Below are 113411 nucleotides of genomic sequence, written 5' to 3'. Positions count from 1 at the left end.
TGATGTTTGACCAAGCAGCGACTCAAGCCCAACTTGGGCAAGGCACTTTTGTACCGCCAACCCTGATTGAGTTACCAAACCTGAATGACTTGGAGCGCGAGGTGTTTGGTCCAGTATTACACGTCGTGACCTATAAATACGGTGAGCTGGATGCCCTCATGCAGCAGATCAACGCTAAAGGGTATGGTTTAACGATGGGCTTACATACCCGTATTGATGAGACCATTCAGAAAGTGGTTGATTCTGCGCATGTCGGTAACCTGTACATTAACCGGAATATTGTCGGTGCAGTGGTTGGTGTGCAACCGTTTGGTGGCGAAGGCTTATCAGGTACAGGGCCAAAAGCAGGCGGCCCATTGTATTTGTATCGCCTCATGCAAAACCATGCGTCAGCAGGCTTAACCACACCATTTGCAGTGAAAACCACATTGGTTGATCAGAATGCAACGGCAACACAAAACTATCAGGCATTTAAAGCATGGGCTACAAAAAACATCAGTGGGATCAACAGCAATGCTGTTCCAAACTTCATGGTCGATAAAATCTATGAATTGCAAGGCCCAACAGGTGAAAGTAACCAGTATGTGATTTTGCCGCGTGAACGTGTGCTGTCTCTTGCAACGACTGAACAAGAACAGGTTTATCAACTGCTTGCCATTTTCGCAGTGAACTCAAAAGCACTGCTAAAACGTGACAATGCTTTCTTTACCAAATATGCACAGTCATTACCAAAATCCATTTTGGATGCCATCAAACTCACTGATGACATTGCCAAAGCTGATTATGATGCTGTGCTGCATCACGGTTCAAAACCAGACTTGGAAGCATTGCAAAAAATCATGGCGAGTCGCACAGGGGCAATTGTCGGCATTACTCACATGGCGAGCAACAGCGCTGACATTCCACTCGAACGTCTGGTGATTGAACGTGCGATTAGCATTAACACCGCAGCCGCAGGCGGTAACGCTAGCCTGATGACCATGGCTGACTAAACTTTTCCTTCCTTATTTTCTGGCTCTCCCTTAGCACCTCTGTAACTGCTTCAATCGTTACAGAGGTTTTTTTCTTTTCATACAATTGCAGCGCAAAACTAGGCTAAAGCAGCCGAGTTTGTTAAGATTGCCGTTTTCGTTTAACGTGTATTTTTTTGTTCATGACCTCTGCATATCAACAACAACTGCAAGACAAAGTCGAGCGTATCCGCACCCAGTTTGCCGAATTCCAAACGCCAAATCTTGAAGTGTTCGATTCTCCCGAACAGCATTTTCGTATGCGTGCAGAATTTCGCATCTGGCATACCGACACGGATTTGTTTTATGCCATGTTTGAACGCAACACCGACAATAAAGAAAAACAAGTAGTACGTGTTGATAACTTCCCAATCGCGGCACAAAGCATTAATGATTTAATGCCTGTATTGCTAGATGCACTCAAAGCACAACCTGAACTGCATCGCCGTTTATTTGAAGTCGACTTTCTGGCAACACTGAGCGGTGAAATGCTAGTGACACTGATCTATCACCGCAAACTCGATGAACAGTGGATTGCTGCAGCAAAAGCGCTGGAGCAACAACTCAATATTAAAATCATTGGTCGTAGCCGTGGGCAAAAACTGGTGCTGACCGATGACTTTGTGGTGGAACAACTAGAAATTGACGGTCGCAACTACTTTTATAAGCAAATTGAAGGTGGTTTTACCCAGCCAAATGCCAAAGTCTGCGAAAAAATGTTGCACTGGGCTTGTGATGTAGCAAATGATGCATCAGGACATTTGCTTGAGTTGTACTGTGGTAACGGTAACTTTACCCTACCGCTTTCACAAAAATTTGAGCGTGTACTGGCAACCGAACTGGCAAAATCTTCGGTCTATGCTGCCGAATGGAATATTGAAAAAAACCAGATTGAAAATATTCAAATTGCCCGCCTAGCTGCTGAAGAATTTACCCAAGCCTTTCATGGTGAACGTGAATTCCGTCGTTTACAAGAAGCGCAAATCAACCTAGGCGAATATCAGTTCGATACCGTGTTTGTCGATCCACCACGTGCAGGAATTGACGATGCGACTTTACAGCTTTTACAGCAGTTTAAACGCATCATTTATATTTCATGTAACCCAGACACTTTACATGACAACCTAAAAACCTTGAGCCAGACCCACCGTATTCAGCGTTTTGCCCTGTTTGACCAATTCCCATATACCCACCATGTTGAAAGTGGTGTATTGCTGGAAAAGATTTAAAATTTTCAGTATCAAATCCAATAAAAATTAAAGCCGATCAATGATCGGCTTTTTTAACACAACATAATGAAAGAAGCCTTTTAAACTGATCTCACTGAAAATTTTTATTAAGGCTATTGAAAATCAATTAGGCACGAGGACGGAGTCTTACAGTTTTCAGCATATCTTAGGACCAACCTTCGGTTCGACCTGAGAAGCGCTGCTTCGCAAGGCTTTCGGGATGAGTGGACCGCCACGCAAGGGCAACCAACTTGCGCAGCTCTGCTGCTCATTGCAAACTCGGTCAAATACCATCAATTCAATTAAACCATTGGAAAACAGCATCTTGTAAATTCAACCCTGACCTCAAACATGCAACTGACACTTTCGCGTATCCTATTTCTCTAGAGATTTTATATCTGACTCTTGTTATTTAGATGCCACATGCGACCCTTTCAGCACAGTTTCTTTACTACCTAGACTAGGCTGTGTAGAACGGCGATTGAGCACAAGATTCAATAAAATTGCAGCAAAGGTTGCTGTCCCGATCCCACCCAGATCAAACTGCCCGATATGCAATGAATAGTTGCCTGTCCCCATAATGATGGTAATTGCAGCCACTAACATATTGCCATTTTGAGTAAGATCGACCTGATTGCTCATCCAAATCCGAGCACCCGCAATAGTAATCAGACCAAAAACTACAATTGATGCCCCACCCAAAATCGCGACGGGAATAGTACTGACTAATGCGCCAAATTTTGGTGACAAGCCCAGTAACATTGCAAACACACCTGCAATCACAAACACCAAGGTAGAATAAATGCGCGTCGCAGCCATCACCCCGATATTTTCTGCATAGGTGGTCATGCCTGTACCACCAATCGATGCAGACAACGTGGTACACAAACCATCGGCAAAAAAGGCACGTCCCATATACGGCGAGATATTTTGCCCTGTCATGGCACTTACGGCTTTAAAATGCCCCAAGTTTTCAGCAATCAGAATAATCGCCACAGGGACAATCAACAGCATGGCATTTAAGCTAAATTCAGGATGATGAAAGGTTGGCAGACCAAACCATGCAGCATTGACAATCGGAGCAAAATCAATCGGTTTACCCAAACCCAGAACATTCGCCAAGACAAAATACAGCGCATACGACAACAACAGACCAACCAGTAACAGTAAGCGGCGCAACATCCCCTTGGTAAAAACCGCAATTCCCCCGATACACAGTACAGTGACTAGCGCCATCCATGTATCGAAGCTGTTGCCCGATACACCTTTAATGGTCACAGGTGCGAGGTTTAGACCAATAATCATCACGATTGAACCCGTCACCACAGGCGGTAGCAAATTTTCAATCCATGCGGTGCCAATTTTCATCACCAGTAAACCAACCAGCATATAGACAATGCCGCAGGCAATAATTCCACCGAGTGCCAGTGCAATGTGTGGATTCGCACCGACTCCGTTATAACCTGTCACCGCAGCCACTGCACCAATAAATGCAAAACTTGAACCCAAATAACTTGGGACGCGCCCACCTGTGATCAGGAAGAAAATAATGGTGCCAATACCTGTAATCAGCATGGTCAGGCTTGGATCAAAACCCATCAACAACGGTGCAAGTACCGTCGCACCAAACATAGCGAAAGCATGCTGAATACCCAGCACAAGGGTTTGCCCTGCAGGTAGGTATTCATTGGTTGCAACAGGGGTTTGCTCTAGATTACCTTGATAAGGTCGCCATTGATTAAACCAACTTTCTTTCATAGTAATACTCCCTTGTGTATCAAGGTGTTGTCATGATTGATGACGTGTCAAATGATGATAGGCGCGATCAAAATAGATCAGCCCCTGCGCACCTGTATGATTGAGTTGTAAATCTTGTACTTCACAAAACAAAATGTCATGTGTGCCCATTGCCACGACTTGGCTAATTTTACAGTCAAACGCCACCACTGCATCAGTTAAAACAGGTGAACCTGTACTCAAAGAAGTCCATACCCCTTGAGCAAAGCGCTCTGGCATTGACGTTTTGCCACCAAACACATTCGACAGTTGCGTATGTTGCTGTGCCAATGTATTCACACATAGCACTTGGTTTGACTGAAATACAGGATACACCGATGCATTGCGGTTTAGGCACACCAATAGCGTCGGTGGGCTATCAGTTACACTACACACAGCTGAAGCGGTAAAACCTGCCCGACCAGCTTCACCATCGGTGGTGACAATATTTACGGCTGCCGCCAGATTACTCATGGCATTACGAAACTGTTGCTGGGTTGCATTTAACGCTGTAGCTGTTTTAAGAACATTATTTTCTGCTGCTGTTTGTGCCATCATTTTATTCAATGCAGCGGCCGTTTGTGAACTCGGTTGTAAAATACTCATGGTTTGCTCCTTGCATACATCGCTGCCTTACCCCCTCAAATCAGAGGCAAATCACTGCCTGAAAAATTGATTAAAGATGCGCGACTGAAGCAATTTCAACCAAGGCTTCAGCTTTGACCAAACCACATTGAATACAATAACGTGCGGGCTTATCATTTGGGAAAAATTCAGCATAAACCTGATTGATTGCTGCATAATCCGCCCAATCCTGAATAAAAATTGAGTTAAACGTCACATCGTCCATACTGCCACCTGCGGTGGTGATCACCTTTTGAATAGTTTCAAGTACATAGCGGGTTTGCCCTGCGGCATCACCCACACAGACCACATCGTTATTGGCATCGAGTGCTAATGTGCCCGACACATAGACAATATTATCGGCTTTGGTTGCAGGGACATACGGCGCAAGCGGTTTACTGGTTCCTTCAGGAATAATGACATTCTTTGGCATGGCTGAATCTCCTTAAACTGCTTCAACTATTGGCTGAGTTACTGGAGCAAAACTTTCGGCAAAACTCTGGGTATCGGACACCCAGCCAAAGAAAGTTTTGACATTGAATAAAGTCGCTTCATGTGCTTCGACTGGCCCTGCCTGATAGCAGGCATCATCAAGCAACACCCCGAAATATTCTAAAAAGAAGCCATCACGTAAGGTTGACTCCACACAAACGTTGGTGGCAATCCCTGTAAACACCAGATTGCGAATACCTTTAGCACGTAAAATACTGTCCAGTTGGGTATGAAAGAAACCGCTATAGCGTGGCTTTTCAATCACAATATCCTGTGGTGCAGGTTGCAACTCATCAATCAGCTCATAGTCCCACCCGCCTTTTGACAACAGTTTTCCTTGTAGCTCAGGCTTTTTGTTCATGGTTTTAATGGCATTGGATTTATGAAAATTTGGTGAACCTTCGCCACCGGCTTCGACATAGTCGGCATCCCAGCCATTTTTAAAGAAAATCACCTGAATGCCTGCGGCATGTGCCACATCAATCGCCTGCTGAATCTGTTTTACGACAGGCTGAGTTTTCGACACATCAAACCCTGCCAGATCCAGATATCCACCTAAACTGGTATAAGCATTTTGCATATCCACCACGATGAGCGCAGTTTGTTTAGCATCAAGCTGAATCGACTCAGGTTCCGCTTTTAAAATTGGTGCAGTGGCTTGGGTAAAACTGGCACGGATCGTTGAATGGTTCATGCGCTTTTCTCCATAGCAAGATCAGTCACTTGGCTTGGGACAATGCTGTCTGCCAAAGTACGGCTTTTCATTAACGGTTGAATTTTTTCCCCAAAATCTTTAACCCCTTGCACAAAATCATCGAAGGTCAGCAAAATGCCCTCTGTACCCTTCACTTCGGCAATTTCATCCAGCATGGCAGCGACTTTGGCATACGAACCCACTAGCGTTCCCATATTGATATTCACAGGTGAAACACTGGATGCCATGTGACGAATGTTGGTGTCACTACCTGAAACTTTGTCTTTGCCGCCCTGATCTTGCAGCCAAGCAATCGCTTGCATATCAGCACCGTCATTATAGCTTTGCCATTTTGCCAAAGCCTGTTCATCGGTTTCATCGGCAATTAGCATAAACAGCACAAAGGTACTCACATCACGCCCTGTTTTATCAGTTTGTGCTTTCAAGCGGTCATTGATTGAGGCATAAGCAGTTGGCGTATTGACCCCTTTACCAAAGACAAAGTTATAGTCAGCGTATTGTGCGGAGAATGCCAAACCTTCATCGGACTGCCCTGCACAGATCATTTTTAAGTCTTTCGATGGTTGTGGCTTGACTTGACAATCATCCATCTGGAAAAAGTCGCCTTTAAAGTCTGATTTTCCCGTTGCCCAGAGCTGTTTTAAAATTTGGACGTATTCCGACAAATACTGATAACGCTTGCCAAAATACTCATCGCCTGGCCACATGCCCATTTGACTGTATTCGGGGCGTTGCCAACCTGTCACAACATTTAAACCAAAGCGCCCATTGGAAATCGAATCTAGTGTTGCTGCCATACGCGCCACAATCGCAGGTGGCATGACCAGTGTGGCTGCGGTTGCATAGATCTTGATTTTAGAAGTCACGGCAGCCAAACCCGACATTAATGTGAAACTTTCCAGGTTATAGTCCCAAAACTCGGTTTCCCCGCCAAAACCACGCAACTTGATCATCGATAAGGCAAAATCAAAACCATACTGCTCTGCACTTTGTACAATTTCTTTGTTCAGCTCAAAAGTTGGCTTGTACTGCAGTGCATTTTTAGAAATGAGCCAGCCATTATTACCAATTGGACAGAAAACACCTACTTGCATACTGACACCTCGTTTATTCATAAAGTGTGAAAATAAAGACTGTGGTGTACTCACAGTATTTGTATAATCAATTAAGCAATTTAGATGCCAATATTTTTTATTATTAAATTTCAATATATTGAGTTTATCTTATAGTTTTATTATTTAGACCATTTAGTCCAACCATAGTCTAATTTGAAACACACACGCACAAGCTTCGTGCATTTTTCGCGCACTAATCTTTCAGTGATACCTATTTCAGCACAAGGATTTGCTACAATTGGCTGAAAATAGAATCAGGTTAGACCCGATGCACAATGAACCACTTATTTCTGTAAAAAAAAGTAGAAATGCACAACAAAAACAACAACTGATTTTGCAGGCAGCGTTGGATGTTTTCTCGACTTATGGTCTACAAGGTGCAAGCATGGAACAGATTGCCGATGTGGCAGGCATTTCCAAATCAAATCTGTTTTATTATTTTGCAGGGAAAGATGATTTATATGTCGCGGTACTGTCACAAGTACTGACCGCATGGTTAATGCCGCTGAATCAACTGGAAAAACAGCAAGACCCTGCGCAGGCACTGGGCAGTTATATTGAAGCCAAATTTCAGCTTGCGAAAGATTCTCCACAAGCTTCACGTTTATATGCGCTGGAAATGATGCAAGGTGCGCCACATATCAGCACTATTTTAAAAAATTCACTGAAAAAACTGGTACAGCAAAAAACTGCGGTAATTAATGACTGGATTGAACAAGGTCGTTTAAAGCCTGTATCAGCACTGCACTTAATTATTCATATTTGGGCAGTGACACAGCACTATTCGGATTTTGCAGTACAAACTCAAGCCATTTCAGGCAAAAGCCTTAAAAATAAAAACTTCTATCAGGAAGCGTTGGTAACTTCGAAGCAACTCTTAATCGAGAGTCTGATTCCTGCGGTTGCTGAAAGTTAAGATGACAGGCATCACCTGCCATCTTAGGGAAACTTAAACGATCTGGCAGGCATCTTCAAAACTTAAACGTGGCAAACGCCCATAAAGCTTCTCAGGATTGCCATAACCAATATTGATCAGTAGATTGCTTTTCCATGTAGTGCCTGACAAAAAGCTTTCATCCACTAAAGTTGGGTTAAAACCCGACATTGGGCCTGTATCCAAACCCAAACTACGACATGCCAAAATCAGATAGGCTGCCTGCATGGAGCTGTTACGAAATGCAGTTTCATGTGCCAGTTCGGGGCTAGAGGTAAACCATGATTTGGCATTGCCATGTGGAAATAGCTCAGGTAATTTTTCATAAAACTCGCTGTCATACGCCACCAAAACTGTCACAGGTGCAGTCATGGTTTTTTCTACATTGCCTGAAGATAACGCAGGTTTAAGTTTGGCTTTGGCTTCTGCACTTTGAATAAACACAAACCGCGCAGGTGAACAGTTGGCTGACGTTGGCGCCATTTTCAACAAATCATAAAGCTCCTGTAGCAGCTCAGGTGCAATGGTTTTGTCTTGCCATGCATTATGCGTCCGCGCTTCACTAAACAATTTTTCTAAAGCATCATGTTCTAGTTTCAAATTGAGGTTATTCATACAGGTTTTCCTTATTCAGAACATAAATATTGCAATACACACGAATTAAACCAATCTGGTTGGGTCACACTACTGGCATGCCCGCCTGTTGGGTACAACTCAAAATCAGCATGCGGAATTAAACGGGAAAGTGCCAAACCACGTTGCCAAGGCACCAAAAAATCATCCTGATTGGCAATGACCAAAACAGGATGAGATAGCTCACGTGCAGTCTGTTCGGGCTGATATTGACGTAATGCCGCTAACCGCTTTTCTACATTTTCTAAAGGTGCAAAATGGGCAATCGCCTGTTGCTCTTGCCGAGCAAGTTGCTGGTCGTGTTTTGAAATCCATGCAGGTGGATATAAAAATAACGCTTGCGCCTGTACATAGACAGCTATGCCTGCTTGCCGTAACAAGGTCAAACGTGTAGCAAAACAACGGTTGGTATGAGCATTGAGTCGATCCCATGCATTGACCAACACCAGTTTTTCTACAAGTTGTGGTGCCTGACGTGCTAGCTCCAAACCAATAAAACCACCCAAAGCATGCCCAACAAAATGACACTGGGCGATTTGCTGCTCTTCTAAAATCTGCCGCAACTCATCTGCCATCATGGGTAAGTTATACCCGTCTGGTAAGATTTCACTCTCAGGTAGAACCCCAGCCTGATCATACGTCAGCACATGGAACTGTTGCTGCAAATGCGTAATTTGTGCTTGCCAGTACTGTGCATGCCCACCCAAACCCGAACTCAAAACCACCGTTTTGGCTTGAGAGCGTACTGACCGATAAAAAGAAACTGCCATTTTTAAACCAAATAGTCCAAATTTATTTTTTTATTAGCAATAAAAATGCCAGTTTTAGAATGGTGAATTATTGTATTGCCTTATAAATCTTTTATTTATATTAAAAAATACCATGCTTAGCAGAAAATTTTAAATCCAATCAAGACAGTTTTTTTAAATTTTATACCAAAAAATAAAATTTATAACTTATTCAACCTCAAGCATAATTTCAATTTTAAAGTATAAATAGCTCACTTTAGTGTTTGATTGATCAAATCATGCCATACAGACCATACGCATGAATTTGTAAATAAATATGACAATCATCATAAATTTATTTACTTGTTTTTGATTACAATTTCATGAAAACCACTGTTGCTCAACACAATCTCCATTTTCCACATAACTTTCACCAACTTGTTTTTTTATTTTTTTAAATTATATTTCGAACTATCTTAGGTTGCGTTACGAAGGCTTTATGAGTTTTTTGCAGAAATTTTTTGGTGCACAAGACAGCACAAATGACCGCAAAAATCATGCGGCATGGGTTGAAAATGATTGTGCTTGTAAATCCAATGAACAGCTCCTTCAAACTTTAGCTTTAACTCAGGATGAGGATGTAATAACAGGAATCAAGCGCATACTACTCTCACGTGGTTTTAGCCGCAAAGAATTAAATCAGCTGACTTGTCCAATTCAATAGTCCTGACTTGTAAAATAACCACCTTAAACGCGGTGGTTATTTTATTTTGAGACATATAAGTGTACAAACTCCCCAAGCGCAGCCGATTTCGTTACAATACCGCTTTGTTCTAAACATTTAGGTTATTTGCGTGAAGTGGTTACAAATACATATTACTGTTGATCAAGCACAAGTTGATTTTACTGAAACATTGTTACTTTCTTTGGGCGCAGTCAGTGTCACTCTAGATGATGCTGAAGATCAGGCATTGCTTGAGCCACTTCCAGGCGAAACTCCACTTTGGAACAAAGTAATTGTAACAGGCATCTACCAACAAGATGACAACGAACAAATCGATGTTGATAGCCTGATCAAATTTGTTCAGGAACAACTTCCTGAAGCGCCTGTACGTTTTGACGAACTTGAAGATCAAGCATGGGAACGTGCATGGATGGACTATTATGAGCCAATCCAGATCGCTGAAAAATTCTGGATTGTTCCTGAATGGTTAGAAGCACCCGATGCCGATGCAACCAACATTAAACTTGATCCAGGTCTAGCATTTGGTACAGGTAATCACGCAAGTACTTTCTTATGTTTACAATGGCTCGGTAGCATCGATCTCAAAGACAAAATTGTGGTTGATTATGGCTGTGGTTCTGGCATTTTAGGTGTTGCAGCACTTCTATTGGGTGCGAAAAAAGTTTATGCAACGGATATTGATCCGCAAGCTGTACTTGCAACCAAACAAAATGCTGAACTCAATGGTGTACTTGACCATTTGTTTGTTGGTTTACCAGAAGAATTTAACGCTGAGTTCAAGAGCCAGCAGACAGATGTTTTGGTCGCCAATATTTTAGCTGCCCCTCTTATGGCACTTGCACCAGAATTTGCTAAATTACTTAAAGCTGATGGTGAATTTGCTCTAGCAGGCGTCATTGAAGAGCAAGTCGAAGATGTTTCTGGAGTTTATCAAGAATTCTTTGATATTTTGAACATCGAAAAACGCGAAGAAAACTGGTGCCGTATTTCAGGTAAACGCCAAAGCTAATCCGTTTTAGGCAATCACTATGTGTGACATACAAACCCAATGCCCAAACTGCAAGACACAATATCTGATTTCCCCAACTCAGCTGTCGATTGCACAGGGCATGGTTTGTTGTGCCAAATGTGACCACAATTTTAACGCGTATGAATTACTAAGCCATTCGCCTCATGTTATACAGTTAGACAGCCAATTTCAGAATATTACGTTACTCACCCATCATCAAATTCATGAGCGTGGTGGTGCAGAGACAGTTTTGGCTATTTTTGACCGTAAACTTGATTCATCAAATAACGATTTGCTCAATTACCTAAATAGTCACCAGTTTAGTGAAGAGCATCAGTTTGATTTTAAAAAGCCTGATTCTTTTTTTAATTTTTCAAAAAACACCTCAACTCGATTTTTTAACTTAAGTATTCACGTATTTTTATTTGTTCTGAATATTATCGTGTTTGGGTTTGTCGTGAGTCAGATTACTAATAACAATAACGACCTGAAACAGCAGTTCCCTTTACTGGCGATTTTTTCAACTCACACATGCAGCATGGTCAAATGCAGCACTAAAACCGTCAATGCGTTACAAGTTGAAACAACCCATATTGACGAAGACTACCCGGGATTAACCACGATTACGGGAAAACTGGTGAATAATAGTGATCACCCACAAAGTTTACCGAGCATACAAATCGTTACCGCGAAAAAAGTCTTCAGCTTTATGCCTACGCATTACCTACCACTTCAGCAACAACATAAACAACACGTAGAGGCAAAACAAACTCAATATTTTCGTATCGATATTCCGTCACACGACGCTCATCAGCCATTTAAGTTACAACTCAAAACATCTTCAGACTAGATCACACAAAAAAAATACCCAAACACCAACCATCAATTAAATCTATAGCTTTGTACAAGTTTTCACTGTTTCTGATATTTTTTATTCAGTGAAGGAATTTGTGTTTTCCAGTAATCTATAAAAGCAATTTTATAAATATTTTCAATTAAAAAAAACGATAAAAAATAGCAATTTTTTGCATTAATTTTACTCACTTTTTACATGACAGTGGTATGATACGCGCCACGAAAGCTTGACCACACAAACATCTCGTAGAAACTCCCATAATGAAATAAATTGCCAGATGTGCATTATCCCCATATTGCGCATGTAGCAGTTTTTTTATTTTAAAATTTGGGCTGTAACATTTCTTTAACAAAAGTTACGCTTATTTTTTAACCGATACAGACAATGTATGGCAAGCTAGTTACTTATTTTTAATATTCTCTTCACAAGCTGAATTGGGTATTTTTTAACCTTTTATAAACTCAACCACTTTTACCCTAGTGGTTATAGATTATTCGGATTAAAACGCATGAATAGCAAATCTCCTATTTTTACTGCACAATCTGATGTAGCGCTTCGCATCCATGTGGATCGCGCAGTTCGTCATTATTTTGCACAATTGCAAGGTGAGCAGCCTGCTCAGGTATATGACATGGTGCTAGCAGAAATGGAGAAACCTCTTTTATCTGTGGTTCTAGAATACACTCGTGGCAACCAGACTCGTGCCGCTGAGATTCTAGGACTTAACCGTGGCACTTTACGTAAAAAGTTAAAAGCTCACGGTTTAATGAGTGAATAAATGATAAAATGCTCACGTCGTCGTGGGCATTTTTTTTGCCTAAATGTTTAATCTGAAGACTTGAAAATCATGACTATTAAGCGCGCTTTAATCTCAGTTTCTGATAAGACTGGTATTGTTGAATTTGCTCAAGAACTTGCAAATTTGGGTATTGAACTTCTTTCTACTGGCGGTACATATAAGTTGCTTAAAGACAACAATATTGCTGTCGTTGAAGTATCTGAACATACTGGCTTCCCTGAAATGATGGATGGTCGTGTCAAAACCCTACATCCAAAAATTCATGGTGGTATCCTTGCTCGCCGCGGCTTAGACGAAGCGGTTATGCAAGAACACAACATCGACCCGATTGATCTTGTGATTGTGAACCTTTATCCATTTGCAGCAACTGTTGCAAAACCAAACTGTTCACTTGCAGATGCGATTGAAAACATAGACATCGGTGGCCCTACCATGGTTCGTGCTGCGGCAAAAAACCATGCTTCTGTCGGCATCATCGTGAATGCTTCTGACTATGCAACTGTTGTAGCTGAAATCAAGGCCAATGGTGCATTGTCTTACGAAACTCGTTTCGACTTGGCTGTTAAAGCATTTGAACATACTGCTCAATATGATGGTATGATCGCATCTTACCTTGGCGCTCGCGTAGGTAAAGAAGAAGGTCAAGCAGACAAATTTGCGCGTACATTCAACACGCAACTGGTGAAAGCACAAGACCTTCGTTACGGTGAAAACCCGCATCAGTCAGCTGCATTCTATGTTGACCCTGCTGCAAAAGAAGCATCAGTTTCTACATCTAAGCAGTTACAAGGTAAAGAATTATCTTATAACAACATTGCAGATACCGATGCCGCACTTGAATGTGTGAAATCTTTTGCTAAACCTGCATGTGTAATTGTAAAACATGCCAACCCTTGTGGCGTTGCGGTATCTTTAGACGGTATCAAAGTAGCTTATGACTTGGCGTATGCAACTGACCCTGAATCTGCATTTGGTGGCATTATCGCATTTAACCGCGAGTTAGATGTTGAAACAGCTAAAGCAATTGTTGAACGTCAGTTCGTTGAGGTGATCATCGCACCAAGTATTGCTGAAGGCGTACTTGAAGTGACTGGCGCGAAGAAAAATGTTCGCGTATTGGTTTGTGGTGAACTTCCTGCAATCGATGCACGCACTCCTCAACTTGACTACAAACGCGTCAATGGCGGCTTGCTAGTTCAAGACCAAGACTTAGGCATGATCAAAGCTTCTGACTTGAAAGTTGTGACTAAAGTTGCTCCAACTGAACAAGAAATTGATGACTTGATTTTTGCTTGGAAAGTTGCGAAATATGTGAAGTCAAACGCGATTGTTTATGCAAAAGGTCGTCAAACTATCGGTGTTGGCGCTGGTCAAATGAGCCGTGTAAACTCAGCTCGTATTGCTGCAATTAAAGCAGAACATGCGGGTCTAGTAGTTGAAGGTGCAGTTATGGCATCTGACGCATTCTTCCCGTTCCGTGACGGTATCGATAATGCTGCAAAAGCTGGCATTAAATGTATCATCCAACCGGGTGGTTCTATGCGCGATGAAGAAGTGATTGCAGCAGCAGATGAACACGGCATTGCGATGGTGTTCACAGGTATGCGTCATTTCCGTCACTAATTGAACAACAATTAAGACATTATAGATCATTGCACAAAGTCCTCTCTATTTGATAGCTGAGGGCTTTGTGCCATTTCGATTCATGGAGTATGAACCGATGAATATTCTCGTTTTGGGTAGCGGTGGTCGTGAACATGCCTTGGCATGGAAAATCGCGCAAGATGCAAAAGTCAGCAAAGTCTTTGTAGCACCAGGTAACGCAGGTACTGCAACGGAAGAAAAATGTGAAAATGTACAACTGGATATTCTCGACAATCCAGCGATCATTGAATTCGCAAAAAATAATGATGTCGCTCTAGTTGTTGTCGGTCCAGAAGCACCACTTGTGAATGGTGTGGTAGACGCTGGTCGTGCTGTAGGTCTTAAAATTTGGGGTCCAACTCAATACGCTGCGCAACTTGAAGGCTCAAAAGCTTTTGCCAAGCATTTCTTGAAACGCCATAACATTCCAACTGCTTTTTATGATGTATTCACAGAAGTGGATGCAGCGAAAGCCTTTGTTGAACAGCATGGCGCACCAATTGTCATTAAAGCTGATGGTCTTGCTGCGGGTAAAGGCGTGATCGTTGCCATGAGCAAAGACGAAGCGTTTGCTGCAATTGATGACATGTTGGCAGGCAACAAGTTCGGTGATGCTGGCTCACGCGTGGTGATTGAACAGTTCCTTGCAGGCGAAGAAGCATCATTCATCTGTATGATCGATGGTCAAAACATTTTGCCAATGGCAACTTCACAAGATCACAAACGTATCTTTGAAGGCGATCGAGGTCCAAACACAGGCGGTATGGGTGCGTATTCTCCTGCTCCTGTCGTAACTGCTGACGTATTTGAACGTGTTATGACTGAAATCATGCGTCCAACTGTTGACGGTATGGCAGCAGATGGTCATGTCTATACAGGTTTCTTGTATGCAGGTTTAATGATTGACGAACAAGGCCAACCACGTGTGATCGAGTTCAACTGCCGTTTCGGTGATCCAGAAACTCAACCGATCATGATGCGTTTACAGTCATCATTGGTTGACTTGGTTGAAGCAGGCCTTGAAGGCAACTTACCTGCAGAAGCACAGTGGGACGAGCGTAAATCGATTGGTATCGTACTTGCAGCAGAAGGTTATCCTGAAAGCGTGCGCAAAGGCGATGTGATTTCTGGTCTAGGTCAATCTCCTGAAGGCACAAAAGTCTTTCATGCAGGCACAGCAACCAATGCCAAAGGTCAAGTCATCACTTCAGGTGGTCGCGTACTCTGCGTGACAGCATTGGGTGACAGCGTTCTTGAAGCACAAGTCAACGCATTGGAAGTCTGTGGTCAGATTACCTTTGATGGCATGCAATACCGCAGTGACATCGGTTACCGTGCGATTGCCCGCGAACAAGCGTAAACTCCGATTTTTAAAATAAAAACGCTCTTTCGAGGGCGTTTTTATTTTGCAGTCTTAACCACAAATTTTCATATGATTTGTGTTTTTTATTGTTTTGACTTCAAAAGACAAAACTTTATACTGCCAGCCTTCTGGCTCAGATATACTTTTGTGAAAATATTTCGATGAAAATCAATCGTGCAGCATACAGATTCTATATGCTCCCCTATTGTGCATTTTATTTTCTTGGTATCATGAGCACAATTCTCACACTGATGTAACTGATCTATGACTTGTCTGTCTGCTACACATCAGCCTTGACAAGCATCAACATCATTTTCAACACACTCATCGATAATCGATTTCAGCATATTTGCTGCTATATAGTAGTGCGTAGAAATTATGATCGGTCAGTGAATGTATTTGTCATGTTCTGAAGTTTCATCCAAACACTGAACATTATTGACTTAGGGACACACACCTCATGAAAAAATTATTGAGCGTTGTTTTAGGTACAAGCGTACTCCTTGCTACTGGTTGCAGTAAAAATGCACCTGAACAAAGCAACAACACTAAAGCTGCCGATGCAGGTCAACCGCAAAAAATCGTATTGGCATCGACAGGTTCAGATGCTGATATCTGGCGCTATATTGCAACATTGCCTGAAACCAAAAAAGCGGGGATTGACCTCAAAGTCCAAAACTTCACTGACTATGTCGCCATGAACACTGCGATTGCCAACAAAGAAGTCGATGCCAACGCATTCCAATCGTATGCTTACCTAGTCGCTTACAATGCAAGCAATGACAAGAAAATTGCGCCTGTTTCGACAACTTACCTTGAGCCAATGGGAATCTACTCGACCAAGTACAAAAAAGTTGATCAGTTCCCGCAAGGTGCAAGCATTGCTATTCCTAACGATGCAGCCAATGAAGCACGTGCATTATTGTTGTTACAAAGCGCAGGCTTAATCAAACTAAAAACTACTTTTGATCCAGCCAAAGGCACGCCAAACGACATTACTGACAATGCCAAGAAAATTGACATTAAACCAATTCAAATGGCAACTGCAGTACGTGCGAAAAATGACGTTGATGCCATTGTTCTAGGAAACACGTTGGCAATGGAAGGCGGTTTGAATGTATTGAAAGATTCAATTTATTATGAGCCAGTCGACCAATCAACCAAGCTCAATGTCAACATTGTTGCAACTGCTGACTCACGTAAAAATGACCCTGCACTGAAAAAACTTGGCGAGCTTTACCACACTGAAGCCGTGAAGAAATATGTTCAAGAACATTTTGCTGGCACAAAAGTAGATGTAAATAAACCAATCAGCTACCTGACTGAAAGCAAATAGTCATATAATGTTGTCAACGAACAGGCAAAGCTTCTTTGCCTGTTTTTTCTTTTTCGCATAGTTTTTGACCACATGATTCAATTTAAAAACATTTCAAAACACTATCAGCTCAAAGGGCAAACACTGCGCGCGCTCGATCAGATCAATCTCGAGATTCCCGAAGGCAGTATCTTTGGCATTATTGGCTATAGTGGCGCAGGTAAAAGTACGTTAATTCGTTTGATCAACTTGTTGGAACGCCCAACTGAAGGTCAGGTTATTATTCATGACAAAGATTTTACTGCTTTAGATGCGCGTGCATTACGTCAGGAACGTGCCAATATTGGCATGATTTTCCAGCACTTCAATTTGCTTGAAACCAAGACGGTAGCAGAAAATATTGAAATGCCAATGAAATTACTCGGCATCAGTAAAGAAAAACGTCAGGCTCGTTTAGATGAACTGCTGTCCTTTATTGATCTGGGTCATAAAAAAAATGCCTACCCTGACGAACTGTCTGGTGGTCAAAAACAGCGTGTCGGGATTGCACGTGCGCTTGCAAATCATCCTAAAATTTTGCTGTGCGATGAAGCAACCTCTGCACTTGACCCACAGACGACGCAATCTGTTTTGGCTTTATTGAAAAAAATCAATAAAGAACAAAATATTACGATTGTCATGGTCACCCACGAAATGGATGTGATCGAAAGTGTCTGTGATTATGTTGCAGTCATGGAGTCAGGGAAAGTTATCGAAACAGGCAGAACGGTTGATATTTTCAGTAAGCCACAGCAACCGACCACCAAAAACTTTATTCAGACTGTGCTACAGCAACAATTGCCACGCAATATTCTCAAGCAGCTTGAGCATCAGCATGAACATAGCATTTATTGCTTGCAGTTTTTAGGTCAGTCGGCACAGCAACCTGTGATTCAGGCCATGATCAAACAGTTTGATATTAGCCTGAATATTTTATTTGCTAACATGACTGAAATTGACGGTACCGTGATTGGTCAGATGTTTGTACAGATTTTGGGGGACGCCGCTATTGTTGCTCAAGCAACAGACTACCTCAAACAACAAGGGGTTGAAGTTCGTCAGCAAGGAGAACAATCATGAGAGACTGGATTGTACAATGGTTGACTGAAGTCACTCAGCCATTCTGGCACAGTTCTTTAAGCATTGATCAGTTTGTCACTGCCTTGCAAGAAACCTTTCAAATGGTGTTCTTCTCCCTGATTTTTGGTGGAATCTGGGGGCTGATTCAGGCGATTGTGCTATTGGTTACGCGCCCAGCAGGCATTTTACCAAACCCTGTGATTTATCATGTACTCAACCCGATTGTGAATGCCTTGCGTTCACTGCCATTTATTATTTTACTCATTGCGGTGATTCCATTTACCCAGTGGCTAGTGGGAACATCAATTGGCACATGGGCAGCGATTGTGCCGCTGACCATCTATGTGGGCCCCTACATGGGACGCCTGATCGAAACTTCATTACTTGAAGTCAATGAAGGGATTATCGAATCGGCACAATCAATGGGTGCAACACCTTGGCAAATCATTTTCAAGTTTATTTTGCCTGAAGCGCGTAGCTCCCTGATTTTAAACATGACCACTGCCACCATTAGCCTGATCGGTGCAACTGCGATGGCAGGTGCTGTCGGCGCAGGTGGGATTGGTGATTTGGCAATTTCTTATGGTTATCAGCGCTTTGACAGTAGCGTGGTAATTTTAACCGTGATTGTGCTATTGATTTTGGTTCAGATTGTGCAAACACTCGGTACTTGGCTTGCCAAATTACGTTAAATCAATGCTATAAATAAAAAATGCCATCTAATGATGGCATTTTTTATGCGTTACGATTAGAAGCGGTAAATCACGCCGACTTTGGCGGAAGGCAACCATTTGTATTTATCTTGATTGGCGATTTGATTTTCTTGTGCTTTCAAATCACTCTGGAACTGTGCGTTGGTTCCTCCTGAGTTAACCGTTGCATTCGAGGTCAACGTCACCGCTGGATTATCGGTATAATATGCCCCTACTTCACCAAAGACACCCCAGTGCTCGCTCAGCATTGGACGCGCACCAATTCCGACATATGGGGCAATCTCGTTTTTGTATTTCATCTGACCTGTAATATTGCCTGTAATGTTATATTTGTTGTCATTAACGATGACATTGCCATTGTTGGACTTTGAGGTCAGCTTATAATCATTGTCCAGATATGCTGCCCCTGCTGCAACATATACCGATTTGGCAAAGTGATTACTGCTTGCCCCCCAAGGATGCATTTCTGCATTTAAGTAGACGTTATTGTTGTTGTCCTGATTCAGGTCATATTTAGTTCCATGACTCTTAATGTTATTACGCCAGTTAATATCACCACCGTTATAGCCTAAACTTACACCTACATAGGGATTGACATCCCATGTAAATGCCCCGCCATAACCAGTTGTCCCTGCTTCAGCACGAAATGAACTTGGCAAATAAGTTTTATAGGTATTGCCTGGTTCAGTAATGACTGGTTCATCTGCCATGACTACACCTGTAATTGAAACCAGTGCCGAGGCAACCAGAATTTTCTGAATGTTCTTCATGATGCTTCTCCTGACCAATCGTGAATTTCCACGGGTTGTGTTGCTATTATGGCTGGACATATTAAGTTGAAAATGGGTGATTTTTATGCAAAATTTGCTGAGTTTATGTTATTTTTTAATACGTTTTTTCAAATTATCCGAATAAAACATTTAAAAAAACCATTTTAAATCAAAATAATGAAATCTTATTGATATACATAAAATAACCAAATCACACATATCAGATTTTCTTAAGCTAAACCATCATGTCGCTTTTTCTGAAATCTTGAGCGTTTTGCTATTTTTTCAATCGCATGCGCCCGTTTTTAGTGTAAAATCGTTGTAATTTTTTGAGCATAATTTTGGGATAAGCATATGTCTGAGCTTGCTACGATTATTGAACAAGCCTTTGAAAACCGTGCTAACTTTACTGCAGCAGACTGTCCTGCTGAAGTTCGCGCTGCTGTTGAGCAAGCGATTCAAGGTTTAGACAACGGTAGCCTTCGTGTTGCAGAAAAAATTGAAGGTGAGTGGGTTGTTCACCAATGGTTGAAAAAAGCGGTGCTTTTATCATTCAAATTGAATGACAACAAACCAATAGAATCTTGCGACCTTCGTTTTTACGACAAAGTTGACACTAAATTCAAAGGTTGGACTGAAGAACAATTTAAACAAGCTGGCGTACGTGTAGTACCACCAGCAGTTGCACGTCGTGGTAGCTTCCAGGCGAAAAATGTCGTGCTTATGCCTTCTTATGTAAACATCGGTGCATACGTTGACGAAGGTACAATGGTTGATACATGGGCGACTGTAGGTTCATGTGCACAAATTGGTAAAAACGTACACTTGTCTGGCGGCGTAGGGATTGGTGGTGTTCTTGAGCCACTTCAAGCAAACCCAACCATCATTGAAGACAACTGTTTCATCGGTGCACGTTCTGAAATCGTTGAAGGCGTGATCGTTGAAGAAGGTTCTGTGATTTCTATGGGCGTGTTTATTGGTCAATCAACCAAGATTTATGACCGCGCAACTGGCGAAATCCACTACGGCCGTGTACCAGCAGGTTCTGTTGTTGTTGCAGGTAGCCTTCCGTCTAAATGCGGTACTTACAGCCTGTATGCTGCAATTATCGTGAAAAAAGTTGATGCGCAAACACGTGCAAAAACTAGCTTGAACGATTTGCTTCGCGACGAGTAATCTCTAAACTGTTGCGGAACTTAAACTGTTCCACGGAGCTTTAGTCGCTCCTCGTCTCTACGGTTGTAAAATCGTAGAGATTTTTGTTTTTTTAAATACTGTGGTTATTTTGCTATGAATCCGCTTCGCTCCTCTCAGATTCCTGTTACAGATCCTGCTGCAGGCTTACGTATTACCGAGATTTTCTATTCACTGCAAGGTGAAGCGAATACCGCAGGATTGCCCACGGTTTTTATCCGTTTGACAGGCTGTCCACTGCGTTGTACTTATTGTGATACGACCTATTCATTTGAAGGTGGCGAACGTTGGTCGCTGGACAAAATTATTGAAACAGCCCAAGCCTATCAAACTCCATACATCTGTGTGACTGGTGGTGAACCACTGGCACAGCCCAACTGTATCGCCTTACTGGATCGCTTGTGCGAACTCGGTTTTGAAGTATCTTTAGAAACCAGTGGTGCATTAGATGTCAGTAAAGTCGATCCACGCGTATCCAAAGTCCTTGATTTAAAAACCCCAACTTCGGGTGAGGCACACCGCAATTTGCTCAGCAACCTAGACCTGCTCACTGCCAAAGATCAAATCAAGTTTGTCATTTGTAACCGTGAAGATTATGAATGGTCAAAGCAACAGGTTGCAGAGTATCAACTCCAGCAAAAAGTCAGTACCGTTTGGTTCTCCCCTGCTTTTGCTGTCGAAAAAGGCAATGCCAAATTGCCACGCTTTGCCCGTGATCTGGCACAGTGGATTTTAGATGATCATTTACCTGTACGTTTTCAGTTACAACTGCATAAACTGTTGTGGCAAGATGAAACAGGTCGTTAATTAAATTTTTTGGAGAATGAATATGCGCCCTCGCGCCATAGTTTTATTATCTGGTGGTTTAGACTCAACTACTTGTTTAGCTTGGGCGCAAGCACGATATGAATGTATTGCCCTGAGCTTTCAGTATGGCCAACGCTCAAGCACTGAACTTGATGCAGCCAAAGCACTGGCACAGCGTTCAGGTGTAGAACATCGAGTTATCAACATTGACTTGGGTAATCTCGGTGGTTCGGCACTCACTGACCATAGCATTGCTGTTCCAGAACAGGCTCAGGAAGGTATTCCTGTCACTTATGTTCCAGCACGTAACACGATTTTCCTGTCTTATGCTCTGGCTGCTGCTGAAGTTTTTGGCGCTGAAGCCATTGTGATTGGGGTAAATGCTGTAGATTACTCAGGTTATCCTGACTGCCGCCCTGAATTTATTGAAGCGTTTGCACAACTTGCAAGCCTCGCGACCAAAGCGGGAGTTGAAGGAAAACCACTTAAAATTGAAACACCTCTGTTACATTTATCTAAAGGGAATATAATACGTTTAGGTCTTGAACATGGTGTAGACTACAGTCAAACAGTGTCTTGCTATCAAGCTGACGACCAGGGGCGTGCTTGTGGTAAATGCGATAGCTGCCGCTTACGTAAAGAAGGTTTTGCTCAGGCAGGCGTTGAAGACCCAACACGTTACGTACCTCAATAAAAGGCAGGTTATATGAAATTCTTAAATTCAAAACTGATTGTTTCTACTCTTTTTTCTGCATTGGCATTTACAGCAACAATGTCTCATGCAGCACAAGATCCGTCAAAAAGCACCAATGTTCGTGCAACGCTAATTAGCAACTGTAAAGAAAGTGCAGGTAAAGGCGGCAAACTGACTGCAGCGGAAACCAATAAGTTTTGTACATGTCAAGTCGATGCTGAAGGTCGCTTGACCAAAGCTCAAGAATGGCAAATTATTAGCACAGTCAACCAGAAGAAAAGCCCAAGCTCACTTCCTTTTATTCAACAACAAAACAAAGCTGTTCAGTCTTGTTTTGGCCCACAGTTGACTACAAAGTTAAAATCTTTGTCTGAAGAAGCCATGAAAAATGCGCAACAAGCAGAACAAAAGAAATAAGACATCACAGTTAAGTGATTCAATTAACTAGCCACATGATGTGGCTAGTTTTTTTATGGGTCACCTATTTTCAACGAAGATAGAACATAAATCATGCAAATGCTATGGAATGCCAACGCCCAGAACAAAAAATTTGTCGCTTCTTATAGTGGAGGTAAAGACAGCAGCCTTGCTCTCTTTAAAGCCACGCAAATGGGTGAAGCGATAGGTTTAATTGTGATGCTAGAAGAGCAAGGGCTCAAGTCACGTTCACATGGTATGTCACTCGAGATTATCCATGCGCAAGCCGATGCTATTGGGTTGCCTATTTTTACTGCTTCTGCAACATGGCAAAGTTATGAAGCGCAGTTTATTGAACTACTCACCCAGCAAAAAAAATTGGGGGCAGAAGTTTTGGTCACTGGGGATATCGATTTACTCGGTCATGCAGAATGGAACCAATCTGTCTGTGATAAAAGTCAGTTTAAATTGTGCATGCCTCTATGGCAAAAAAACCGCCTTGAAATTATCCATGAATTTATAGACTTAGGTTTTCAAAGCATTATTGTGACAGTAAACCTAGATTTAGGCATGAAAGTTGAAGATCTTGGGCGGGTTTTGACTACCCAGTATGTAGAAGAACTTTGTGCGCGTGGCATTGATCCCTGCGGTGAAGCGGGTGAATTTCATACCACGGTGATTGATGGCCCAATCTTTAAAAAAACACTTTCAATTCGCAAAGGTGATATTCTGTATCACAACAATTATGCGTTTTTGCCCCTTACATTAGAACATCATGAAATTTAAGGACAGATGATGACAGACAGCATTCAACTTCCAAATCAAGCCTTTCCTGCCACAACAGGTGAAATCAACTTAGCTGAAGTTGCATCAGAATGGCTCATTGTTTATTTTTATCCGAAGGATTCAACTCCAGGCTGCACCACTCAAGCCGTTGGTTTTTCTTGTCTTCAAGACCAGTTTACTGAACAAGGTGCAACGATTTTTGGGGTTTCACGTGATTCGGTAAAATCTCACCAGAACTTCACCGAAAAGCAGGCTCTCAAAATCAATCTGATTAGCGATAAAGAAGAAGTTTTATGCCAACACTTCGATGTCATTAAAGAAAAAAATATGTATGGCAAAAAGGTCATGGGCATTGAACGCTCAACCTTTATTTTCCATAACGGCAAACTGGTCAAAGAGTACCGTAAGGTGAAAGCTGCGGGTCATGCCGAGCAAGTACTTGCCGATCTTAAAGCACTCAAAGCGGCCTAAAAAAATAGCTAGCAGTAATGCTAGCTATTTTCTAAAAACTACTACTGTCCTGTAGTTCGAAACGCTGTTTTAGTTCACTATAAACAGAGGTGTTTTGAAATTGCTGTAAAAAATCAATCGTACCTTGCGGAAAATACTGAGTTTGAATTTCACCACGATAATAAGCTTCACGCATTGGTGTTGCCGAAATCGAGTTTTTTAGACTTTCAAGCTCAACCAGAGTCCAGTCTGGAAACAGTTGCAAATAGTACGATGAGTCATCTTTAAAATGACCAATCAGTCCAATTTTAGCCTGATCAGGTGTATTGGCTGCCACCAGATCTTTAACCAATTTCACCCATTTCTGATCATCATAGACATCAACAACATGAACAAAAACAATACGCTGTTGATCTTCCTGAGAAAAATTCGACAAGATCATCTGTTCACGTTCTTGAGCAAGAAACGGGTTTTTGATACTACGCTCGGCCTGAGCCGAACCTAAAGCAATAATCACCTTCTGACTTTGTTGCAGTGCAATCTGAATAGTCTGCATATGCGCCAGATGAAATGGTTGAAAACGCCCAATGAAAACAAGATAATCAAAACGATACATCATAGGATATCAATAATTAAACCAAAGGATGGTGAGGTGCAATGATAAAGAATCAGCGGAAGCATAACAATTTACCTTGTAAAAATCACCAAATACTCTAAATAAAGGATATGAATAATGACACTCACTTGTTTAACACAGCCCCATCAGCATTTACAGGCAAGCCTTGAACATGGCGTACTTACTCTCGCCATTGACCGTGCGATTGCAAAAAATGCGATTTATAGTGGGTTGTACTTATGGATTGCCCAGGCTTTAGACCAAGCCAATGTCAGTGATGAAGTCCGTGTGGTTGTATTACGCGGTGCAGGCGATGACTTTACCGCAGGCAATGACATGCAGGATTTTTTAGATTCCCTACAAAACCCGACCAACACCAGTGCAGCAGAACAACCACCTTTTATCTTGCTCAAATCTGCAGCCAAACTCTCTAAACCACTGATTGTTGCAGTCAAAGGTGTGGCGATTGGCATTGGTGTCACACTCCTGTTACATGCAGATTTGGTCTATGCCGATGAATCTGCTGTGTTTCAGCTACCATTTGTCAGTCTTGGATTATCACCAGAAGGTGGTGCAAGCAAACTTCTGCAACAACAAATTGGCTATCATCATGCCGCAGAACTATTGCTGACCGCACAAAAATTCAATGCGCATACTGCTGAAAAATTTGGCTTAATCAATCAGGTCTTTTCCAATGAACATCTGCGTGCACCATTTCATTTAATGGCCTTGATGGAACATCATGATGTTTATGATTTTGCTAGTGAAACAGCGAAAAATATGGCAAAACTTCCAATTGCATCACTTAAGCAAACCAAAGCTCTCATGAAACAGAACCTGCCTGAAATTTTGGAATGGATTGATGAAGAAGCTGAAATTTTTATGCAACGGGTCAAATCACCTGAACTGCATGAAGCGGTCAATGCTTTCTTGGACAAGCGCGAAGCTGATTTCTCAAAATTCAACTAAATAGCCTCTTTAGGCGGCTCTTTTCTGAGCTGCCTATTTACGAAATACACAATCCCACATGCAACTGCGCTTAGAATGGCAGATAATATTTTCCTGATTTTTTGTTGTGATATTTAAAATATGGACACTACGAAAACCACAGCCAAAGTTCGTTACCATGAGGCTGTCCCTGATGATATTGATGTCAATCAGTTTAAAAAAGTCATCGAAAGCCGCCGTTCAGTGCGAAAATTTACCGATACGCCGATTCCTGCTGAAATTTTAGATGAATGTTTAGACCTTGCATTACTTGCACCAAATTCCTCAAATTTACAGCCGTGGATGTTTTATGTGGTGCAATCGGCTGAGAAAAAAACGCAACTGGTGAAAGCATGTATGGGGCAACTGGCTGCTCGAACTGCGGCTGAACTGATTGTATGTGTGGCACGTACAGATCGTATTGATGAAATGGCGAAGAAAAATCTGAGTCAGTTTCCAATGCCTAAAGCACCAAAAGCAGTGCAGCAATATTATCGCTTTATTGCTTACAATTACAAAACAGGGCTATTCAACAGTATTGGCAATGCCAAAAAACTGGCTTTTAGCGTTGTTCGGCAATTTACCCCACTGCCTGTCACTGCATTTAGTCCCGCAGACCGTAAACTTTGGGCTGTTAAAAGCACTGCCCTTGCTTGTGAAAATTTAGTTTTAGCACTACGCGCTTATGGTTTTGACAGTTGTATGATGGAAGGTTTCGATGAACCTCGCGTGCGTAAAATTTTACAGCTTGGTGATGAAGAATATCCTGTGATGGTCATCGGCGCTGGGCAACGTGCCGAAGATGGTGTGTTCTTTCCACAATACCGTTTTGAGCGCGAGTTATTTGTTCAGAAGGTTTAAAGATTATTCTAAAGAGAATCTTTTCAACATGATTTTAACTTTAGAATTAACCTTCGGTTCGACCTACTTTTCTTTCGGGAAAAGTAGGCAAAACCATTGTCATCTGCAAAACTCAACAAAAATCATCTGGATACCTATAGATCGCAGAAACATTTTTTTCATAAGTCATCCAACCTCGAACAGTTGCAGATGACGTTTCCGCGTATCCAGCATTAGTTTTTCAAATTCATTAGAATTCAATATCCACCATTTGAATAAACTCAAAAGCAGGTTCTTCATAAGGATGGCTGGCTTGTAGAGCTTGGGCAACCTGCTTGGCCTGTGCTTCAGGAACAATGGTTTCTACACGCCACTCTTCAAGTTGTTCGAGCTGATCAAGCTGCCCTAAAAATGGGTCTGCGCCTTTTACAGGTTTAAACTGCCCGATACCTTTAACCTGCCATGCACACTGTTCATAATTGCCGATGCCACCTGCACCCACAGCAAAAATGGCTTGTTTGGTCGATTCAAGATGGCTTTCGGGAACGTAATAGATGAGTTTGAGCATAGGGCTAACCTTTAGGTTTGCTATGAATTTGGTAATGACATAATTTTTTTATAGATCACATAAAGTTTTTTATAAACATCAACTGCATTATAAATATCTTCTTTGACTTTAATAAATTCATCCTCATGTTTTCTTTGTGCTTCAACCATAGCATCTGTTAAATGTAATGATAAAGCCTGAGGTGTCCAAAAGCTTCCTAAATTAATCTCAGCAAGATTAAATGGAACTGCAACAGGAGTTTCATGAATAATGCTTAATTCATTATATTGCCTAGCCATTACTTTTTTTAAAGTAATATCAATATCATCTTTCAATACAACTACCGAATCAAATTTTTCTATTTGATTAAATAAGATTATAAACTTCTCTGCATGAACATCCACCAACGAATTTGTCCCGAAAGTACCTGTAGAGCTAAATATTTGTGGCAACATTAGTCTAAAAATTTCTGTACGTGCTTGTTTTAAACTTTCAATGGTTTGATGTGCTTCATCTTTTAATTCTCTAAGTTTGACTACATTCCCTGCAATCGAAAACTCTTGAATTTCCGAAGAAAAATAAATAATTAAACTTAATACTATGCCACCCAAAACTAAAGCAACAAACTCAGCTCCTGCAAGCTTTCCAATAAACAGTAACCATACTGCCCCACCTATACAAAATAAACTCAGAGAAATACCGAGAAAAATTGAAAAACCTGATTTCCTTGAAGACATGTTTTTATTTTCCAATTTACGCATTTAGTTAATTAACAGTCTCAGCATAAACTAATTTACAAACAAATAAAAAGCCACCTTACGGTGGCTTCTTCAACTTGATTAAATCAACAATTAACCAATAAATTTACGAGCATTACGGAACATACGTAACCATGCACCATCTTCAGTCCAGCCTTCTGGCGCCCAAGAATGTTGAATCGCACGGAAGTTACGTTCAGGGTGAGGCATCATAATCGTTGCACGACCATCTTTAGACGTTACACCTGTAATCGCATCTGGCGAACCGTTCGGGTTCAATGGATAGTGTTGAGTTGGCTGACCAAGGCTATCCACATAACGCAAAGTTACTTGATGCCCTGCTTGTAAGCTTGCCAAGTTTTCAGCACTTGCCACAACACGACCTTCACCGTGCGCAACCGCGATTGGTAAAATCGAACCTTCCATACCTTGCAACAATACAGAAGCTGATTTTTCTACACGGACATTCACTGCACGCGCTTCGAACACTTCAGAAGTGTTACGGTGGAAACGAGGCCAAGCATCCGCACCAGGAATTAATGGTGCAAGTTGTGAAATCATCTGACAGCCGTTACACACACCCAAAGTGAAGGTATCGTCACGGTGGAAGAATTTTTCGAACTGATCACGCAATTTTGCATTGAACAAGACTGATTTTGCCCAGCCACCACCAGCACCCAGTACGTCACCGTAAGAGAAGCCACCACAAGCCACTAAGCCTTCGAAGTCATTTAAGTCAACTCGACCTGCAAGCAAATCACTCATGTGAACATCGACTGTGTTAAAGCCAACTTTATCAAATGCAGCCGCCATTTCAGTTTGACCATTGACGCCTTGTTCACGCAAAATCACCATGCTTGGGCGGCGCATGTTCAGGAACGGCGCTTCTACAGGTTCATTCAAGTCATATGTTGGCTGTGCAATCAAACCTTTATGGTTTTTATCTGCAATCAACGCAAACTCTTGATCAGCAGTTTCAAAGTTGTCACGTAAACGCTGGATTTGATGTGAAACTTCTGCCCATGCCTGTTGTAACTCTGCACGGTCTAAAGTTAAGCCATTGATGCTTAACTGGTCGCTGTTATTCACTTGACCAACAACAGTAATTGCATCTTTCAGGCTTGATGCTGCAACCTCAGCTTCAAGTGCTGCCCAGTCTGCTGCTTTGATTTGTACAACTGCACCAATTTCTTCAGCAAACAGGCTTTCAGTGCTTTGGTTTTCCAAAGCCACACCCAAGCGTGAAGCAAACATCATTTCAGCTACAGTTGCCAACAAACCACCATCACCGATGTCATGGTAAGCTTGGATCAGACCACGATTGTTCCAGTCTTGAACTAATGCAAAGAATGCTTTGAAGTCATCAAAACTGTCTACGTCAGGTGTCACTGAACCGATTGCTTTATAAACTTGAGCAAGGATCGAACCGCCTAAACGGAACTGACCTTTTGACAAATCAATACGTACAAGCACTGAATCATCAAGCTGTTTTAGCTCAGGTGTTAATGTTTTACGAACATCCAAGACTGGCGCAAATGCGGTAATGACACCTGTCATAGGTGAAGTCACGGCTTTATCGACGCCTTCATCTGTCCAAGTGGTACGCATTGAAAGTGAGTCTTTACCCACTGGAATCGCAATACCCAACGCAGGGCACATTTCCATACCAATCGCTTTCACACCTTCAAACAAGGCTTGATCTTCGCCTTTTTGACCTGCTGCTGCCATCCAGTTCGCAGACAACTTAATGTCGCTGATCTGTTCAATATTGGCACACATGATGTTTGAGATTGCTTCAGCCACTGCCAAACGTGCAGATGCTGCTGGGTTAAGCAATGCAACTGGTGGACGTTCGCCCATCGCCATTGCTTCCCCTGTATAACCTTCAAGGCTTGTGGTAGTCACTGCTGCATCAGCAACAGGAACCTGCCAGTGACCAACCATCTGGTCACGTGCAACCATACCTGTAATTGAGCGGTCACCAATGGTAATCAAGAATGATTTAGATGCAACAGTCGGGTTTTTCAAGACACGGAAAATTGCGTCTTTCAAATCAACTTTCGATGCATCAAAATCGTTACCTTGACGTTCAATCGTTTCGTAAGAACGTTGCATACGTGGCGTGCCACCCAACATCACTTGCATTGGGATGTCGACTGCTTTGTTCTCAAATAATGGATCTTCAACAGTAAGATGACGTGCTTCAGTCGCTTCACCCAGTACAGCAAACGGGCAGCGTTCACGAGCACAAATCGATTCAAATTGTGCCAAAGATTCTGGACGAATCGCCAAGACATAACGTTCTTGTGCTTCGTTTGACCAGATTTCCATTGGGCTCATGCCAGGCTCAAGCGATGGAATCTTACGAAGGTTAAGAATTGCACCTAACTCATGATCATTCACCAGTTCAGGCATAGCATTGGATAAACCACCAGCACCGACGTCATGAACAGAAACGATTGGGTTGAAGTCTTCCAAGCGCCAGCAAGTATCGATGACTTCTTGACAACGGCGTTCCATTTCTGGGTTTTCACGTTGTACAGAAGCAAAGTCAAGGCTTTCACCCATCGTACCGCTATCAACAGAAGACGCAGCACCACCGCCAAGACCGATCAACATGGCAGGACCACCAAGTACAATCAGTAAGTCACCTGGTTGAATCGCATCTTTCTCGACATGGTCAGGACGAATGTTACCGTAACCACCTGCGATCATGATTGGCTTATGGAAACCTTTCACTTCACCATTAACATTTTGTTCAAAGGTACGGAAGTAACCGTTCAGGTTTGGACGACCAAATTCGTTGTTAAACGCTGCACCACCCAAAGGACCTTCGATCATGATTTGTAATGGCGATGCCATACGTGAAGGTTTACCGTAGTTGTCTTCCCAAGGTTGTTCAAAACCAGGAATGTTTAGGTTAGATACCGTAAAGCCTGTTAAACCTGCTTTTGGCTTACCACCACGACCTGTCGCGCCTTCATCACGGATTTCACCACCCGAACCTGTTGCCGCACCAGCAAATGGAGAAATTGCTGTCGGATGGTTGTGGGTTTCCACTTTCATGAGGATGTGAGCGGCTTGGCTCTTGTATTTATAAATGTAATGACCTGTTGCTGCGTCTTGTTTTGGATAAAAACGCATAGTGTCATAACCGACAATCACCGAAGCATTGTCTTTATATGCTGACAACACATCATTTGGTGATTCTTTATAAGTATTTTTAATCATCTGGAACAAAGACAATGGTTGTTTTTCACCATCGATTGTCCATTCAGAACCAAAGATTTTATGACGGCAGTGCTCAGAGTTGGCTTGAGCAAACATCATCAATTCGATGTCGTTCGGGTTACGACCCAATTTGGTGAAAGCCGCAGTCAGGTAATCAATTTCTTGCTCTGACAATGCAAAACCAAACTCTTGGTTAGCTTTGACCAATGCATCTTTACCTTCACCCAAAATATCAATTGCATTGAGTGGCTTTGGTGCAGTCTCTGAAAATAATGCTTGAGCATCTTCAATCTGATCAAACACAGTCTCTGTCATGCGGTCATGCAACACCAGCCTTACAGCTTTTGAAACATCGCTTACGCCTTTTAGAGTAAATAAAAGACCACGTTCTAAGCGGTGTACAGGTGTATTACAGTTTTTGAAAATATCGGTGGCTTTAGATGACCACGGCGAAATTGTCCCGACACGTGGAGTCACTAAAATTTGAATTTCGTCGGCAGCAGCCTGACGCAACTCAAAAGACTGACCATCATTTAAAAGTTGTAAAGCTGACTGATATTGCTGCTCGTTGAGCGCTTGATCAAACAGATAAACCCATTGGCTATCAAAAGACTGAACAGAACTAATTGACGTCAAACGTGATAATAGTTGAGTTTTCTTAAAAGAGGAATGCGCTGAGGCACCGGCCACGATAAACATGTTGATTTTGGCTCCACGGGCTTGTCATTAATGACGTTACCGCAATGTGACTTAGAGAGAGCGCATATTCTACTGTGAAAAGCCCAAATCAGCTAGATCAAGAAATAAGATTCTGTAAACGATTTTTAAAGAAGTCTTTATTTTTACAAAATATTTTTTTTAGATTGCTTATTTTAAATGCAATTTTTTTTTCAAATCGAACCAACTGTATAACAAATAGACAACATAAAGGACTTTTTCTGCGGTCTCTGTTCAAATTCAAATAGAAAATAGTCCTCTTTCTATGATTTATACTCTCTTTGTATTTCCCTCATAACTGGAGCACAAAGGAAAATTAAAATCTCAATTATCAATCGCAAGTTTATAAATACACATTCAAAGTACGATCTCCACGCTTATATTAATGCACCTCAACATCAAATAACGAACCAACCCAGAAACTAAACAGCATCGCCAAAATCCCCCAAACCACAACCCGTAACGCACCTTTCCAAACGCTATTGCCTCCGACATAACTAGCGAGTGCACCTAAAATTCCCAAAGAAATAATCCCCACACTGCCCACACCAATTTGAATCCAGTGCGCAGGAAAAATCAGGATTGCCAACAGTGGACACACTGCACCTACAGAAAATGAAAAAGCTGAAGAAAAGGCAGCTTGCAAAGGTTGCGCGAGTGTTTGTTCAAAAATCCCGATTTCATCACGGGCATGGGCTTGTAAAGCGTCATGTGCGGTCAGTTGTTTAGCCACTTCAACAGCCAAACTCGCCTCCAAACCACGCTGTACATAAATTCTGGTGAGTTCTTTAAGTTCTTGATCTGGGTTGTGATGCAATTCATGTGCTTCCATTTTCAGGTCAGCTTGCTCAATGTCTTGTTGTGACTTGACTGAAATGTATTCACCTGCCGCCATGGATACAGCACCCGAAATCAAACCTGCAATACAGCTCACCAGTAATGTTTGTGCAGATGCGCCACTTGCTGCAATTCCGATCACCAAACTGGTCACAGAAATAATGCCATCATTTGCACCGAGTACCGCAGCACGTAACCAACCTGAGCGTTCGGTATAATGTTTTTCGGTATGAGAAGAATGTCGTGTCATTATTGTCGGCTCTAAATTTTATGTTTGTACTTAGCTTTTATATAGCAGAAATTAGTCATTGCTTCGACATTTATACGAGATAAACTGCGCAACATCTGCAATTACGACAAGTCATGACGTTATGCTCTAGAGTCTATAGCGCTTTTTTGGCATGATGTCTTTTTACAAGGAATAAAAACTGAATTCATGAGACAAATGCGTTGGTTAGAATTGCTATCAGCAATCCGTTTAGGTACAAAAAAAAGTCGCAACGAATTAGGACGCAGCCCATTTCATAAAGATTATGATCGCATTATTTTTTCACAAAGTTTTCGTCAATTAAATAGAAAAACCCAAGTACATCCCCTTACCCAACACGATGGCGTTCACACCCGTCTCACCCATTCACTCGAAGTTTCCTGTATCGGACGTTCACTCGGCATGATGGCAGCCGAAAAAATCAAAGATGATTTACCCATGTGGATTACCCCTGCCGATGTCGGAGCCATCATTCAGGCAGCCTGTTTAGCACATGACATTGGCAATCCACCATTTGGACATGCAGGTGAATACGCGATTCGCGAATGGTTTGACGATGCTTCTCACACTGATTTTCTCACCGAATTAAGCCCAGAAGAACAAGCCGATGTACGTCAGTTTGAAGGCAATGCACAAGGTTTACGCTTACTAACCCGCGTTGACTACCATCCTGACAACGGTGGCATGCGTTTAACCTGTGCCACCATTGGCGCATATTTAAAGTATCCATGGTTGTCTAAAACCATTGAATCTCAGGGTGACCAGCCTTCTCACCACCGAGCAAAATTTGGCTGCTACCAGACCGAAAAAGAAATTTTAAAAGAAATTGCCGAACAGCTTGGGCTGATTCAACTGGGTGAATATCATTATTGCCGCCATCCACTCACCTACTTGCTCGAAGCTGCCGATGACATTTGTTATGCCCTGATTGACTTAGAAGATGGTATTAGCCTGAACATTCTCAGTTACCAAGAAGTTGAACCGATCTTTTTAAACTTAATTGCCGACTATGGTGTACCTAGCGAACTCTCTGTGCCGTGGAGTACATGGCAACAAAAAATTGCAGCTTTACGCGGACGCGTCATGAAACGCCTTGTCGATGAGGTCACGACAGCTTTTGCCAAGCATCAATACCAGATTTTAACAGGTCAACTCGAAGGAACACTGCTGCAATACTGTTCTGCCGATATTTCAGAGGGTATTGAGCAAGCAAAAAATCTGGCACGTGAAAAAATCTTTAAGCACAGACAAAAACTAGATTTAGAAATTGTTGCACACATGAGTTTACAATCTATTCTCGATGCCTTTATTCCACTGACTGTTCCAAACAAGCAACTGAGCTTTAAAGATCAGCGTATGATGTCAATTTTGCAGCAATCTGGCGCAAATTTTGGGGTAAATCACTACCAAAACATCATGCAGGTGCTCGATATTATCAGTAAGTTTTCAGACCATGAAGCATATGACCTCGCGCAAGTTTTGCAAGGTCGACCAACCTCTTTTATATAATTTCAGGAAATATTGACATGATTGGCTGCTTAATTGGCGAAATTATCTCCATCGAAACTGCACCAAGCGTTTTATTAAATGTGAATGGCGTCGGTTATGAAATTGATACGCCACTTTCAACTTTTTGCCAATTACAAAAGGGGCAAAAAGTGACACTATGGACACACCTCGTTGTGCGTGAAGATGCGCAGCAATTGTATGGTTTTTTAGATACTCAAGAAAAAAGTATTTTTAAAACTTTACTCAAGGTTAATGGTGTAGGTCCAAAAATGGCACTCGGGATTTTATCCACATTAAGTGTCGAACTACTCATTCAAACGATTGAACATGATGACGTAAACACTTTGGTCAAAGTACCTGGAGTGGGCAAGAAAACTGCTGAACGTTTATTAATTGAATTAAGAGATCGCGTTAAAGGGCTATCTGGTCATCAAACACAGAATCATCCAAATAGCACTTTACAACTTTCTGGCAATTCTGCAGTTGCAGAAGCCGAAGCAGCATTACAGTCTTTGGGCTATAGACCTGCCGAAGCGCAAAAAGCAATTGCTTTAGTCAAAGATCAATATACCGATGTCGCAGACCTGATTCGTGCAGCACTTAAATCCATGATGAAATGATAAGCACCATGCAAGATCGATTAATTAGTAGTGTAGAAAAAACAGAAGATCATATGGATCGGGCCATTCGACCAGCAACACTTGCCGATTATGTCGGGCAGCCTGTTGTCTGCGAGCAAATGGAAATTTTCATTGGTGCAGCCCGTGGTCGCGGCGAAGCACTGGATCACACCTTAATTTTTGGCCCTCCAGGTCTGGGAAAAACCACACTTGCCAATATTATTGCCCGTGAAATGGGTGGCAATCTCAAATCCACCTCTGGTCCAGTCCTTGAACGTGCAGGTGATTTGGCAGCACTGTTAACCAACCTCGAAGAAGGTGATGTGCTGTTTATTGATGAAATTCATCGTCTTTCTCCAGTGATTGAAGAAATTCTCTATCCTGCCATGGAAGATTATCAGCTCGACATCATGATTGGTGAAGGTCCTGCTGCGCGTTCGATTAAACTCGATTTACCGCCGTTTACTTTAGTGGCTGCAACGACACGCGCGGGCTTACTCACTTCACCATTACGCGACCGTTTTGGCATTGTACAGCGCCTTGAATTTTACTCTGTAGAAGATCTCACCTCAATTGTCAGCCGTTCAGCCATGCTGATGGATGTGCCAATGACGCCCGAAGGTTCAGCAGAAATCGCTCGCCGCGCTCGCGGTACACCGCGTATTGCCAACCGTTTGTTACGTCGTGTGCGAGATTATGCACAGGTCAAAGGCACTGGTGAAGTCACTCAAGACATGGCGCAGCGTGCCCTTAATATGCTCAATGTCGACAAAGCAGGCTTAGACACCCTTGATCGCCGCTATTTGAGTATGTTGCTGGAGCGCTTCGATGGTGGGCCAGCAGGAATTGAAGCACTAGCTGCAGCTATGGCTGAAGACAGTGGCACGCTTGAAGATGTAATTGAACCCTATTTGATTCAACAAGGTTTTGTCATGCGTACCGCGCGTGGCCGAATTGCGACCAATCAATCTTATTTACAATTTGGATTGACTCCACCTGAAACGTAATTATGGAAAACATTTATGACTAATCGTTTTGAGTTCAAAATACGTGTTTACATTGAAGATACCGATGCAGGAGGCATTGTTTATCATGCCAACCATATTCGTTATATGGAGCGTACTCGTACCGAATGGTTACGTGCTTCAGGCATTGATCATTACTGGCATCAAACCGATTACAACTTTGTTGTCCATAAAATTGAGATCAAATATCACCGTCCTATTCTGATGGATAACCTGATCACTGTAACTGCGCGTGTAATTTCTTGTAAAACTGCGTCATTTGTATTGCAACAAGAAATTTATCGTGATGAAATCTTGCTGGCTTCTGGTGAAGTTGAACTCGCGTGCCTAAGCAAAGAGATGCGTCCACGTCGACTTCCCGATTATCTCCGTCAGTTGATTCAAGAACAATTGGATCAAGAAAAAGCATAAGTGACCTGTTGTACTATGGCAAATCAAGTAACTGCTACCCTGCATATTTCCGATTTAGTTTTGCAAGCAAGCCCCGTCGTTCAAGCTGTTATGCTGCTACTGTTTTTGGCTTCGCTATATAGCTGGTACTTGATTGCCAGATTATATTTAGGCTTTAGAAAAGCCCAGCAACAAGATGAACATTTTCAGAAAATTTTCTGGTCGGGCGCTGAACTCAGTACCCTGTACAATAATGCACAGCTCAACTCAAAACGCCATGGTTTAGAAGATATTTTCTACCAAGGTTTTGGAGAGTTTTTAAAACTTAAGAAACGCCATGCACCTTTGGTACAAACTATCGAAGGCACAGAACGCATTTTACGTGTGGGCTTAAGCCGCGATCAAAGCTATATGGAATCTGGACTCAGTGCTTTAGCGAGTATTGGTTCGGTTGCACCCTATATTGGTTTATTTGGCACAGTCTGGGGCATTATGAATGCCTTTATTGGCTTGGCTGCTGTCGAGCAAGTCACTTTGGCAACCGTTGCTCCTGGTATTGCAGAAGCCTTGGTTGCGACCGCAATTGGCTTATTTGCTGCGATTCCTGCTGTGTTGTCATTTAACCATTTCACTGCAAAAAGTGAAGCAGTGTACTCAGACCGAGCATTATTTTCAGAAGAAATGATTGCTTTATTGCAACGTCAATCTTTCAGTACCACACAGGATGCTGAATAATGGCAATCCAACGTTCTGGACGCTTCGAGCGTATTAAAAAACCTCTAAAAAGTGACATGAATGTTGTACCTTACATTGATGTCATGCTGGTTTTGCTGGTGATTTTTATGGTGACTGCGCCAATGATTACTAGCAGTATAAAGGTAGATTTACCTCAAGCCAGCAGCACCCCGTTTGAATCTAAAGACACCCCTGCTATTGTCAGTTTAAATAAAGATGGAAATTACTATTTAAACTATCAGGATAATCATAATGATCAGCCACTTTCGCTTGATCAACTCAAAGATATTCTGAGCAAGGCCCAACAGCAAGCCAGCCAAAATCATACTCAACTTAATGTATTGGTTAATGGTGACAAATCACGCCCATATGGTGATGTGGTCACACTCATGGCAAACTTGCAACAAGCAGGATTGGAACAAGTTGGCTTACTCACTGAGCCAGTGAAGTAACTTATGAAACAGATTCAAAAACCACCTTTTCAGCAAAAAGCGATCGCCATCGGATTTACCCTTGGCGTACACGTGATTGCTGTTGTGGGATTATTGTATTTAGGCTTAAGCAAACCACCTGAACCACCAAAAAAATTAAAAACTTATTTGGTTGATCCAAGTACTTTGCCACAAAAAGAAAATACTGAAACAGCCACAGCACCTGAACAAGATTCAACTCAAGCTGCGGCCAAGGCTGTAGAAAAACCAGAGCCAACTCCTGAGCCACAAGCCAAATCAAGCTCTGCTGATACTAAACAGCTTGCCGCACTTGCTGCAACAGTGGCGGCGGCCGAAGCCGCCAAGCATCAGGCAGCATTAAATGCTCAGAAACAAGCAGATGCAAAAGCCGCTGTAGAAGCAAAACATCAAGCTGCACTTGAAGCTAAAAAACAGGCTGATGCTGACGCAAAACATCAGGCTGCCGAGGCACAAAAACAAGCAGCAGCCGAAGCAAAACACCAAGCTGCACTTGAAGCCAAAAAACAGGCGGCAGCGGATGCTAAACGCCAAGCCACTCTTGAAGCACAAAAACAAGCCGTTGCTGATGCACGACTTAAAGCGGCTGCAGAGGCAAAACGCCAATCAGCATTACAGGCTAAAAAACAGGCTGATGCTGACGCAAAAGCCAAGGCTGCTGATGAAAAACGCAAAGCCGATGCAGACGCAAAGCATCAAGCTGCTTTAGAAGCTAAAAAACAGGCGGCGGCTGATGCGAAAGCCAAGGCTGCTGATGAAAAACGCAAAGCAGATGCAGATGCAAAACATCAAGCTGCATTAGAAGCTAAAAAACAGGCGGCGGCTGATGCGAAAGCCAAGGCTGCTGATGCAAAACGTAAAGCCGACGCAGACGCTAAACATCAAGCGGCATTAGAAGCCAAAAAACAGGCGGCGGCTGATGCGAAAGCCAAGGCTGCTGATGCAAAACGTAAAGCCGATGCAGACGCTAAACATCAAGCTGCATTAGAAGCCAAAAAACAGGCGGCGGCTGATGCAAAAGCCAAAGCAGATGCAGATGCGAAAGCTCAAGCCACTAAAGATGCTGCCAATAAAAAGGCAGAAGCCAAACGAATTGCTTCAACAGCAAAACGAGAATTTACCAATAAAATTAAGAGTGTATGGGAGGTTCCTCTAGGAAAAACAGGAACAAAAGCTACGGCAATTGTAACTTTAAGTCCTACAGGTCAAGTAACGAATGTGCTTGTTAATTCAAGTGACCCTGATGTAAAAGCCAGTGTAAAAGCTGCTGTGCTCAGTGCTGCACCTTACCCGATGCCAAGTGATCCTGCTGCGCGTCTTGAAGCTCAAAGCTTTACTTCAACTTTTACTGCTACTGCTACTGCAAAATAAGCTTTAAATAGGTATGATTTTCACAAGAAGGTCATACCAAAACTTAAAATCATGTCTAATTTAAAATCAACTTTCCAATATCTTTCAACCCATTTAATTACACTTATCATTTTAAGTTCAAGTCATTCCGTATTTGCGAAACAAACCACTTCTATACTAGAAGCTTCCGAACAACCCCAAGCAAATACTCCACAACAAACTGCACGAGAAGCAATAAAACAAACTGATACTAATATTAAACATCCAGAGGGATTCAACACTAAACTGACAGCAGCTGAAATTGAAGCTATTCAGGCATGGAAGAATTTATATAGACGTAAAATTATAAATGCTTGGAATGTTCCTCCGCATAGTTCAGAACAAACCGCAAAAGTAAAAATTCAACTAGATTCAGACGGCAATGTGTTAAGTACAGAAATTCAAAGCAACTCAAAAGAAATGCAAGGCAGTATTCGCCAAGCGATTTTACAATCAGCCCCTTATCCACTCCCAGATGCCATTCAATATCGACAATTTTTTTATATAACTTTTACAGCAAAGTAATAGTTTATTTAACCCGCATGGTTTAGATTGTGTAAAACCTTTTCACCCTAAGATCTGCATAACAATGATGGAAATGAAACGTCAGCATCTTCTTGCCTTAGCTTTTGTTGCAGGATTGGGCTCTACCCTATCCACAACGACCTCAGCTCAACTGCACCTTGAAATTGCCAAAGCACCTGAACAAGCACCTAAAATTGCGATTGTGCCATTTAGCAATGATCAAAGCATTTACCCAATCGTAGAGACTGATCTGAATCGTTCGGGACGCTTTAGCAGTGCATCACAAAACTTACCAACCAGTGGCAGTATTGACAATATCAATGCTGCCAGCTGGAAAACTACAGGTATTCCTTATGTAGTCGTAGGTAAAATTACCACAATCGATGCCAATACCAATCAAGTTCATTATCAGCTCTACGATGTAGATAAACAAAAATACTTACTCAATGAAGTTTTAACCGTACCGACTTCTCGCATACGTCAAGCCGCCCATATGATGAGTGATGCCATTTATCAGGCACTCACAGGCATTCAAGGGGATTTCAGTGGACGTATTGCCTATGTCTTACGAGATCCAAGTAATTCGGACAAACGCTACACTTTGCAAATTGCAGATACAGATGGTGAGCGACCATTTACAGTTTTGTCTTCACATTATCCAATTCTGTCGCCTGCTTGGACACCAGATGGTAAACAAATTGCGTATGTCTCGTTTGAAACCAAACGCCCTGCAATTTATTTACAGGATTTATCGACAGGACAACGTCAGGTACTCACTAACTTCAAAGGTTTAAACGGCGCACCAAGCTTCTCGCCAGATGGTAAATCAATGTTGTTTACATCATCTATGGATGGGAATCCTGATATCTACCGTATGGATCTCGCGACTCACCAATATCAACGCATTACCAATGATTCAGCAATTGATACCGAAGCGCGTTATGCACCAGATGGTAAGTCTTTTATTTTCACCTCTGACCGAGGTGGCTCACCACAGATCTATCGCTATACATTTGCCGATGGTTCAAGTAAACGCATCTCCTTCCGAGGGACGTTTAATGCACGCGGTACGCTCAGTGCTGACGGTCAAAAACTGGCGATGGTACATCGACCTTCAGGCAGTAATTTTAAGGTTGCAATTCAGGATCTAAATTCTGGCGTGCTCAATGTACTCACCCCAACTGACCTAGATGAATCACCAAGTTTCTCACCAAATGGGCAAATGGTAGTGTACGCCACTCATGAAGGCAATCGCGGTTTGTTGTCGATTATTTCGACCAATAGTCAATTCCGTATGAACCTTCCAAGTGAGCAAGGCGAAGTCCGTGAACCTGCATGGGCACCTAAATAATTTCAGTTTTTATTACATATCGTGATTGTGGAGTATCCATCATGAAAACTTTAAAACTTCTTATCCTTCCAGTGTTGGCATCTACTGTAATTTTTACAGGATGTGCGAGCCGCAAGCCAACAACTCAAGTTAATCCTACAACCAACCCATCAGGTACAACAACAGTCAATACTGCAGGTTTAAGCGACGACGCAGCACTTGATGCAAAGAACTTAAAAGGTGCTTCAGCCAAAGGCGTTACAGATGCTAACCGAGCATTTCTTGCTCAACGTGTTGTACATTTTGGTTATGACAGCAGTGACTTGTCACCTACTGACTATCAAACACTTCAAGCTCATGCTGACTTTTTAAAAGCAAACTCTGGTTCTAAGATTGCACTAACAGGTCATACCGATGAACGTGGTACACGTGAATACAATATGGCACTCGGCGAACGCCGTGCAAAATCGGTATTTAACTATCTTGTTTCTTACGGTGTTAATCCAACCCAACTAGATACCGTAAGCTATGGTAAAGAAATGCCAATTAACCCAGGGCATGACGAAAACGCATGGAAAGAAAACCGCCGCGTAGAATTAAACTATGAAGCAGTGCCTCCACTTCTAAAATAAGTAATCCTTGTATTAAAAAAGCGCTCAAAATGGAGCGCTTTTTTAATGGTCGAGTATTTTTTTCGTATTTTCATCAATTTTGCATGATTGCATCGATTCAATCAGATCATGCTTGTTAAATTCTTTGTATTCAGGTTTGGTCTCATAATTCGCCCAAGCTGATTTGACATTTTCATCAGTAATATCATTAAAATCAATCGCTTCACTTGGCGTCGGCATGGCATCAAAAGTCTTTGTTGTCATAACGATATCCTCTTTCCTCTTGTTATAATTTTAAAATAGCATGTTCTACAAGACTTGCAAGCTGAAAAATAATGTCAATTGTGTCTATAAAATTTTTATTTTTTGCGGTTCTCATCTAAAATATGCCCCAGCCGTTCTAGCCAAGAACATATTGCACAAAGTTTGGAGCAACCTCATTATGTCAACTGCCACATTATCCCACTATCTAAAACAACAACAGGGAAATCTTACACCAGAACTAGCCAGTGTCATTGAAACGATTATTGAGAGCTGCAAAACGATTGATCAGGCATTACAAAAAGGTGCCCTTGCAGGGATTTTGGGTAGTGCAGAACATGAGAATGTTCAGGGCGAAACGCAAAAGAAACTTGATGTGATTTCTAACCAAATCTTAATTGATGCTCTACAAGTTCATCCACACGTGGGTGGTTTAGCATCTGAAGAACTGGATACTTTTACTTCAGCACAGGAAAATGGTCAATATCTCGTTTTGTTTGACCCTCTTGATGGCTCAAGCAATATTGACATTAATATGTGTGTTGGCACAATTTTCTCAATTCTTCCTGCAAAAAATGCCGTGACCCAAGCGGAAGATTTTATGCAAGCAGGTGTTGACCAGGTTGCAGCAGGCTATGTCATGTACGGTCCATCGACCATGTTGGCACTGTCTGTAGGTGTAGGTACTGTTTTCTTTACCTATGATGTTGATAGTCAAGAGTTTGTATTAACAAAACAAGATATTAGCATTAGCCCTACAACTCAGGAATTTGCAATTAATGCATCTAACCAGCGCCACTGGGAACAACCTGTAAAACGTTATATTAATGAATTACTTGAAGGAAAAACAGGCGTTCGCGGTAAAGACTTTAACATGCGTTGGGTCGCTTGTATGGTAGGTGATGTTCATCGTATTTTATGCCGTAGCGGTATTTTCATGTATCCGTATGACTTGAAAGACCCGAAAAAAGCAGGTCGTTTACGTTTAATGTATGAAGCAAACCCGATGAGCATGCTCGTTGAACAAGCTGGTGGTGTAGCAACGACTGGTCGTGTTCGTATTCTAGACATTCAGCCAACTGAATTACACCAACGTGTACCTGTGATTTTGGGTAGTAAAGATGAAGTTGAACTTGTTACTAGCTACCATTAATTGATTTATCTTTTCTTGTTTTAGACTTAGATGTAAGCTAAGCCTTACATCTAAGCGGTTATTACTATGTCCATGACTTTTCTTGCTTCAAAAGACAACGCAAAAATTAAACATCTGCGTTCACTGATTGAGCAAAACCAATATCGTAAAAAACATCAGCAAACCGTTCTTGAAGGCACACATTTGTGTCTAGCATGGTTGCAAACACATAAAAATCTTGTTTCACTTTTTACCACCGAAGCAGCTCTAGAACACCCTGATCTGGAAAAAATCCAAGAGCAGTATCAAGGGCAAATTTTTATTATTAGTGAAAGTTTATATAAAGATCTCAGCACACTAGGCACTTCTCTAGCATGCCTTGCGATTATTGATATTCCAAAACATGCCCAAACTGTTGATTTAAAAGCAGATACCCTTATTCTTGATGATGTTCAGGATCCTGGAAATGTCGGTACTTTACTGCGCTCGGCGGCAGCGGCAAATGTCAAACAGATCATCTGTACCAAAGGCGTTGCTGCACTTTGGTCTCCTCGTGTTTTACGTGCAGGTATGGGTGCTCAATTCTCGCTATTATGCTTTGAAAATGCCGATCTCAGCTTATTATTACCTGATTTCAAAATTCCAGTTTATGTCACCAGTTCACATCGTTCTGAAAGTTTATATGCTCAAAACCTCAGCACACCTTGTGTATGGATTCTAGGCAATGAAGGACAAGGTGCTTCTGAATATGCTTTAGCTCATGCCAAAGCAGTTGCTATTCCACAACCAGGTGGACAAGAGTCTTTAAATGTTGCAATCGCAGGTTCGATCTGCTTATTTGAGATGGTGCGCCAACGCCAATAAATCGTTTCATTTATTTTACTTTAAGCCCTTTTTTACTCAAATTACTTTAAACTGAAAAAATTTAGTAGAATTGTCAACCTTCCATGTTGTTTGAACGTTATTAGAAATACATTGTTGAAACAATATGGTGGGTATCCCATGACAGGATTTTCCATCTCTATGGATCTAACACCAAAAGAGACCAAGTCTGAACTTAGTCAGTCAAAAACGACTGAACAACGTCTTAAGTTTTTTATGCAAGACGTGACTGGTCGTGCCTTGGTTATGATGGAAAATGCAACACAGGGACAACAAGGTATCGCAATGGATCTGGTACAGGAAGCATTTATCTCCTTGCACAAATCTTATGCTGATAAAGAAATTAATGAATGGTACCCGTTGTTCTACACTATTTTAAACAATAAATTACAAGATTGGCGGCGCAAAGAAGCACGAAGATCACAACCTTTTTCACTTTTCAAGAAAATCAGTCTTGATGATGACAGTGAAGAAATACTTGAAATTGAGGATCAACAACAGCTCAATCCTTTTGATACACTAGATCAGGCAGTGACGATTGAAGAAATTCAACAGGCAATTCGTCAACTCCCTGTACGTCAACAGCAAGCCTTCATGCTGCGCGCTTGGGAAGGCTTTGATACCCAAACCACTGCTCAAATTATGAATTGTAGCGAAGGTAGTGTAAAAACCCACTATCACCGCGCTATACAAGGTTTAAGAACAGCATTAGCACACCTTAATCCACATATTGGAGGATCATCACATGAAGAATGATGATTTTGCAAAAAAAATTACGCAACGTCTTGACCACCTCGCAGAAACACATAAAGATAAAAATGTGTTGATGTATCAGGTCATTGAAAAAGTGCATGTAGAGAAAGCTCATCGCCACTCGATGTGGAAAATGACAAGCTTTGCACTTGCAGCGACCTTAACAGGGTTCTTGGTATTACCCACTGCGTTCAATTTCTCTGAGAAAACCCATCCTCAGCAGGCAATTGTCAATAACAATACCAATAAGCTTTCACCACAAATGGTCGAAGATTTGGAAATGGTTATGGTATTTGGAGAGGATCATAATTCTCATGGCAGTTAAGAAAGTGACCTTAGCTTTTTGTGCACTTGCCTTCTTGCAAACCAGTTTTGCGGGATTTGAACGCTTTTGGCCATTTCACACAAAAAGTACCACAACTGCTCAAGTCGATGACAACTGGGATGAGTTGACAGTGGAGCAGCAAAAACAACTGATTCAGCGTTATCAAAATCTCAAAGAGATGCCTACTCAGCAGAGTAACAGCATTCAGCAACGAATGGATTGGTTTACGCAACTACCAGAACAAGAACAACAACGTATGCGCGATGTATGGCAACAAATGAGCATACAGCAACGTCAAACCATGCGACTACGCATGCAAAAAGCCAAAACACTACAAGAGCGTAATTTGATCCGTCAGGAATATATGCAAAAATTCCAGCAGATCAATCACCCAGCGCCAACGCCCTCAAGTTAATGAGAGAATGATGTTTGCTGATATTCATCAATCAGCGCATAAATTTGACGTAATGTTGCATTTGACAACTTGGTTTTTTCACCTTTGAGTAGTTTTTCTAAACGCTCAACGGCCTGTAATAACAAAGATGCCTGATGTGGACCATTCAACAATAAATAATCAATGATTTGCTGATCGAGATGGACACCCCGACGTCCCAATACCGAAAGCACCAAAGCCTGTCGGTCAGCATATAAACTCCCATTGGGCAACTTCACACTCACTGCCTGTGTTAAGCGTGACTGTAGATCAGGTAACTCAAGTTTGAGTTCAATAGGAGCATAACGTGATGAAAATACCAACTGCCGACCTTCCTGATCACTATTATTAATCAGGTGGAATACGGCTTTCTGCCAGTGTTTTACACCACTAATTGCCTCGATATCATCTAAGGCAACCAAATCATATTGTTCTAATGAAGTAATTGCTTCAATTGGCGCATCCAGCAATTGCAATAATGAAACTTGAATGGCTGTTTTACCAATTTCACAATAAGAATCACAAATTGCCGATAGAAGATGGCTTTTCCCTGTCCCTGCGCCGCCATAAACATAAAAACGGTTGACTAACCCTGCATGTAGCTGGCGAATTGCATCAATGACATGCCCCCAACTTGGCCCTGAAAAATCACTAATTCGGGCATCAAGTTGAGGTTCTATGTCGAGTTGTAATTGACGCATAAATGCACATGTACCTAGAATTTATCTGAATCAATCTTACTTGATTTTTGGCTATCTTGCTGATTTTTTATTGTTATATCAACATTAATATTTTCAGCATCGACATGGACACTCTTACCGTTTTCTCCGTCAAGTATGACCTGCGCTGATTTCCCATACCACATACTACTTTCATAAAACTCACGCGCATGTTTTAAGAGTACCACAATGATTGCTGCTACAGGCAATGCAATCAACATCCCGAGAATACCACCTAAATGAGCCCCAGCCAAAACCGCAAAAACCACTGCAACTGGAGACAAACCGATTTTATCACCCAACAAAAATGGCTGTAGAATATATCCTTCTATCGCCTGCCCGATCATAAAAACAATACCCACAAGAACCAACTGCATCCAGTCAATCCCAAACTGGAATAAAGTTGCGATCACAGCTGAAATAATCCCGACTGCAAAGCCCAAGTAAGGAATAATACTCGCTAGACCCGCCACCATGCCAATGATTAAGCCTACCTCCAGACCAATGAGCTGTAAGCCAACTGCATAAACCACGCCTAACAAGAACATGACCAAAATTTGCCCTTTGACAAATGCCCCCAATACCATATGACAGTCACGTACAATCCGCATGGTATTTTTTTCGTACGGGCGTGGAATCAAGCGATGCATTTGCTTGAGCATGCGCTCCCAATCTAGCAAAAAGTAGAAAGTAATAATGGGTACCAATACGACCGTACCGCCGATCTGAATAAAATTTAATCCCGATTGAGCAAGGCGAAGTACCAAAGTCTGAATATTATCAATACTATAATTGGTCTTGATATACTGCATAATCGCATTTGACATCTGATCTGTGTCTATACGCATAGGCTGAAGATTAAAAGTGCGCTCTGCCCATGGCAAGAAATGATGATTGACCCAATGCACGCCCGCTGGAATGCTATCACGAGCATAAATCACCTGTTTCCAGACCAAAGGTACGACATACCAAAGCGCAAAGGTTAAGCCAACACTAATACCTAGAAATACCACACAGGTTGATAGCCAGCGAGGTAGCCCCAACTTTGATAAACGCGCGACCAGTGGGCTGAACAGATAAGCAATGAAAAATGCCCCGACAAATGGAATGACAACAGGTTTAAGTAAATAAATCAGCCACAGTAATAGCGCAATAATTACCAAAATAAAGATACGACGTAATGGACGATCGATCATGTATTTGCCTACTTCAATTTATAAGATTATTTATTAAGGATAATTTAATAAGCAAAGATAACATTTTCATGCATAAATAACGTAAGAATTTCGTATATTAGGTTATAATCTGCGGCCAAAGCGGAGACTTCTTCATATGAGCAACTCGACTTCCAATTCAAATACTGGCTTAAGCTACAAAGATGCAGGCGTAGACATCGAAGCAGGTGATGCACTTGTCGATCGCATCAAATCTGTCGCAAAACGCACAACTCGTCCAGAAGTAATGGGCGGACTAGGCGGCTTTGGTGCATTATGTAAAATTCCAAAGGGCTATGAAGAGCCTGTTTTAGTTTCAGGCACCGATGGCGTAGGCACAAAATTACGCCTTGCCCTTAACTTAAATCGTCATGACACTATTGGTCAAGACCTTGTTGCCATGTGCGTTAACGATCTTTTGGTTTGTGGCGCAGAACCCCTTTTCTTCCTTGACTATTATGCAACTGGGCACTTGAATGTTGATGTTGCTGCAAATGTCGTTACTGGTATTGGTAAGGGCTGTGAGCTTGCAGGCTGTGCATTGGTAGGTGGTGAGACTGCTGAAATGCCTGGCATGTATGAAGGTGAAGATTACGATCTAGCAGGTTTTGCTGTTGGCGTGGTTGAACAAAGCAAAATCATTGATGGTTCAAAAGTCAAAGCTGGTGATATCTTAATCGGTGTTGCATCTTCTGGTGCACATTCAAACGGTTATTCATTACTCCGTAAAATTTTAGACGTTAAAAATGTTGATTTAACGCAAATCGTTGATGGTCGTCCACTTGCAGATGCTGCAATGGAACCAACACGTATTTATGTAAAACCAGTGCTTGAACTCTGCAAACAAGTTGATGTTCATGCTATGGCGCACATCACAGGTGGCGGCTTACCAGGTAACTTGCCACGCGTATTGCCAAATGGCGCTCAAGCAGTGATTAACGAAAGCTCTTGGGAATGGTCAGAGTTGTTCCAGTTACTACAACGCGAAGGTAATGTTGAACGCTTTGAAATGTACCGCACATTTAACTGTGGCGTTGGTATGGTCATCGCTGTAGATGCAAGTGAAGCAGATAAAGCCATCGACATTTTAAATGCTCAAGGCGAGAAAGCATGGAAAATTGGTCATATCCAAGAAAATGCTGAATCTGTTGAAGGTGCAGACGAAAAAGTTCGTGTGTTATTTGCATAAAGAAAATCGCATGATCAAAATTGCAGTACTGGTTTCAGGCAACGGAAGTAACTTACAAGCACTGATTGATGCAAATTTATCAGGCAAGATTGTAGGTGTCTTGTCAAATCGACCAGATGCCTACGCTTTGCAGCGTGCCCAGCAAGCAAATATTGCCACACATGTGATCGAACATAAAAAATTCCCTACCCGTGAAGCTTTTGATACTGCGATGCAGCAACAGCTTCAGGCTTGGGATGTGGATTTGGTCATTCTTGCTGGCTTTATGCGCATTTTAACACCTAAATTTGTACAGGCTTGGGAAGGAAAGATGTTAAACATTCATCCTTCATTACTACCAGCCTACAAAGGTATGCACACCCATCAGCGTGTACTCAATACTGGTGATCGCTGGCATGGTTGTACCGTGCACTTTGTCACGGATGAGCTGGATGCAGGTCAAGCTCTCGCACAAGGTGTGATTGCTGTTGCTCAGCATGATAATGCAGAACATTTAGCTGAGCGTGTTCATGTTTTAGAACATGTGATTTACCCACAAGTGGTTGAATGGATCTGTTCTGGGCAACTTCAATATGTATCAGCTCAACAAGTTGACTACCAAGGTAAGCCACTATCAGGCCCGATACAATTTTGTAAGTTCTAAAAAAAAGCGCATCTTCATGATGCGCTTTTTTTTATCACCTGCTGAACTAAATGCGTGGTTTCTACTGGATGTTCTAATGGGAACATATGCCCACCCGCCATGACTGAAAAAGGAATCCCCAGGCGTTTTTGTGCCATTTCAGTAAACTTACGCTCATAAAACGGACTCTTCTCTCCGACAATCATACGTGTTATGACAGGTGGCTTTTCAGGCCAAACTCGCCACCAATTTGAAGGGTTTGTGCGAAAAATTGCCAGTTCATCAACTTTAGGAATCGTGAGAGTAAAACCACCCGTAATGCTATCTTCAGTGAGAGCATAACGAAGATAATCAGAAAAACAGTCAGAATCAAAATTACGATAAAAGGGTTTTGGACGAAACAATTGTGCCGCCTGCTCACGAGAATCCCACTGATCACGACGACGTTTTGACAGTCCCGCAGGGCTAAGCTGATCAACCATTTTTGGGTAAAATAACTTTGCCATATCAAAAGCAAAAGAAGCAGCTCCCATAATCAAAGGTGGATCAAGCATCACCACTTGCTGAAAAAGCTCAGGACGTTTACGACTTGCCATATAGGTGAGTAAAGCACCTAAAGAATGCCCCAAACCGATGACTGCCTGCCCTTTTGCCTGCTGTACAATGCTGTCAATCACCTGATTCACTAAACTTTCCCAATTATTATCAATAGGGTAACGTTTATCTGGCCCAAGTAGCGGTACAAAAATAATCTGATAATTTTCAGACAACAAGTCAAAAAGTTTTCGATAAACTAATGATGGAACACCATTGGCATGTGCAAAATGAATAATCGGTTTGGTTGTCATAATATCCTGTCTATTTTTTCACATTTATTGCAAACTCACTTGTTTTTGACTTTGCAATTGTTGCGTTACAGTTTCGCTAAAACCTTGTCCAAATTCTGCCCCCATTTTGCCCAATACAGACTCTAGCGGGTTGCGTTGAACAGTATAATTTACAGTTTTATCAAGTTTTAACTCTCTTTTTAAGCTTTCAATGCCACCTGTACGGTCAGCAATACCTATTTTCACAGCTTGTGCACCGCTCCAGAACAATCCAGAGAAGATGGCAGGATCATTACTTTTTAGACGAGCACCACGACCTTCTTTCACAGCATTAATAAAATGCTCATGCACATCATCAAGTACTGCTTGCACATGTGTACGCTGCGCTGGGTTAATCGGCTTGGTCATACTTAGAATGTCCTTGTTCTCACCAGAGGTCATGGTACGATCTTCTACACCCAATTTTTGTGCCAACCCTGCTACACCATAATTCGGCATAATTACTCCAATAGAGCCCACTAAGCTCGATGGATTGACCCAAATTTCGTTGGCCGCTGACGCGATATAATATGCACCCGATGCCCCCATATCACCAATGACAGCGTAAACTTTTTTGTCTGGATGCTGTTTTTCCTGATAACGGATTTCTTGCCAGATCTCATCAGATTGAACAGGTGATCCGCCTGGCGAATTGATATTTAAAGCAATCGCCTTACTACCACTTGCAGCAAATGCTTGACGCAATGCTTTAATCGTATCTGCACTATCAACTGATTTCGAACCACCAGACTGGATGGTTCCGACAATATCAACGACAGCTAGATGACTGCTACTTGAAGATGTACTTACACCATCACTACCTGCATTATTACAGCTACGCAAAATACCAACGATCACAATAAATAAATATAAGAAGGTTAATGCCTTAAAAAAAATGCCCCAACGGCGTGCACGACGCTGCTCTGTGACAGAAGCCATCACCACTTTTTCAAGCAGTTGCCACTCTTGTCCAGAAGTAGCTTGAGGCTCATTATGTGGATTTGTATTTTGATTGAATGGTTTTGGTGGCCAATCGGACATAAATCACATCCTAGCGATAAAAAATTGTCCCATTATATACACTGAAAGCCTAGTCGCTGTCTAAAAGAAAAGTTTTCACTTATAATATTTCACTGTATGGCGATAAATTGTGTACGAATCTTTTCTAATGCTGAATTCAAGTTCAAATTCTTTTACCTATCGTGTTTTAAAGTTTGTAAGTAAACAGCCTTTACATTTTGCACGTGCTTTTGCACGCGTATTAGCATCTATTGCCAATACCGTTAAAATTGCAAAAACAGCTCAAGTAGCCGACTTAAATATTCGGATTGCGTTACCTGAGCTGAATGAGGACACACGCCAGTATATCGCCAAAGAAGCGATTAAAAATGAAATGACCTCTTACTTTGAGTTCTTCAATGTTTGGGGAGCAAGTAATGCTAAAAATATTGCCCGTATTCATCACATTCAGGGTGAAGAGCACTTTTATAACGCATTAGAGCAGAAGAAAGGTATCGTTCTGATTGTTCCTCATTTTGGCACATGGGAAGTGATGAATGCTTGGTTTGCACAGCATACCGCCATGACCATTATGTACAAACCCATTAAAAATGAAGTTGCCGATCAGTTTGTGCGTGAAGCTCGTAGCCGAGAAAATGCCCATCTTGTACCCACCGATGAGTCGGGCGTTCGGCAAATTTTTAAAGATCTGAAACGTGGCGGTACAACCGTCATTTTGCCAGATCATACCCCTAACATCGGTGGAACAATGGTGGACTACTTTGGTATTCCACTCGCGTCGAGCAATTTATCCGCAAAATTGATTCAAAAAACCAAAGCACGTGCCTTATTTTTGTATGCCATTCGTAATGACAATGCAGGGTATGATATGTTCATCGAACCTGTTGCTGAGCAAATTTACGCTGGATCAGATGAAGAAGGTACGCATATCATTCATGAAATGATTGAAAATCTGATTCGCAAATATCCACAGCATTACCATTGGAGCTATAAACGCTTTAAAGCTAATCCTGAACTCAATAACATTTATAATTTACCTAAAGATGAAGCACTGGCTAAGGTTAATCAGGTGCGTACAGAACGACAATATGTTAAGGATGCAACCACAAACGAGCATTGCGAGCTACTACATAGTTTAGAGACCCCTCATCCGTTACCGTAAAATACAATGAGCCCTGTTCTGCTGTATTGAGCAATGGAATTTGTGCTTGTTGTAAACGTTGTTTCACTTCCCGACTTGGGTGTCCGTAACGGTTGTGCAACCCTGCCGAAGCAATCGCAATTTTAGGTTTTAGCCGTTGTAAAAACTCAGGCGATGAACTAAAGCGACTACCATGATGCCCAAGCACTAAAACATCAACAGCCAAATTTGGGTATTGCTGCAACAAAAACTGTTCTGTTTGTATGCCAGCATCCCCCATAATCAAAAAGTGGGTCTTGGCTTGCTGATGCCGATAGCTAAGATAAATCACACAAGACAATTCATTTGGTTGATATTCAGCATTCACCAAGTCATCTTCTTGGGGCGATAATACTTGCATTTCTATATTTTTACTGACCCAACGCTGTCCTGCATGACAATAGTCAAAACTCGGTAAATTACCCTGCGGGCGCTGACTACTTAACAGTTGCTTGACTGGCATTTTTTCATTTATACGAGGAAATGCACCGCTATGATCCTGATCGAGATGACTCAAAATCACTTGATCTAAACTTGAAATTCCACGACTCGAGAAATAAGGCAATAGCACCCGATCTGCCAGACTAAACTTTTGCTCATCACGCGTTCCACCTGTATCAATCAGAATCTGCTTGTTTTGATCACGAATATGGATTGCCTGCCCTTGTCCAACATCAAGTACATTAAATTCAAATGGCTGTGTTTCATGAACAGGAAGCGCTACAGGCAAACACCCCAAAACCAGCCATGCTTTAGGCACAGTACCTTTCGGCAAGAACATCATCACAATTGCCAGTGTAAGTGCCGCAATTTGTAAAGGCGTAAAATGCAGTTGCTGCACTTCAACAGGAATTGCACTTTGTAAAGTTCCCAAACTGACAAGCAAGATTGAAATCGCTGCATCAGCGACATGATAGAGTGGCAATGCAAGACTTGGGGAAAGTAACCAAACGCAGGTCGCCAAGATATTTAAGGGCACAATCACAACACCAATCAGAGGAATGGCAATGATATTTGCCAGTGGTGCAAGCCAAGAAAGCTGCTGAAAAAACAACATCACTAAGGGCAACAGTGCAATAAAAATTTTACCCTGAGATTCAAACAGTAACCGCAGATAGTAACGACATTGCTGGAAATGACCAAGCAGCACTTGTTGCGGCTGCTGCTGTACGGTCTGATAAACTCGCAGCAAAATAAAACAGGCACCATACGATAGCCAAAACCCTACCGATAACATGCTAAATGGATCAAACAGTAGCATTAGTGCTGCACTTGCTAATAAAGTCGTGAAAACAGAAAGTCTTCGCTGACACCACATGGTAAGTACAATCAGACTGCTCATGAGTAAAGTTCGTAATGCAGGAATCTCAAAACCAACAAACCCACAATACACCCAAATGCCAATTAAAAAAGGCAGACTCAACAGCAACTGTTTAGGTATACGTAAATATAATTCGGGGCAAAATCTTGCGATTAAATGATGTAGCACGAAGCAAAGTAGCATCGCAAAAACCAAGACATGTGGTCCCGAAATTGCCAATAAATGCTGGATTCCCAAGTTCTGAAATTGTTGCTGCGTTATGTCATCGAGTAGACTTTCATCCCCTGTCAACAATGCCAGCAATAGACCACGATGCCGTAATGGCGATTGCATCAACCAGTTCCGACAGTTCAGGCGCTTTTGCTCAATCCATAATCGTGATGCCTGCAAAAATCCCCGATGTAGCTGAATAAATGAAGTTGAACTTGCTGTCAGGGCTTGCGGCTTGTTCAATAATTCAAACTGCTTGACCTGAAAGCTTGCCATCAGATTTTGCTGAAGAAACCATTTTTCCTGATCAAATCCACCTTTAATTGCATAACCGTGTGCAGGTCGTACCTGTCCAGTCAAGCGATAATACTGTCCCAGTTGCAATTCAGGTTGTTTTGCCGGAATTCGAGCAAGCCAATGCACCATCTGCTGATGTGAGGTATCCCAGACCTGAAGTATTTGCTGCTTATTATCTTTGTTTAATACACTCATCCGATCAACATAAACCACCACCTCAGCCTGATGTACCTGTGTTTGTCTTAGGCTTAGGCGCTGCTGAAGTTGATGATCTGCAAATGATACTGCTGCGAAAAAGACAGCCAGAGCGATCAATAGGTGAATCAGAATTTGACTGTTTTTAAGTTGTAAAAAATACTGTTTTGCATAGCCAATCAGCAAAGCTATTCCGAGTAGAATGCAACTACACAATACTGACCAACGACTTAAATAATGAGCTTGAGGCAAACCTAAAGTACAGATTCCAATTACCCATGCCAAAAAAATTAAGTTCCATTTCATTGTTTCTAATAAACTGTTTTTGTTATCTATAAAATGCATTAAAGCCCACATTGTGAGCTTTAACAAGAAATTTCAGGCAATACAATCCGATAAATTTATGGGTTTTTCCACAAACCATCCTGCATATGCATAATCTTGTCTGCGGTCTGTGCTAACTGTTCATCATGTGTCACAATCAGCATGGCCATATTGAATTCCTTTTTCAAATCATTCAGCAATTCAAAAATAGTCATTGCAGTTTGTCGATCCAGATTTCCTGTTGGCTCATCGGCTAGCATGACTTTAGGATTGGTCACCAAAGCACGTGCCAATGCAACACGCTGACGCTCACCGCCAGAGAGTTCACCAGGTTTATGAGTCAGGCGATGTGATAATCCAACCCGTTCCAGTAAATACTCCGCTTTTTTCTTGACCTCACTAAATTGACTGCCTTTACGTAGCATTAAAGGCATAGCCACGTTTTCAAGCGCGCTAAATTCAGGAAGCAGATGATGAAATTGATAAACAAAACCCAAATGTAAGTTACGTAACTCACCACGAGTGGTTTCACTCAATGTATCAAAACGCTGTCCATTTAAAAATACTTCACCGCTAGATGGTCGGTCTAGACCACCCAAAACATGCAACAAGGTACTTTTACCTGAACCACTCGCCCCGACAATCGAAATACACTGTCCTGCTTCAACTTGTAGCGATAAACCTTTAAGCACATCAACATCGGTCTTGCCATCAGTAAAGGTTTTTCTGATTTGCTTAGCTTCCAAAACCACATTACTCATAACGCAATGCCTCCGCAGGCTGGATTTTCGCAGCACGTAGCGCTGGATAAATGGTTGCCAAGAAACTTAAAACTAAGGACACCACCACGATGACAGCAACATCTTGCCATCTTAAATAAGAAGGTAAATAGTTAATAAAGTAAGCATCAAACAAATGCCAACCTAAACGGGTATTGAGCCAGTCAATCACGGTACTAATACTCGATGCCAGAATAACCCCCAACACCGCACCTGAGAATGTGCCAATGACACCAATAATCGTGCCCTGTACCATAAAAATACGGGTAATCGTGGCAGGTGAAGCACCCAGTGTACGTAAAATGGCAATATCAGATTTTTTGTCGGTCACGACCATAACCAGAGAAGAGACGATATTGAACGCAGCAACCAAAACGATGAGGAACAGCAGCAAACTCACCATGGATTTTTCCATCTGAATCGCGCTAAACAGATTGCCATGTGTATATGTCCAGTCAGAGCTATAAAAGCCATTTGGCAACTGCTTCACAATATCATGAGCAACTTGGGGCGCAAGGAAAATATTGTCTAGCTTTATCCGAATCCCCTGAGCACCATCAGGTAAACGGAGCAAGGTAGCGGCATCGTTCAGGGCGATATAACCCATCATTGAGTCAACTTCAGCACCAATACTAAAAATTCCGACAATTTTAAAGCGCTTGAAACGCGGAACTACACCTGCAGGTGACGGTGTCGCTTCAGGCAAAACTAGAGTCACACTGTCATTTAGTCCTAAACCCAGAGCATCGGTCATCTGTTTACCAAGAACAATCCCGAAACTACCTTTTTTCAGGTTATCAATGCTTCCAGCAACCATATGGTCTTGAATAATGGAAACATTCTTTTCATACTGTGGTTCAATACCATTGACCATCAGGCCTGACACCTGACCTTGTGCAGTCAACATCCCTTGTAACTGAGTAAAAGGAGCTACGCCTTTAACATGCTCATGTTGAGCAATTTTTTTAGCTAAATCTGGCCAATCTGTAATGATTTCCGTTGAAGATACACTGGCTTGAGGTATCATACCTAAAACACGATTTTTTAATTCACGGTCAAAACCATTCATCACTGACAATACGGTAATCAGTACAGCGACTCCAAGCGTCAGACCGATCATGGAAACCAGTGCAATAAAAGAAATAAAATGATTACTGCGACGTGCGCGAGTATATCTCAGACCAATGTACAGCGAGATTGGTTTAAACATACGACCTAAATCCGAGGTATTTTATGGGAAAATTACAGCATCAATACGAACAAATTGAAAGGCGGGTCATGTCTCGTATGGATGCTGCCTTAAGATTCAACTATCAAGTCATTTCAGAAGAAATGGCTCTAAAAGACCCCTATGACCCTCACTTTGTTTTGCCACGCTATTTTCTACTACTTACTGAACTAGATCAATTTGATCAGGTTCTTCACAACGAATTAAAACAATTAAATGAAAAAGATCAACAAATTGCCAAAATCTTATCCTTATTCAACCAAAAATTAAACCTTATAACAGGCACAATGTATGATTCTATTGTACAAAGCATGTTACCAACCCCTGAACAAATTAACTTATCTGAAGCTGGTTTAAGCTTTTTTACTGAATATGCCATTACTAAAGATAGCTACATCCACGTCACCTTGAGCCATCCCGATAACTTTTTTCATATTGCTGCCATCGCACAGGTGGTCTACGAAAACTATGATGAAAAAAATAGTTTCCGTATTGGCTGTCACTTTATTTCTTTGCACCCACATGACCGTGAAAAAATTGCAGAATGTCTTGAAAATCAGGCTATAAACACACTATAAGCTTACATTTTTCGAAAACGTTTTTGCCATTTCTGCTGAAGTTGTAAATCTCGAAAAAAATAGATCAACAATCCTATAACCAGCACACAAGCCCCCAAAATCACTTGTGTTCCCAAAGCTTCATGATTAAATACTGCACCGATCAGTAATGCTAATAACGGCGTCATGACATTGGTTAAAGACAATGTTGTGGGCTGAATACTCTGCACCAGTTTAAAATAACAAAACATCGCCAGTAACGATGCCACCACCACTGTATAAGCAAGCGCTAGCAACGATTTGAGATTTGGCATATGTGCTGGAAAATGTGACCAAATAAAAGGCAACATCAGCACAGCTACAAAAGTAGAGATCAAAATTGAGCCCGTTGCCTGTGCCATCGGGTGAAGTGGTGCTCGAATTTTCTTCACCCAGAAAATTGACAATGCATAGTTAAAAACACTGATGAGCATCAGGATAATACCGAATGGCTGTATATGCTGCTGCCCTGCAAAGCAAATCATGCCCAAACCAGATAATGCGACCAGCATGCCACACCACTGTGCAAAATACAGATATTGTTTAAACCATGCCCAGCCCATCAAGCCAGCCATAATTGGTGTTAAGCCAAACATCAGGGCAATAATTCCCGAGCTCAAATACTGAGTGGCAACATAGGTAAAAATTTGTGAACCGATAAAACTAAACGAACCCGCGATGTAGCTATGCACCGATTGCCAATTAAACGGCAATCGTATTTTAAAGATCCAAAGCAAACTACAAGCAAGCGGTAATGCCAAAAAGAAACGAAATGCCAATGCCCAAAACAGGTTGAGGTCTTTCACACTCCAGACAATCGCTAATGGCGTTGTTGCCCAGATTAAGATTAAAAGCATATAGGTCAATGCCAATTGCGATTGTACTTTTGGCATCTTTCAGCTCGTCTTGGTAACGCGAATCTGGCGCTGAATCGTCTGATCTAACGCACTAGAAAATTCCCGCTTATCGCGCTCATTCAGTGGTTTTGGACCGCCAGTTTGCACACCTGCGCCACGCAAAGTATCCATATAATCGCGTAAATGTAGACGTGCTTTAATATTGGCTGTAGTAAAAACCTCACCGCGCGGATGAATCGCAACGCCACCTTTTTCAATCACCTGAGCTGCCAATGGAATATCTTGAGTAATCACAACATCATGCGCAGCCATTTGCTTCACAATTTCCTGATCGGCTTGATCGGCGCCACTCAACACCTGCAAGGATTTAATACGTACCGATGGGCTGATTCCCACAGGTTGGTTCGCAACAAAAATTACTTCCAGCAAATAGCGATCTGAAGCTCTAAAAATAATTTCACGCAAAATTTTAGGCAAGGCATCTGCATCAACCCAAAGTTTAAAATTAGCCACAATAATTCACAATTTATTCAGTTCTACGTTAGTTTAACAAATTACACATGACACTGCTGTGATGTGTTGACCTTTCGGTCTATTTCCAGTTTTTTGTGCAGATAGACACATAAATTTTATGCAATCAATAAAAATTCATGGCGATGACTTGAAAAATAATAAGTTACCCTCGATAAATATAAACAGACCCACTGCAATTGTGCTTATGAATATGCAAAATAACCGACCAGATACGATTACTGTCGATGACCAAAACTTTGGAAGCCATATTGAGCATTGGAGTTTGCTCACAGATGACCCAACACAAACCGTTCCTCGGTGGTTAGGTCAAGCACTTGATGCACCAGTCATGCCAATGGGTTTATGTGCCAATGAAGAAGATATGGATGCCAGCACATGGCTGATTCAAGGGCCAAATCATGCAGCAATTCAATTTTCCCAAGTCGTCGCCGTTGAAAATAACAAACCTAAATGTGTCAAAATTGCTTTCCCAATTTTTGAAAGTCCCTATAAAACTACAGCAAAAATTGAACGTGTCATTTGCTGTAAATCTAACACACAGGCAGTATTACGCTTAAATATTGGACAAAATGCAACAGTATATGCGTTTGATAATCTTTATAGCGTCAACCATGAGCACTACGTAAAAGATCAAAACTATTGCGTACACTTAAATGCGTGGGCATATGAACTTGAACAGGTCAATGAACACGAGCAAATTATTGTTGATGATCCTGCATCAATTAAACATCATCGTGCCTTAAATGATATTTTGGCAGCACATAACGGTGTTGCACCAAGTAATTTGCAGGAACTGATTGATGCATGGCAACCAAAAACTGAGGATGACCATGCTCCTATCACCGTAGATTTTTCAAAAATGGTGGCTTACCTATATGGTGAGACAGCTGGACAAGAAGATGAAGCATGGTTTCAAGGCAAAATTGTCGGAAAAACACATGCGACATGTATGAACGAAGATTATGTTCTGTACGATGTCACCTTATTGCTTGAAGACAATGAAGAAGCCACATTAATTCGAATCGCAAGCCGTAATCCTGAATATATGAATTTTGAAATTGGGCAATATATTCGAGGCAACATATGGATTCAGGCGAATATTTATGCTAAAAATACATGATTAATGTATTTAAATACATTTAAAACAACATCTTATAATCATTAATTATTAAATTAAAAATCAATATGTACACATTTATGTACAAACAAATAAAAAAGCCATCATTTCGATGGCTTTTGTTCACTTGCAGTTGTGGGCCACGCTTCATCTAATTTTTCTGCAATAGCTCGGTCTTGGTCAGCTTGTTTTGCCATTTCTCCGTATCTTGCGACACAGTCTTGGAATACGTCTGAGAGCGTGGCTGTATATTCACTTGCGGTTTTGGTTGGAGCACTGGGCAAACGGGAGTTTGCAATACTGATTTGGTTCCGCAGGCTGTCAGCATTGGCGCTAGCAACACTAGCATCATGTGTGATTTCTTGAATTTTAGCATTGTAGTTGCTCTCCGCTGTGGCGATCTGTTCAGACCATTTCTTTTCTTGTGTTGCTGCTGCGGCTTTGGCATTTGCAATATCAATTTTTTGCTGCAAAACATAATCAGCATGTTCTTTTTTCAACGTATTAATTTGATTGGCCAGATGATTCGTGTACCAAATTTGACAGAACCAACCAATGCCAAAAATTAGAACTAATGCACCAAGAACCATGATGATTAACTGATAAAACTTGGCCATTATTTCTTGAATAGCTGTCATCATGAATTAGCCCCCATGCATTTCTCATAGCGATTGAGTTGTCGTGTGTACACTCCATAGCAGTTGTTGCTACGGATTGAGCAATCACGACCCGATACAAACTTGTACTTCAGCAATGATTTGCATGCCTGCACATAATCTCCTTTCACCAAACTGGCTTTGATCGATGACTTATTCCATGCGCCAATACCATATTGATAAGTCCAATCTAAATACACGTCATATTCAGCTTGGGATAGCTTCGCGTTTGGAATTGATGCAGCAAACTTCTGAGCATCTTTGTTCACGTAATCAGTTAGATATGCTTTGGCTTGCTGTCGAGTAATCGCTTTGTCAGTCATCTTGACGCGCTGACCATTCGGATAAATCGTGGTCCCATGTCCAATGGTGGGAACATCACCCTTGGTCGGAATTACTGGCTTTGATGTGTAACCTTCATAAGTGATGATTGAGGCCAGTAATGCACCTGTTATACCAAGTGCTGCGAGTGGTTTTTTCTTATCCGCCATCCTTCTTCCCCCCTTTCAAAATCCCACCTTGATTGATCACTCGACCGATAGCTGCAAGACCGATATATAGAAAACCAAAGTGCTGACGATATTCAGGCGGAATAAGTCCAATGCCCTGCGTTTGCTGAATTACATCCATTGCTGTGGTTACAAGATAGGCAATCACTGGAAGTAAAACAGCCAGTGATTTCCAAGCCTTGTACCACTCTGGAATGATGTATTTATTTTTTAAGTTGATAAGCCATTGCTTCATTAGTCATCACCACATTTGCTTGTATAAGATTTCACTCGTGCACGAGATTCAGCTTCTTCACGCCGATCTCGTTTAATTTGAAAATATGTATTAATGGCTAGACCCGTGATTGCGACACAAACCCCAACCCACCCAATCCAGTCGATTGTTGCAATCAAGCCAAATGCGCTTGTAATTCCCCCACCGTAAGTCACTTTCGTTGCCACTGCGGATGCTGTTGCTTCAAGAGTTGCTTGATCTGCTGCCATGATTCCCCCGATTTTCGGCAATAAAAAAGCCCCTACTCGGGGCCGGAAGGTGCTGTTTTTTTTATAGTGGGTAGGACGGCCAAACAATGTTGCTTGGGAATCCTGATTGTGTTGGAACATCACGCAAAGCTTGGCGATATGTCAGCAATGCTTTGTATTGATCGGCTGTTAGAGTTGTTGGATCACTTACTTCAATTTGATCGCGATGACGCTGAACGAGCCATTGTGTATCGCTAAGTAGCCGGTCTCGTTTTAGTCGCATCTCTACAGAAAGATCAGGTGAAATTAGCGCAGGCTGTGTTTTACTGTACGTTTCATCTGCCATGCAATCTGCTTCTGAGTCAACTGCTCGCCATCCTGTGCCGTCTTTTTTTATTGCATAGCTCATAGATTATCCTCCCAACCACAAGCAACTAATGCTTGTGCTGACGATGCTGCTGCATAATAAATATTTGCTGACTCTAAAAAGATATCCGCATTCTTATTTGCATTTGATGTTCCTGAATTGCCCTCACCGATCGGCGGTGGTAGTGTTGCCGAGGATACTGACCCATAGTTCGGATTTGGGGCGACTGCAATTAAGTTGGAAGATGCGAATGCTGTAACATTTATAATGCTTGCTGTTGGCGGGACTACAGCAGAAACAGAAACAGCAACCCATGTTGGTGTGGTTGGAGATCCTTGGACACCGCTTGCAATAACAGGCATTGCTGCAATATTACTTCCAGAAAGTGGTGCATAAGTTGCACGGCGACCTTTTTGATTTATCTGAAGTAGATACCTACTTGCATCCGTACGAACAGCCCCAACACGAGCAAAGAATTCATAACCACTTGGTAATATTGGTGCTGTTGCGCTCAGAGAGAATAAAGCAGCGGTTATTTGTGTGGTTGGATTGTAGATTAAAAACAAATAATACCAAGTCGAAGCTGCAAGTATTCCAGTGTCTAAGCCATTTGCGCCAGTAGTATTAATATTACCCGTAGTGTTTACAGACTGTGCAAGATATGAATCTCCTGCTGAATTTTTTAATACAACTGAGTTTGCAGTAATCACAGAATTGTAATTATTAATCCCAATGCTTGAGATTTTTAAACTGCTAAAATTCCCTGCTATAGATACAGGCTTAGTTGATATTCCTTTCAAAACTTCCGTAGCATCCCCAAATGGCAATATACTCATATTAATATGCGCATTTGCATCTAATCCAGGGACACCACCTGCTACATCTTTTTTATCCTCAATTGCTTGATCTACATAGGTGTCGATATTTTGCTTGACCAATGCTAATTCATTTAGCCCATCGTTGACCTGCTGAATGAAATTCTCAAATTCAGTGACATTAACACCACGAGAAATCGCATTTACATCAGCTATAAGCGCATCATTTTTATCTTTTACAATAATTCGATACGCGCCATCTCCTAAATAGATATTTGCGCGCCCCGCGTCATCAAGAACGATAGGATTCAAATTTTGTGTACTGGTAGGATCTGATCCTGTATACGTTACCTTTGGATTTGTTGTGCCAGATTCGTATGTGTAGACTTTACCACCTACGATTGGCACTCCAAGATGATCGATAAATTGCGTTGTGACATTTGTTAAAAGCGAATACATATTTTCACCTATTGTGTGGCAGCATTAGCACCACTTAAAAGCCCTGCTTTACGTAATTGGTCGATAAGGGATTGGTTTAAGTCGCCAATTTGTAAATCATTGCCCGCAATGCTAGGTTTTAGAGTTTTATTAACTTCGCGCGACTTAATAATGTCGTTTACAGGACTGGCAAGAATACGCACACCCGGTAAATTTAGACGACCAATCAAAAAGTTTGCCAAAGCAGATCCAGTATTTGAGTTATTCACATATGAGTGTGGCGGCTGCGATACAAGGAAATGCCCTGCCATTCCAATATCTTTAAGTCGAGCAACTTCTTTTGGATCAAACATGGTTTCAAGTCGTCGATCACCAATCTTATCCAGGGCTCGCTTCATTCCTGCTGGGCTGAATTGACCATTAGAATTAATTGCTTGATTTGAGATGTACTCAATGACTTGTTGCTTAATGTCATTTACTGATTGAGGATTTACATCATTCAATAAATTGACAGTTTTGCTTAGCTCAGACACATTTCCATTTAAAACATGTTTCTGAAAGAGCTTGTCAGGCTCAACACCATTTTGAGCATCTTTCAGCAAAGGCATGTTCTCAATAGATTGCACGTTATCCTTAAATGCCTGTCGAGCTGAACTATATAGTCGTGCAGCATCGTTACCGCCTTGACTCAACAAGTTTTGCATAGCTTCATTTTGACGAGTATTAAGTGCATCGCGTACCAAACCAATCGCATAAGTCGAGCTAGACGGCTGTCCATTTTGCAAAGATGCCTTATATTCGCGATTCAAAATCTTGATCAATTCTTCAGATTTACCAAGTGTGAATTTATCTGAGTTATTTGATACATCTTTTAAAATCTTATGAATACTTGGCGGTAAACTAGACATTGCATAATTTTTATCAAGAGCAGTGATTGCATCATTGGTGAATCCAGCGCCATCCAGAACGACATTATTTCCGTTCGCTTGTCGCGCCTGATCATACAGACTTTGATAATTAGCTTTATTCGAGGCTAGTTTTGAGTTTGCAGTATCTAGTGCGCCTTGCATTGCACCATACTGATCTATAGATGTACCACCTGTTTTGCTTGCAGCATCATCTAGTAGACCTTTTAACTGCACATTATCTTGATTAAATTTATTGCGAAGTGAATCCCCTGCACCTTGAATTTTTGCAAGTTCAGCCTCTTTTTGCCATTGTTGCGAGCTACGAGTGACTTGACCTTGTGTTCCTTTTAAACCAAGTTTTTCAAATAATGCCTGTCTTGCTACAGCATCGGCATTCAGGTCTTTACCTGATTTTGTAGCAGCAACAGCATCTTTACGAAGGCCATCCACAACATCACTAGATAAATCAGAAAGGCTTACGCCATTCTTGTTTAACGCTTCCTCTAATTTTTGGTCAATATTTGCAATGTTCGCTGCAGTTGTATTGTATTTTGCTGCTGCCTTTGTAATGCTCTGCCCGATTTTTTCACCAACCACTGCCCCAGCTGCTCCACCTACTGCTCCTGCGCCAGCATTTGATAGGCGTTGATCTGAATTTTCTGCAAATTGTGCCCCGCCAATTGCACTTCCTAATAGCGCATTTTGACCTAAAACCTTTGCACCTGCAGTTGATAGGATTTTTGCACCTTGGTACCCACGGGCTAAAACTGCTGCTGGAGCAGTGGCGGCCATTTCACCTAAGAACTCACCATAATTCGTTCCTGCGCCACTTTCAGTACGTGCTTTTTCATATGCTTTGTACTCATCAGCTTTTTGTTTGGTATATTTTTGATATTCATTGGTATCAAAATGAGTGCCAAAATAATCATTAAGTGGCTTTTGAATTTTATCACCCAGCCAATGAGCACCTTGTATAGCACCACTGAACACCTTATCCATACCTGCGCCAACATCGGCAAGAACCGATGGTTTCTCAGGCTTTATGGAGGTATCTTGCTGCTTACTTTGGTTGCTTCGAGATGCGTTAACAACAATTGGCGGACGCTCTGGAAGAACTTCTGGTGAATCTTGTTCAGCACCATCAACAACAACATCACCATAGCCGTCGGATGCAAGGTGTTGACCTTGAGTAGGTAGACTTTCTGATCCTGAATTTTTTAGCACTTTTAATCCAAGATCGTTTGCAATATCAACATCACTTAATCCTGCCTGACGTGCTTTATTGAAACTTTCTTTATATCTTGGACTTTCTTTCATGCCTTGCAGAATTTCAGCATCTGAAAGCCCTGCTTGGCGTGCTGCATTAATTCGTTGAGAAATATCTGCTTGATCTGCCATGTTTTAGCCCTTATGACTGTGCGAGCATGCTATTTGGTACAAACTCAGGTTTAAATTGATTATTTTGTTCCACAGGATTCTGTTGCAAATTAGCTTGTTGCTGTGCAACAGGTTCCTGTAGGGGCATATCTTGATGCTCTTTAGCCAATAGCTCGGTTGGTACAAGCTCGGGTTGATACTCTTTTGGCTGCGGATCGTCTTGAACAAACTCAGGTTGATAGCTTTGTGGAATTGCTTCTTTAGGCACAAACTCGGGTTGATATTGCTGCTGGGACTTCACCAACATGCTCTTTGGAACAAACTCTGGGCTAAACCCATCGCCAACATTCTGTCCAAGCTGGTTATTCACGAAATCCCATGAGCGCTTTCCTTGTGCATACTGACTGGTAGGTAGTGAAGCCCACTCTTTACCAAGCTTCTGGATTGCAGCCTTGTAGTTTCCATTCATAACGTCATTTAACGCCCCACGCCCTGCAATTAGAGCAATTGCTCCAAGATCTTGTGCTTTAGGGGAAAAATCACGAAAGCCATACTGTTTGGCGATGTTATTCCATGTGCTGTTTAGAAACTGATAGCGACCTGCGGCAGTTGTATATTTCGTTGTGCCATCTGTCTGCTTGAATTCTTTTTTTATGTTTGGATGCGCTGACAAATTAGAAAACTGTTGATTGCCAAATAATGTGTTGTATCCGTATTTTGAGCCTTCGCTGGATGCAATCAGGTCTAACATCTTTCTAACATTTGGGTTTGCATATGCTTCTTGGAGTTGTGCGAGTGTTGCCATATTTTCACCTGACAATAAAAAACCGACCTCAATGGGTCGGTTTTAGGTAGATTGTGCTTTACTGGTTCGCAGCGTAATACGCTCTATTTTATTTTATACTTATCTTTTAATGACTTATTTAAGAAATTGGTATCATAAATATTCTTACTAATATCTGGTAAATCTGTTACACATAAAACTTCTATTATTGCTTTAGGAAAATGGAGTTTTGCTACACCCCCACCGTAAGATGTAGTTGTAGCTGTTCCTGTGCTGTAGTTACCGAACTGTGTTGTATTTATATTAGTTGTATGTGTTTGCGGCAAAAATATATCTCCTGTCCTAACCTCGTCATTTTCTTTTACTACCTTGAAAGATTGACATCCATTTTGTTTCATTAATTCAGATGCACGAAGCAATGCAAAGTCTTTCGCTCTTTCTTTGGAAGTTTTTTCATTACCTTTAAATGTTACTCGATAGTAATTTGGTGCGAGTTGTGTGTCATCGAATCCACCGTTTCCAATAAACCCATTCGGTTGGTACGATGTAGCACACCCCGACAATATTAAAGCAGCTAAAATTATGAATTTTTTCACGATAAATCCCCCATCATAATGGGGGAAATATAGCATAAAAATCAGTCAAAGAATGTTCTTGCATTAGGCTTTCCTGATGCTGATTTAGATTTTTCAGTCTGAGTACCGGGTCTAGGAATATGATAATTGTTATATATATTATCAATATTGCTATTGAGGGTATTAATGGTGTTTTTCTGAATAGTCGCAAGATTATTCAAAACCATTAAAGCTGAATCACTATCTCTTGGTGGGTTTGCCATGATTGTCTCAACGGCACGTTTTGCATCCCCTTCAGTCTGAGTACCTTTTGCTATCATAAGCACATCATTTGCTGCCTGATTAAGTGCAGTCTGAAACTGATTAACTTTTAGATCATTGGCATTTGTCATACCAACTATACCTCTGGCTTTTGCGCCATAAATAGAAGATGGAGTAATTTGCATCTTTCCACTATTTAAATCATTCACTAAGCCACCGATTTTATTATAATTTAGTTTCGCTTGTGCTAGTTGGGTATTTGCTTCACCAACTTGCTTTAATGCATTATCGCTTAGCTTTGGATTCCCACCTTTTGGTTGCTCAGTGATGTAGTTACCATTTTGGTCTTTAATATAGATACCTTTACCGTTCACAACTGCATATTTTCGACCTTGAGCATCAACACCGTAAGCAGTAGGCTTATTTTGCTCAAAATATTGCTGCTGCTGTTTAAACTTCATTTGGGTATTAAACTGCTGCTGATCTTGAGCAATTTTCTGTTGTTGAGTTTTTGCATTTGTATCTGTTGAATAGATACTAGCGTTTGTTGTGCGCTGGTTATTGATGTCGGATTGAGCATTGTTTGCAGCATTATCAGCGGTCTGGAACAAGAAGCTTGCAGGGTTTTGACTTCCTGCCAAAATTGCATTTTTGGCCCATTCTGAGATTTTCGCTGGATCTTGTCCTAGGCTGTCCAATTGCTGGGTAAACTGTGCATGTGTTTGCTCATCAATTGCACCTGCTGCCTTTGCAGCATCCAGTCCCATTCTAATGAATTGAGGGTTACCATTCTGCGCACCTGCAAAAATTGCTTGTTTGGCATCAGTTAGGCGTGAATTTGCTGTTTTTTGTGTGGTATTGCCAGCGTCTGCAAAATCCTTATTGCCTGAACCTGTATTCTTATAGATTTCAGATTGTGTTTTTTGATTATCAAGAATTGCTTTTTGCCGTGCCATTTGCTGAGCTTGAAGCTGTGGCACAACCCAACGAGCCATTGGGGATTGCTTTCCCAATTCAAGCATTTTATTTATGTCACCTTGGGATTCATTATAAATGCGTGACATTTCCCCATCGGTTTTCATATTCGTAAAATACTGAGCGAATTGAGATGCATTATTAAGCATTACACTCGGATCTGCAGACTTTACTTGCAGCGGCAATGTGTAATCAAGAGTCATGTTTAGATACTCCCGTTATTTTTCATCATCGCGTATGTCATCGCGTATGAGCCTATATTATTTGCGGTATTTGCCATGTTATTTGCACTAGCAACTGTTCCTGCTGCCGTAGCATTTGCACCTGCCATGGTATTGTTTGCAACTGCTTGTGCTGTTTGTAGGCCATTATTCCCTACTTGAGCGGCAGCATTTTGCCCCATTCCAGCAAGAGAACTTAAGCGGTTAAATCGGTTGGTTTGATCTGCGTTAAATCGGTTATACGCATTTTGGTACTCTGTACTTGCATAATCACTGGCATAATTATTCAGGGCCTTTAGTGTTGCACCTGATAGCAATCCGCCTTGTGCTGCTGCACCAGACTGTACCGAATTAAGACCTTGTTTTAGGCGGAACTGATAGCTTGGATCATTATATAAGTCTTGACCAGAATAAGTTTGATTAAAATACCCATCTGCCCCTGTTTGCCCCATAAGTTGTGATAAAGCAGTTTGTCCAGCTTGCGTGTATGGACTTAAATCCTCTCGGGTTTGATTGTACATCGCAAGCTGTTGATCACTAGCAGCTTGTGCAGCATTGGCTTGTGATTTAGCCGCCTTGCTTGCTTGACTGCTTGAATATGCAGAACCAGCAGCTCCGATTACTGCTGCGCCTATCATTGCTCCTGCTACCATTTTTATTCTCCCAACCATGTTGAGTAATAAGTTTCAACAGGCTTATATCCGAGTTTTTCAAATAACCAAGATGCATCTTTATGCATTTTTGACCCAACGAACATACGTTGAACTTTTCGTTTTTTGAGTTGATCTTCAACAAATTTAAATAGCTGAAAACCAGCACCATTTCCACGGTGATCAAGATGAACATAGAAGATATCCATCTGGCATGTTAAGCATGTTGAGTAATGCAATGCAGGCGAAATGAAACCAATAAAATATCCGATCATCTCCCCTGCATTTCGCAGTACCACAAAAAGCAATTCACCACGACGTTCCGCGGCGATGTATTTGTCAAACTGTGGAGATAATGGAACTTTATCCTGATTGAGTGCTAGCTCTTGATAGTGGACTGGCAGTAAGGGTTTTAAGTACGGCAGGCTTTGTTCAAAGCTTTCTACATGTGCTGTAATCATTTTGCCACCTTAATATCAACAACCATTGAGATACGGTCAACAGGAGAATTATTCACAACTTCGTGCATTAATTTGTTATTAAACCAAAACACATCACCAGTACGCATCTCCCACTGCTCATCGCCTGCTGTGATATAGCACCCTGCTGCTGATTGTAGAATGATATGAAACCGCGTGTAGTAAGCTGTATGCTCTGGTGTATCTTCATGTGGATAAATACGCCCACCTGGTGCAATTTTATTAATCATCACACGGCCAAGACGTTCACCCTGTACATATGCCATTAAATCAAAAACAAGTTTCCGCGCTTCAGGAAATAATGCAAACGATGGGTAGTCGATACTTTCATGCTGATCAAACTGGCTTTGACCGTTTTTGTATTTTTCAAGCTCTTCCTCTTGCTCAAAAACGCGTCTCTCAGGAAAGCGAAGCATGATTGACTCAATCTCACCAAATGGTCCCTGTGGATAATCACGCAAATAAGTATCTTCTTTCCACAACTCGGGTCGGCGTTTAATCGCGAGTAATAGTTTTGTGGTGTCCATCGATGGTAATGGCTGAAAGTTCATCATTTTTATAATCTACCCATTTAATTGATTTACGACTTTTGCAACTTCCTCAAAAAAGTTACGCCATGCTGGTGTCATTTGGTTGTTTATGTACATTGGCTCATTGAACGGCGGTATTAGTTTACTTTTACTCATCATCGCACCTTCACTTTCGACCCTGTGACAACAAAGCGGCAAACATCAGAAAATCGAATGCGAAATACTCGATTAAATGATTGCCCGAGCCGTCTAAAAATAACTCGCTTATCAAATTGCCCAATCTTTCCTAAACTAACCTGACGCGAATAAGACCAGTTCTGCCCCTTGTCGTCCGACCAATCCAAAATTACATTTGGCTCAATGTTAGTTAGTTGTCCTGTTTGACAAAATAACTCTAATTCATCAAAAATCAGGCGTTGTCCTTGAGGATTTAAAACTGGGGTGACTCGCTCTCGAATAATTGCATCGCCAGCGTCAGTAAAAGAATCTTCTGTTAACTCATAAATCTTTCCGTTGGTTCGATCCCCGACGATATGCTTTCCATCAAAAAAACAATACATGCCTGCGCGATGATGCTCGTGAAGTGCTGTTTTTGAGTTGTAATAACTGCGTTCATGCCATAGTCCAGTTACAGCATCGTAGCACCAAGTCTTTTTCGCACTTGGAAAGGACATTAGAAGAAAAGAATGCCCGTTCTCCTGATATGCAAAGGAATAAGCATCTGTAACATCCGTATAGCTATTAATTTCAGATTCAATCGCATGATTACTAATCCGCTGGGTTTGATAGCCTTGAGTCATTACGATTTGACCCTTACCATGTTCAGACTGACTCAACCAAACAAGACTAGAGCCAAAGATGCAGATTGAGTCTTTTGCAAGACAGCCTAAAGGAAGAACCGCACCAGACATTCGCTGAAATGGAGCATCTGCACTTCCTGTAACACCCCAAATTTCTGTAGAGCGCTCACCAATAAGCCAAAGCTGCCCACTATTTGCAATAATACGAATAAGATTGTCTGATTTAGATTCTTTTGTTGCGTAGTACAGTGCAGATGTCTGTGTGCTTAGTAGATCCGACCACTGTAGTTTTCTTGAATTAGGTATTGACCAAATAAATCGAGAATCAAGAATTGTTAAGTCAGAAGCCCCAAGAAATTCAGAAGATGTAATTTGCGTTAATAGATTAGCCTTGATATTCAATGCGTAAGCATTATTGCTAACAATCATCACATCAACGGAATTATCAGAAAAATAAACTCGACCAACACCAGAAACTTCACCGAGTTGGGTGACAACATCGCCTCTAATCGAATAAAGGGTGTTATTTGAAACGACAAGCAATCGGTTATTCAGGGCATACATGCCACGGATTATACCACCAAGATTGAAAAGCTCAACTAATCCTGGTGTAGGCAACAATGCAGATACTTTGTTGGTGTTCCCGCTCTCAATAGCTTGAGGGAATAGATTTACTGTGCGCTGACAATCAACTGACCAATCTTGCAAATTATAAGATGGACCAACAATTGGGATATCAATAGCGTTCATAGCGGTGGAATTTCCTTACACCGACTGGCAAGTCGTTGTGCGCATAAATCGGAGTTGAATTGCTGCGTTTTAGTGCTTCAATTGCCCGAGCCTGATTGGTTAGCATCAAAACCGATGGTTCGGTAATACCAAACATAGGGGCGATTTCTACAGCCAAGGAAAGAATTAGAGGGCGCTCATACCTTGCAGGAAAATCAATTTCATCCTTTGCATCGAGCGTGGTTGGTAGGGTAAATGTCTTTAAAACAAGTTTTTTAGCATCTTTCATTACATTGAAGTGCCAATATGGCTCATCAACTGTATAAATTACGGGTCGATATGCACCTGTATTGTTTATATCGCGAATGAGTACAATGTCTTGATCATCTAGCTTTGCCTTATCTGATATTGAGTCAACCGTCTGACTCAAGGTATATGTGCCAATACCTGTTAAATCCAGTGAGATTTCCTGTACTTTATAGACCATGAGTCGATCAGTAGCCCATTGTGCAAGTAAGCTACGCAATGCATCTACAGCGTCAGCAACTTCTTCTGCACTGGCATTCTCACCTGCTGCCAATACCCCTAATTGTTTTAACGCTCTGGAAATAATATTGCTGACGTTCATTTTATGGCTCCAAAAATAAACCCGCATATAGCGGGCGTTTATTTCACAAGGCTTAGACCTAACTCGCTTAAAGCAGCTTCAAAATTCTGCTGCGGATCACCATCAAGCACCGTACGTTCATATAGCTTGGACATGGATGCCTGATACTTTTGTGGAATATCTAGTGCTTTAAATGCTGCGTAATCATCAGGTTTCCACCACGAATGACAATTCCAAAATACTGCACCTGTGCCATCTTGAAGCTTGACTGAGATATTGTTAGGGCCGCAACCACATAGCTCTGCAAAATCGTTTACATCTTGCAGGTTTGCATCGGGAATAATGTTTACAACTGAAAGATTAGCTTCATCCATTACACACCCGCCAATTTATTGAAGATTTGAGTTACAAGTGATATTTCGTATGCGGTTAAAGCACGGTTAATCACGATCAGACCACAATGCGATGTTGAATCGTTATATGTAGTTGGTATTGTCTGGTTTGTGAGAATCTGAGTACCGACATTCGGGATAGCTCGAATGACTGTGCATCCTGTCAATTGTGCTGGTAGCGTGGTTGTAAGTTTGTCGTCAATGCCATCATACTGAATGCGGCGCGGTGTGTCTTTAAGCAGTGGACGCATTGATGATGTGGTTTGGTAGGAGTGGTTGCCTATTAATGATTTAAATGAAACATTTCTAAATGTGGCTGAATCTCCTACAGAACCCCATGCAAAGGTGTTTGCTACACCTAATTCTATGGATGTACTGGTAGATGTTGCTGTAAAAATTATTTGTAGTTTTTGCTCTACACCCTTAGCCGACACATTTGCTATAAAAGATATATTTTGATTGATGCGTATTCTAGCTGAGTTATTTAATGCATTAGATACTGATGCTGTTGCATAACAGGTTAATATATAAGTAACACCTACAACCGTTGGAACAGATTGCAAGCTATATTCATTGCTAGTTCCAGTGGATGTAAGAGTTAGTTTCTGGTTGGTTGCGGATTGAGTAACATTTGTTGGTGTCCATCCTGTAGTGCCATTACTAAAATCACCATTGGTGACAAGCTCACTACCCAACACTAACCCTTTACTCTTATCCAGCACCAACCCCAACGTCTGCCCTGCTGCTGTCACTGGCGTAGTGCCTAATGCGTCTTGATAGAGTGTAGTTAAGTCAGATGGGGTTTGAGTGAAGCCTTGTTCGGAGTTGGCGAAGAGTTGTGTAATGAGCTGGTTAAGGCTAACCGTTCCACCACCTAACTGCGTTATTCCTTTTTTAGATATTCCCGCACCGCCTAAAACGATGCCAAGCGGTGTTTTAATCATAGTATTTAACCTGCAGACATGATTTTAATATCCATTGGATATCCAGTTTGGCTACGTGCCCAAACACCATAAGGAGGGGCAATGCTAAGTTCTTTCACTTGTTGCCATGCGTTATTTATTGTAGGCATTGTATCGCCTGCAGCAACACTAAACTCATGCCCATTTGCGCTCTGGATGAAAGCATAATTTGACCCATTGGTTATCTGCACAGGTGTAGCAGTCAATGTGATTCGCTGTTGAGAGTTAGCCATATTAGCCCTCCAAGATTGAGATTAAATCTGATTTTGAATCACGAGCCTTGAACTCTTTGCCGCGATTTGTAATTTCTTCGCGCAATTTTTCTGCTGTCCAAGATGAATAATCAACAACTTCATCATCGGGTAGATCCCAATGATCAACATACTCAGCATCACGCAATTCCTGCTCATGCTCAGCGTTTTTGGCAACTACATGTTCATGATTCTTTTTGTGCCCTTTGTATAGAGCCTTCGGATATTCCTGCATTTAGATACCCTCAAATAGTTTTTGCTTTAAAAGGTAGCCTTCCAATTTCCAAATCTTTTCACGAGCATTTTGGCGAGCAATCTTGTTGCCAATTTCTTGATCAAAATTTTCTTTGCTAACACAAGCTGACTTTCCATCAATGGTAAATCCATTCTTTAAGGTAAGCTGGCAAATGACTGTGCGACCATCTGGAAGATTAGTATAAGTTTCACCAACAATCACACTATCAATATGCTCAGGCGTTAAACGTGGAGCATTTAAGCCTTTGTCTTGAATCTCTTGCTCAATTTGTTTTTCATTTGGCATTTCCATTACTCCAAAAATGACAACGCCCCAATTAAGGGGCATTTGTTGTCATCGATTAATAATTAAGACTGAATGATACGGCATGCATGCAATGGGCGAACAATCTGGAAGCCATACAGCACGTCAATACGCGTACGTTCATAGTCATTGTTACCATCACCAAACGTCATCACACGGACACTCACACCGCTTGGCAAGCGTGCGGTATAACCTTCACATGATGAAAGCACAGGTAACGGTGCAAATGCGGTAGTAAACGCATCTTTGTGGAATGCCAAGTTTTGGAAGCCATTGGCAGATACAACACTAATTGCAGCACCATTTGCAGGAAGCGCAGAGACTTTCTTGTTCGGCGTTGTTGCATTTAATGCAGGGTAAATTGAAACAGGTGTACTTGAACCAACGGTTGCATCAGCGGTTACAACGAAGTTCTGTAGAACACCTAAATCCTGACCTGTTAGTGGGTGTACAGCATTTACGCCAGCGATGGTGAATACTGTTCCTTTTGGCAACGTTCCACCAGTTGTCGCACTGGCGATCAATGTCGAGCCTGTTTGACTTGCACCAGTTACTGTAATCCCTGCCGCTGTACCGTTGTTAAATACAGGGATTGATTGATGCTCATAAAGATCAGCACCAAAAGCGGTGGCAACATAGCCTTGCAAATAAGCTTTTTCAGATGCGGTGGTTGGGTTGTACATGCGAGAAACTTCACCGCTTAATGCGACATTCGCATCACTAGAAAGTACAACTGAACGATCACCCGCAGGAGCAAGATAGCGATTCAAACGTGCGCGTGCAGAAGCCAATGCACCAGATGGTGTGCTGCCTGACAATGACATTGCCACTTGGTTTGGAACACCAAGCATACCACGTGCAATCAAATCTGCTTCAACAACTGAAGAAAGTGTCTGCATTTGAGGGCGTAAGATACGCTCTTTGAAGTCAGTGATGTTTAAGAGTTTTTCTTTCGCACCGAACTGAATCGCAATATGTTTTTGAGTATCAAGTGTTAAGCTCACTGATTCTTCAATAACATCGGTACCACCATTACCATTGGCAAATACCGCACCGTCATACACTTTACCCGAAGTTGGGATTTTGATTTTTACTGTGTCGCCTTTTTGGTAGCCTTGAACATCTTTACCAAATTCATCTTGGCGACCTTTGTTAATATTTGCAATGAATGGCGCTTCTTCTTCCAGCATTTTAGCTGCTTCACGCGCAATCATTTGATGCGTTAAAACTTGGTTACTCATAAATTATTTACCTTTCGCTTTTCGCTGTTCGACTTGCTCTCGATACCACTCGTCATCGCTCATATTTGATGGATCTCGAGAGGCAGGAGCATTGGCTTGTACTGGTTTGATTGGTTTTGGTGCTTTGCTGATTGGTGGGGCTGTTTTTGTGGTTTCTGCTGCTTTTGACCAAGAATCAACGCGCTCACTCAACAATCGACCAGCTTTGAGCTTTGAGGATTCAGACACCTCACGATGAAATTCTTCATCTTTTGCAAGCTCATATAGCAACTTGATTTGAGTTTCGCTGTCATAACCAAATTCTTCTGCAACTTCATCAAGCGTTACAGGCATTGAATATGGACGTTTCAACGCTTCCTGCACAACATTTTCAAAATCTTCATGCTGTTCAGAAAAAGTATGAATCGTTGCTTCAACTTCACTTTGCTTTTGGATTTGCGTCTTTTCGCTTTCTTGTTTACGCAGATTTTCAAGCACACGCTGCTCAGCTTTCGCCACGTGATACTCTTCAATTGCATCCTCATAATCGCTATAAGACTCAAAATCCTCAATTTTTGGTCGCTTAACTTCAGCAGTTTCCTGCTTGCTTTCGTACTCAGCTAACTTGCGCTTTGCTTCTGCAAGCTCGCGCGTGGTTTGCTCAATACGAATTTGAGCACGTGATTTTTTAGGCTTATCTGGTTCGGTTTTCTCAGGTTCCTGAGTTTCCTCCTTACCCTCTCCGCCTTCTTGAGTCTGCTCAGGTTCCTGAGTTTCCTCTTGCCCCCATTCCTTAATCTCTTGACTTTCTGCACCTGTGTTTTCCGTAGCGGTGGTTTCTACGTTGTCATTTGATTGATCTGGATTCATTGCTGTTCACCATTACCAAGTGATGGGAATAAATTCTCATCAGTAGCCATTGCGCTATCCCCGAACTGGCCAGACTCAGGAGCGAAGTTTTGTTGATCCATTTCATCAGGCATTAAAAAACCGCCATCTTGAGGCGGTTCTTGTGGTGCTTGTTGCGACATGTTAGACGGCGGATCAGGCTCATCTAACTGCGAAAAATCTTGTGGTTCATTCGTTTCGGTAGGCTCATTTGGGTCGTTTTTATCAAACTCACCTGGCTCATAATTATCTGTACTATCGCCATTTTGCAGCCATTGTGGTGGGATTTGGCTTAGAACGTCTTTTACCCCAAGCATCTGCTGTTTAAGCAACTCAGCAACACTACGAAGCTCTTGAACATCAGCACGACTTGCAGCATTAATCTGTGCAACCTGAATATCTTTGCGAGCCTGTAGTTCAACCTTCATCATTTCCAAGTTGCGGTCAGCATTCTTATCACTAAGCTGCTGTTGCAATGCATCCATATCAGATGTCATTTTCTGTACAACCTGATCGAGCTGCTGAATCTGCGCCTTGGCTTGCTCTGGATTAATACTGTCTTTGCCAAGTGCCTGCTGTGGCACAAGAATTTTTACCCGTTCAGCAATTTCTTTACTGTTCAGCAGTGGAGAGTTTGCAATCATCAAATCAGCAATCACGTTAAACAGGTTGGGATTTGTTTGAACAAGTTGCATCATGAGTGCGAAAGATTCTTCACGTTGGGTATTGAATGCTGGACCAGTGTCCATGCGAACATCAAAACGACCAACAGTTACATCATTTAGAATACCGTTGATTGCCTTTTCTTCCTCATCGGGCGTTTGTGGTTGAGCGTTGAGCTTAACTAGCTCACTATCACCATCGTTTCCGATGATTCTACGCACCATCTCTGTGTCATACAGAATTGGGAACAATCCGATCAAAACTCGCGCTGAATGACGAATTGTTTTGTTCACGTTATCCTGAAAATGGAACTGTGCTGTGTCCGCTTGGCGTTGTAGTAATCCGATTGCTCGTCCTGACTGATTATTTACCTCTTGACCCATCGTTGGGTTGTGCATATTTAAAATGTCAGGAATAAGCTGCTGTGCGCTTTGAGCAGCATTCAAAATCCCAACTGGTGGAGCTGCTGCACCAACTTTCTGAGGGTATGGAATTGGGTTGCCGTTGTCATCTGTGCCTTTAAAGCGTAAATACATTGCAGAGCTTGGGTTATTCCATTCCTCAAATCCTGCGATGCCACGGTCATCGACAATCGTCATTTCATCTTGGTTTTTCTGCAAGATATGTGCTTCAGTCGATTTCCAGTAATTGAAAAGTCGTTGAGCATCTTTCGCGAAGTGAACCAGTGAGAAAATATGGCGCTTGTTCTCAATCCAAGTGACCTCCCCATACACTGGAAAAATTGGGATCCACTTACCAGGGAAAACACCCTTTTCTAGAACTTTAGACGCTGTAACTTTTGCCCATTTGACTTCTGTACGAGTCGTTGATCGTTCAGCAGCAATCATTTCCTTAGGTATTTCAGTCTTGAGCTCAGATTTTAATACTGTTGTGCCGTCAGCCAGTCGGTATAACGTGTCTTTGATCTGTTCTTTGTAAAAGTATTCAGCAATGCACACGGCGTTATGCGTTGTGTTAAACCAAACTGGATTACTTGCATAATCAAAGTTGTCTGGAACAATATCGTCACCGTATTGCGCACGTAATTCCTCAAGCTCAACCCACTCACAGACCAATGCCCGCGTCATATCTGAGCCGTCAAGCTCTTTAGAAAGCGGATCGATATAAACTGCCTGTGGATTTACAATCGCTTGAAAGCGTGGCTCTTGATTGAATGAATGCTCATCCACGTAGTCAGTGACAATACGATAAAACCCAACGGCTGAATGCACCTGATTAGCTGCTGCAGTATCAAGCGCATTTTCAAAGTTTGATGCTTCTTCAACATCTTTGATTAGACCACCAAGAATCTCCGCCACTTCAGGATCAGCATCCGAATCCACTGGAACAACTTTCGCCTGTGGTCTGTTTTGACGCATTGTATTGATCTGCTGCTGAACATATGCACGAACAAGATTAATCTCAAGCGTTGGCTTGCCTTCATGCTTACGTTTTTCAAGTGCATGTCTATCCCACTGCGCACCCTCAATAGTCACAAACTCTTTATCATACAAGCCTTGGTCATAAATTGGTTGCCAGTATGCATGTGCTTCATTTCTAAATTTCTTTGCAGCATCAAGAATGATTTGATCTTCGTCTATTTTACTCATTTTATCCCATCCAAGAATTTGCTTTGCGTGGCGGTGGAGGTGCAGCAGCCTTCGTTGCAACTGTCATCTTGTTAATATTCAAAGCACCTTCACCAAAGGCATCAGCACTGTGCGAAGCCCAGTCATGCACAGGCGTTGGTTTAAACTGATCCAGTTTGTCGTTAAATTCACGTCTGTAGTTCTGCAATGCTCGAATACCATGCTTACAGTTTTCTGCGTCAAACCATGTGTTTTTAAGCATCTGGCGAGTTGCTTCGATACGATCTTCAACGCCTAATCGAGCGCCTTTTGTCATGCGATAACCAAGTGAAGCCATTGTTTGCTCACGGCTGACACCACTAGACAGGTCACGTGCTGCAATATCATGCGGTGCAAAGTGTTTTTCATAGTTATAGCCATACTTCTGTTTTTTCTCATCAAGGATGCGAGCGTAATGTGCCAAAGGTTCATTGTTCGCTTCGTAATGATCAATAACACGAATCTCTTTGCCGTAAACCTGAAAGAACCAGATTGCCGTGCTATCTAGAATCCCCAAGTCCCAAGATGTGTAGACTTGCAAGTTTGGATCATGTAGCACTTTGCAGATGCGATTTTCACGCTTAATTTGTTCAAATTCAGACTTGTAGATTGCACCATCTGCGATTTCTTTCGGCTTACCGAGCCAAACGTGCTCGTATTTCTCATAGTCATCGTGCATCATCTGCTCAGCCTCAAGTAATAGTTCTTCAGGGCAATTCTTATTATCTGTGTAGTTGATCTGAACAACAATTGTATCGTCACGCTCTTTCAAAACGTATTCAGCGTAAACCGCGTCACTCGGTAAATTCGGGTTCAAGCTCATTATGATCATGGGTTTTTCAGTACGAATGACTGTAGGAATTAGAATCGACAATGAGAAAGCGCCTATCGTTTGAGCTTCTTCAATCCATGTGATTGTTGCACCTTCAAACGATTTAATAGACTCAACAGTGTGGCTTAAAAGACCCGCAAAACTAAACTCAGTGCCGTTTAATCCACGGATTTCAGTGTCGAGAATCTCATAGAAAGCCCCCAGTCCGAGCGCAGCAATTCGATCTGACAACAACTTATGCACAGATTGCTTAATTGATTTCTGCACTTCACGACAGCAAAGAATGCGGTGTTTTCGTCTTGCGCCTTCAATCAATAGGAAATCTGCAATCTCCCAAGACTTACCACCACCACGACCACCGTGATAAACATAATTACGTTTCTTTTGAGTCCAGTGCTTGTAAAGTGGTTTGAACTTAGCTGGTACTTTCTTCTCCATCATCTTCAAATACCACTTTCATGCTTAAATCAATAGATCCGCCATCTTTACCAGTTAATTCATGTTGCTGTTTATCACGCCACTGATCAGGATTTCTATTTTTCAACCAAAATATGGCAGCTGTTGTATCTGGTGGTAATTCTTCCTCCACCTCAACAATTTCAATTCTCTCTTCTTCTAGTACGCGCTTTCCAAATGCATATTCAACACGCTTTAATTTAATAGCTTGCTTTTTCTTGATCTTAACTCCCTTCGCACGCTCATGAAGAGAGTTTGCAATCTCCATATCAGCGATTTCTTTTCCTCTTTTTATGGACTCCGAAAATTCAGAATGATCAATCTTCCATTTATTAATAGTTGATTCAGCCACTCCAAAGAAATTAGCCATTTGCTTATCTGTTGATCCAAGCAAACATAATTTATATGCTTGTACACAGTATTCTTGTTTATATCTTGATGGGCGACCTGCATTAGATTTTTTAGCCATAATCACCCAACCTTTCGGAATTTCTGAATAGTTCAAATAAGAAAAGAAAACCCCGCAAATATCTAGTATTTAGCGGGGTCTTATGTGCCGTAATCCGTTCGGCTAGTCATCAATCCAAAACAATCGTTTTAAAAATCCAAGCATGTCCTTCTCCTTGGTAAAACTGGCTCGCCATGTAGGACTTGAACCTACGACCCTAAAATCGGCTCTAACCAACTGAGCTAATGGCGCAATACAGGCAATAAAAAGCCCAACAAATTGTCAGGCTTCAAATGCAGTGAATTACTAATACTTCGTGCCACTGTACCATAAATCTATAATATTAATGACGTCACGTCAACAATCACTTTTTATATTCAATGAATGAATATCGAGCATGAATAGCAGCTAATCCACACTTGATATCAAACTTTGCATCCATAAGTGTTCGTTCATTGTTTACCAATCGAGAAACTGGCATCCCATAAAAGTAACGGTCAATCACAGCATCAAGCCAACCATCCAAAACTTCAGACTGTCCCTGCATATCCAAAATTAAACGCTGCACGGCGCGAGCTTCGTTGTCTGTAATCTCACACGTAACACCCTTGCTTGTTGGCTTCGGTGTTTGCTCATCACTGCACAGCCAGTCAGCCAAAATCTGTTCTTCTGCTTTGATCTTCTGTTTGCTCTTTTTTACAGCCTGATCCATTGCAACAGCAATCAGGTTCACGCTACGCCCACAAGTACCAGACACGCTACTCATCCAAGCCCCAAACTGGTAAAGCCATTCTTCAAGTGTGAATCGCTTCCAGTCCACAATTTGCATAATATGATTTACTGCTGCATTCATCACGCCACCTTTTCCCCTAAAGCCTTAATTAAATTCTCAATATCTCGAAGCAATCGCCCTGACTTAACTTGCTGTGTACTGCCTTTCAAAACGTGATAACCTAAAATCGCTGCCTGATTGTATTTTTCGCAGTCTCCTTCAAAACCTTTGCCGCGTGTGTGCCGACCTTGAGACCAGACACCACCCTCAACTTCGATCAGAATCGAATAACCATCAATCCGAAAATCAGCACGCCATTTACGCTCTGGGTGAAATTGAAACTCCTTTGTGTAAGCGATTTTCATAAGATCAAGTTGTCTTGCTAGTACGGCTTCACCGACTGACACAGCGCGAGGTTGCTTCTTGGCTTGTGGTCTACGTGCGTTTTTGATTTGTTTTGAGTAATTATTCATTGCAACTGTCGTCATTCGTCACCGCCTTTGAGTGCTTGTTCTATTTGGTATAAAGGAAATACAGATCGTGCTTCTTTCCATTTTTGAATTACTGCTAATCCTGCATCAATATTGCTTTGTCGCACCAAAACAGCTAACTCACGATCCTTTAGGTTTTTATTTAAATCTGTGACTTTGCTCTCAAGCTCCTCAATCCGTTTCTGCTGTTCTTGCCAAGCACCCCACTGCAAACCAATAGCCAAAGGCACTGATCTCCCTTGTCGGCTTGGAATATGCAATTTTCCATTGTGGAAAAATGCTATCGTGCTATGTCTTTGGATGTGCTGAATAAAACGAACCTCTGAATCATTAGTAGCACCAAAATTCTCTAGCTTTTGATAATAAATGCGCTCGCCATCGACTGTATAAAAGTGGCAAACTAAGCACTGGTCATATTGCTCTCGACAAGATGGGCATGATTTGAAACCGCTATGCATAACCAACCACCTCACCATTGCGCCATTGCGGGAATAAAACTTTTTTTACAAGCTTGTAGCCAGACCTGTATGAGTCACCCATAAAACTCAAGTCACCTTCTATAGATATTTTTAGGTATTTTCTATCAACTGTAACAAGGTGACCGTTATGCAAGACAGTGTCGCCATGCTTAATCTGATCTAAGGAAACTTCCACTATTTTAAATTCGCTCATAAAAACCCCAATGCATGATTTGTGCTGTAACCCGATGCCCCTGCGATAACGCAGAAGGCAATTAAAAGGATCATAAAAATTAGAAAGTCTCGTGGAGTCATGCTGCCACCTTCTTACATCTTGCATTTGACTTGTATTTCTCGGCATAACACGCTTTGCACAGCGTTTCTAAGCAACAAGAGCCATCTTTCTTTAAATACCCAGTGCCATAAAAGAACTCTTTTTCGGCTGGGTAATACTCATCACAGCCCTTGCAGTATTTCTCTAACCCCAATTCGGTTTCGATGTAGCGTGGTTTCTTGATCATGCTGCAACTCCTGATTCGCTGGCCTGCTTCTCCAATTTTTCAACGCTTTTCATTGCGACTAAGTAAGTGTCTTTAAATTCCATCTGCGTTACGCATGAAGTGCCAAATGTTCGCTGAGAAATATAATTTGGAGTGACATTCAGCACTTTTGCCAGTTGTGCGATTCTTCCCTGTTTTGCCTTGCACCAATTACGCAATTCCACATTGCCCTTGTAATGCGCGTATTTTTGCGTTTTAGCGATTTCTTTCTCTCGCCACGGATTTATACGTTCAACACGTTTAGATGGCTGCTTGGGCTTAAAATCGATGCCTGAGAGTGGCTTTACGCTGCCACCTCTAGCCAAGAACTTTTCAACCTCATTTTCCAGTTCTTCACGAAGTGATTTTTTCTGTGCTGACTGAGCAATGACATGTTTTGCGCCTTGAGCTGCAATGATGCGCTCGTTAAAAATTTCAGTTCTCATACCACACCTACCCCGCTTACCAATTTCCCTAAATTCAACCCATTAAGCTCAGAATGAGCCTTGAGTAATGCCTTCGGAAAAGACAAACCTTGAGCCTGATATTTCGCTGTCAGTTCTTCAATTTTTCGCTTTTCTTCAGGTGATGGCTCCGGAAACTTGGATTTTGCCGCTAAGATTGGTTTAGACGGCGCTTGCACAGCTACAGGAGAAATCCAAATCGCTTGCTGTTCGCCTTTTTCAACCATTTCAGCTACAACGTCACGGTAATTATCTTTAAACGCGTCATACGCTAAATAAGACGCTCTCTCGAAGTTGTTGGCATACTGCATTTGGTTAAAAAGCTCATAGCAGCGGTTGTATGCTTCTTTCTCTGCATTAGTGAGAGGATGCTTGTCATCCTGTAGCCACTTGATAATGTCTGCCAAAGCAGCATGCTTACCCTTGAATGATTCAATTGCTCGCTGTTGCTCGGTTCCAAAACCAACGATTCCAAGACACCATTTGCGAAACATTGCCGGATCTGGACAAAAGCCGTTATCACGGACCATCGCCAAGCCAGTATTGATCTGGTCACGTGTTAGGCCATCAATGCAGATTTTCATTGCATGATTGATCTGTTCAGTCGGGATACCCTCAAAGGTTTTCTCAAATGAACGTGGTGCAATCGCCTGAAAGATTCCAACTAGTTGAGCGGAGTTGACAGGCTGAATAGATTTTTGTTGATTAGAAACCAAATTCATTTGCTTGCTCCTCTGCGATTAGTTTTTGAATCTCTTGATAGCGGTTGGCCTTTTGGCTTTGTTGTTGAACAGGAATTGACTGCTGCTTAGGCTCAAACAGTCCTTGATAGTTGCCAGTGATGGATGTTTTTAGAGATTGGTTGCTGCCGTCATAACCCCACTTCATAAAATCTTTGTAGATCGTATTCAGGGCATTTTTGGTCAGCTTGGTTTTTGCCAGTTGTGAACGACTAGAAACGTATTGTTCCCAGAGAGAGAAATCACAGAGGGTTTTAAAGCGGTCAGAAGTGAGTTTGATTACTTCGTCATAAGACAGCTTGCGTGCCTTGTCTTTGCGCTCAGCTTCGGCTTTTGCTTTTTGCTGTTTAACAAAGATTGGATAGCTGTAAAAGTTCGCTTTCAACGGTTCAAAGGAGCGAAGCGACTTAATTAATAATTCTATAGATATAGTTCTATAAATTAGTTCTATTGTGTCTACAGTTTCTGTAGTACCTAGCACTACAGTTTCTGTAGTGGTGCACTCCATATTTTGTAGTGCTACAGTTTCTGTAGTGGCACTACATTTTTTGAAGTGGTCAACCAATGAAACCTCGTTAATACGGTATTCATTACCCTTTCGACTATGTTCGCTAACCAGTGAAATAACGCCAAGTTCAAGCAGCTCTTTAAGGCCTTTGCGCACAGTCATGGCACTTAGCTTTTTAGAGCCTTCTAGCTTTCCACCCTGCAACTGTATGTAGCTCACATGGTCCGTCACCTTGTCTTTGAATCCGTTAATACGGTCCTCAAGCTCGGCATAGACATTCTTTGCCGCATCACTTAAAAATGGGCGAACTTCATATCGATAAAGGCGGCTCGACATTACATAGCCCTTCTCGAACTTATCTGCCATTTTTTTACCTTTGACAAATGGGACGATATTGTCCTCATGTTTTTTGAGTGCTGTCATGCGGCACCTCGAACTTGAGACTTGGCCAACTCACCGGCGATCCACTCAATACCTTTCGGGGTAAATAAAGCATGGTTGAATGCATGACCTGAATCACTCACACCTGTTTTTACATAGAAGCGTTTGGTGTCTACATGGTTTTGGTATGCAGTCCACTCACCATTGAGCTTATACATGATTCGATTTGATTCTAAGAATTCACGGAATTTGTATTCTTTGATCTGCAATAGCTTTGCAACTTGGCGGAATGTCTTATTTCCATTCCCTGCAACGTATTTATCCACGAATGCAACTTTTGGAGCTGCGATTTCTAACTGGTGAATTACAGCTTGCTTTTGCTTTTCTTCTTCAATCCATTTTTTCGCGCGTTCGATTGGGTCTTCGATTGCGTAGGATGGTAAACCGACCTGAGACTCAAGCTCACGCCAGCGCTGTAAAACCGCATGACGTAATTTAATGCTGTAACCAGTGATAAGTGTTTCAACTAAGTCGCGAGTAAGCATGTATTCGATGTATGTTTGACTGTTTTGGGGGTGTGTCCAAGGTTGGGCATACCCTTCTGGATCTAAACCAAGTTCAACAAACATCACTTCGCAGTCGCGTTTTACATGGCGTGCCTCTTTGCCAGTTAATTCAGCAACTTCGCGATGGCTCATTCTTTTTTGATTTTGATTAAATTGTGCTAACATATTCACTGTTCATTTTCCTCGCTGGTTAGTTGAACAAATGACTCAGTAGTTACAGCTACTGAGTTTTCTTTTTTGTGGTGTACCAAAGTGCTCGAAGTACACTTGGCTTTCATCCTTGCTCTTGTCATACGCTCATACTTAGCATCAGCAACAAGTAGAGCTTTAGCTATGACTTCACGTATCCAATCAGCTTGGTCTTTGTCCTCAACTTCCGCCTGCACTGCTACTGCATCAAGCATTTCATCAGTGAATTTGATTGTTTTTGGTGTGGTTAACTTTCCACCCAAATACCCTTTTGCAATTGCTTCTTGCATATCATCAACTCCCACTTGGATGGCTCCGTTCAGGCTGTCAATTTTTCAAGGTCTGCTTTTAGCTTCCCTTTCGTTATCACTTGCAACCTTGCTTGTGTATCTGGCGGGATACCGCGATTGCGCCATTTACTTATTGCTCCACGGGTGTGCTTTAGAATCCGAGCTACATCGGAATCAGTTTTGACACCGTAGTGGATCTTTAAATCATCTACGGTCATGTTTACTCCAATAAACTATAAGTTTCCGTTAGTAAACCATAAGTTTCCTCACTGGTCAACTAGATTGTTTACGATAGGAAACAGCGAGGGAGAAAAACTTATGAATGAGATTCGAGATAGAATTATTCAGAGAATGAATGAACTTAAACTTAGACAAGCTGACCTTATTCAAGCTCTAGGGATAAGCAAAGGGACAGTTTCTAAATGGGTTTCAGGGGTAAATACACCGAGTTCTTCAGTCTTACCTGATCTTGCAAAAGTTCTACAAACCACCCCTGACTGGTTGATAAAAGGTAGTAATGTTCTGGCGAGCAGTGTTGTTTTACATCCAGTTGAATCGTGGGATGACGAAACACCACTTGATGACGATGAGGTTGAAGTGCCGTTTTTTAAAGACTTTAGTTTTGCTTGTGGCTCTGGATCTATTGGGGAGGCAATGGCGAATGAAAAGCGCAAATTACGTATGTCAAAAGCAACATTAAGAAATAGATCTATTGACAAGAAAAATGCTGTAGCAACACTTGCATCTGGCGATTCTATGAATCCAACCATTAAGGATGGGGATACGATTCATATTGATATAGGAAGAAAGACCATTAAGGATGGCAAAATGTTTGCTATCTGTCATGGTGGTTTATTTATGGCAAAACGTTTATATAACCTTCCACTTGGTGGTGTTCGAATTGTTTCTGATAATTCAGTGGAGTTCCCAGAGATAAGGCTAACAGCAGAGGAAATGATTGATCAGCAATTTGAAGTTATTGGCTGGATATGGCAGGTGGCAAGCCTAGAATCATGGTAGTTGTAGTTAATTAGAATAATCAAACCCACTGATTAGTGGGTTTTTTATTGCCTATATAAAATAAAAGTTTCCGACAATAAAAATAATTGTTTCCTTTAATAAACTTTTTGTTGACTTAAAAGTTTCCTTTGGTAAACTAAACCTCACAGACAAACAAAAGCCCCAACACTTGCAGGCGACGGGGCTTTTCAACACAACGAGGTCATTATGGAAAAAAATAAATCAACTGTCAAATTAATAGACCTAATCGTCTATTTCTCAGTTGCACTCGTCATTGCGAACGTCATTTTCTTCACTGCAATCAAATCGGCAGACCGTCAAGAGCATGAAGCTACTGTCGTGAAAGTACAAGTTCAAAGTGAGCATGAAGCTCAAAGCCTTTATCAAGCTGCGAAGGGGGATCGTCAATGAACATGATGTTTAAACCTGAGCTGCTTGCTCCATCTTTTGTCGGTTTCACTGTTGAAGTCACTGAAACAAAAAACAATGTAGTGTCTTTCGTCATGGAGTTTGGTTGCGTTCAAGTCGAGTGCGAAATGGTGGCTAATGAGCTAACTGAGAAAGCATATCTCGAAGATTACTTTCGCCCAGAACACGGCCGTGAAGTTGAATATACGCGCCTTGAAGTCGAGCTTAATGATCCTGTGCTTGTTACCAATAAAGGCTACAGCGACCTTGTAGACGGTCAGAAATTGAAGCTCACAGAAGAACAAATGCGCGAGCTAAACACGCAGCTCGAAAACCTTGCAAACGACAAATTTCAAGAATTATTGGCAGCTTAACGGCTGCTTTGGAGATCAATATGAATATGCCAGTACACCAAAATCAAAACCCTTTTGCAGTATCAGCACCACAAACTCAAGCAATGTCTACTGTTCAGGCTGATAGCCAACGTGCGGTTGCGGAAGTTCAAGCTGCTCTTGTGATTGCTAAGCAGTTCCCGCGTAACATGAATGAAGCTTGGGATCGTATTATGAATGCGTGCCAGCGACCAACTTTGGCTCAGTCGTCTGTTTACTCTTATGCAAAAAGTGGCACATCTATTACAGGCCCATCAATTCGACTTGCTGAAGCATTGGCACAAAATTGGGGGAATATTCAATTCGGCATTCGTGAACTGTCTGCTGAAAATGGCGAATCTACAGTTGAAGCGTTTGCTTGGGATGTTGAAACCAACACTCGTCAAACTAAGGTTTTTCAAGTTCGTCATTGGCGTCATACCAAGCAAGGTGGCTACGCTTTAACAGATCCACGCGATATCTATGAGCTTGTTGCAAGTAACGGCGCCCGTCGTCTGCGCGCATGTATTTTAGGTGTGATACCTGGTGATGTTATTGATGCAGCCGTAGCTCAATGTGAGCAAACAATTCGCGCTTCTGCTGATACATCACCAGAAGGTGTACAAAAACTTCTAAAATCTTTTGAAAAGCAAGGTATCACAAAAGAGGCGATTGAAAAACGCATCCAGTGTCGTATTGGGGCTATTTCTCCTGCTCAAGTTATCTCTCTTATCAAGATTGGTACAAGCATTAAGGATGGAATGAGTGCAGCTCAAGATTGGTTTGAGATTGCACCTGAAAAATCAATTCAGGAAGCTCCGAAACTCACTCTCAATGATGATGAATTTAATTCCGTGCTTGAGCAATTAAATGCAGGTGCAATTGATAAAGCATACATTTTAGATGGTTATGGCTTGACAGATGCTCAACGTGTAGCAGTGGAGGCTCAGTGATGAAACTATTCCGTTGCTCAAGTCTACATAAACTCATTGGTGACAGTCGTACAAAAGGCGCTGTCACCAGTGACACGGCAAAATCTGCAATCCGAGACATCGTGAAAGAGGATCTTTATAGTTTTCGCTCGTTCACTGGCAATCAGTACACAGCCAAAGGCAACCTACTTGAAGATATGGCAATCGAAATGTCAGGAAAGGTGCGTTTCAAGAATCTTAAAAAGCATGTTGGTCGAGTAAATACAGACTTAATTACTGGTGAGTGCGATATTCTTGATTTGAATGCACCAACCATCGGCGATACCAAGTGTACATGGGATATTGGAACTCATCCTTTCTTTATGGATGAAGCAATTGAGAAGGTTAAAAAGGCTGGTTATGACGTGCAGCTGCACGGCTACTTCATGGCTTATGAAGACTGGTATTTAAAAACCTTTGGTAAAGAAATTAAGTTTGAAAGTGGCTTTATCGATTTTTGGCTATTCCCTTGCCCCGCTGAGCTTTTGAAAGATTGGGATGACATTGATCAACTTGTTCACCTGGTTGAGAAAATTGATATTCGCGAGCGATTGACAACCGTAATCATTGAGCGTGACGAATCAATCATTGCAAAGATTCAAGAAAAGATTCCGCATTGCCAGAACTACTACGAAAAGCTGTTTGCTGAACGCAGTAAGGGCAGTATTGTTGCATAACACTACCCACCGACAAGGATGTCGCTTTAGGTAATTGGAGAACGTATGAATATTAATAATTTAGAAGTTATCAATCAAATAACGCGAATTCCAAATGAGTTATGCCCTGCTTTCATGGAGTGGTGCATTCGAGGTGGTCACAACATCAAAGTTAAGAAAGATGGCGTGACTATTCGCAAAGGAAAGCAAGTAGGAATGATTTTATGCCGTGGCAAGATTGAACCGAACTACTTGATGACTGAATATGTGATTGGTCGTTTTGAGTTATTTAGTCGCCAGTGGATGAAATATGGGCGAGATTTCTTTGAAGAATTGGACGGCGCCATGATGAAGAAATGCAATGGCATTCATAAGCATGCGGAAATTGAAAAAATGAGGATTGCGGCGTGAACAAGTTCCCTGAAAGTTTAGAAGAAATGAAGCCAGAACAGCGCTGGCAGTGGTTTGAGCGTCAAAAAGAGCTTTTGCGTAAAGCTGCAACCGATGGCGTTGAGGCAAAGCTTAGTTCTGATTTGTCTGAATGCTTCATGTTCATGCTCGATTTGAGCGAATTGAAACACTGTCAAATGATTGCCATGCATAACAATGCTGTTGTTGTAGCAGCATGTGCACTGATTGAGAAGGATGTCGATGAATCGCGCGACTGGTTAATAAACCTATTAGATCAGGCTGATGATCCAACTTGGCGGATGTATGGGAAGGCACAGGATTACTTTGATAAACATCATTTGCCATACCCTGAATCTATTCAAGAACATCGTGAAAACATTGCCAAACAAGACCAAGTTTTCACAGAAGACAATGAACGCTACGAAGCTTGGTACGAAAAAAATCTCTATCCATTAGTGTCAGGCGGTGAGAAATGAACACGGAAAAAATGAAGATGGCGCATGAGTATGCACTAGAGATTCTAAAAACTACTCATGCAAATCACGGATATTTAAATGAAGCAGAATTGGAAAATATCTCTGAAACTGCATGGTCTTTATCTGATCTTATGCAAGCTGAAGCTGACAAGCGTAAACATGTGGGGCTTCCTGAATTTGATCATGTAGAGGGGGTTTGAGATGGATATTAAGAAGAAGCAAGCAACGTGGAATCAAGAGCGACCATTGTTTGAAGCAAAGTATTGGCTTCCCGATCATTTTAGTTTTTTAAATTTTGATATGAAACAAGGTAACTATGTAATTAAGGAAGACCTAGACCCTATCTATGAAGATGATGCAACCGAAATCTATCACAGAGTGAATACTGGCTGGGCAATGTGGAAGAAATGCACATCAAGTATGAAAGCCGAAATTGATGATCTGAAGGCGAAGTTGGAAAAAGTGCAAGCAATAAAGCAAACGTATTTTTTAAGAGATGCTGATTATGTTGTTGATCATCCTTGTGAGTATGAGCTTAAGCCTGAGCTTGGTGAGGTTTTTGAGTTTGAAAAATGGAACCGCACAAAAGAGGTGAAAGTTTACATTGTGCAAATTTTCAAAAATGAAGATGAATATGAACTTGTTGAGTTTTCTTCAGAAGATGAGGCAGATAAAGCAGCCGCAGAAAACAAAGCCATGATAGAAGTAACACAGGGGGAAGAACAATGAAAAAAGTGATGCAGACTGTAATTGGCTTGGGCGGTAACTGTGAAAGCGCAACCATTGCAACATTGCTTAGTCTAAATATTGAAGATGTTCCAAGCTTTTGGGAAGGTATTGATACTGATTCCCCCACTGCTTCAGGTAATGGCATATTTTATCAGGATAATTTAAATCGATTTCTTCATAAGCATGGTTACAAGATGCTTAATTTAGGTGTTATTGAAGACCCAACAGAGGAGAATCAAAATTGGGTCATAGAGATTAGTAAACATCTTGGTGTTAAGCATTTAGTTGCAGGTATTTCACCTCGCGGCCATATGCATTCAGTAATTTATGAACATGGTGAGCTATGGCATGACCCACATCCTGAAGGTGGTGGGGTTATTCCTTGTCAGGTCTGTTTGCTTGTACCAATTTTTACTGAAGCACATGGAGAAGGTCATGAATAATATGTCTGAAAAAATAGCTCTAATAATTCGTGATGTTGCCGAATTGCCTGATCGTAATAGCCCTGAAGATTGGCCAGAGGCATTGATTGTGACTGATGATGAGCTTGAAGAAATTCTATCCAAGCATTTAACGAAAAGTTTTATGACTATTAAAAAAGCATCTGAACTGATTTGGTTTGACAATGGGATGGTGAATCAGCTTGAACCGCTTGATGAAAAACTTGAACTTTTAGATAAATGGTTAATCCAACAACCTGAAGCAGATCTGATGAAAATTGAGTCAGATTTAGCCAAGCTATCAGAAGAAGAGCTTAACTCGGTTTGTTGTGGAGATGAGACTGAACAAGAGAACCTCGCCTCAAAACAGGTTAATGAGTTTTTAGGCCGTATCTTTGATGAAGAGTATGCCGTAAACAAGCCATCACAGATGTGGAGTCATGCTTATGACTGACTTCTGCGTAATATGCCAAGGGTTTACCGTAAGAATTGATGGCTATTGTCAATATTGTGGAATGAAGTGAGGTGGGTATGCAAAAATACTTAACAACCAAAGAGGTTTGCAAACGGTTTAGTATCTCACGCATAACGCTCAACCGATGGCATGTAAGAACTCAATACGGCGTGCCATTCCCCCTTCCTGCGCTACCTAGTGCAGGAGGTGGACAGAAACGCTACTTGACCAAAGAAGTGAATCGATGGGAAAGAATGTGCATCGATAAATCAAAAACGGCTGCTTGATCAGCCGTTATTTTTTAGTGTATTTAGCTTTGCTATCCACTTCTCATATACTTCTGCTTGTTCTTTCACATAGTCATACAAATCATATGTTTCCTGAATTTTTGGCAAACTATGACCAATCATGATCTCAGCAATATCTTTACGATCTGAAAGCCTACTGAAGTTGGTACGTGCAGTACGGCGCAAGTCATGCAAAGACCAATGTTGCATATCCTCTTTTCTGAATCGACTTACCCATTTCATAATGCTCACAGGCAATGCTGTTGATGATGCGTTAGACATCATCTCATCGTCATTCGCGCCAGTGAATAACATCTTGCTTTTATTGAGCTGCATCGCTTCAACAATCAATTTTTCTGCATATTCAGGTATTGGTCGAATCAAGGTCTTATCGTTCTTGTACCCTGTCTTGTGGTTCTCAGGTGGAACAGTCCAGATCTTATTTTTTAGATCAAAATGCTTCTTCTCAGCATTACGAAGTTCACCATTTCTGCAACCATAAATTAGACATAGCTCAATAAATATCTTGTTCTTTTCAGATAATCTTGAGTATTTCAGGCATTCAAACAGGATTTTAAGCTCGTCATCGGATAGATAGCGCTTAGATGGCAGCATGGAGATATTTAAATCTTCTTTTGGGAAAATATCAGACAGTGAGTTATTTTCTATGAGCTCACGCTTAAGTGCCCATTTCATCATCTGCTTAGTGCTTGACAATAGATTTTTTGCTGTACCCGGTTGGCGTTGTGCCAAATCTTCAAATACCGTGAGCCAGTCGTTCACGCTTATTCGATCTGCAGGCAGCTTGCCCAGCTTTGGCAATATGTGGTTTTCAAATCTTCTCTTGATCTGTTCATGGTTTTTCTTTTGTGGTTTACAAAAATTCTCATACCAAGAATCAGTCAGATCAGATAGCGTTGTTGGATCAATATGCTTTTGCTTTTCGACTGCCAGTTCGGTTTTTGGGTTTTTACCCTGATCGAGCATTGTTCTTAGTCGATCAGTTTCAGAACGAGCATCTTTCAGACTCATGTGTGGATATGTTCCAAGATCAATGCGATATGGCTTGCCTGCGAATCGATAGCGTAACTGAAAGACAATCTTACCCTTTGGTGATACTCTCACGCTCATTGAATCACGGTCAGAAACTTCCTCTACTTTTTCACGAGGTTTTCCGTTATTATTTTTAAGCCAAGTGTCAGTTAATGCCATGGTTCTATGTACACAAAATGAAAGTTTTTTGTTGATGTGAAAATATGTACAAGATTATGTACACAAATCACATGACTTGAAGCTTTTCATTATGTATCAGCATGAATCAGTTATAAAGACAGAAACCGCAGTTTTATAAATATTGATGAATCAGTTTGATTCAGAGTGATTTAGTAGTTTTCACAGACTAATATTTATGCTAAAACTAAAAAGTAATATACTATAGGGTATGGTCTAAAATAATTTAGGCTGCAGTCTTATGAAAATTACACAACAACAGACCTCCAATATGCTGCAACAACATAGCCAACCCAGATTCAAGATTGATTTTGGTGCAGTTTGTTTTTTTGTACTTGGTATGTTCTTGCTTGGTTTTTTTCTACACCAGATTACTTAAATAAAAAACCTCATCATATTGATGAGGTTTTTTTTGGCTTACCGTTCAACTTAACCGTGACGTTTTGCAAAGTCATCCATAAAACTCACCAATGCCTGTACACCTTCAAATGGTACAGCATTGTAAATACTGGCACGCATACCACCGACTGAACGGTGACCTGCCAAGTTTAACAAATGGTTGGCTTCAGCTTCTTGCAAGAACAATTTATCTAAATCGCTATCCGCCAAAGTAAATGGCACATTCATCAATGAACGGTTCGCTTTCACAATCGGGTTATTATAAAAATCACTAGAATCGATGTAACCGTAGAGCAACTCAGCTTTTTTCAAGTTAATTTGATGCATTGCTGGTACGCCACCATGTTCAAGTAACCACTCAAACACCAAACCAGACAAATACCATGCATAAGTTGCAGGTGTATTCACCATAGAGTCATTTTTAGCTTGAGCCGAATACTTCAACAAACTTGGAATTTCTGGTTTTGCCTGATCCAGCAGATCTTCACGGACAATCACAAGAGTCAAACCAGCAGGACCGATATTTTTCTGTGCACCAGCATAGATCAAACCAAATTTGCTGACATCAATCGGCGCAGACAAAATGCTTGAAGATAAATCAGCAACCAATGGCGCTTGAGTTTCAGGAATATGGCTGAACTGTAAACCACCAATCGTTTCATTTTCGCAATAGTGCACATAAGCAGCATTGTCAGAAAACTGCCAAGTTGCAGGATCAGTAATCGCGGTTTTGCCATCAATTTGTGTGCCCGCTTCAATCACATGCACATTGCCATAACGCTGAGCTTCTTTAATGGCTTTTTCAGACCAAATGCCTGTATGAATATAATCGGCTTGGCTATTTTTACCCAATAAATTCAGTGGGATTGCAGAAAACTGTAATGTTGCCCCACCTTGTAAAAATAATACTTTGTAATTTTCAGGAATGTTCATGAGCTGACGTAAATCAGCTTCTGCTTTCTCCGCAACTGCCACATAATCTTTACTACGATGGCTCATTTCCATGATGGAAACGCCCTTACCATGCCAATCTAGGAGTTCGCTTTGAGCTTTTTCTAAAACGGCTGTTGGTAATGCTGCAGGACCAGCACAGAAATTGTACGCGCGCATGATTTCTTCCTTCATGAAGTAAATACAATAAAATGTGATGGCATTTAACCACAGAATGCCAAATGATGCAGTAATTTCCTAAGTTAATATTTCTATTTAGAGCAAACATCTGCTGTAGTTTTTTAGTGCTAGTAGATGCAAACATATGTAATATTTGACTTATTTTTATTCATAAAAAAAGCCATACTTAAATGTATGGCTTTTTGAATCTTGGCTCTCCCACCTGGGCTCGAACCAGGGACCTGCGGATTAACAGTCCGTCGCTCTACCGACTGAGCTATGGGAGAATCTGGAACAGAATTTTAGAGATAAAGCAGCATACAGTCAAGAATTCTGATTTAAATATATATATAAATCAATTAAGTGTTCTAAAAATAAGCAACCATCAAGAATTTAAACATCAAAAAAAAGAGCCTTTACAGGAATAATAATAAATAGATTGATGCAAATAAAAAAACTGAGCCTAGATAGAGAGTATTACTGGCAAAATATTTTGGCATAAAGAGTACATAAAATTTTGTTTATTCAATACCCTTCATTCATCGATTTTCTTTTACGCTATAAAATAAAAGTAATATAAAAAAAGTATGAATGAATTATATAAAAATAATATAAAAAAAGTATGCATTAATTACATAAAAGAATAACAGCTAAAGAGGCTAGAAAAATAGTTATAAAATCGATACGAATTTATATGTTCAGGAATAGCATTTATCTTAAAAACACACAACGCCCAATGAAATTCATTAGGCGCTTCGCTTCTATTTTAGGAGAAACAGTAACATCATAATTGATCAAGAAGCTTCTTTATATAAACGTCCGCCCGGGATCTGGCTAAAATATGCTTTCAAAGCTTCAATACAACGTTGGGTTTTCATTGAACGCTGCGCTAGCGGTGCAGCGACTGCATACAAGGTATAACTTGGTAATTTCCAGTCAGGTAAAACCTCGATCAACTCGCCATTCATCAGCTCTTTTTGTACATCTAAATACAAAACTCGAGCCAAACCCAGACCATTTTTACATAAAGCTTTGACCACACAAATATTATTACTACTCATTCGTGCTTTCATTTCCAGTTCAACACGCTGGTCAGACAAATTGTGCTGAAAGAAAAAACGATGCCAATGCTGCATGCTATACACAGGCAAAATATTATGCTGTTTCAAATCTTCTGGGACATTGATTGATGCTGTTTGATTGAGATAATCTGCTGAAGCCACCAAAACTTGTTCAACCCGAGCCAAAGGAATGGTATCAAACGTCGTTTCTTCAATCTTAGGTGCCATACGCAAAGCAATATCAATATTATTTTTTTGCAAATCAATAAATTGTGTATCAACATCAAACTTCACACTTAAACCGCGGTGTGCAAACAACCACTGAGATAGCGCTGGAATAATATGATTCGCGGCTAACTCAGGTGTCGTTGCGATGTGTAATTCACCAATCAGATCATCACGTAACTCATTCATACGAATCTTGCCACGTTCAGCTGCTGCGAGCATCTCTTTACAACTCTGATAAAATACTTGACCTTCTTCAGTCAAACTAAGTTTTCGAGTTGATCGATATAGCAGGATTGCGTCCATTTCCTGCTCTAAAGAGCGAATTTGCTGACTGACAGCACTCGTAGTAATTCCCAACACTCGGGCAGCACCACTAAAAGAGTTCTGTTTGACAACACAAGCAAACACTCCCATTGCTCGAAGTTGATCTAACATTACCTTCCCTCGGTATAAAAAAGCGTGATCTAATCATAATACGCCTGAATACCTGAAGAGAATTCAACTTTTGCATTAAGCTTTATGAATTTTTTGCAATGAGTTGCATTGGATCAATCGGTTTTCCGTCTGAGCGAATCTGAAATTCCAGCATCACACGATCTGTTCCTGTTGAACCCATTTCGGCAATTTTTTGTCCTGCAGATACAGTCTGACCACTCTTAACCAGCATTTTGCTATTATGCGCATAAGCACTGATATAGCCATTGCTATGCCGAATTAAAACCAAATTCCCAAATTCTTTCAAACCGTTATCTGCATAAACAACTTGCCCTGCTGCTGTTGCAACAACAGGATCACCTTGCTGTCCACCAAAGCGCACACCTTTAATATTGCTGGCAAGATTATAATTTTGAATAATTGGATTATTAGATGGAAGTATCCATTGCAAACCATTATTTACAGGTGCTGGTGCAGGCTGAGTTTGTGTACGCGTTGCGGCTGGTGCTGCGACTAAAGTTGTAGTCGATGGCATAGGCAATTCACGGCGCTGAACTCTTGGAGCAGTTTGCTGTGATATTCGGCTATTGGTATGTACCGTAACGGGTGGTGTCGTTGTAGAAGATGGCGCTGAACCTTTTAATTTAAGTGACTGATGCACAAAAATTGTATAAGGCGGCGCAATCCCATTCAAACGTGCGACTGCCACATAATCTAGCCCATAACGTGCTGCAATTCCGCTTAAGGTATCTCCAGAACGTACCGTATAGTAATTTGGGGCTGTAGCATGACTATATCGTGTTGCCTGAACCTGCGGTTTAGAGGCACATCCTGTAAATGCAACCATTGAAAATGCAGCGACAGATAAAAATAGTGGCTTCAACCACGTTGTTTGTTTTTGTTTTTTAACAAAATACTGTTGCAACACCTGCATCAACTTTCCTCTCTATCAAAGAAAACGTTCTATTCATGGGCTAAGATTAACAAAAAAAAATTGTGACACACCGAATTGATCCGATTTGTCACAAAGTCTCAACACAGCAGCACAAAGAAACCTCTTCACTTTAGACAAGCTGTTCGTGTAAATGCTGCAAGATTTGATAATTGGTTGCATCCATCTGAATGGGGGTAATGCTGACATAGCCATGATTGACTGCATAAAAGTCGGATTGCAAATGATGTTCAGTTTTAGCAGGCTCAGCAACAGCTTCCCCAGAAAGACCAATCCAGTACACTTGACGCCCACGCGGATCGACATGACTACTAATCGGCTTAGATTGACTACGACGCCCCTGATAAGTCACTAAAGACCCTTTGAGTTCTGGAACATCGGGAATATTAATATTTAAAATATGCCGCTCAGGCAACTGAGGCAACCCTTGAGCAATAAAATCATGTACCCATTGTGCTGCCACCTGATAATCCTGTGCAGACTGGTAATTACGGACATGCGTACCAGACAATGACACTGCAATTGCAGGATGTGTCGTTAAACGCCCCTCAAATGCTGCACCCACCGTACCAGAATACAGCACATCATCACCAAGGTTAGCGCCACTGTTAATGCCGCTTACCACCAAATCAAACTCGACATCAAATAAACCATTCACTGCCAAGTAAACACAGTCCGCAGGCGTGCCATTGACCGCCCATACATCTGGCATAATTTCAATAGGACGTAATGGACGATCAAGCGTCAGTGCACTAGAAAATCCACTACGTTCAGATTCTGGAGCGACAACCACGACCCTACCCAAAGGCTTTAACGCTTGTGCTAAGGCTTGTATTCCTGGTGCAAACACACCATCATCATTGGCAATTAAAATATTCACAAAAAAACTCTTAGAAAAAAACTACTTGCTGGTTTAAGCCTAGAAGTATATATACTGGCGCAATCGAATCCACTAAAAATTTGTGTGCAATATGATCTATTTTGCAAAACGTCTTTTCTGTGCAACTTTTACCTTGGGTATGATGTTATCTGCATCAGCAAATTCTGATTTCACCCCACAAGAACAAGAGAGCCTCACCAAAGGAGGCCTCGCCTCTTTGCAGGTTCTATCGGAGCTATGTCATCAGGTCATCGGCAAACATCCACAATTTCAGCAAAATATGCAACGCCTGATTGACCAAAACCAGCATATTCTGTCGCGCTCAACATCTCTTCAAGAACTACCGCTAGATCATGAATATCAATCCTTGCTTGCAGAAAGTAAAAGTAATAGTCAAGAAATGAGCCAATCTGAATTAAAAGCAGCATGTGAAGAAGTGCTGAATGCCAAATAAGCACAAATTTTATTCGCTTTATAAATTCAACTTAACTTACTGTTTTCATTTTAAAAAAATGAGTAAAAATACAGCTTTAATACAGTTTTCCTGCTGTTATTTTTGCTAAAAACAGGTAATCTTTATGCACTGTTTTAGTAATGATATTTAGCTCATGATCAAGTCGATTACACATAAATTAATAATTGGTTTACTTTGCGGTTCAAGCTTAGGCATCTCACTGGCTTATGCTGAAGCGCCAACAGAAAAAATTGAAGTTACGTCTGAACACAACGAAACAACCCCTGAAGAACTGGCTGCGATCGTTGTTCTATCTCAGCTATGCACAAGTTATGGTTTCAATAAAGACCCGAACTATCAGACAGGTTATGCAGCACTGGTCAAAGAAAACATGCCTGATGAAAAAGACCCTATACAGGCATTAGAACAGCGTGCTAAACAGAAAGATTTCCAAAAATATATTATTGAAGCGCAAAACGATGCCAAAAAGGCTGGTGAACAACAAAATAAAGATATTTGCGGTGAAATTTCGACCTTAAATAAAGATTCTTAATTTCGTTACAATACTCATCGAAATAAGCCAAGCTCGTGTCTAGAAGTCCACTTGGCTTTATCCTAAAATGCTAGACTTTGTTTGCCGCTACAATCACTGGAATATACAGAATGAGCCGAAAAAGTGCCTTTGCTGCCCTACTACTTTTACCATCCTTCTCATATGCAGCAACAGTCTTATCTTCGCCACCAGATTTAAATAATAAATCGTATGTGTTAATGGATTACGAAACAGGACAAGTGCTTGCTGCGAAGAATGAAAATGAAAAGCTAGCGCCTGCTTCTATGACCAAAATGATGACCAGCTACATCATTGAACAAAAATTACTTAAAGGTCAGCTCACCGAAGGTGAAAAGGTTCGCATGAACGAATCAGCATGGTGTCGAGGCAGCAGCACCGAATCATGTATGTATGTTCCTTTAAATGGCACGGCAACTGTGCTTGAAATGTTACGCGGTATCATTATTCAGTCAGGTAATGATGCATCTAAAGCCATGGCTGAGCACATTGCAGGTAATGAAGGCACATTTGCCTACATGATGAACCAAGAAGCCAAACGCATTGGCATGAACAACTCTCACTTCCTGAATGCTACGGGTCTTCCTGCAGATGGTCATTACTCTAGTGCTAAAGATATGGCAATATTGGCACAGCACATTATTCATGATAGTGCCAAATATTACCCAATTTACTCAGAAAAAGCGTTTGCGTTTAATGGTATTAAACAAGGTAACCGTAATCCATTGTTATATACCGACCCAAGTGTTGATGGTTTAAAAACAGGTCATACAGAAGAAGCTGGCTACTGTTTGACGACATCAAGTAAACGTGGCCCAATGCGCTTAATCACAGTGATTTTTGGCACACCAAGTGTCAATGAACGTGCATCACAAACTCGCGCATTATTGGCTTGGGGCTTTGCAAACTATGAAACTGTAAAAGTACAAGCTGCCAATCACCCCCTCAAAAATGTTCGTGTTTGGTATGGCACAGAAAATGAAGTACCAGCAGGTTTAGCTGAAGACTTCAGTGTCACTATGCCAAAAGGTCAGGCAAGTGCGATTAAAACCAGCTTACAGATTTCTTCTGAAGTCAATGCACCGCTAAAACAAGGTCAAGCCATCGGTAAATTAGTCGCAACCTTAGATGGCAAAGTGATTGCAGAAAAACCTGTTGTTGCACTCAAAGCAGTCAATGAAGCAGGTTTCTTCTCTCGTCTGGTTGACCATATCAAACAATTCTTTAGCAAATTGTTTTAATTAAAAATATAAGTTCAACAAAAGCATCCATGACATGATTATGGATGCTTTTTTATTTTATACTCAAGCATATTTCAAACGCCGCCAGTCTTACATGATGAATAATATTCGCCCCTATTTAGAACATACCCCTCAGATTGATGACAGTTGTTATATTGATGCCATGTCGGTTGTGATTGGCGATGTCCACCTTGCAGAAAATGTTTCGGTTTGGCCATTTGCCGTCATTCGTGGCGATGTCAATTCCATTCAAATCGGCAAAAACAGCAATGTGCAAGACCACTGTATGCTACATGTGAGTCATAAAAAATCAATAAAACCAAATGGTTCCCCATTGATTATCGGTGAAGATGTCACCATCGGACATCATGTGACATTACATGGTTGCACCATTGGAAATCGGGTTTTGCTCGGCATCAATACTGTAATTCTTGATGATGTGGTGATCGAAGATGATGTGATGATTGGTGCAGGAAGCCTAGTACCACCACGCAAGCGCCTGGAAAGTGGTTATTTATATGTGGGCAGCCCAATCCAAAAGGTTAGACCACTCACTGATGAAGAAAAAGCGTTCTTAACTTACTCGGCTCGGCATTATGTGAAAGTGGCTGGTAATCATAAACAGAATCAATAGAAGCTAGCGCATGAAGCAAATCGTCCTGAGTAAGATACCTCTGTACATCTACAAGACTTCATGTGGTTAATCATCAATTACATAATGGTAAAATAAGGAGGATATAAATCACAATGCCCTCCCCTTATCACCCAGATAGATAAGTTTCTCTTGGAAAAATAGCAGCTCAATTAAATTGCGATTTATCTTCTGATAAGTTTACAATTCAGTTTTTATGAATATTGACTAAAGCATTTAGCTCCAGATTGTTTTCATTACGGCTCAACTACGTTCAAAATATCTTTACTTAATCGCTGGATTACCTTGATCTACAAAACAATTTTTTAAGAATCCAATCACTCATTCATATTTTTAATTTTTCAAAGATTCCCGATAATAAAAGTTGATTTAACACAAAATACATTGTATAAAAAACAATCAAACCTAAATTAAAATAATGTTAAAAAGAGGTAGTAAAAATGAAAATATTTAAATCTACAGCAGTGTCAGTATGTCTTGCGGTTGTTGGCTTGGGTGCATCCGCGACTACATTAGCAAATAACAATTTCAGTGGTCCCTATATTGGTGTTGAAACTGCTTATATTCATGCTAATGATAAGGGAAAAGAATATGATGCAAATGGACTCAATGGTTATACTCAAAATTTAAAACCAGATGGTATGGGTGTAGGAATATTAGGGGGTTATAACTGGGCACTAGGTTCCAAAGCAATTGCTGGTCTGGAAATTGGATATGACCACTACCGCGAAGCTGACACTATTAGCGGTCAAAATTTTAATGGATCTTTAGACTGTCCTGTCACTTCATGTGAATTCAAAACGGATATTAAACAATCATTGTCTGCTGTAGGCCGTCTCGGCTATTTAGTCACTAACAACATGTTAATATATGGCTTATTTGGATATTCAAGCGCAGAAATTGAGCGTTCTCTTATTGTAGTTGGAGAAGGTACCTCTTCAGAAACCCATAAAAAATGGCAAGATGGTTGGGTAGCAGGTGCAGGTGTTGAGTACCTAGCCTCTAAAAATGTTTCTGTAAAACTCGAGTATCGTTATAGTGACCTTGGCAATGCAAAATACCGCGCTGCTGCGTGGGGTGGAGGATATACAGAAAAATTTGATTATACCCAAGATCAGGTTTTACTAGGTGTAAACTACAGATTCTAATGATGTAATTATAATTTAATCAATTGGTTATCTTCTATAGGCACTTAAAAAATTGATCTAAGTGCCTATTGTTTACTCTAAACACAAATCCAGCATACCAACTGGTTAATAACCTAAAGGTTATTTATGGCTAAATAAATATTATAAAAAAAATTTGAGAATTAAATTTTACTCATTCTTTTTACACAGTAAGTTCAAATAGTTTCAAAAATTCGAATTAAAAATCAAAGCCAGATAGATGAAGTATAAGAGGCATCCAATCTAAAAGTTTTTAAAAATTATCGTAAACTCGAACCCATCTCGACATAGCCATTCTTCACTAAATTTTGTAGAATACACCTTTTAAATCATGGTGCTTTTTATGACAGCTTGGGCAGCACATGTCACAGTTGCAACCGTTGTTGAAAAAAACGGTAAATTTCTGTTTGTTGAAGAACATTCGGAAGGGTTTACGCATCCTGTGTTTAACCAACCTGCAGGGCATGTCGAAGCTGGCGAGACCTTAGTTGAAGCAGCCATTCGTGAAACACGTGAAGAAACAGGACATGATATTCAAATCGATCATTTATTAGGAATTTATACCTATACTCCCCCAATGTTCCCAGATCGTACTTATTTTCGTTTCTGTTTTTTAGCGCACATAGTCGAAGAGCATCCACACGCCAAACTCGATACAGGCATTATTCAGGCGACATGGTTATCTTTTGATGAGTTGCAAAATTCTGCACGCGCGCGTAGCCCTTTAGTCATTCAAGCGATTCAAGATAGCTTAACAGGTCAGAAATATCCTTTATCCATGATTCATGAACATCCCTTCTCTCCCAATCTAACTTCAAATTTGGATGCCTAGTCCTATGCAACAACGTGTCATCGTAGGTATGTCTGGTGGTGTAGATTCTTCTGTTTCTGCTGCTTTACTTCTTCAACAAGGTTATCAGGTCGAAGGCTTGTTTATGAAGAACTGGGAAGAAGATGACGGAACGGAATACTGTACGGCACTTGAAGACCTCGCAGATGCCCAAGCCGTTGCAGATAAACTCGGCATTAAATTGCATACTGCAAACTTTGCAATGGAATATTGGGATCGCGTCTTTGAGCATTTCCTTGCTGAATATGCAGCAGGTCGTACACCTAACCCAGATATTTTGTGTAATAAAGAAATTAAGTTCCGTGCATTTCTAGATCACGCAATCACTTTGGGCGCAGATTTTATTGCTACAGGTCATTATACTCGCCGCGGTGAAACTCAATACAACAGCAAAGGTGAAGCATATGCGCCGTTGCTCCGTGGGGTTGACCAAAATAAAGATCAAAGTTATTTCCTACATGCTGTTCATGGGCGCGAAATTAATAAAACTTTGTTCCCAGTTGGTGAAATTGAGAAACCTCAAGTCCGCAAAATTGCGGCTGAACTTGACTTGGCAACCGCTAAGAAAAAAGATTCTACAGGGATTTGCTTTATTGGTGAGCGTCGTTTTAATGACTTCTTAAAACAGTATTTACCTGCACAACCCGGAAAAATTGTGCTGGAAAATGGTCAGGAAGTTGGTGAACATCACGGCTTAATGTACTATACACTGGGTCAGCGTGGTGGGATTGGTCTAGGTGGAATGAAAGATGCCCATGAAGGTGCATGGTTTGTTCTGCATAAAGATATAGATGGCAACCGTCTTGTGGTGGGTCAGGGGCATGAAAATCCACTGATGCAAAGTACCACGCTGTGGAGTGAAAAAATTGACTGGGTTGCAGGCGAACAAGAAATTCCTGCAACTGGCTTACGTTGCACAGCTAAAACCCGTTATCGCCAGTCTGATCAGGCATGTACCATTTTTTATGACTCAAAGCATGAAAGTGTACGCGTAGAGTTTGATCAGCCACAGCGCGCTGTAACGCCAGGTCAAAGTGTTGTGTTTTATATCAATGATAACTGTTTAGGCGGCGGCGTGATTCATCATACCAATGCACCTAAACCCGCTTTTCTTTAGGAATTCTTAGGCATGGTTGATCTTCCCTTTCAACAGCCTCAACAATTAACCGTCCGTCAAAATCGTGTCTTGGCGTTAGCAGGGGTTTTTCAAGCGTCCCAGCTAACCCATATGACCGCGATGATGGGACTGAATAATATAGGCGAAAGTGGCAATTTTTATTTTGAACAATTGATTAAAGCCAGTTTAAATATCAGACCAGCCGAAAGCAATTCTTCACAAACACTCGATTTTTTTGCGCAGATCACAGATTTATCGTTGGGTTTAAAAATTCTAGAGCAAAGTATCACCCAGCCTTTTACTCCGACGCCTAAAAGCAAGATTCCTAAACTTGCGACAGCCAAGCTATCAATGACCTATGCCATGTCACTCTTACAGCTTGAAAAGAAAGTTTACCGTAACCATGATTTTGTCCAGAAAATTTCAAAGTCCCAGCAACAAATTCTTAAACAACTTTCTTTTTTCGACCAAAATTATTTACACCCCAGCATTTTAGCTAACCTTGCGCAAACCTATGTCGAAACCGCAGGGCAAATCAACCCACGCATTTTAGTTCGTGGCAATGCTGAAGCTTTTAAAGATACCCAACACACCAACCGAATCCGTGCTTCGTTATTCACAGGTCTGCAAATGGCACACCTGTGGCGACAGCTCGGTGGTAGCTCATTGCAGCTAATATTCGGTAAACGCAAACTTTTGCAAGAGATCCAAGCACTTGCACAAATGCAATATGAGCTTGGTCAAATTTAATCCCGTTTTTTGTTTTAGGTGTTTTGCACCACATTGAAGGAAACTTTATGAACGCTTTAACTGCACTCTCACCTTTAGATGGACGTTATGCCAGTAAGTGTGATGCTTTACGTCCTTATTTATCTGAGTTTGGTTTAATTCATGCGCGTGTAACTGTTGAAGTCCGTTGGTTGCAAGCACTTGCAAAACACCCTGAAATTATTGAAGTTAATGAATTCAGTGCTGCAACCAATCAGGCATTGGATGCGATTGTTGCTGATTTCTCTGAAGAAGATGCGCTTCGTATTAAAGAAATTGAACGTACTACCAATCACGATGTAAAAGCAGTTGAGTATTTCTTAAAAGAGAAAATTGCACACATCGACGAACTTAAAAATGCAGGTGAATTCATTCACTTTGCATGTACGTCTGAAGACATCAACAACTTGTCGCATGCATTGATGTTGAAAAATGGTCGTGACGTTTTAGTGACTGCCATGCAACAAATCATCGATTCAATCGTTGCCTTGGCTGAAACTCATGCAGAACAACCAATGTTGTCTCGTACACATGGTCAAACCGCAAGCCCAACGACTTTGGGTAAAGAAATGGCAAACGTGGCTTACCGTTTAGCACGCCAAATCAAACAGTTCAAACAGGTTGAATTGTTGGGTAAAATTAACGGTGCCGTAGGTAACTACAACGCTCACCTTTCTGCTTACCCAGAAATTAACTGGCCTGCTCACTCACAAGCTTTTGTTGAATCTTTAGGTTTAACTTTCAACCCATACACCACTCAAATCGAACCACATGACTACATGGCGGAACTTTTTGATGCACTACGTCGTTTCAATACAATCTTGATCGATTTTAACCGTGACGTATGGGGCTACATTTCTTTAGGTTTCTTCAAACAACGCTTAAAAGAAGGTGAAGTTGGTTCTTCAACTATGCCGCACAAAGTTAACCCAATTGACTTTGAAAACTCTGAAGGTAACTTGGGTATTGCCAATGCAGTATTGGCTCACTTGGGCGAAAAATTACCAATCTCTCGCTGGCAGCGTGACCTTACTGACTCGACTGTTCTTCGTAACATGGGTGTTGGTTTCGCACAAAGCTTAATCGCATTTGAAGCATGCTCTAAAGGTATTGGTAAACTTGAGTTAAATGCTGCACGTATTCTTGAAGATCTTGATCATGCTCAAGAAGTACTTGCTGAACCAATTCAAACGGTAATGCGTCGTTACAACATTGAAAAACCTTACGAAAAATTGAAAGCATTAACTCGCGGTCAAGCCATGACTCGTGAAATGATGGTGAACTTCGTTAAAGGTGATGAGCTTGCACAAGTACCGAGTGACGAACGTGCTCGCCTTGCAGAATTAACTCCTGCAACCTATACAGGCAATGCTGCTGAACAAGCAAAACAAATTAAAGCTTTAATCAACAAACTTTAAGTTTTAAAAAATTTTAGCTCAAAAAAGCGAAGCCTCGGCTTCGCTTTTTCCCTTCATAATCCCAAATACATAGAATATGTTTGAACAACAATACACTTTAAAACATGCCGTCCTATTTACAATACTCGCGGTCGCGCTGATCATTGCCAGTATTCATCCTCTGGAATACCCTGCCTATCTGCTGCATCAGTCAGGTACATTAACCATGTTGGTCTTCTTGGGATATTGTTTCAAAAAAATTGGAATAAACTTCCTAAGCTTTAGCTTTTATATCATCTTTCTTATTATTCACATTATTGGAGCGCATTATTTATATTCCTATGTACCCTACAATGACTGGATCAAACACCTACTAGGTTTCGACTTAAATGCCAGTATGCACTGGTCGCGCAATATGTATGATCGTTTAGTACATTTTGCTTATGGCTTGTTGCTATATCCTTTTTTTAAACGCCTATTTCAAGCAACATTTCCTCAAGCCAGCGTATATCAACTATGTTTTTTAGTTATTCAATTGGTTATGGCATCTAGCCTGCTATATGAACTGATTGAATGGTGGATTGCCATTCATCTTTCTCCTGAAGCCGCCGAAAATTATAATGGACAACAGGGTGATGTTTGGGATGCCCATAAAGACATGCTGCTTGCTACGATTGGTAGCGTGGTATTTGCAGGGGTTGATTTAATATTGACTAAATTAGGTCAACATAAACCATAAGCTAAAAGTAATCATTAGTCAGATGCGATAGACAAATAACACGATCCATAAAACCATACATATCGCCTGACTCATCCATAATCTTAATCTCTGATCAAGCTATCTTATCGATCGCAACTTAAGCACTAAGTAAATACGCCATCATTATTGTTTCATTTTTAGGATATTCAGTTGTATTCAACGACATTTATCACATTTTATAAAACACCTAAAATAAGCCATAGACAACATGAAATGTCATGTGGAGACAAAATTATGCAAAGTTATTTACATCGCAGTGAAGAACGTGGGCACGTCAAAGCAGGCTGGCTTGATACTTATCACAGTTTTTCGTTTGGTAGTTGGTACAATCCGGACTATATGGGCGTAAGCGTTTTGCGTGTCATCAATGATGATACGATTGCTGCTCACAATGGCTTTGGCACACACCCACACGACAACATGGAAATCTTAACTTGCGTGCTGAAAGGTACGATTAGCCATAAAGATACCATGGGTAACCAGACCCAGATTTCTGCGGGTGAATGGCAACTTATGAGTGCAGGTACAGGTATTCAACACAGTGAAATTAATCAGGGTGATGAAGCTGTACATATGCTACAAATCTGGATTCATCCGAATGTACGAAATGCTGAGCCAAACTATCAGCAAATCCAGTGCGACCCACAGCAACAACCCAATCAATGGCACTTGATTGTTGGAAGTCAAAATGCACCGATGGTGATTCGACAAGATACAGAAGTTAAAACGGCTTATTTGACTGAAGGCAATCAGCTTGAAGTTCATGCTACACATGCACTAAATTATGTACATGTCATTTCTGGACAGGTCATGATTGGTGAGCAATTAGTTCGCGCTGGTGATGCTCTACTTTTTGCAGAAGATGCTCAAGTACAGGCTCTACAAGACACTCAAATGATCTGGTTTGACTTGCCTCAAGCCTAAGATATAAAAAAAGCCTCCTGACGGAGGCTTTTTTATTATGGGCAATTGAGCTGTTGCAAAGCTGCAACACGCTGTTCAATACTTGGATGAGTCTGGAATAAAGCCGCCAAACTAAAACCCTCTTCCTTACCTTCTGCGATTGCCAACGCTTTCATTTCTTTTGGCATTTGATCTGGCATTTCACTTTCTGCCTGTAAACGTAACAAGGCAGAAATCATGGCTTGTTTACCTGCTAAACGTGCACCTGCTTCATCGGCACGGTATTCACGGTAACGTGAGAACCACATCACAATCGCCGATGCCAAAATACCAAATACAATATCAAGTACCATGCTAATGACCATATAACCGATACCTGGTGCTTCATCGTCTTGGCGACCAAACACATTACGGTCAATAAAGTCCCCTACCACACGGGCAAAGAACATGACAAAAGCATTCACCACCCCCTGAATCAGGGATAGAGTCACCATGTCACCATTGGCAACATGACCAATTTCGTGCGCCAGTACTGCACGCAATTCATCTTTATTCATGCGCTCAAGCAAGCCTGTAGACACTGAGACAAGCGCATCATTTTTGTTCCAACCCGTTGCAAAAGCATTCGACTGATAAGATGGGAACACGCCCACCTCAGGCATACGAATTCCTGAACGCTGTGCAAGGTCTGCAACCGTTTGTAATAACCAAACTTCTGCTTGATTACGAGGAGCATTTGGATCGATCAATTCCGTACCTGTGGTCTTTTTCGCCATCCACTTCGACATGAAAAGTGAAATCAAAGAACCGACCATACCAAATACAAAACAGATCACAAGTAGGTTGCCCAAGTTTAAACCACCTGCACCGTGGTAACTTCCGACACCCAAAACTGACAAAATAAGACCAGCGACAACCAGTACCGCGAGGTTGGTAAGCAAAAACAAACCAATCCGCATCATTAGGAAAATCCTCTTATAATAGAAAAAAACATGATTTATCTATTCAATAAATCATGTCGTTAATATGCGACCTTGTCAGGGAAAATTCAAGAATAAATCCGTGAAAACACGCCAAAATCGTGTTTCCAAAATGTGTAAGTTCTTAGTTTCTTACCGCAATATCAGTAAATGTTCCATTCGATAGCTGGATAATTTTTCGGCTACTGGCAGTTTTATGAGAAGTAAATACTGGGCTGCTGTTTTTAGTTGATGCTGAGGTAACTGCAGAAGCAGGCTCACTATCTTTATCCTTAGCAGCATCAATACGAGTACCACTAGCATATAAATTATTGTAGCGACTCATCACACGGCGTACATAATCTTGCGTTTCCCGAAAAGGAGGAACACCGCCGTATTTATCTACATTACCTTCGCCAGCATTATAAGCTGCCAGTGCCAAATGCGTATTACCACTATAACGCTTTAGCAATAAACTCAGATATTTTGCACCACCCAAAATATTCTGCTGCGGGTCATAAGGGTTGCTGACATTAAAACGTTTTGCCGTTGCAGGCATCAATTGCATTAACCCTTGTGCTCCGACAGGAGAACGAGCATTACTATTAAAACCCGACTCAGTATGCATGATGGCTTTGATTAAACCTTCGGACAGACCATGTTGCTGTGCAGCATGATGAATAATCGGGTCAAACGCATCTTTATTTCTACTATAACTCGGCAAAACCGCAGCCTCAGAACCACCCCAGTTGTGGTAACTGTGAATATTGCTATCAGGATAATAAGTCACTTTGACTTTGGTCAAGTGTGGGCCACTTTGCTTACGATTGGTGAGCAACGGCGTGCCATTACGGTCTTCATAGGTATAAATTTGCCCAGCATGTGTTACAGAAGCTATCCATAGGCAACTTCCGCAACAATAAAGAGACAGCAGTACAATTTTGTTTAATATTTTCATTGTTGTGTTTACCAGTGAATGTTCTGTGCAAACAATTGTATTTGATTGTAACAGTAAAACTATGTATGCCGAGCTTTTTAACAAGCTTAATTTAAAAAATCAAGCCAAATTGTTTCAGTAATCAGCAAAAAAAAATTAATTTTTTTTTAAGCCACAGTCCCTTGACATAAATAAGCTACTGATAAATAAATAAAATTAAACAAGGTTAAAAAATAACCAATTTGTTTCTAAGCCTTAGTCAACGGACGATCCCTCCTGTCAAGGGTATAGTTATCCACAGTTTTATCCACATTTTTTGTGGAAAACTGTGGATTGCGAAAAAAATCATCAATTTCGGAATCTGGCTATTGATTTAGGTAGTTTAGAAACCTTTTGGAACATCTTAATGACAAAAAAAATATGTGAATAAATTTGTATGTACAGATGCGAAGTACCCTCGAATCGGCTAAAATTGCGCGATATTTTTGCCAAGAGTTTGCTGTCTATGTACTCTCCTGTTGAATCCAGTCAAGGATTTAATTTCAAACCTGAACTTCCAACCAGTTCAGCTTATTATCGCCTTTTGAAAAAACTTCGTCGTCAAGTCGGCCACGCCATTCGTGACTTTAAAATGATCGAGGACGGCGATAAGGTCATGGTTTGTATTTCTGGGGGGAAGGACAGCTATACCCTGCTCGACATTTTGTTGCAGTTTAAGCGCATTGCCCCGATTAATTTTGATGTAGTTGCCGTCAACCTTGATCAGAAGCAACCAGGCTTCCCTGAAGAAGTTTTGCCACGTTATTTAGAAGAAAATAACATTCCATATTATATTCTTGAAAAAGACACATATAGCATTACCAAGCGCCTAACCCCTGAAGGCAAAACTTACTGTGCTGTTTGTTCACGCCTACGTCGTGGCTCACTATATGGCTTTGCACAAGAAATTGGAGCGACCAAGGTTGCACTGGGTCACCACCGCGATGATATTCTTGCGACATTCTTCCTGAATTTATTTCATGGCGGCAGCCTAAAAGCCATGCCACCAAAACTATTGTCTTCAGACAAGAAAAATATCCTGATTCGCCCACTGGCATATGTGGAAGAGAAAGACATCATTAAATATGCAGAAATGCGTAAGTTTCCAATCATTCCATGTAATCTGTGCGGTTCGCAGGAAAACCTGCAACGGGCCATGTTGAATGAAATGCTACGTGAATGGGACAAACAGTACCCGAAACGCTTACATAGCATTTTTGGCGCACTACAGAATGTATCGCCATCTCAACTGGCTGACCGTGAACTGTTCGACTTTGAAGCACTAGATTCACAACGTGAATTTGATTTTAAAGACCCAGAAGACATGAAAAAACGTCTGGATGTGGTTAATTTAAGCTTTGCAGCGGACTAAAATTAAGAAAAACCGCATAAGAAGGCACAACCACGAAAAAGTTGTGCCTCTATTATACTTTCTTACTATTTCTGTGTAATTTGTCTCACTCGTCTACAAAAAAACCATTTTTTTCGACAAGATCATGTTATAACAAGGCAGAGTACGGACGATGTGCAAAAAATGCATATACATCTAGAAATAAACAAATTAGAGGAATAACAATGCCTGCTTTTCTATCGGAAGATTGGTTTTCTACAGTAGAACAACTTACTACTCAAGCTGGAGACTTGAATTTACCGCCAGCATTAGAAAATCTAGCGATTAATTTTGTCGTCAACCAAACCAGTGGAAATACTGAACTTTCTCTTCATGGTGGAAAAATTCAAAAAGGCTTAGCAGACAACGCTAAAACAACTTTAAATATGGATGCAGAGACCTTGCGTAAAGTATTTCTTGAATTTGACATGACTGCTGCCATGCAAGCATTTATGACAGGCAAAATAAAAGTTCAAGGTGATATGTCACAACTAATGGCTCTACAAACTGCACGTCCAAGCCAAGAACAAAAAACGCTCTATAAAGAAATTCTTCAGCATACTGCATAACCCAATCTGCAATTGCGATAAAAAGGGAAGCTATTTATATAACTTCCCTTTTTTGTTAGATATTAATCAACTGCTGATTTTGAATATGTTCTAAATAAGCACGGATGCGGGTTACATACTGCAAAGCTTGAAAATACCGTGCATTACTGGCTTGATGTCGCTGCAAATAAGCATACATGTTCAACCAGTTATTTGGGTCTTCTCCCTGTTTCTCCAATCGCTTCTGAATAAGAGTCACTGCACCAGGTCCCATGTTATAGGCAATCAAGGCATACCAGTGACGATCTGGATTGGGGATGTATTCATATTTGCTCAAAAGCGAATCATAATATTTTGCACCACCTTGAATACTTTGCTCAGGGTCGGTACGGTTTTCAATTCCCATTGCTTTTGCAGTATCACTGGTCAGCATCATTAGACCGCGCACACCTGTTGGTGATACTGAATTTGGCTTTAAATAAGACTCCTGATAGCCCATTGCAGCCAGCATGTGCCAATTCAAATTGTACTGCTCAGCTGCTCGCTCGAAGCTGGCACGATAAATCGGCATACGTTGCTGTAAATCGCGCTCAATCGTATCCCAAGAGCCCTCATTCACTACATGATGATTGTAAAATGATGCCAAATGCTGAATTGCACCATTACTTTTGGACTGGCAAATAAAGCTGCTTGCGGTTTGCGTTAAATGATCTTCAGCATCTTTAAAGACCAAATTTAACTGAGCATCTAACCCATTTTTCTGTAAAACAGTCACATCACCACAGCTTGCCGAAAATGACATTAAGCTTTTTTGGTCAATGCTCTGCATATCAGCATTGGTCAATGCAAGGTTGGCTTTGCCTTTAGCAACCCATTTTAAGGCTGTGGCATTACTATCAACAATTTGAAAATTAAGCTGCACATTTAAACTTTGTGCATAGTTACGCATTAAGTCATAGCCGAAACCATGAAAATACTGTCCGTCATTAAAAACAGTTGTCGGGCTTTTTACTGCCACGACCGTCAGTGTATTGCTGTTGATGACCTGAGCATATTGATTGCTGGCTTTACTGGCATTAATCGCATGTAAAGGTAACATAGCAAGCCCGAAAGCAAGGGCTTTGGTTGGCAAGGAAAATTTGAGATTGTGTAGGCGAAAACGCCTCCTATCTGCCAATGTTGCTGGATTGTGCATGGTGACTCCGCGACAGGGAATTAACTACCCAATGAAGTAGAGCAAGCCCAGACTTCAATTAGTTGATCAACGTATGTTTAGGGGGCAGTCATGACGTCATTTAAAATGACATGAATAGACAAATGAAAACTAAGTCACATAAAAACCAACGACCTAGATTAAAAAATAACCAGTAATAAATAAGAGTTGCGCATAATATCGACATAGAAATTAAAAGTCAAACTTTTAAATCTCTGGCAGGCTAAAATAAATTTGCTCCCCTCTTGGAAAAACTGCTGAATGTTATACGTGAAACAGATGGTGAAACCATGGATAAAATGCTGCTATATGTAAGCACTTCAATATAGATGATTAAAATAATATTTTTTATTTAATGTTTTATTTATCAATAAGATATTCCAATAATATACCAATTCTTCCGACCACTTGGCGTATACATACACTTGAACCTCATCATCAATAGACTTGCCTAGGCATGCTTTTGCCATCGGTGACTGCAAAGAAACATAGTCTTTATTGCCATAAATTTCTTCATCACCCACTATACGAAATTTGACCGTTTCTTGTTCATCATTCTCCAATTCTACCCAAGCACCAAAATACACCTTGCCTTGCTGCTGAGGATGATATTCAACCTTTTGCGCAACTTCAAAAAGCTTGCTGAGGTAACGAATTCTACGGTCTATTTCCCGTAATTTTTTTTTGTTGTA

The 113411-nt window shown here is 41.3% G+C and carries 132 protein-coding genes, 1 tRNA gene and 1 pseudogene (1 of these 134 running past the window's edge); 65 read left to right on the top strand and 69 right to left on the bottom strand.

Annotated elements, in window-relative coordinates:
* Positions 1-992, top strand: partial view of a trifunctional transcriptional regulator/proline dehydrogenase/L-glutamate gamma-semialdehyde dehydrogenase gene (gene putA / locus ACX1N5_RS04490; protein WP_458800675.1) — the final stretch only. The gene continues 2767 nt to the left of window position 1, outside the view; only the last 992 of its 3759 coding nucleotides appear in the window; the start codon falls outside the window, past its left edge; its stop codon occupies positions 990-992.
* A 161-nt stretch (positions 993-1153) separates the two neighbouring features.
* The gene (gene trmA / locus ACX1N5_RS04485; protein ID WP_458800491.1) at positions 1154-2239 is read left to right on the top strand and encodes a tRNA (uridine(54)-C5)-methyltransferase TrmA; all 1086 of its coding nucleotides are present in this window, start codon (positions 1154-1156) and stop codon (positions 2237-2239) included.
* 408 nt (positions 2240-2647) lie between these two features.
* Here the strand turns inward: trmA and ACX1N5_RS04480 are convergent, their stop codons facing one another.
* The 5 genes from ACX1N5_RS04480 to rutA all read right to left on the bottom strand — a co-directional run bounded on the left by ACX1N5_RS04480 (position 2648) and on the right by rutA (position 6940).
* Complete coding sequence (locus tag ACX1N5_RS04480; protein WP_458800493.1) at positions 2648-3997, bottom strand: solute carrier family 23 protein; 1350 nt, start codon at positions 3995-3997, stop codon at positions 2648-2650.
* 30 nt (positions 3998-4027) lie between these two features.
* Positions 4028-4621, bottom strand: coding sequence for an NADH-dependent FMN reductase RutF (gene rutF / locus ACX1N5_RS04475; protein WP_458800495.1), 594 nt, complete (start codon positions 4619-4621; stop codon positions 4028-4030).
* Positions 4622-4691: 70 nt separating this feature from the next.
* Positions 4692-5072: a pyrimidine utilization protein C gene (gene rutC, locus ACX1N5_RS04470; RefSeq protein ID WP_131379970.1), complete on the bottom strand. Its 381-nt coding sequence runs from the start codon at positions 5070-5072 to the stop codon at positions 4692-4694.
* 12 nt (positions 5073-5084) lie between these two features.
* Entirely contained in the window at positions 5085-5825 is a 741-nt protein-coding gene (rutB, locus tag ACX1N5_RS04465) for a pyrimidine utilization protein B (protein WP_458800497.1), read from the bottom strand.
* A complete protein-coding gene (gene rutA, locus ACX1N5_RS04460) occupies positions 5822-6940 on the bottom strand; it encodes a pyrimidine utilization protein A (RefSeq protein WP_458800499.1) in 1119 nt (372 codons plus the stop codon). Before rutA ends, rutB begins: the two co-directional genes overlap by 4 nt.
* A gap of 289 nt (positions 6941-7229) precedes the next feature.
* Between rutA and ACX1N5_RS04455 the strand changes: the two genes are divergently transcribed.
* Positions 7230-7877 carry a TetR family transcriptional regulator C-terminal domain-containing protein gene (locus ACX1N5_RS04455; RefSeq protein WP_004751493.1) on the top strand — a complete coding sequence of 216 codons (648 nt, stop codon included), beginning with the start codon at positions 7230-7232 and terminating at the stop codon, positions 7875-7877.
* A gap of 33 nt (positions 7878-7910) precedes the next feature.
* Here ACX1N5_RS04455 and ACX1N5_RS04450 read toward each other — a convergent pair whose 3' ends face one another.
* The gene (locus tag ACX1N5_RS04450) at positions 7911-8510 is read right to left on the bottom strand and encodes a malonic semialdehyde reductase (RefSeq protein WP_458800500.1); all 600 of its coding nucleotides are present in this window, start codon (positions 8508-8510) and stop codon (positions 7911-7913) included.
* 11 nt (positions 8511-8521) lie between these two features.
* Positions 8522-9298, bottom strand: coding sequence for a pyrimidine utilization protein D (gene rutD, locus ACX1N5_RS04445; protein WP_458800502.1), 777 nt, complete (start codon positions 9296-9298; stop codon positions 8522-8524).
* 457 nt (positions 9299-9755) lie between these two features.
* On the opposite strand from rutD, the gene ACX1N5_RS04440 reads away from it, so the two are divergent.
* The 9 genes from ACX1N5_RS04440 (at position 9756) to ACX1N5_RS04400 (ending at position 18798) form a co-directional block, all read left to right on the top strand.
* A complete protein-coding gene (locus tag ACX1N5_RS04440; RefSeq protein WP_034425816.1) occupies positions 9756-9980 on the top strand; it encodes a hypothetical protein in 225 nt (74 codons plus the stop codon).
* Between the two features lie 130 nt (positions 9981-10110).
* On the top strand, positions 10111-11010 hold the full coding sequence (gene prmA, locus ACX1N5_RS04435) for a 50S ribosomal protein L11 methyltransferase (protein WP_458800504.1): 900 nt from the start codon (positions 10111-10113) through the stop codon (positions 11008-11010).
* 19 nt (positions 11011-11029) lie between these two features.
* Positions 11030-11860: an MJ0042-type zinc finger domain-containing protein gene (locus tag ACX1N5_RS04430; protein WP_458800506.1), complete on the top strand. Its 831-nt coding sequence runs from the start codon at positions 11030-11032 to the stop codon at positions 11858-11860.
* A 514-nt stretch (positions 11861-12374) separates the two neighbouring features.
* Positions 12375-12644, top strand: a complete 270-nt coding sequence (gene fis, locus ACX1N5_RS04425) for a DNA-binding transcriptional regulator Fis (RefSeq protein ID WP_004751481.1) — start codon at positions 12375-12377, stop codon at positions 12642-12644.
* A 69-nt stretch (positions 12645-12713) separates the two neighbouring features.
* Positions 12714-14288, top strand: a complete 1575-nt coding sequence (gene purH, locus ACX1N5_RS04420; protein ID WP_458800508.1) for a bifunctional phosphoribosylaminoimidazolecarboxamide formyltransferase/IMP cyclohydrolase — start codon at positions 12714-12716, stop codon at positions 14286-14288.
* A 97-nt stretch (positions 14289-14385) separates the two neighbouring features.
* The gene (purD, locus tag ACX1N5_RS04415; protein WP_458800510.1) at positions 14386-15669 is read left to right on the top strand and encodes a phosphoribosylamine--glycine ligase; all 1284 of its coding nucleotides are present in this window, start codon (positions 14386-14388) and stop codon (positions 15667-15669) included.
* 463 nt (positions 15670-16132) lie between these two features.
* Positions 16133-17008 carry a MetQ/NlpA family ABC transporter substrate-binding protein gene (locus ACX1N5_RS04410; RefSeq protein ID WP_458800512.1) on the top strand — a complete coding sequence of 292 codons (876 nt, stop codon included), beginning with the start codon at positions 16133-16135 and terminating at the stop codon, positions 17006-17008.
* A gap of 72 nt (positions 17009-17080) precedes the next feature.
* Positions 17081-18106: a methionine ABC transporter ATP-binding protein gene (locus ACX1N5_RS04405; protein WP_131379992.1), complete on the top strand. Its 1026-nt coding sequence runs from the start codon at positions 17081-17083 to the stop codon at positions 18104-18106.
* Complete coding sequence (locus ACX1N5_RS04400; RefSeq protein WP_004751470.1) at positions 18103-18798, top strand: methionine ABC transporter permease; 696 nt, start codon at positions 18103-18105, stop codon at positions 18796-18798. The genes ACX1N5_RS04405 and ACX1N5_RS04400 overlap by 4 nt, the downstream gene beginning before the upstream one ends.
* Before the next feature lie 56 nt (positions 18799-18854).
* Here the strand turns inward: ACX1N5_RS04400 and carO are convergent, their stop codons facing one another.
* Complete coding sequence (gene carO, locus ACX1N5_RS04395) at positions 18855-19589, bottom strand: ornithine uptake porin CarO (protein WP_458800514.1); 735 nt, start codon at positions 19587-19589, stop codon at positions 18855-18857.
* Between the two features lie 354 nt (positions 19590-19943).
* Between carO and dapD the strand changes: the two genes are divergently transcribed.
* From dapD to ACX1N5_RS04365, 6 genes are all read left to right on the top strand, one after another.
* Complete coding sequence (dapD, locus tag ACX1N5_RS04390) at positions 19944-20765, top strand: 2,3,4,5-tetrahydropyridine-2,6-dicarboxylate N-succinyltransferase (protein ID WP_004751466.1); 822 nt, start codon at positions 19944-19946, stop codon at positions 20763-20765.
* 114 nt (positions 20766-20879) lie between these two features.
* Positions 20880-21590: a 7-carboxy-7-deazaguanine synthase QueE gene (gene queE / locus ACX1N5_RS04385; RefSeq protein ID WP_458800516.1), complete on the top strand. Its 711-nt coding sequence runs from the start codon at positions 20880-20882 to the stop codon at positions 21588-21590.
* A 22-nt stretch (positions 21591-21612) separates the two neighbouring features.
* Entirely contained in the window at positions 21613-22284 is a 672-nt protein-coding gene (gene queC, locus ACX1N5_RS04380; RefSeq protein WP_004751462.1) for a 7-cyano-7-deazaguanine synthase QueC, read from the top strand.
* A gap of 12 nt (positions 22285-22296) precedes the next feature.
* A complete protein-coding gene (locus ACX1N5_RS04375) occupies positions 22297-22701 on the top strand; it encodes a hypothetical protein (protein WP_004751458.1) in 405 nt (134 codons plus the stop codon).
* 93 nt (positions 22702-22794) lie between these two features.
* Positions 22795-23487 carry a Dph6-related ATP pyrophosphatase gene (locus ACX1N5_RS04370; protein ID WP_458800518.1) on the top strand — a complete coding sequence of 231 codons (693 nt, stop codon included), beginning with the start codon at positions 22795-22797 and terminating at the stop codon, positions 23485-23487.
* A gap of 9 nt (positions 23488-23496) precedes the next feature.
* Positions 23497-23958, top strand: a complete 462-nt coding sequence (locus ACX1N5_RS04365; protein ID WP_458800520.1) for a peroxiredoxin — start codon at positions 23497-23499, stop codon at positions 23956-23958.
* A 31-nt stretch (positions 23959-23989) separates the two neighbouring features.
* Here ACX1N5_RS04365 and ACX1N5_RS04360 read toward each other — a convergent pair whose 3' ends face one another.
* Positions 23990-24553, bottom strand: coding sequence for a nicotinate-nicotinamide nucleotide adenylyltransferase (locus tag ACX1N5_RS04360; RefSeq protein ID WP_458800677.1), 564 nt, complete (start codon positions 24551-24553; stop codon positions 23990-23992).
* A gap of 117 nt (positions 24554-24670) precedes the next feature.
* Here ACX1N5_RS04360 and ACX1N5_RS04355 point away from each other — a divergent pair, with 117 nt between their 5' ends.
* Together ACX1N5_RS04355 and ACX1N5_RS04350 are read left to right on the top strand one after the other, a co-directional pair.
* Positions 24671-25522, top strand: coding sequence for an enoyl-CoA hydratase-related protein (locus ACX1N5_RS04355; protein WP_458800522.1), 852 nt, complete (start codon positions 24671-24673; stop codon positions 25520-25522).
* 120 nt (positions 25523-25642) lie between these two features.
* On the top strand, positions 25643-26401 hold the full coding sequence (locus tag ACX1N5_RS04350) for a nitroreductase family protein (RefSeq protein WP_004751447.1): 759 nt from the start codon (positions 25643-25645) through the stop codon (positions 26399-26401).
* Positions 26402-26630: 229 nt separating this feature from the next.
* Here the strand turns inward: ACX1N5_RS04350 and ACX1N5_RS04345 are convergent, their stop codons facing one another.
* The 4 genes from ACX1N5_RS04345 to ACX1N5_RS04330 all read right to left on the bottom strand — a co-directional run bounded on the left by ACX1N5_RS04345 (position 26631) and on the right by ACX1N5_RS04330 (position 32720).
* Entirely contained in the window at positions 26631-26948 is a 318-nt protein-coding gene (locus ACX1N5_RS04345; protein ID WP_458800524.1) for an NGG1p interacting factor NIF3, read from the bottom strand.
* A gap of 20 nt (positions 26949-26968) precedes the next feature.
* Positions 26969-27664 (bottom strand): hypothetical protein, encoded by a 696-nt coding sequence (locus ACX1N5_RS04340; protein ID WP_458803635.1) that lies wholly within the window; start codon positions 27662-27664, stop codon positions 26969-26971.
* A 114-nt stretch (positions 27665-27778) separates the two neighbouring features.
* Complete coding sequence (gene purL / locus ACX1N5_RS04335) at positions 27779-31615, bottom strand: phosphoribosylformylglycinamidine synthase (protein ID WP_458800528.1); 3837 nt, start codon at positions 31613-31615, stop codon at positions 27779-27781.
* 400 nt (positions 31616-32015) lie between these two features.
* Positions 32016-32720: a VIT1/CCC1 transporter family protein gene (locus ACX1N5_RS04330; RefSeq protein ID WP_004751440.1), complete on the bottom strand. Its 705-nt coding sequence runs from the start codon at positions 32718-32720 to the stop codon at positions 32016-32018.
* A gap of 186 nt (positions 32721-32906) precedes the next feature.
* On the opposite strand from ACX1N5_RS04330, the gene ACX1N5_RS04325 reads away from it, so the two are divergent.
* The 10 genes from ACX1N5_RS04325 to pal all read left to right on the top strand — a co-directional run bounded on the left by ACX1N5_RS04325 (position 32907) and on the right by pal (position 41363).
* Complete coding sequence (locus tag ACX1N5_RS04325; protein ID WP_131380016.1) at positions 32907-34247, top strand: deoxyguanosinetriphosphate triphosphohydrolase; 1341 nt, start codon at positions 32907-32909, stop codon at positions 34245-34247.
* A gap of 17 nt (positions 34248-34264) precedes the next feature.
* A complete protein-coding gene (ruvA, locus tag ACX1N5_RS04320; protein ID WP_131380018.1) occupies positions 34265-34867 on the top strand; it encodes a Holliday junction branch migration protein RuvA in 603 nt (200 codons plus the stop codon).
* Between the two features lie 8 nt (positions 34868-34875).
* The gene (ruvB, locus tag ACX1N5_RS04315; RefSeq protein WP_034425812.1) at positions 34876-35874 is read left to right on the top strand and encodes a Holliday junction branch migration DNA helicase RuvB; all 999 of its coding nucleotides are present in this window, start codon (positions 34876-34878) and stop codon (positions 35872-35874) included.
* 15 nt (positions 35875-35889) lie between these two features.
* On the top strand, positions 35890-36303 hold the full coding sequence (ybgC, locus tag ACX1N5_RS04310) for a tol-pal system-associated acyl-CoA thioesterase (RefSeq protein ID WP_131380020.1): 414 nt from the start codon (positions 35890-35892) through the stop codon (positions 36301-36303).
* A 15-nt stretch (positions 36304-36318) separates the two neighbouring features.
* Positions 36319-37017, top strand: coding sequence for a protein TolQ (gene tolQ / locus ACX1N5_RS04305; protein ID WP_004751429.1), 699 nt, complete (start codon positions 36319-36321; stop codon positions 37015-37017).
* Positions 37017-37469: a protein TolR gene (gene tolR / locus ACX1N5_RS04300; protein WP_458800531.1), complete on the top strand. Its 453-nt coding sequence runs from the start codon at positions 37017-37019 to the stop codon at positions 37467-37469. Before tolQ ends, tolR begins: the two co-directional genes overlap by 1 nt.
* 3 nt (positions 37470-37472) lie before the next feature.
* A complete protein-coding gene (tolA, locus tag ACX1N5_RS04295; protein WP_458800533.1) occupies positions 37473-38858 on the top strand; it encodes a cell envelope integrity protein TolA in 1386 nt (461 codons plus the stop codon).
* Between the two features lie 51 nt (positions 38859-38909).
* Positions 38910-39401 carry a TonB C-terminal domain-containing protein gene (locus ACX1N5_RS04290; RefSeq protein ID WP_458800535.1) on the top strand — a complete coding sequence of 164 codons (492 nt, stop codon included), beginning with the start codon at positions 38910-38912 and terminating at the stop codon, positions 39399-39401.
* Positions 39402-39468: 67 nt separating this feature from the next.
* Entirely contained in the window at positions 39469-40752 is a 1284-nt protein-coding gene (tolB, locus tag ACX1N5_RS04285) for a Tol-Pal system beta propeller repeat protein TolB (protein WP_458800679.1), read from the top strand.
* Positions 40753-40793: 41 nt separating this feature from the next.
* A complete protein-coding gene (pal, locus tag ACX1N5_RS04280; RefSeq protein ID WP_116727280.1) occupies positions 40794-41363 on the top strand; it encodes a peptidoglycan-associated lipoprotein Pal in 570 nt (189 codons plus the stop codon).
* A 42-nt stretch (positions 41364-41405) separates the two neighbouring features.
* On the opposite strand, the gene ACX1N5_RS04275 is transcribed toward pal, so the two are convergent.
* Entirely contained in the window at positions 41406-41606 is a 201-nt protein-coding gene (locus ACX1N5_RS04275) for an NF038105 family protein (protein ID WP_458800537.1), read from the bottom strand.
* A gap of 178 nt (positions 41607-41784) precedes the next feature.
* Between ACX1N5_RS04275 and ACX1N5_RS04270 the strand changes: the two genes are divergently transcribed.
* The 5 genes from ACX1N5_RS04270 (at position 41785) to ACX1N5_RS04250 (ending at position 45110) form a co-directional block, all read left to right on the top strand.
* Complete coding sequence (locus ACX1N5_RS04270) at positions 41785-42756, top strand: class 1 fructose-bisphosphatase (protein WP_458800539.1); 972 nt, start codon at positions 41785-41787, stop codon at positions 42754-42756.
* Positions 42757-42822: 66 nt separating this feature from the next.
* Positions 42823-43599: a TrmH family RNA methyltransferase gene (locus ACX1N5_RS04265; protein WP_131388164.1), complete on the top strand. Its 777-nt coding sequence runs from the start codon at positions 42823-42825 to the stop codon at positions 43597-43599.
* Between the two features lie 159 nt (positions 43600-43758).
* Positions 43759-44373, top strand: a complete 615-nt coding sequence (locus ACX1N5_RS04260; RefSeq protein ID WP_004751410.1) for an RNA polymerase sigma factor — start codon at positions 43759-43761, stop codon at positions 44371-44373.
* Entirely contained in the window at positions 44363-44695 is a 333-nt protein-coding gene (locus ACX1N5_RS04255) for a hypothetical protein (protein ID WP_458800541.1), read from the top strand. Before ACX1N5_RS04260 ends, ACX1N5_RS04255 begins: the two co-directional genes overlap by 11 nt.
* Positions 44685-45110, top strand: coding sequence for a DUF3106 domain-containing protein (locus ACX1N5_RS04250; RefSeq protein WP_131388166.1), 426 nt, complete (start codon positions 44685-44687; stop codon positions 45108-45110). Before ACX1N5_RS04255 ends, ACX1N5_RS04250 begins: the two co-directional genes overlap by 11 nt.
* Here the strand turns inward: ACX1N5_RS04250 and hda are convergent.
* Both hda and cxpE read right to left on the bottom strand, forming a co-directional pair.
* Entirely contained in the window at positions 45107-45829 is a 723-nt protein-coding gene (gene hda, locus ACX1N5_RS04245) for a DnaA regulatory inactivator Hda (RefSeq protein WP_004751403.1), read from the bottom strand. The genes ACX1N5_RS04250 and hda overlap by 4 nt on opposite strands.
* Positions 45830-45843: 14 nt before the next feature.
* On the bottom strand, positions 45844-47043 hold the full coding sequence (gene cxpE / locus ACX1N5_RS04240; RefSeq protein ID WP_131380033.1) for a chloramphenicol efflux transporter CxpE: 1200 nt from the start codon (positions 47041-47043) through the stop codon (positions 45844-45846).
* A 136-nt stretch (positions 47044-47179) separates the two neighbouring features.
* On the opposite strand from cxpE, the gene purM reads away from it, so the two are divergent.
* Positions 47180-48250: a phosphoribosylformylglycinamidine cyclo-ligase gene (gene purM / locus ACX1N5_RS04235; RefSeq protein WP_131380035.1), complete on the top strand. Its 1071-nt coding sequence runs from the start codon at positions 47180-47182 to the stop codon at positions 48248-48250.
* A gap of 10 nt (positions 48251-48260) precedes the next feature.
* Positions 48261-48893: a phosphoribosylglycinamide formyltransferase gene (gene purN / locus ACX1N5_RS04230; RefSeq protein ID WP_458800544.1), complete on the top strand. Its 633-nt coding sequence runs from the start codon at positions 48261-48263 to the stop codon at positions 48891-48893.
* A 14-nt stretch (positions 48894-48907) separates the two neighbouring features.
* Here the strand turns inward: purN and ACX1N5_RS04225 are convergent, their stop codons facing one another.
* Positions 48908-49720, bottom strand: a complete 813-nt coding sequence (locus ACX1N5_RS04225) for an alpha/beta fold hydrolase (RefSeq protein ID WP_131380039.1) — start codon at positions 49718-49720, stop codon at positions 48908-48910.
* Between the two features lie 24 nt (positions 49721-49744).
* Positions 49745-50779 carry a signal peptide peptidase SppA gene (gene sppA, locus ACX1N5_RS04220; RefSeq protein ID WP_131380041.1) on the bottom strand — a complete coding sequence of 345 codons (1035 nt, stop codon included), beginning with the start codon at positions 50777-50779 and terminating at the stop codon, positions 49745-49747.
* Positions 50780-50906: 127 nt separating this feature from the next.
* Between sppA and ACX1N5_RS04215 the strand changes: the two genes are divergently transcribed.
* Positions 50907-51920, top strand: a complete 1014-nt coding sequence (locus tag ACX1N5_RS04215) for a lysophospholipid acyltransferase family protein (protein ID WP_458800682.1) — start codon at positions 50907-50909, stop codon at positions 51918-51920.
* On the opposite strand, the gene ACX1N5_RS04210 is transcribed toward ACX1N5_RS04215, so the two are convergent.
* The 3 genes from ACX1N5_RS04210 to ACX1N5_RS04200 form a co-directional block, all read right to left on the bottom strand.
* Positions 51850-54246, bottom strand: a complete 2397-nt coding sequence (locus ACX1N5_RS04210) for a DNA internalization-related competence protein ComEC/Rec2 (RefSeq protein ID WP_458800546.1) — start codon at positions 54244-54246, stop codon at positions 51850-51852. The genes ACX1N5_RS04215 and ACX1N5_RS04210 overlap by 71 nt on opposite strands.
* A gap of 116 nt (positions 54247-54362) precedes the next feature.
* Positions 54363-55046, bottom strand: coding sequence for a lipoprotein-releasing ABC transporter ATP-binding protein LolD (lolD, locus tag ACX1N5_RS04205; protein WP_004751385.1), 684 nt, complete (start codon positions 55044-55046; stop codon positions 54363-54365).
* The gene (locus ACX1N5_RS04200; RefSeq protein WP_458800548.1) at positions 55039-56274 is read right to left on the bottom strand and encodes a lipoprotein-releasing ABC transporter permease subunit; all 1236 of its coding nucleotides are present in this window, start codon (positions 56272-56274) and stop codon (positions 55039-55041) included. The genes lolD and ACX1N5_RS04200 overlap by 8 nt, the downstream gene beginning before the upstream one ends.
* A 23-nt stretch (positions 56275-56297) precedes the next feature.
* Here ACX1N5_RS04200 and ACX1N5_RS04195 point away from each other — a divergent pair, with 23 nt between their 5' ends.
* The gene (locus ACX1N5_RS04195) at positions 56298-56870 is read left to right on the top strand and encodes a PilZ domain-containing protein (protein ID WP_458800550.1); all 573 of its coding nucleotides are present in this window, start codon (positions 56298-56300) and stop codon (positions 56868-56870) included.
* 2 nt (positions 56871-56872) lie between these two features.
* Here the strand turns inward: ACX1N5_RS04195 and ACX1N5_RS04190 are convergent, their stop codons facing one another.
* Together ACX1N5_RS04190 and ACX1N5_RS04185 are read right to left on the bottom strand one after the other, a co-directional pair.
* Positions 56873-57781, bottom strand: a complete 909-nt coding sequence (locus tag ACX1N5_RS04190; protein WP_458800552.1) for a DMT family transporter — start codon at positions 57779-57781, stop codon at positions 56873-56875.
* Between the two features lie 3 nt (positions 57782-57784).
* A complete protein-coding gene (locus ACX1N5_RS04185) occupies positions 57785-58258 on the bottom strand; it encodes a YaiI/YqxD family protein (RefSeq protein ID WP_131380049.1) in 474 nt (157 codons plus the stop codon).
* A gap of 205 nt (positions 58259-58463) precedes the next feature.
* Between ACX1N5_RS04185 and ACX1N5_RS04180 the strand changes: the two genes are divergently transcribed.
* A complete protein-coding gene (locus ACX1N5_RS04180; protein WP_458800554.1) occupies positions 58464-59399 on the top strand; it encodes a hypothetical protein in 936 nt (311 codons plus the stop codon).
* Positions 59400-59500: 101 nt separating this feature from the next.
* Here ACX1N5_RS04180 and ACX1N5_RS04175 read toward each other — a convergent pair whose 3' ends face one another.
* The 36 genes from ACX1N5_RS04175 to ACX1N5_RS04000 form a co-directional block, all read right to left on the bottom strand.
* A complete protein-coding gene (locus ACX1N5_RS04175) occupies positions 59501-60037 on the bottom strand; it encodes a hypothetical protein (protein WP_458800556.1) in 537 nt (178 codons plus the stop codon).
* A complete protein-coding gene (locus tag ACX1N5_RS04170) occupies positions 60034-60543 on the bottom strand; it encodes a glycoside hydrolase family protein (RefSeq protein WP_458800558.1) in 510 nt (169 codons plus the stop codon). Before ACX1N5_RS04170 ends, ACX1N5_RS04175 begins: the two co-directional genes overlap by 4 nt.
* Entirely contained in the window at positions 60533-60796 is a 264-nt protein-coding gene (locus ACX1N5_RS04165; RefSeq protein WP_458800559.1) for a DUF7940 domain-containing protein, read from the bottom strand. Before ACX1N5_RS04165 ends, ACX1N5_RS04170 begins: the two co-directional genes overlap by 11 nt.
* Positions 60796-61044 carry a holin gene (locus ACX1N5_RS04160; RefSeq protein ID WP_458800561.1) on the bottom strand — a complete coding sequence of 83 codons (249 nt, stop codon included), beginning with the start codon at positions 61042-61044 and terminating at the stop codon, positions 60796-60798. The genes ACX1N5_RS04165 and ACX1N5_RS04160 overlap by 1 nt, the downstream gene beginning before the upstream one ends.
* A 61-nt stretch (positions 61045-61105) precedes the next feature.
* A complete protein-coding gene (locus tag ACX1N5_RS04155) occupies positions 61106-61432 on the bottom strand; it encodes a tail fiber assembly protein (protein ID WP_458800563.1) in 327 nt (108 codons plus the stop codon).
* Positions 61429-62664: a hypothetical protein gene (locus ACX1N5_RS04150; RefSeq protein ID WP_458800565.1), complete on the bottom strand. Its 1236-nt coding sequence runs from the start codon at positions 62662-62664 to the stop codon at positions 61429-61431. The genes ACX1N5_RS04155 and ACX1N5_RS04150 overlap by 4 nt, the downstream gene beginning before the upstream one ends.
* Positions 62665-62672: 8 nt before the next feature.
* A complete protein-coding gene (locus tag ACX1N5_RS04145; RefSeq protein WP_458800566.1) occupies positions 62673-64949 on the bottom strand; it encodes a hypothetical protein in 2277 nt (758 codons plus the stop codon).
* Positions 64950-64959: 10 nt separating this feature from the next.
* Positions 64960-65733, bottom strand: coding sequence for a glycoside hydrolase family 24 protein (locus ACX1N5_RS04140; RefSeq protein WP_458800568.1), 774 nt, complete (start codon positions 65731-65733; stop codon positions 64960-64962).
* A gap of 83 nt (positions 65734-65816) precedes the next feature.
* Positions 65817-66308 (bottom strand): CC0125/CC1285 family lipoprotein, encoded by a 492-nt coding sequence (locus ACX1N5_RS04135; RefSeq protein ID WP_458800570.1) that lies wholly within the window; start codon positions 66306-66308, stop codon positions 65817-65819.
* A 41-nt stretch (positions 66309-66349) separates the two neighbouring features.
* Positions 66350-67726 carry a hypothetical protein gene (locus ACX1N5_RS04130; RefSeq protein ID WP_458800572.1) on the bottom strand — a complete coding sequence of 459 codons (1377 nt, stop codon included), beginning with the start codon at positions 67724-67726 and terminating at the stop codon, positions 66350-66352.
* A 2-nt stretch (positions 67727-67728) separates the two neighbouring features.
* A complete protein-coding gene (locus ACX1N5_RS04125; RefSeq protein ID WP_458800574.1) occupies positions 67729-68397 on the bottom strand; it encodes a DNA transfer protein p32 in 669 nt (222 codons plus the stop codon).
* 2 nt (positions 68398-68399) lie between these two features.
* The gene (locus ACX1N5_RS04120) at positions 68400-68855 is read right to left on the bottom strand and encodes a GNAT family N-acetyltransferase (protein WP_458800576.1); all 456 of its coding nucleotides are present in this window, start codon (positions 68853-68855) and stop codon (positions 68400-68402) included.
* The gene (locus ACX1N5_RS04115; RefSeq protein WP_458800578.1) at positions 68852-69427 is read right to left on the bottom strand and encodes an aspartyl/asparaginyl beta-hydroxylase domain-containing protein; all 576 of its coding nucleotides are present in this window, start codon (positions 69425-69427) and stop codon (positions 68852-68854) included. The genes ACX1N5_RS04120 and ACX1N5_RS04115 overlap by 4 nt, the downstream gene beginning before the upstream one ends.
* Before the next feature lie 131 nt (positions 69428-69558).
* Positions 69559-70953 (bottom strand): packaged DNA stabilization protein, encoded by a 1395-nt coding sequence (locus tag ACX1N5_RS04110; RefSeq protein WP_458800580.1) that lies wholly within the window; start codon positions 70951-70953, stop codon positions 69559-69561.
* On the bottom strand, positions 70940-71560 hold the full coding sequence (locus tag ACX1N5_RS04105) for a hypothetical protein (protein WP_458800582.1): 621 nt from the start codon (positions 71558-71560) through the stop codon (positions 70940-70942). The genes ACX1N5_RS04110 and ACX1N5_RS04105 overlap by 14 nt, the downstream gene beginning before the upstream one ends.
* Before the next feature lie 38 nt (positions 71561-71598).
* Positions 71599-71913, bottom strand: coding sequence for a hypothetical protein (locus ACX1N5_RS04100; RefSeq protein WP_458800584.1), 315 nt, complete (start codon positions 71911-71913; stop codon positions 71599-71601).
* A complete protein-coding gene (locus ACX1N5_RS04095; RefSeq protein ID WP_458800586.1) occupies positions 71913-72875 on the bottom strand; it encodes a hypothetical protein in 963 nt (320 codons plus the stop codon). The genes ACX1N5_RS04100 and ACX1N5_RS04095 overlap by 1 nt, the downstream gene beginning before the upstream one ends.
* Positions 72876-72880: 5 nt before the next feature.
* A complete protein-coding gene (locus ACX1N5_RS04090) occupies positions 72881-73126 on the bottom strand; it encodes a hypothetical protein (RefSeq protein WP_458800588.1) in 246 nt (81 codons plus the stop codon).
* A gap of 1 nt (position 73127) precedes the next feature.
* Entirely contained in the window at positions 73128-73379 is a 252-nt protein-coding gene (locus ACX1N5_RS04085) for a hypothetical protein (RefSeq protein WP_458800590.1), read from the bottom strand.
* Positions 73380-73685, bottom strand: a complete 306-nt coding sequence (locus tag ACX1N5_RS04080) for a Gp49 family protein (protein ID WP_458800592.1) — start codon at positions 73683-73685, stop codon at positions 73380-73382.
* A 62-nt stretch (positions 73686-73747) separates the two neighbouring features.
* Positions 73748-74944, bottom strand: a complete 1197-nt coding sequence (locus ACX1N5_RS04075) for a P22 phage major capsid protein family protein (protein ID WP_458800594.1) — start codon at positions 74942-74944, stop codon at positions 73748-73750.
* Positions 74945-74947: 3 nt separating this feature from the next.
* Complete coding sequence (locus ACX1N5_RS04070; RefSeq protein WP_458800596.1) at positions 74948-75793, bottom strand: hypothetical protein; 846 nt, start codon at positions 75791-75793, stop codon at positions 74948-74950.
* Entirely contained in the window at positions 75790-78084 is a 2295-nt protein-coding gene (locus ACX1N5_RS04065) for a portal protein (RefSeq protein ID WP_458800598.1), read from the bottom strand. Before ACX1N5_RS04065 ends, ACX1N5_RS04070 begins: the two co-directional genes overlap by 4 nt.
* Before the next feature lies 1 nt (position 78085).
* Positions 78086-79375 carry a PBSX family phage terminase large subunit gene (locus tag ACX1N5_RS04060; RefSeq protein ID WP_458800600.1) on the bottom strand — a complete coding sequence of 430 codons (1290 nt, stop codon included), beginning with the start codon at positions 79373-79375 and terminating at the stop codon, positions 78086-78088.
* Positions 79350-79859, bottom strand: coding sequence for a hypothetical protein (locus ACX1N5_RS04055; protein WP_458800602.1), 510 nt, complete (start codon positions 79857-79859; stop codon positions 79350-79352). The genes ACX1N5_RS04060 and ACX1N5_RS04055 overlap by 26 nt, the downstream gene beginning before the upstream one ends.
* A 343-nt stretch (positions 79860-80202) precedes the next feature.
* A complete protein-coding gene (locus ACX1N5_RS04050; RefSeq protein WP_458800604.1) occupies positions 80203-80691 on the bottom strand; it encodes a hypothetical protein in 489 nt (162 codons plus the stop codon).
* Positions 80691-81098: a hypothetical protein gene (locus tag ACX1N5_RS04045; protein ID WP_458800606.1), complete on the bottom strand. Its 408-nt coding sequence runs from the start codon at positions 81096-81098 to the stop codon at positions 80691-80693. The genes ACX1N5_RS04050 and ACX1N5_RS04045 overlap by 1 nt, the downstream gene beginning before the upstream one ends.
* A complete protein-coding gene (locus ACX1N5_RS04040) occupies positions 81095-81559 on the bottom strand; it encodes a hypothetical protein (RefSeq protein ID WP_458800607.1) in 465 nt (154 codons plus the stop codon). Before ACX1N5_RS04040 ends, ACX1N5_RS04045 begins: the two co-directional genes overlap by 4 nt.
* Positions 81552-81773, bottom strand: a complete 222-nt coding sequence (locus ACX1N5_RS04035; RefSeq protein ID WP_131381075.1) for a hypothetical protein — start codon at positions 81771-81773, stop codon at positions 81552-81554. Before ACX1N5_RS04035 ends, ACX1N5_RS04040 begins: the two co-directional genes overlap by 8 nt.
* 97 nt (positions 81774-81870) lie before the next feature.
* The gene (locus ACX1N5_RS04030) at positions 81871-82080 is read right to left on the bottom strand and encodes a hypothetical protein (RefSeq protein ID WP_458800609.1); all 210 of its coding nucleotides are present in this window, start codon (positions 82078-82080) and stop codon (positions 81871-81873) included.
* A complete protein-coding gene (locus ACX1N5_RS04025; RefSeq protein WP_458800611.1) occupies positions 82077-82544 on the bottom strand; it encodes a hypothetical protein in 468 nt (155 codons plus the stop codon). Before ACX1N5_RS04025 ends, ACX1N5_RS04030 begins: the two co-directional genes overlap by 4 nt.
* Complete coding sequence (locus ACX1N5_RS04020; protein ID WP_458800613.1) at positions 82541-83284, bottom strand: hypothetical protein; 744 nt, start codon at positions 83282-83284, stop codon at positions 82541-82543. Before ACX1N5_RS04020 ends, ACX1N5_RS04025 begins: the two co-directional genes overlap by 4 nt.
* Positions 83268-84233 carry a hypothetical protein gene (locus ACX1N5_RS04015; protein ID WP_458800615.1) on the bottom strand — a complete coding sequence of 322 codons (966 nt, stop codon included), beginning with the start codon at positions 84231-84233 and terminating at the stop codon, positions 83268-83270. The genes ACX1N5_RS04020 and ACX1N5_RS04015 overlap by 17 nt, the downstream gene beginning before the upstream one ends.
* A complete protein-coding gene (locus ACX1N5_RS04010) occupies positions 84230-84922 on the bottom strand; it encodes a phage antirepressor KilAC domain-containing protein (RefSeq protein WP_458800684.1) in 693 nt (230 codons plus the stop codon). Before ACX1N5_RS04010 ends, ACX1N5_RS04015 begins: the two co-directional genes overlap by 4 nt.
* Before the next feature lie 2 nt (positions 84923-84924).
* Positions 84925-85236 (bottom strand): hypothetical protein, encoded by a 312-nt coding sequence (locus tag ACX1N5_RS04005; protein WP_458800617.1) that lies wholly within the window; start codon positions 85234-85236, stop codon positions 84925-84927.
* A 29-nt stretch (positions 85237-85265) separates the two neighbouring features.
* The gene (locus tag ACX1N5_RS04000; RefSeq protein ID WP_458800619.1) at positions 85266-85454 is read right to left on the bottom strand and encodes a Cro/CI family transcriptional regulator; all 189 of its coding nucleotides are present in this window, start codon (positions 85452-85454) and stop codon (positions 85266-85268) included.
* 100 nt (positions 85455-85554) lie between these two features.
* On the opposite strand from ACX1N5_RS04000, the gene ACX1N5_RS03995 reads away from it, so the two are divergent.
* From ACX1N5_RS03995 to ACX1N5_RS03945, 11 genes are all read left to right on the top strand, one after another.
* A complete protein-coding gene (locus ACX1N5_RS03995; RefSeq protein ID WP_131381095.1) occupies positions 85555-86256 on the top strand; it encodes an XRE family transcriptional regulator in 702 nt (233 codons plus the stop codon).
* 207 nt (positions 86257-86463) lie between these two features.
* A complete protein-coding gene (locus ACX1N5_RS03990) occupies positions 86464-86667 on the top strand; it encodes a hypothetical protein (protein WP_458800621.1) in 204 nt (67 codons plus the stop codon).
* Positions 86664-87038: a hypothetical protein gene (locus tag ACX1N5_RS03985; protein WP_458800623.1), complete on the top strand. Its 375-nt coding sequence runs from the start codon at positions 86664-86666 to the stop codon at positions 87036-87038. Before ACX1N5_RS03990 ends, ACX1N5_RS03985 begins: the two co-directional genes overlap by 4 nt.
* A 20-nt stretch (positions 87039-87058) precedes the next feature.
* Positions 87059-87988 (top strand): hypothetical protein, encoded by a 930-nt coding sequence (locus ACX1N5_RS03980; RefSeq protein ID WP_458800626.1) that lies wholly within the window; start codon positions 87059-87061, stop codon positions 87986-87988.
* Positions 87988-88683 carry a hypothetical protein gene (locus ACX1N5_RS03975; RefSeq protein WP_458800628.1) on the top strand — a complete coding sequence of 232 codons (696 nt, stop codon included), beginning with the start codon at positions 87988-87990 and terminating at the stop codon, positions 88681-88683. The genes ACX1N5_RS03980 and ACX1N5_RS03975 overlap by 1 nt, the downstream gene beginning before the upstream one ends.
* Before the next feature lie 45 nt (positions 88684-88728).
* On the top strand, positions 88729-89073 hold the full coding sequence (locus ACX1N5_RS03970) for a hypothetical protein (protein WP_458800630.1): 345 nt from the start codon (positions 88729-88731) through the stop codon (positions 89071-89073).
* A complete protein-coding gene (locus tag ACX1N5_RS03965) occupies positions 89070-89549 on the top strand; it encodes a hypothetical protein (protein WP_458800632.1) in 480 nt (159 codons plus the stop codon). Before ACX1N5_RS03970 ends, ACX1N5_RS03965 begins: the two co-directional genes overlap by 4 nt.
* Positions 89546-89749, top strand: coding sequence for a hypothetical protein (locus ACX1N5_RS03960; RefSeq protein WP_458800634.1), 204 nt, complete (start codon positions 89546-89548; stop codon positions 89747-89749). The genes ACX1N5_RS03965 and ACX1N5_RS03960 overlap by 4 nt, the downstream gene beginning before the upstream one ends.
* A gap of 1 nt (position 89750) precedes the next feature.
* Positions 89751-90278 carry a hypothetical protein gene (locus ACX1N5_RS03955; protein WP_458800636.1) on the top strand — a complete coding sequence of 176 codons (528 nt, stop codon included), beginning with the start codon at positions 89751-89753 and terminating at the stop codon, positions 90276-90278.
* Entirely contained in the window at positions 90275-90721 is a 447-nt protein-coding gene (locus ACX1N5_RS03950) for a hypothetical protein (protein WP_458800638.1), read from the top strand. Before ACX1N5_RS03955 ends, ACX1N5_RS03950 begins: the two co-directional genes overlap by 4 nt.
* Positions 90714-91172, top strand: a complete 459-nt coding sequence (locus ACX1N5_RS03945; protein WP_458800639.1) for a hypothetical protein — start codon at positions 90714-90716, stop codon at positions 91170-91172. Before ACX1N5_RS03950 ends, ACX1N5_RS03945 begins: the two co-directional genes overlap by 8 nt.
* Before the next feature lie 287 nt (positions 91173-91459).
* On the opposite strand, the gene ACX1N5_RS03940 is transcribed toward ACX1N5_RS03945, so the two are convergent.
* A complete protein-coding gene (locus ACX1N5_RS03940) occupies positions 91460-92671 on the bottom strand; it encodes a tyrosine-type recombinase/integrase (RefSeq protein ID WP_458800641.1) in 1212 nt (403 codons plus the stop codon).
* 259 nt (positions 92672-92930) lie between these two features.
* Between ACX1N5_RS03940 and ACX1N5_RS03935 the strand changes: the two genes are divergently transcribed.
* Positions 92931-93068, top strand: coding sequence for a hypothetical protein (locus tag ACX1N5_RS03935; protein WP_165494811.1), 138 nt, complete (start codon positions 92931-92933; stop codon positions 93066-93068).
* Positions 93069-93118: 50 nt separating this feature from the next.
* Here the strand turns inward: ACX1N5_RS03935 and serC are convergent, their stop codons facing one another.
* From serC to surE, 5 genes are all read right to left on the bottom strand, one after another.
* Positions 93119-94198, bottom strand: coding sequence for a 3-phosphoserine/phosphohydroxythreonine transaminase (gene serC, locus ACX1N5_RS03930; RefSeq protein ID WP_458800643.1), 1080 nt, complete (start codon positions 94196-94198; stop codon positions 93119-93121).
* 211 nt (positions 94199-94409) lie between these two features.
* Positions 94410-94485: transfer RNA gene (locus ACX1N5_RS03925), tRNA-Asn, on the bottom strand.
* A 507-nt stretch (positions 94486-94992) separates the two neighbouring features.
* Positions 94993-95922, bottom strand: a complete 930-nt coding sequence (locus ACX1N5_RS03920; protein WP_131380055.1) for a LysR family transcriptional regulator — start codon at positions 95920-95922, stop codon at positions 94993-94995.
* Between the two features lie 82 nt (positions 95923-96004).
* On the bottom strand, positions 96005-96856 hold the full coding sequence (locus ACX1N5_RS03915; RefSeq protein ID WP_458800645.1) for a peptidoglycan DD-metalloendopeptidase family protein: 852 nt from the start codon (positions 96854-96856) through the stop codon (positions 96005-96007).
* Positions 96857-96986: 130 nt separating this feature from the next.
* On the bottom strand, positions 96987-97754 hold the full coding sequence (gene surE / locus ACX1N5_RS03910) for a 5'/3'-nucleotidase SurE (RefSeq protein ID WP_131380059.1): 768 nt from the start codon (positions 97752-97754) through the stop codon (positions 96987-96989).
* 91 nt (positions 97755-97845) lie between these two features.
* On the opposite strand from surE, the gene ACX1N5_RS03905 reads away from it, so the two are divergent.
* From ACX1N5_RS03905 to ACX1N5_RS03855, 11 genes are all read left to right on the top strand, one after another.
* Positions 97846-98208, top strand: a complete 363-nt coding sequence (locus tag ACX1N5_RS03905) for an MCR_0457 family protein (protein WP_458800647.1) — start codon at positions 97846-97848, stop codon at positions 98206-98208.
* A 154-nt stretch (positions 98209-98362) separates the two neighbouring features.
* Positions 98363-98761: an MCR_0457 family protein gene (locus ACX1N5_RS03900; protein WP_004751366.1), complete on the top strand. Its 399-nt coding sequence runs from the start codon at positions 98363-98365 to the stop codon at positions 98759-98761.
* A gap of 110 nt (positions 98762-98871) precedes the next feature.
* Positions 98872-100020, top strand: coding sequence for a D-alanyl-D-alanine carboxypeptidase PBP5/6 (gene dacC, locus ACX1N5_RS03895; RefSeq protein WP_131380066.1), 1149 nt, complete (start codon positions 98872-98874; stop codon positions 100018-100020).
* 94 nt (positions 100021-100114) lie between these two features.
* The gene (locus ACX1N5_RS03890; protein WP_458800686.1) at positions 100115-100654 is read left to right on the top strand and encodes a gamma carbonic anhydrase family protein; all 540 of its coding nucleotides are present in this window, start codon (positions 100115-100117) and stop codon (positions 100652-100654) included.
* Positions 100655-101112: 458 nt separating this feature from the next.
* On the top strand, positions 101113-101820 hold the full coding sequence (locus tag ACX1N5_RS03885; protein WP_458800650.1) for an outer membrane protein: 708 nt from the start codon (positions 101113-101115) through the stop codon (positions 101818-101820).
* A 361-nt stretch (positions 101821-102181) separates the two neighbouring features.
* The gene (locus ACX1N5_RS03880) at positions 102182-102670 is read left to right on the top strand and encodes an NUDIX hydrolase (protein WP_458800652.1); all 489 of its coding nucleotides are present in this window, start codon (positions 102182-102184) and stop codon (positions 102668-102670) included.
* 4 nt (positions 102671-102674) lie between these two features.
* Positions 102675-103805 carry a tRNA 2-thiouridine(34) synthase MnmA gene (gene mnmA / locus ACX1N5_RS03875; protein ID WP_458800654.1) on the top strand — a complete coding sequence of 377 codons (1131 nt, stop codon included), beginning with the start codon at positions 102675-102677 and terminating at the stop codon, positions 103803-103805.
* Positions 103806-103817: 12 nt separating this feature from the next.
* Complete coding sequence (gene hflD, locus ACX1N5_RS03870) at positions 103818-104555, top strand: high frequency lysogenization protein HflD (protein ID WP_131380074.1); 738 nt, start codon at positions 103818-103820, stop codon at positions 104553-104555.
* A 47-nt stretch (positions 104556-104602) separates the two neighbouring features.
* Positions 104603-105991, top strand: a complete 1389-nt coding sequence (gene purB / locus ACX1N5_RS03865) for an adenylosuccinate lyase (RefSeq protein WP_458800656.1) — start codon at positions 104603-104605, stop codon at positions 105989-105991.
* A 76-nt stretch (positions 105992-106067) separates the two neighbouring features.
* The gene (locus tag ACX1N5_RS03860; protein WP_458800658.1) at positions 106068-106709 is read left to right on the top strand and encodes a DUF2238 domain-containing protein; all 642 of its coding nucleotides are present in this window, start codon (positions 106068-106070) and stop codon (positions 106707-106709) included.
* 255 nt (positions 106710-106964) lie between these two features.
* On the top strand, positions 106965-107654 hold the full coding sequence (locus tag ACX1N5_RS03855; protein WP_458800659.1) for a pirin family protein: 690 nt from the start codon (positions 106965-106967) through the stop codon (positions 107652-107654).
* A gap of 35 nt (positions 107655-107689) precedes the next feature.
* On the opposite strand, the gene htpX is transcribed toward ACX1N5_RS03855, so the two are convergent.
* Positions 107690-108595 carry a protease HtpX gene (htpX, locus tag ACX1N5_RS03850; RefSeq protein ID WP_116727308.1) on the bottom strand — a complete coding sequence of 302 codons (906 nt, stop codon included), beginning with the start codon at positions 108593-108595 and terminating at the stop codon, positions 107690-107692.
* A 142-nt stretch (positions 108596-108737) separates the two neighbouring features.
* Positions 108738-109550: a lytic transglycosylase domain-containing protein gene (locus tag ACX1N5_RS03845; protein WP_458800661.1), complete on the bottom strand. Its 813-nt coding sequence runs from the start codon at positions 109548-109550 to the stop codon at positions 108738-108740.
* 484 nt (positions 109551-110034) lie between these two features.
* Here ACX1N5_RS03845 and ttcA point away from each other — a divergent pair, with 484 nt between their 5' ends.
* Together ttcA and ACX1N5_RS03835 are read left to right on the top strand one after the other, a co-directional pair.
* Complete coding sequence (ttcA, locus tag ACX1N5_RS03840) at positions 110035-110940, top strand: tRNA 2-thiocytidine(32) synthetase TtcA (RefSeq protein WP_004751350.1); 906 nt, start codon at positions 110035-110037, stop codon at positions 110938-110940.
* A gap of 203 nt (positions 110941-111143) precedes the next feature.
* Positions 111144-111527: an SCP2 sterol-binding domain-containing protein gene (locus tag ACX1N5_RS03835; protein WP_458800663.1), complete on the top strand. Its 384-nt coding sequence runs from the start codon at positions 111144-111146 to the stop codon at positions 111525-111527.
* A gap of 55 nt (positions 111528-111582) precedes the next feature.
* On the opposite strand, the gene ACX1N5_RS03830 is transcribed toward ACX1N5_RS03835, so the two are convergent.
* Both ACX1N5_RS03830 and ACX1N5_RS03825 read right to left on the bottom strand, forming a co-directional pair.
* Positions 111583-112701: a transglycosylase SLT domain-containing protein gene (locus ACX1N5_RS03830; RefSeq protein WP_458800665.1), complete on the bottom strand. Its 1119-nt coding sequence runs from the start codon at positions 112699-112701 to the stop codon at positions 111583-111585.
* 385 nt (positions 112702-113086) lie between these two features.
* Positions 113087-113411, bottom strand: a pseudogene (locus ACX1N5_RS03825) (GreA/GreB family elongation factor); the annotation flags it as partial.

This window comes from Acinetobacter sp. ANC 4636 (genome assembly GCF_054454555.1).
Note: the sequence above shows the minus strand (reverse complement) of the source record. Positions and strands in the feature narration are given on the sequence as shown.

Bases quoted from the DNA above. Each gene is read 5' to 3' on its own strand.
- trmA (WP_458800491.1), top strand. From the start codon at position 1,154: ATGACCTCTGCATATCAACAACAACTGCAAGACAAAGTCGAGCGTATC.
- ACX1N5_RS04480 (WP_458800493.1), bottom strand. From the start codon at position 3,997: ATGAAAGAAAGTTGGTTTAATCAATGGCGACCTTATCAAGGTAATCTA.
- rutF (WP_458800495.1), bottom strand. From the start codon at position 4,621: ATGAGTATTTTACAACCGAGTTCACAAACGGCCGCTGCATTGAATAAA.
- rutC (WP_131379970.1), bottom strand. From the start codon at position 5,072: ATGCCAAAGAATGTCATTATTCCTGAAGGAACCAGTAAACCGCTTGCG.
- rutB (WP_458800497.1), bottom strand. From the start codon at position 5,825: ATGAACCATTCAACGATCCGTGCCAGTTTTACCCAAGCCACTGCACCA.
- rutA (WP_458800499.1), bottom strand. From the start codon at position 6,940: ATGCAAGTAGGTGTTTTCTGTCCAATTGGTAATAATGGCTGGCTCATT.
- ACX1N5_RS04455 (WP_004751493.1), top strand. From the start codon at position 7,230: ATGCACAATGAACCACTTATTTCTGTAAAAAAAAGTAGAAATGCACAA.
- ACX1N5_RS04450 (WP_458800500.1), bottom strand. From the start codon at position 8,510: ATGAATAACCTCAATTTGAAACTAGAACATGATGCTTTAGAAAAATTG.
- rutD (WP_458800502.1), bottom strand. From the start codon at position 9,298: ATGGCAGTTTCTTTTTATCGGTCAGTACGCTCTCAAGCCAAAACGGTG.
- ACX1N5_RS04440 (WP_034425816.1), top strand. From the start codon at position 9,756: ATGAGTTTTTTGCAGAAATTTTTTGGTGCACAAGACAGCACAAATGAC.
- ACX1N5_RS04430 (WP_458800506.1), top strand. From the start codon at position 11,030: ATGTGTGACATACAAACCCAATGCCCAAACTGCAAGACACAATATCTG.
- fis (WP_004751481.1), top strand. From the start codon at position 12,375: ATGAATAGCAAATCTCCTATTTTTACTGCACAATCTGATGTAGCGCTT.
- purH (WP_458800508.1), top strand. From the start codon at position 12,714: ATGACTATTAAGCGCGCTTTAATCTCAGTTTCTGATAAGACTGGTATT.
- purD (WP_458800510.1), top strand. From the start codon at position 14,386: ATGAATATTCTCGTTTTGGGTAGCGGTGGTCGTGAACATGCCTTGGCA.
- ACX1N5_RS04410 (WP_458800512.1), top strand. From the start codon at position 16,133: ATGAAAAAATTATTGAGCGTTGTTTTAGGTACAAGCGTACTCCTTGCT.
- ACX1N5_RS04405 (WP_131379992.1), top strand. From the start codon at position 17,081: ATGATTCAATTTAAAAACATTTCAAAACACTATCAGCTCAAAGGGCAA.
- ACX1N5_RS04400 (WP_004751470.1), top strand. From the start codon at position 18,103: ATGAGAGACTGGATTGTACAATGGTTGACTGAAGTCACTCAGCCATTC.
- carO (WP_458800514.1), bottom strand. From the start codon at position 19,589: ATGAAGAACATTCAGAAAATTCTGGTTGCCTCGGCACTGGTTTCAATT.
- dapD (WP_004751466.1), top strand. From the start codon at position 19,944: ATGTCTGAGCTTGCTACGATTATTGAACAAGCCTTTGAAAACCGTGCT.
- queE (WP_458800516.1), top strand. From the start codon at position 20,880: ATGAATCCGCTTCGCTCCTCTCAGATTCCTGTTACAGATCCTGCTGCA.
- queC (WP_004751462.1), top strand. From the start codon at position 21,613: ATGCGCCCTCGCGCCATAGTTTTATTATCTGGTGGTTTAGACTCAACT.
- ACX1N5_RS04375 (WP_004751458.1), top strand. From the start codon at position 22,297: ATGAAATTCTTAAATTCAAAACTGATTGTTTCTACTCTTTTTTCTGCA.
- ACX1N5_RS04370 (WP_458800518.1), top strand. From the start codon at position 22,795: ATGCAAATGCTATGGAATGCCAACGCCCAGAACAAAAAATTTGTCGCT.
- ACX1N5_RS04365 (WP_458800520.1), top strand. From the start codon at position 23,497: ATGACAGACAGCATTCAACTTCCAAATCAAGCCTTTCCTGCCACAACA.
- ACX1N5_RS04360 (WP_458800677.1), bottom strand. From the start codon at position 24,553: ATGTATCGTTTTGATTATCTTGTTTTCATTGGGCGTTTTCAACCATTT.
- ACX1N5_RS04355 (WP_458800522.1), top strand. From the start codon at position 24,671: ATGACACTCACTTGTTTAACACAGCCCCATCAGCATTTACAGGCAAGC.
- ACX1N5_RS04350 (WP_004751447.1), top strand. From the start codon at position 25,643: ATGGACACTACGAAAACCACAGCCAAAGTTCGTTACCATGAGGCTGTC.
- ACX1N5_RS04345 (WP_458800524.1), bottom strand. From the start codon at position 26,948: ATGCTCAAACTCATCTATTACGTTCCCGAAAGCCATCTTGAATCGACC.
- ACX1N5_RS04340 (WP_458803635.1), bottom strand. From the start codon at position 27,664: ATGTCTTCAAGGAAATCAGGTTTTTCAATTTTTCTCGGTATTTCTCTG.
- purL (WP_458800528.1), bottom strand. From the start codon at position 31,615: ATGTTTATCGTGGCCGGTGCCTCAGCGCATTCCTCTTTTAAGAAAACT.
- ACX1N5_RS04330 (WP_004751440.1), bottom strand. From the start codon at position 32,720: ATGACACGACATTCTTCTCATACCGAAAAACATTATACCGAACGCTCA.
- ACX1N5_RS04325 (WP_131380016.1), top strand. From the start codon at position 32,907: ATGAGACAAATGCGTTGGTTAGAATTGCTATCAGCAATCCGTTTAGGT.
- ruvA (WP_131380018.1), top strand. From the start codon at position 34,265: ATGATTGGCTGCTTAATTGGCGAAATTATCTCCATCGAAACTGCACCA.
- ruvB (WP_034425812.1), top strand. From the start codon at position 34,876: ATGCAAGATCGATTAATTAGTAGTGTAGAAAAAACAGAAGATCATATG.
- ybgC (WP_131380020.1), top strand. From the start codon at position 35,890: ATGACTAATCGTTTTGAGTTCAAAATACGTGTTTACATTGAAGATACC.
- tolQ (WP_004751429.1), top strand. From the start codon at position 36,319: ATGGCAAATCAAGTAACTGCTACCCTGCATATTTCCGATTTAGTTTTG.
- tolR (WP_458800531.1), top strand. From the start codon at position 37,017: ATGGCAATCCAACGTTCTGGACGCTTCGAGCGTATTAAAAAACCTCTA.
- tolA (WP_458800533.1), top strand. From the start codon at position 37,473: ATGAAACAGATTCAAAAACCACCTTTTCAGCAAAAAGCGATCGCCATC.
- ACX1N5_RS04290 (WP_458800535.1), top strand. From the start codon at position 38,910: ATGTCTAATTTAAAATCAACTTTCCAATATCTTTCAACCCATTTAATT.
- tolB (WP_458800679.1), top strand. From the start codon at position 39,469: ATGGAAATGAAACGTCAGCATCTTCTTGCCTTAGCTTTTGTTGCAGGA.
- pal (WP_116727280.1), top strand. From the start codon at position 40,794: ATGAAAACTTTAAAACTTCTTATCCTTCCAGTGTTGGCATCTACTGTA.
- ACX1N5_RS04275 (WP_458800537.1), bottom strand. From the start codon at position 41,606: ATGACAACAAAGACTTTTGATGCCATGCCGACGCCAAGTGAAGCGATT.
- ACX1N5_RS04270 (WP_458800539.1), top strand. From the start codon at position 41,785: ATGTCAACTGCCACATTATCCCACTATCTAAAACAACAACAGGGAAAT.
- ACX1N5_RS04265 (WP_131388164.1), top strand. From the start codon at position 42,823: ATGTCCATGACTTTTCTTGCTTCAAAAGACAACGCAAAAATTAAACAT.
- ACX1N5_RS04260 (WP_004751410.1), top strand. From the start codon at position 43,759: ATGGATCTAACACCAAAAGAGACCAAGTCTGAACTTAGTCAGTCAAAA.
- ACX1N5_RS04255 (WP_458800541.1), top strand. From the start codon at position 44,363: ATGAAGAATGATGATTTTGCAAAAAAAATTACGCAACGTCTTGACCAC.
- ACX1N5_RS04250 (WP_131388166.1), top strand. From the start codon at position 44,685: ATGGCAGTTAAGAAAGTGACCTTAGCTTTTTGTGCACTTGCCTTCTTG.
- hda (WP_004751403.1), bottom strand. From the start codon at position 45,829: ATGCGTCAATTACAACTCGACATAGAACCTCAACTTGATGCCCGAATT.
- cxpE (WP_131380033.1), bottom strand. From the start codon at position 47,043: ATGATCGATCGTCCATTACGTCGTATCTTTATTTTGGTAATTATTGCG.
- purM (WP_131380035.1), top strand. From the start codon at position 47,180: ATGAGCAACTCGACTTCCAATTCAAATACTGGCTTAAGCTACAAAGAT.
- purN (WP_458800544.1), top strand. From the start codon at position 48,261: ATGATCAAAATTGCAGTACTGGTTTCAGGCAACGGAAGTAACTTACAA.
- ACX1N5_RS04225 (WP_131380039.1), bottom strand. From the start codon at position 49,720: ATGACAACCAAACCGATTATTCATTTTGCACATGCCAATGGTGTTCCA.
- sppA (WP_131380041.1), bottom strand. From the start codon at position 50,779: ATGTCCGATTGGCCACCAAAACCATTCAATCAAAATACAAATCCACAT.
- ACX1N5_RS04215 (WP_458800682.1), top strand. From the start codon at position 50,907: ATGCTGAATTCAAGTTCAAATTCTTTTACCTATCGTGTTTTAAAGTTT.
- lolD (WP_004751385.1), bottom strand. From the start codon at position 55,046: ATGAGTAATGTGGTTTTGGAAGCTAAGCAAATCAGAAAAACCTTTACT.
- ACX1N5_RS04200 (WP_458800548.1), bottom strand. From the start codon at position 56,274: ATGTTTAAACCAATCTCGCTGTACATTGGTCTGAGATATACTCGCGCA.
- ACX1N5_RS04195 (WP_458800550.1), top strand. From the start codon at position 56,298: ATGGGAAAATTACAGCATCAATACGAACAAATTGAAAGGCGGGTCATG.
- ACX1N5_RS04190 (WP_458800552.1), bottom strand. From the start codon at position 57,781: ATGCCAAAAGTACAATCGCAATTGGCATTGACCTATATGCTTTTAATC.
- ACX1N5_RS04180 (WP_458800554.1), top strand. From the start codon at position 58,464: ATGAATATGCAAAATAACCGACCAGATACGATTACTGTCGATGACCAA.
- ACX1N5_RS04175 (WP_458800556.1), bottom strand. From the start codon at position 60,037: ATGATGACAGCTATTCAAGAAATAATGGCCAAGTTTTATCAGTTAATC.
- ACX1N5_RS04170 (WP_458800558.1), bottom strand. From the start codon at position 60,543: ATGGCGGATAAGAAAAAACCACTCGCAGCACTTGGTATAACAGGTGCA.
- ACX1N5_RS04165 (WP_458800559.1), bottom strand. From the start codon at position 60,796: ATGAAGCAATGGCTTATCAACTTAAAAAATAAATACATCATTCCAGAG.
- ACX1N5_RS04160 (WP_458800561.1), bottom strand. From the start codon at position 61,044: ATGGCAGCAGATCAAGCAACTCTTGAAGCAACAGCATCCGCAGTGGCA.
- ACX1N5_RS04155 (WP_458800563.1), bottom strand. From the start codon at position 61,432: ATGAGCTATGCAATAAAAAAAGACGGCACAGGATGGCGAGCAGTTGAC.
- ACX1N5_RS04150 (WP_458800565.1), bottom strand. From the start codon at position 62,664: ATGTATTCGCTTTTAACAAATGTCACAACGCAATTTATCGATCATCTT.
- ACX1N5_RS04145 (WP_458800566.1), bottom strand. From the start codon at position 64,949: ATGGCAGATCAAGCAGATATTTCTCAACGAATTAATGCAGCACGCCAA.
- ACX1N5_RS04140 (WP_458800568.1), bottom strand. From the start codon at position 65,733: ATGGCAACACTCGCACAACTCCAAGAAGCATATGCAAACCCAAATGTT.
- ACX1N5_RS04130 (WP_458800572.1), bottom strand. From the start codon at position 67,726: ATGACTCTTGATTACACATTGCCGCTGCAAGTAAAGTCTGCAGATCCG.
- ACX1N5_RS04125 (WP_458800574.1), bottom strand. From the start codon at position 68,397: ATGGTAGCAGGAGCAATGATAGGCGCAGCAGTAATCGGAGCTGCTGGT.
- ACX1N5_RS04120 (WP_458800576.1), bottom strand. From the start codon at position 68,855: ATGATTACAGCACATGTAGAAAGCTTTGAACAAAGCCTGCCGTACTTA.
- ACX1N5_RS04115 (WP_458800578.1), bottom strand. From the start codon at position 69,427: ATGATGAACTTTCAGCCATTACCATCGATGGACACCACAAAACTATTA.
- ACX1N5_RS04110 (WP_458800580.1), bottom strand. From the start codon at position 70,953: ATGAACGCTATTGATATCCCAATTGTTGGTCCATCTTATAATTTGCAA.
- ACX1N5_RS04105 (WP_458800582.1), bottom strand. From the start codon at position 71,560: ATGAACGTCAGCAATATTATTTCCAGAGCGTTAAAACAATTAGGGGTA.
- ACX1N5_RS04100 (WP_458800584.1), bottom strand. From the start codon at position 71,913: ATGGATGAAGCTAATCTTTCAGTTGTAAACATTATTCCCGATGCAAAC.
- ACX1N5_RS04095 (WP_458800586.1), bottom strand. From the start codon at position 72,875: ATGATTAAAACACCGCTTGGCATCGTTTTAGGCGGTGCGGGAATATCT.
- ACX1N5_RS04090 (WP_458800588.1), bottom strand. From the start codon at position 73,126: ATGGCTAACTCTCAACAGCGAATCACATTGACTGCTACACCTGTGCAG.
- ACX1N5_RS04085 (WP_458800590.1), bottom strand. From the start codon at position 73,379: ATGCAGGAATATCCGAAGGCTCTATACAAAGGGCACAAAAAGAATCAT.
- ACX1N5_RS04080 (WP_458800592.1), bottom strand. From the start codon at position 73,685: ATGCCAAATGAAAAACAAATTGAGCAAGAGATTCAAGACAAAGGCTTA.
- ACX1N5_RS04075 (WP_458800594.1), bottom strand. From the start codon at position 74,944: ATGAGTAACCAAGTTTTAACGCATCAAATGATTGCGCGTGAAGCAGCT.
- ACX1N5_RS04070 (WP_458800596.1), bottom strand. From the start codon at position 75,793: ATGAATCCAGATCAATCAAATGACAACGTAGAAACCACCGCTACGGAA.
- ACX1N5_RS04065 (WP_458800598.1), bottom strand. From the start codon at position 78,084: ATGAGTAAAATAGACGAAGATCAAATCATTCTTGATGCTGCAAAGAAA.
- ACX1N5_RS04060 (WP_458800600.1), bottom strand. From the start codon at position 79,375: ATGATGGAGAAGAAAGTACCAGCTAAGTTCAAACCACTTTACAAGCAC.
- ACX1N5_RS04055 (WP_458800602.1), bottom strand. From the start codon at position 79,859: ATGGCTAAAAAATCTAATGCAGGTCGCCCATCAAGATATAAACAAGAA.
- ACX1N5_RS04050 (WP_458800604.1), bottom strand. From the start codon at position 80,691: ATGAATGCAGCAGTAAATCATATTATGCAAATTGTGGACTGGAAGCGA.
- ACX1N5_RS04045 (WP_458800606.1), bottom strand. From the start codon at position 81,098: ATGACGACAGTTGCAATGAATAATTACTCAAAACAAATCAAAAACGCA.
- ACX1N5_RS04040 (WP_458800607.1), bottom strand. From the start codon at position 81,559: ATGCATAGCGGTTTCAAATCATGCCCATCTTGTCGAGAGCAATATGAC.
- ACX1N5_RS04035 (WP_131381075.1), bottom strand. From the start codon at position 81,773: ATGAGCGAATTTAAAATAGTGGAAGTTTCCTTAGATCAGATTAAGCAT.
- ACX1N5_RS04030 (WP_458800609.1), bottom strand. From the start codon at position 82,080: ATGATCAAGAAACCACGCTACATCGAAACCGAATTGGGGTTAGAGAAA.
- ACX1N5_RS04025 (WP_458800611.1), bottom strand. From the start codon at position 82,544: ATGAGAACTGAAATTTTTAACGAGCGCATCATTGCAGCTCAAGGCGCA.
- ACX1N5_RS04020 (WP_458800613.1), bottom strand. From the start codon at position 83,284: ATGAATTTGGTTTCTAATCAACAAAAATCTATTCAGCCTGTCAACTCC.
- ACX1N5_RS04015 (WP_458800615.1), bottom strand. From the start codon at position 84,233: ATGACAGCACTCAAAAAACATGAGGACAATATCGTCCCATTTGTCAAA.
- ACX1N5_RS04010 (WP_458800684.1), bottom strand. From the start codon at position 84,922: ATGTTAGCACAATTTAATCAAAATCAAAAAAGAATGAGCCATCGCGAA.
- ACX1N5_RS04005 (WP_458800617.1), bottom strand. From the start codon at position 85,236: ATGCAAGAAGCAATTGCAAAAGGGTATTTGGGTGGAAAGTTAACCACA.
- ACX1N5_RS04000 (WP_458800619.1), bottom strand. From the start codon at position 85,454: ATGACCGTAGATGATTTAAAGATCCACTACGGTGTCAAAACTGATTCC.
- ACX1N5_RS03995 (WP_131381095.1), top strand. From the start codon at position 85,555: ATGAATGAGATTCGAGATAGAATTATTCAGAGAATGAATGAACTTAAA.
- ACX1N5_RS03990 (WP_458800621.1), top strand. From the start codon at position 86,464: ATGGAAAAAAATAAATCAACTGTCAAATTAATAGACCTAATCGTCTAT.
- ACX1N5_RS03985 (WP_458800623.1), top strand. From the start codon at position 86,664: ATGAACATGATGTTTAAACCTGAGCTGCTTGCTCCATCTTTTGTCGGT.
- ACX1N5_RS03980 (WP_458800626.1), top strand. From the start codon at position 87,059: ATGAATATGCCAGTACACCAAAATCAAAACCCTTTTGCAGTATCAGCA.
- ACX1N5_RS03975 (WP_458800628.1), top strand. From the start codon at position 87,988: ATGAAACTATTCCGTTGCTCAAGTCTACATAAACTCATTGGTGACAGT.
- ACX1N5_RS03970 (WP_458800630.1), top strand. From the start codon at position 88,729: ATGAATATTAATAATTTAGAAGTTATCAATCAAATAACGCGAATTCCA.
- ACX1N5_RS03960 (WP_458800634.1), top strand. From the start codon at position 89,546: ATGAACACGGAAAAAATGAAGATGGCGCATGAGTATGCACTAGAGATT.
- ACX1N5_RS03955 (WP_458800636.1), top strand. From the start codon at position 89,751: ATGGATATTAAGAAGAAGCAAGCAACGTGGAATCAAGAGCGACCATTG.
- ACX1N5_RS03950 (WP_458800638.1), top strand. From the start codon at position 90,275: ATGAAAAAAGTGATGCAGACTGTAATTGGCTTGGGCGGTAACTGTGAA.
- ACX1N5_RS03945 (WP_458800639.1), top strand. From the start codon at position 90,714: ATGAATAATATGTCTGAAAAAATAGCTCTAATAATTCGTGATGTTGCC.
- ACX1N5_RS03940 (WP_458800641.1), bottom strand. From the start codon at position 92,671: ATGGCATTAACTGACACTTGGCTTAAAAATAATAACGGAAAACCTCGT.
- ACX1N5_RS03935 (WP_165494811.1), top strand. From the start codon at position 92,931: ATGAAAATTACACAACAACAGACCTCCAATATGCTGCAACAACATAGC.
- serC (WP_458800643.1), bottom strand. From the start codon at position 94,198: ATGCGCGCGTACAATTTCTGTGCTGGTCCTGCAGCATTACCAACAGCC.
- ACX1N5_RS03920 (WP_131380055.1), bottom strand. From the start codon at position 95,922: ATGTTAGATCAACTTCGAGCAATGGGAGTGTTTGCTTGTGTTGTCAAA.
- ACX1N5_RS03915 (WP_458800645.1), bottom strand. From the start codon at position 96,856: ATGCAGGTGTTGCAACAGTATTTTGTTAAAAAACAAAAACAAACAACG.
- ACX1N5_RS03905 (WP_458800647.1), top strand. From the start codon at position 97,846: ATGATCTATTTTGCAAAACGTCTTTTCTGTGCAACTTTTACCTTGGGT.
- ACX1N5_RS03900 (WP_004751366.1), top strand. From the start codon at position 98,363: ATGATCAAGTCGATTACACATAAATTAATAATTGGTTTACTTTGCGGT.
- dacC (WP_131380066.1), top strand. From the start codon at position 98,872: ATGAGCCGAAAAAGTGCCTTTGCTGCCCTACTACTTTTACCATCCTTC.
- ACX1N5_RS03890 (WP_458800686.1), top strand. From the start codon at position 100,115: ATGATGAATAATATTCGCCCCTATTTAGAACATACCCCTCAGATTGAT.
- ACX1N5_RS03885 (WP_458800650.1), top strand. From the start codon at position 101,113: ATGAAAATATTTAAATCTACAGCAGTGTCAGTATGTCTTGCGGTTGTT.
- ACX1N5_RS03880 (WP_458800652.1), top strand. From the start codon at position 102,182: ATGACAGCTTGGGCAGCACATGTCACAGTTGCAACCGTTGTTGAAAAA.
- mnmA (WP_458800654.1), top strand. From the start codon at position 102,675: ATGCAACAACGTGTCATCGTAGGTATGTCTGGTGGTGTAGATTCTTCT.
- hflD (WP_131380074.1), top strand. From the start codon at position 103,818: ATGGTTGATCTTCCCTTTCAACAGCCTCAACAATTAACCGTCCGTCAA.
- purB (WP_458800656.1), top strand. From the start codon at position 104,603: ATGAACGCTTTAACTGCACTCTCACCTTTAGATGGACGTTATGCCAGT.
- ACX1N5_RS03860 (WP_458800658.1), top strand. From the start codon at position 106,068: ATGTTTGAACAACAATACACTTTAAAACATGCCGTCCTATTTACAATA.
- ACX1N5_RS03855 (WP_458800659.1), top strand. From the start codon at position 106,965: ATGCAAAGTTATTTACATCGCAGTGAAGAACGTGGGCACGTCAAAGCA.
- htpX (WP_116727308.1), bottom strand. From the start codon at position 108,595: ATGATGCGGATTGGTTTGTTTTTGCTTACCAACCTCGCGGTACTGGTT.
- ACX1N5_RS03845 (WP_458800661.1), bottom strand. From the start codon at position 109,550: ATGAAAATATTAAACAAAATTGTACTGCTGTCTCTTTATTGTTGCGGA.
- ttcA (WP_004751350.1), top strand. From the start codon at position 110,035: ATGTACTCTCCTGTTGAATCCAGTCAAGGATTTAATTTCAAACCTGAA.
- ACX1N5_RS03835 (WP_458800663.1), top strand. From the start codon at position 111,144: ATGCCTGCTTTTCTATCGGAAGATTGGTTTTCTACAGTAGAACAACTT.
- ACX1N5_RS03830 (WP_458800665.1), bottom strand. From the start codon at position 112,701: ATGCACAATCCAGCAACATTGGCAGATAGGAGGCGTTTTCGCCTACAC.